General features: G+C 31.5%; 99 protein-coding genes, 1 CRISPR repeat array and 1 riboswitch (2 of these 101 only partly in view). Of the genes, 90 read left to right on the top strand and 9 right to left on the bottom strand.

Translation table 11 applies throughout. The features are described 5' to 3' along the window. The 27 genes from FVE72_RS09240 to FVE72_RS09105 form a co-directional block, all read left to right on the top strand. Positions 1-1,479: the 3' portion of a glycoside hydrolase family 65 protein gene (locus tag FVE72_RS09240; protein ID WP_026738121.1), read on the top strand. 780 nt of this gene lie to the left of the window's left edge; 1,479 of the gene's 2,259 nt are visible here — the last part of the coding sequence; the start codon falls outside the window, past its left edge; it ends in the stop codon at positions 1,477-1,479. Then, positions 1,466-2,104 carry a beta-phosphoglucomutase gene (gene pgmB / locus FVE72_RS09235; protein ID WP_006808483.1) on the top strand — a complete coding sequence of 213 codons (639 nt, stop codon included), beginning with the start codon at positions 1,466-1,468 and terminating at the stop codon, positions 2,102-2,104. Before FVE72_RS09240 ends, pgmB begins: the two co-directional genes overlap by 14 nt. Positions 2,105-2,353: 249 nt before the next feature. After that, a complete protein-coding gene (gene hrcA / locus FVE72_RS09230) occupies positions 2,354-3,361 on the top strand; it encodes a heat-inducible transcriptional repressor HrcA (protein WP_006808493.1) in 1,008 nt (335 codons plus the stop codon). 25 nt (positions 3,362-3,386) lie between these two features. After that, positions 3,387-3,998: a nucleotide exchange factor GrpE gene (grpE, locus tag FVE72_RS09225; RefSeq protein ID WP_026738120.1), complete on the top strand. Its 612-nt coding sequence runs from the start codon at positions 3,387-3,389 to the stop codon at positions 3,996-3,998. A gap of 238 nt (positions 3,999-4,236) precedes the next feature. Then, entirely contained in the window at positions 4,237-6,069 is a 1,833-nt protein-coding gene (gene dnaK / locus FVE72_RS09220) for a molecular chaperone DnaK (protein WP_026738119.1), read from the top strand. Positions 6,070-6,240: 171 nt separating this feature from the next. Further along, positions 6,241-7,113 carry an aldose 1-epimerase family protein gene (locus FVE72_RS09215; RefSeq protein ID WP_026738118.1) on the top strand — a complete coding sequence of 291 codons (873 nt, stop codon included), beginning with the start codon at positions 6,241-6,243 and terminating at the stop codon, positions 7,111-7,113. Between the two features lie 100 nt (positions 7,114-7,213). Next, a complete protein-coding gene (gene dnaJ / locus FVE72_RS09210; RefSeq protein WP_026738117.1) occupies positions 7,214-8,392 on the top strand; it encodes a molecular chaperone DnaJ in 1,179 nt (392 codons plus the stop codon). Positions 8,393-8,620: 228 nt separating this feature from the next. After that, positions 8,621-9,049, top strand: coding sequence for a type III toxin-antitoxin system TenpIN family toxin (tenpIN, locus tag FVE72_RS09205; RefSeq protein WP_006808472.1), 429 nt, complete (start codon positions 8,621-8,623; stop codon positions 9,047-9,049). 27 nt (positions 9,050-9,076) lie between these two features. After that, a complete protein-coding gene (locus FVE72_RS09200; RefSeq protein ID WP_026738116.1) occupies positions 9,077-10,213 on the top strand; it encodes a trans-sulfuration enzyme family protein in 1,137 nt (378 codons plus the stop codon). A gap of 107 nt (positions 10,214-10,320) precedes the next feature. Next, entirely contained in the window at positions 10,321-10,803 is a 483-nt protein-coding gene (locus FVE72_RS09195) for a thermonuclease family protein (RefSeq protein ID WP_026738115.1), read from the top strand. Between the two features lie 200 nt (positions 10,804-11,003). Continuing rightward, positions 11,004-12,685: direct repeats of the CRISPR family, unit length 30 nt; unit sequence GTTTTTAATAGAGCATTGTGTAATGTAAAT. Between the two features lie 119 nt (positions 12,686-12,804). Beyond that, positions 12,805-13,680 carry a DUF6602 domain-containing protein gene (locus tag FVE72_RS09190; protein WP_006807751.1) on the top strand — a complete coding sequence of 292 codons (876 nt, stop codon included), beginning with the start codon at positions 12,805-12,807 and terminating at the stop codon, positions 13,678-13,680. 9 nt (positions 13,681-13,689) lie between these two features. Next, positions 13,690-15,672, top strand: coding sequence for a Cas10/Cmr2 second palm domain-containing protein (locus FVE72_RS09185; protein WP_006807738.1), 1,983 nt, complete (start codon positions 13,690-13,692; stop codon positions 15,670-15,672). Positions 15,673-15,692: 20 nt separating this feature from the next. Then, positions 15,693-16,382 (top strand): RAMP superfamily CRISPR-associated protein, encoded by a 690-nt coding sequence (locus FVE72_RS09180; protein WP_006807754.1) that lies wholly within the window; start codon positions 15,693-15,695, stop codon positions 16,380-16,382. Between the two features lie 15 nt (positions 16,383-16,397). Further along, positions 16,398-17,348 (top strand): hypothetical protein, encoded by a 951-nt coding sequence (locus FVE72_RS09175; protein WP_006807744.1) that lies wholly within the window; start codon positions 16,398-16,400, stop codon positions 17,346-17,348. Beyond that, positions 17,341-18,147: a hypothetical protein gene (locus tag FVE72_RS09170; RefSeq protein ID WP_026738114.1), complete on the top strand. Its 807-nt coding sequence runs from the start codon at positions 17,341-17,343 to the stop codon at positions 18,145-18,147. The genes FVE72_RS09175 and FVE72_RS09170 overlap by 8 nt, the downstream gene beginning before the upstream one ends. Positions 18,148-18,255: 108 nt before the next feature. Then, positions 18,256-19,758, top strand: a complete 1,503-nt coding sequence (locus FVE72_RS09165) for a YjjI family glycine radical enzyme (RefSeq protein ID WP_026738113.1) — start codon at positions 18,256-18,258, stop codon at positions 19,756-19,758. Then, entirely contained in the window at positions 19,758-20,489 is a 732-nt protein-coding gene (locus FVE72_RS09160; RefSeq protein ID WP_036056192.1) for a radical SAM protein, read from the top strand. The genes FVE72_RS09165 and FVE72_RS09160 overlap by 1 nt, the downstream gene beginning before the upstream one ends. 122 nt (positions 20,490-20,611) lie before the next feature. Continuing rightward, on the top strand, positions 20,612-21,268 hold the full coding sequence (locus FVE72_RS09150) for a DNA alkylation repair protein (RefSeq protein ID WP_026738111.1): 657 nt from the start codon (positions 20,612-20,614) through the stop codon (positions 21,266-21,268). A 60-nt stretch (positions 21,269-21,328) separates the two neighbouring features. Next, positions 21,329-22,612, top strand: a complete 1,284-nt coding sequence (gene obgE / locus FVE72_RS09145) for a GTPase ObgE (RefSeq protein WP_026738110.1) — start codon at positions 21,329-21,331, stop codon at positions 22,610-22,612. A gap of 40 nt (positions 22,613-22,652) precedes the next feature. Next, the gene (miaA, locus tag FVE72_RS09140; protein ID WP_036056190.1) at positions 22,653-23,567 is read left to right on the top strand and encodes a tRNA (adenosine(37)-N6)-dimethylallyltransferase MiaA; all 915 of its coding nucleotides are present in this window, start codon (positions 22,653-22,655) and stop codon (positions 23,565-23,567) included. 20 nt (positions 23,568-23,587) lie between these two features. After that, positions 23,588-24,046, top strand: coding sequence for a PTS sugar transporter subunit IIA (locus tag FVE72_RS09135; protein WP_026738108.1), 459 nt, complete (start codon positions 23,588-23,590; stop codon positions 24,044-24,046). Positions 24,047-24,212: 166 nt separating this feature from the next. Beyond that, positions 24,213-24,908, top strand: coding sequence for a helix-turn-helix transcriptional regulator (locus tag FVE72_RS09130; RefSeq protein ID WP_006807746.1), 696 nt, complete (start codon positions 24,213-24,215; stop codon positions 24,906-24,908). 217 nt (positions 24,909-25,125) lie between these two features. Beyond that, a complete protein-coding gene (locus FVE72_RS09125) occupies positions 25,126-25,455 on the top strand; it encodes a PTS lactose/cellobiose transporter subunit IIA (protein ID WP_006807747.1) in 330 nt (109 codons plus the stop codon). 14 nt (positions 25,456-25,469) lie between these two features. Beyond that, entirely contained in the window at positions 25,470-25,850 is a 381-nt protein-coding gene (locus tag FVE72_RS09120) for a hypothetical protein (protein WP_006807734.1), read from the top strand. A gap of 33 nt (positions 25,851-25,883) precedes the next feature. Further along, positions 25,884-26,192, top strand: a complete 309-nt coding sequence (locus FVE72_RS09115) for a PTS sugar transporter subunit IIB (protein WP_026738107.1) — start codon at positions 25,884-25,886, stop codon at positions 26,190-26,192. A gap of 81 nt (positions 26,193-26,273) precedes the next feature. Next, positions 26,274-27,614, top strand: a complete 1,341-nt coding sequence (locus tag FVE72_RS09110; RefSeq protein ID WP_026738106.1) for a PTS sugar transporter subunit IIC — start codon at positions 26,274-26,276, stop codon at positions 27,612-27,614. Between the two features lie 24 nt (positions 27,615-27,638). Then, positions 27,639-28,727, top strand: coding sequence for a DUF871 domain-containing protein (locus FVE72_RS09105; protein ID WP_026738105.1), 1,089 nt, complete (start codon positions 27,639-27,641; stop codon positions 28,725-28,727). Between the two features lie 285 nt (positions 28,728-29,012). Here the strand turns inward: FVE72_RS09105 and FVE72_RS09100 are convergent, their stop codons facing one another. Beyond that, positions 29,013-30,350, bottom strand: a complete 1,338-nt coding sequence (locus FVE72_RS09100; RefSeq protein ID WP_026738104.1) for an FAD-dependent oxidoreductase — start codon at positions 30,348-30,350, stop codon at positions 29,013-29,015. A gap of 39 nt (positions 30,351-30,389) precedes the next feature. Continuing rightward, positions 30,390-31,028: a uridine kinase gene (udk, locus tag FVE72_RS09095; RefSeq protein ID WP_026738103.1), complete on the bottom strand. Its 639-nt coding sequence runs from the start codon at positions 31,026-31,028 to the stop codon at positions 30,390-30,392. 140 nt (positions 31,029-31,168) lie between these two features. On the opposite strand from udk, the gene FVE72_RS09090 reads away from it, so the two are divergent. The 61 genes from FVE72_RS09090 (at position 31,169) to FVE72_RS08790 (ending at position 105,622) form a co-directional block, all read left to right on the top strand. Beyond that, positions 31,169-32,737, top strand: coding sequence for a carboxypeptidase M32 (locus FVE72_RS09090; protein ID WP_232049442.1), 1,569 nt, complete (start codon positions 31,169-31,171; stop codon positions 32,735-32,737). Between the two features lie 90 nt (positions 32,738-32,827). Then, entirely contained in the window at positions 32,828-34,180 is a 1,353-nt protein-coding gene (locus tag FVE72_RS09085; protein ID WP_036056491.1) for a M18 family aminopeptidase, read from the top strand. Positions 34,181-34,207: 27 nt separating this feature from the next. Continuing rightward, positions 34,208-35,071 carry an aldo/keto reductase gene (locus tag FVE72_RS09080; RefSeq protein ID WP_006807740.1) on the top strand — a complete coding sequence of 288 codons (864 nt, stop codon included), beginning with the start codon at positions 34,208-34,210 and terminating at the stop codon, positions 35,069-35,071. Between the two features lie 14 nt (positions 35,072-35,085). Further along, positions 35,086-35,625 (top strand): chromate transporter, encoded by a 540-nt coding sequence (locus tag FVE72_RS09075; protein WP_006807748.1) that lies wholly within the window; start codon positions 35,086-35,088, stop codon positions 35,623-35,625. Then, entirely contained in the window at positions 35,622-36,155 is a 534-nt protein-coding gene (locus FVE72_RS09070) for a chromate transporter (RefSeq protein WP_026738100.1), read from the top strand. The genes FVE72_RS09075 and FVE72_RS09070 overlap by 4 nt, the downstream gene beginning before the upstream one ends. Before the next feature lie 252 nt (positions 36,156-36,407). Next, positions 36,408-37,511 (top strand): ABC transporter ATP-binding protein, encoded by a 1,104-nt coding sequence (locus tag FVE72_RS09065; protein ID WP_026738099.1) that lies wholly within the window; start codon positions 36,408-36,410, stop codon positions 37,509-37,511. 15 nt (positions 37,512-37,526) lie between these two features. Further along, a complete protein-coding gene (locus FVE72_RS09060) occupies positions 37,527-38,381 on the top strand; it encodes an ABC transporter permease (RefSeq protein WP_026738098.1) in 855 nt (284 codons plus the stop codon). Beyond that, on the top strand, positions 38,381-39,172 hold the full coding sequence (locus FVE72_RS09055; RefSeq protein WP_006807745.1) for an ABC transporter permease: 792 nt from the start codon (positions 38,381-38,383) through the stop codon (positions 39,170-39,172). The genes FVE72_RS09060 and FVE72_RS09055 overlap by 1 nt, the downstream gene beginning before the upstream one ends. Before the next feature lie 309 nt (positions 39,173-39,481). After that, positions 39,482-41,497, top strand: a complete 2,016-nt coding sequence (locus FVE72_RS09050) for a filamentous hemagglutinin N-terminal domain-containing protein (protein ID WP_146966554.1) — start codon at positions 39,482-39,484, stop codon at positions 41,495-41,497. A gap of 276 nt (positions 41,498-41,773) precedes the next feature. Continuing rightward, positions 41,774-48,169 (top strand): EndoU domain-containing protein, encoded by a 6,396-nt coding sequence (locus FVE72_RS09045; RefSeq protein ID WP_146966552.1) that lies wholly within the window; start codon positions 41,774-41,776, stop codon positions 48,167-48,169. Positions 48,170-48,178: 9 nt separating this feature from the next. Further along, entirely contained in the window at positions 48,179-48,655 is a 477-nt protein-coding gene (locus tag FVE72_RS09040; RefSeq protein WP_026738096.1) for a hypothetical protein, read from the top strand. 321 nt (positions 48,656-48,976) lie between these two features. Next, positions 48,977-49,459 (top strand): hypothetical protein, encoded by a 483-nt coding sequence (locus tag FVE72_RS09035; protein ID WP_036056188.1) that lies wholly within the window; start codon positions 48,977-48,979, stop codon positions 49,457-49,459. Between the two features lie 292 nt (positions 49,460-49,751). Beyond that, positions 49,752-49,955: a hypothetical protein gene (locus FVE72_RS09030; protein WP_026738094.1), complete on the top strand. Its 204-nt coding sequence runs from the start codon at positions 49,752-49,754 to the stop codon at positions 49,953-49,955. 7 nt (positions 49,956-49,962) lie between these two features. Beyond that, complete coding sequence (locus tag FVE72_RS09025; RefSeq protein WP_232049441.1) at positions 49,963-50,769, top strand: DUF4304 domain-containing protein; 807 nt, start codon at positions 49,963-49,965, stop codon at positions 50,767-50,769. Then, positions 50,741-51,139 (top strand): EndoU domain-containing protein, encoded by a 399-nt coding sequence (locus FVE72_RS09020; protein WP_081724207.1) that lies wholly within the window; start codon positions 50,741-50,743, stop codon positions 51,137-51,139. The genes FVE72_RS09025 and FVE72_RS09020 overlap by 29 nt, the downstream gene beginning before the upstream one ends. Before the next feature lie 16 nt (positions 51,140-51,155). Continuing rightward, entirely contained in the window at positions 51,156-51,629 is a 474-nt protein-coding gene (locus FVE72_RS09015) for a hypothetical protein (protein ID WP_155830845.1), read from the top strand. 310 nt (positions 51,630-51,939) lie between these two features. Beyond that, on the top strand, positions 51,940-52,833 hold the full coding sequence (locus FVE72_RS09010) for a hypothetical protein (protein ID WP_026738091.1): 894 nt from the start codon (positions 51,940-51,942) through the stop codon (positions 52,831-52,833). After that, on the top strand, positions 52,830-54,110 hold the full coding sequence (locus FVE72_RS09005; protein ID WP_026738090.1) for a hypothetical protein: 1,281 nt from the start codon (positions 52,830-52,832) through the stop codon (positions 54,108-54,110). The genes FVE72_RS09010 and FVE72_RS09005 overlap by 4 nt, the downstream gene beginning before the upstream one ends. A 5-nt stretch (positions 54,111-54,115) precedes the next feature. Further along, entirely contained in the window at positions 54,116-54,961 is an 846-nt protein-coding gene (locus FVE72_RS09000; protein WP_146966550.1) for a hypothetical protein, read from the top strand. 194 nt (positions 54,962-55,155) lie between these two features. After that, positions 55,156-57,360, top strand: coding sequence for a hypothetical protein (locus tag FVE72_RS08995; protein ID WP_146966547.1), 2,205 nt, complete (start codon positions 55,156-55,158; stop codon positions 57,358-57,360). Continuing rightward, the gene (locus FVE72_RS08990; protein ID WP_026738087.1) at positions 57,360-58,403 is read left to right on the top strand and encodes a hypothetical protein; all 1,044 of its coding nucleotides are present in this window, start codon (positions 57,360-57,362) and stop codon (positions 58,401-58,403) included. The genes FVE72_RS08995 and FVE72_RS08990 overlap by 1 nt, the downstream gene beginning before the upstream one ends. An 85-nt stretch (positions 58,404-58,488) precedes the next feature. Then, complete coding sequence (locus tag FVE72_RS08985; protein WP_026738086.1) at positions 58,489-61,506, top strand: hypothetical protein; 3,018 nt, start codon at positions 58,489-58,491, stop codon at positions 61,504-61,506. Positions 61,507-61,509: 3 nt separating this feature from the next. Continuing rightward, positions 61,510-62,340, top strand: a complete 831-nt coding sequence (locus FVE72_RS08980) for a hypothetical protein (protein WP_006806363.1) — start codon at positions 61,510-61,512, stop codon at positions 62,338-62,340. 8 nt (positions 62,341-62,348) lie between these two features. After that, complete coding sequence (locus FVE72_RS08975) at positions 62,349-63,173, top strand: hypothetical protein (RefSeq protein ID WP_026738085.1); 825 nt, start codon at positions 62,349-62,351, stop codon at positions 63,171-63,173. A gap of 130 nt (positions 63,174-63,303) precedes the next feature. Continuing rightward, positions 63,304-63,834 carry a hypothetical protein gene (locus FVE72_RS08970; RefSeq protein ID WP_026738084.1) on the top strand — a complete coding sequence of 177 codons (531 nt, stop codon included), beginning with the start codon at positions 63,304-63,306 and terminating at the stop codon, positions 63,832-63,834. 115 nt (positions 63,835-63,949) lie between these two features. Beyond that, a complete protein-coding gene (locus FVE72_RS08965) occupies positions 63,950-64,609 on the top strand; it encodes an outer membrane beta-barrel protein (protein ID WP_026738083.1) in 660 nt (219 codons plus the stop codon). Between the two features lie 21 nt (positions 64,610-64,630). Further along, the gene (locus tag FVE72_RS08960) at positions 64,631-66,373 is read left to right on the top strand and encodes a ShlB/FhaC/HecB family hemolysin secretion/activation protein (RefSeq protein ID WP_026738082.1); all 1,743 of its coding nucleotides are present in this window, start codon (positions 64,631-64,633) and stop codon (positions 66,371-66,373) included. A gap of 11 nt (positions 66,374-66,384) precedes the next feature. Next, positions 66,385-68,253 (top strand): toxin-antitoxin system YwqK family antitoxin, encoded by a 1,869-nt coding sequence (locus tag FVE72_RS08955; RefSeq protein WP_026738081.1) that lies wholly within the window; start codon positions 66,385-66,387, stop codon positions 68,251-68,253. A gap of 260 nt (positions 68,254-68,513) precedes the next feature. Then, entirely contained in the window at positions 68,514-70,271 is a 1,758-nt protein-coding gene (locus FVE72_RS08950) for a DEAD/DEAH box helicase (RefSeq protein WP_051411783.1), read from the top strand. A 110-nt stretch (positions 70,272-70,381) separates the two neighbouring features. Continuing rightward, complete coding sequence (tpx, locus tag FVE72_RS08945; RefSeq protein ID WP_026738080.1) at positions 70,382-71,026, top strand: thiol peroxidase; 645 nt, start codon at positions 70,382-70,384, stop codon at positions 71,024-71,026. Between the two features lie 143 nt (positions 71,027-71,169). Further along, complete coding sequence (locus FVE72_RS08940) at positions 71,170-73,386, top strand: patatin-like phospholipase family protein (protein ID WP_081724206.1); 2,217 nt, start codon at positions 71,170-71,172, stop codon at positions 73,384-73,386. 24 nt (positions 73,387-73,410) lie between these two features. After that, positions 73,411-74,322, top strand: coding sequence for a diacylglycerol/lipid kinase family protein (locus FVE72_RS08935; protein WP_051411782.1), 912 nt, complete (start codon positions 73,411-73,413; stop codon positions 74,320-74,322). A gap of 197 nt (positions 74,323-74,519) precedes the next feature. Beyond that, positions 74,520-76,109, top strand: coding sequence for a glycoside hydrolase family 57 protein (locus tag FVE72_RS08930; RefSeq protein WP_026738077.1), 1,590 nt, complete (start codon positions 74,520-74,522; stop codon positions 76,107-76,109). A 259-nt stretch (positions 76,110-76,368) separates the two neighbouring features. Continuing rightward, positions 76,369-77,835 carry a hypothetical protein gene (locus FVE72_RS08925; protein WP_026738076.1) on the top strand — a complete coding sequence of 489 codons (1,467 nt, stop codon included), beginning with the start codon at positions 76,369-76,371 and terminating at the stop codon, positions 77,833-77,835. A gap of 192 nt (positions 77,836-78,027) precedes the next feature. Further along, complete coding sequence (locus FVE72_RS08920) at positions 78,028-79,185, top strand: Fic family protein (RefSeq protein WP_036056185.1); 1,158 nt, start codon at positions 78,028-78,030, stop codon at positions 79,183-79,185. 192 nt (positions 79,186-79,377) lie between these two features. Further along, positions 79,378-80,526, top strand: coding sequence for a cysteine desulfurase family protein (locus tag FVE72_RS08915; protein ID WP_026738074.1), 1,149 nt, complete (start codon positions 79,378-79,380; stop codon positions 80,524-80,526). A gap of 115 nt (positions 80,527-80,641) precedes the next feature. Continuing rightward, positions 80,642-81,829 carry a tRNA uracil 4-sulfurtransferase ThiI gene (gene thiI, locus FVE72_RS08910; RefSeq protein ID WP_026738073.1) on the top strand — a complete coding sequence of 396 codons (1,188 nt, stop codon included), beginning with the start codon at positions 80,642-80,644 and terminating at the stop codon, positions 81,827-81,829. A gap of 28 nt (positions 81,830-81,857) precedes the next feature. Then, positions 81,858-83,159: a YihY/virulence factor BrkB family protein gene (locus tag FVE72_RS08905; RefSeq protein WP_026738072.1), complete on the top strand. Its 1,302-nt coding sequence runs from the start codon at positions 81,858-81,860 to the stop codon at positions 83,157-83,159. A 9-nt stretch (positions 83,160-83,168) separates the two neighbouring features. After that, entirely contained in the window at positions 83,169-84,536 is a 1,368-nt protein-coding gene (gene rmuC / locus FVE72_RS08900; protein ID WP_051411781.1) for a DNA recombination protein RmuC, read from the top strand. Further along, a complete protein-coding gene (gene aroF / locus FVE72_RS08895; protein WP_026738070.1) occupies positions 84,526-85,545 on the top strand; it encodes a 3-deoxy-7-phosphoheptulonate synthase in 1,020 nt (339 codons plus the stop codon). Before rmuC ends, aroF begins: the two co-directional genes overlap by 11 nt. Before the next feature lie 23 nt (positions 85,546-85,568). Next, positions 85,569-86,165 carry a GNAT family N-acetyltransferase gene (locus tag FVE72_RS08890; RefSeq protein ID WP_026738069.1) on the top strand — a complete coding sequence of 199 codons (597 nt, stop codon included), beginning with the start codon at positions 85,569-85,571 and terminating at the stop codon, positions 86,163-86,165. A 97-nt stretch (positions 86,166-86,262) separates the two neighbouring features. Further along, positions 86,263-86,517 (top strand): type II toxin-antitoxin system Phd/YefM family antitoxin, encoded by a 255-nt coding sequence (locus FVE72_RS08885; protein ID WP_006807389.1) that lies wholly within the window; start codon positions 86,263-86,265, stop codon positions 86,515-86,517. Beyond that, positions 86,510-86,767 carry a Txe/YoeB family addiction module toxin gene (locus FVE72_RS08880; RefSeq protein ID WP_026738068.1) on the top strand — a complete coding sequence of 86 codons (258 nt, stop codon included), beginning with the start codon at positions 86,510-86,512 and terminating at the stop codon, positions 86,765-86,767. The genes FVE72_RS08885 and FVE72_RS08880 overlap by 8 nt, the downstream gene beginning before the upstream one ends. Continuing rightward, complete coding sequence (gene aroB / locus FVE72_RS08875; protein WP_146966545.1) at positions 86,757-87,872, top strand: 3-dehydroquinate synthase; 1,116 nt, start codon at positions 86,757-86,759, stop codon at positions 87,870-87,872. Before FVE72_RS08880 ends, aroB begins: the two co-directional genes overlap by 11 nt. Positions 87,873-87,894: 22 nt before the next feature. Then, on the top strand, positions 87,895-89,181 hold the full coding sequence (aroA, locus tag FVE72_RS08870) for a 3-phosphoshikimate 1-carboxyvinyltransferase (protein ID WP_026738066.1): 1,287 nt from the start codon (positions 87,895-87,897) through the stop codon (positions 89,179-89,181). Positions 89,182-89,491: 310 nt separating this feature from the next. Further along, entirely contained in the window at positions 89,492-90,595 is a 1,104-nt protein-coding gene (aroC, locus tag FVE72_RS08865) for a chorismate synthase (RefSeq protein WP_026738065.1), read from the top strand. Positions 90,596-90,634: 39 nt separating this feature from the next. Beyond that, positions 90,635-91,465, top strand: a complete 831-nt coding sequence (locus FVE72_RS08860; RefSeq protein WP_026738064.1) for a class I SAM-dependent methyltransferase — start codon at positions 90,635-90,637, stop codon at positions 91,463-91,465. A gap of 386 nt (positions 91,466-91,851) precedes the next feature. Continuing rightward, complete coding sequence (locus FVE72_RS08855) at positions 91,852-93,411, top strand: PTS transporter subunit EIIC (protein WP_026738063.1); 1,560 nt, start codon at positions 91,852-91,854, stop codon at positions 93,409-93,411. Between the two features lie 121 nt (positions 93,412-93,532). Continuing rightward, positions 93,533-93,704: riboswitch (cobalamin riboswitch) on the top strand. A 191-nt stretch (positions 93,705-93,895) separates the two neighbouring features. Further along, entirely contained in the window at positions 93,896-95,461 is a 1,566-nt protein-coding gene (locus FVE72_RS08850; RefSeq protein ID WP_051411780.1) for an ABC transporter substrate-binding protein, read from the top strand. A gap of 21 nt (positions 95,462-95,482) precedes the next feature. Then, complete coding sequence (locus FVE72_RS08845) at positions 95,483-96,406, top strand: ABC transporter permease (RefSeq protein WP_036056182.1); 924 nt, start codon at positions 95,483-95,485, stop codon at positions 96,404-96,406. A 131-nt stretch (positions 96,407-96,537) separates the two neighbouring features. Further along, complete coding sequence (locus tag FVE72_RS08840) at positions 96,538-97,224, top strand: ABC transporter permease (protein ID WP_172966391.1); 687 nt, start codon at positions 96,538-96,540, stop codon at positions 97,222-97,224. Beyond that, on the top strand, positions 97,217-97,954 hold the full coding sequence (locus FVE72_RS08835) for an ABC transporter ATP-binding protein (RefSeq protein WP_051411778.1): 738 nt from the start codon (positions 97,217-97,219) through the stop codon (positions 97,952-97,954). The genes FVE72_RS08840 and FVE72_RS08835 overlap by 8 nt, the downstream gene beginning before the upstream one ends. Positions 97,955-98,095: 141 nt before the next feature. Then, positions 98,096-98,686: a DUF6162 family protein gene (locus FVE72_RS08830; RefSeq protein ID WP_026738059.1), complete on the top strand. Its 591-nt coding sequence runs from the start codon at positions 98,096-98,098 to the stop codon at positions 98,684-98,686. Then, the gene (locus tag FVE72_RS08825) at positions 98,686-99,585 is read left to right on the top strand and encodes a metal ABC transporter solute-binding protein, Zn/Mn family (protein ID WP_026738058.1); all 900 of its coding nucleotides are present in this window, start codon (positions 98,686-98,688) and stop codon (positions 99,583-99,585) included. The genes FVE72_RS08830 and FVE72_RS08825 overlap by 1 nt, the downstream gene beginning before the upstream one ends. A 1-nt stretch (position 99,586) precedes the next feature. Further along, positions 99,587-100,276, top strand: a complete 690-nt coding sequence (locus FVE72_RS08820) for a metal ABC transporter ATP-binding protein (RefSeq protein ID WP_026738057.1) — start codon at positions 99,587-99,589, stop codon at positions 100,274-100,276. A gap of 41 nt (positions 100,277-100,317) precedes the next feature. Next, positions 100,318-101,211, top strand: coding sequence for a metal ABC transporter permease (locus tag FVE72_RS08815; protein ID WP_006807406.1), 894 nt, complete (start codon positions 100,318-100,320; stop codon positions 101,209-101,211). 25 nt (positions 101,212-101,236) lie between these two features. Further along, complete coding sequence (locus tag FVE72_RS08810; protein ID WP_051411777.1) at positions 101,237-102,112, top strand: metal ABC transporter solute-binding protein, Zn/Mn family; 876 nt, start codon at positions 101,237-101,239, stop codon at positions 102,110-102,112. A gap of 27 nt (positions 102,113-102,139) precedes the next feature. Then, positions 102,140-102,559, top strand: a complete 420-nt coding sequence (locus tag FVE72_RS08805) for a hypothetical protein (RefSeq protein ID WP_026738055.1) — start codon at positions 102,140-102,142, stop codon at positions 102,557-102,559. Positions 102,560-102,623: 64 nt separating this feature from the next. Continuing rightward, entirely contained in the window at positions 102,624-103,424 is an 801-nt protein-coding gene (locus FVE72_RS08800) for a DUF4198 domain-containing protein (RefSeq protein ID WP_026738054.1), read from the top strand. Positions 103,425-103,638: 214 nt separating this feature from the next. Next, positions 103,639-104,025, top strand: coding sequence for a hypothetical protein (locus FVE72_RS08795; RefSeq protein ID WP_026738053.1), 387 nt, complete (start codon positions 103,639-103,641; stop codon positions 104,023-104,025). Positions 104,026-104,296: 271 nt separating this feature from the next. Next, positions 104,297-105,622 (top strand): hypothetical protein, encoded by a 1,326-nt coding sequence (locus FVE72_RS08790; protein ID WP_172966390.1) that lies wholly within the window; start codon positions 104,297-104,299, stop codon positions 105,620-105,622. Between the two features lie 100 nt (positions 105,623-105,722). On the opposite strand, the gene FVE72_RS08785 is transcribed toward FVE72_RS08790, so the two are convergent. Genes FVE72_RS08785 through FVE72_RS08775 form a run of 3 tightly spaced genes read right to left on the bottom strand, consistent with a single transcriptional unit; the run spans position 105,723 to position 108,960 of the window. Next, the gene (locus FVE72_RS08785; protein WP_026738051.1) at positions 105,723-106,481 is read right to left on the bottom strand and encodes an esterase/lipase family protein; all 759 of its coding nucleotides are present in this window, start codon (positions 106,479-106,481) and stop codon (positions 105,723-105,725) included. A gap of 54 nt (positions 106,482-106,535) precedes the next feature. After that, the gene (locus FVE72_RS08780; RefSeq protein ID WP_026738050.1) at positions 106,536-107,306 is read right to left on the bottom strand and encodes a type III pantothenate kinase; all 771 of its coding nucleotides are present in this window, start codon (positions 107,304-107,306) and stop codon (positions 106,536-106,538) included. A 16-nt stretch (positions 107,307-107,322) separates the two neighbouring features. Next, entirely contained in the window at positions 107,323-108,960 is a 1,638-nt protein-coding gene (locus FVE72_RS08775) for an OPT/YSL family transporter (RefSeq protein ID WP_026738049.1), read from the bottom strand. Between the two features lie 455 nt (positions 108,961-109,415). Between FVE72_RS08775 and pflB the strand changes: the two genes are divergently transcribed. Further along, positions 109,416-111,647 carry a formate C-acetyltransferase gene (pflB, locus tag FVE72_RS08770; protein ID WP_026738048.1) on the top strand — a complete coding sequence of 744 codons (2,232 nt, stop codon included), beginning with the start codon at positions 109,416-109,418 and terminating at the stop codon, positions 111,645-111,647. A 116-nt stretch (positions 111,648-111,763) separates the two neighbouring features. Further along, positions 111,764-112,489: a pyruvate formate-lyase-activating protein gene (gene pflA, locus FVE72_RS08765; RefSeq protein WP_026738047.1), complete on the top strand. Its 726-nt coding sequence runs from the start codon at positions 111,764-111,766 to the stop codon at positions 112,487-112,489. A 244-nt stretch (positions 112,490-112,733) separates the two neighbouring features. Here pflA and FVE72_RS08760 read toward each other — a convergent pair whose 3' ends face one another. The 4 genes from FVE72_RS08760 to uvrB all read right to left on the bottom strand — a co-directional run. Further along, entirely contained in the window at positions 112,734-113,219 is a 486-nt protein-coding gene (locus FVE72_RS08760) for a deoxycytidylate deaminase (protein ID WP_026738046.1), read from the bottom strand. 14 nt (positions 113,220-113,233) lie between these two features. Next, the gene (gene xseA, locus FVE72_RS08755; protein ID WP_026738045.1) at positions 113,234-114,574 is read right to left on the bottom strand and encodes an exodeoxyribonuclease VII large subunit; all 1,341 of its coding nucleotides are present in this window, start codon (positions 114,572-114,574) and stop codon (positions 113,234-113,236) included. A gap of 16 nt (positions 114,575-114,590) precedes the next feature. Continuing rightward, on the bottom strand, positions 114,591-114,941 hold the full coding sequence (locus FVE72_RS08750; protein ID WP_006807386.1) for an arsenate reductase family protein: 351 nt from the start codon (positions 114,939-114,941) through the stop codon (positions 114,591-114,593). 98 nt (positions 114,942-115,039) lie between these two features. After that, on the bottom strand, positions 115,040-115,343 hold the final stretch of the coding sequence (gene uvrB / locus FVE72_RS08745; protein WP_026738044.1) for an excinuclease ABC subunit UvrB. 1,670 nt of this gene lie beyond the right edge of the window; only the last 304 of its 1,974 coding nucleotides appear in the window; the start codon falls outside the window, past its right edge — the gene reads right to left on this strand; it ends in the stop codon at positions 115,040-115,042.

Genomic DNA, 115,343 nt, shown 5'->3' with positions numbered 1-115,343 from the left:
AGAAATGGGAATGAAACTGATAACACGAAACTAAGTTCAGAAAAAGAGTTAGAGGAAATATACGTTGCAGGTTTTGAAAATGAATTAAAAGAGCATATAATAATCTATAATGAAATGTGGGAAATGGCAGATATTAAAATAAAAGGAGATCCTGAGTTAGAAAAGGCTGTAAGATTTGAAATTTTTCATCTTATGAGTACTCCAAATCCTGAAAGTAGTATGACTAATATAGGTGCAAAAATGATTCATGGAGAGGAATATGGAGGACATGCTTTTTGGGATACAGAATTATTTATATTACCTTACTTTATATGGACTTTTCCGAAAATAGCAAAAAAATTGGTAGAATATAGATATAATTTATTGGATGGTGCAAGAAGAAATGCTCGAAAATATGGATATAAAGGAGCAAGATTTCCGTGGGAATCGGCTGATACGGGAGATGAGGAGTGTCCCGATTGGACAATAGAAGGAGATGGCACTTGTTATGAATGTGTAGTTGCCAAACAGGAGATACATGTAACATCTGCTGTAGTTTACGGAGGATATCAATATTATAAAGTAACTGAAGATAAAGATTATTTCTATAATAAATTCTTGGAAATTTTAGCCGAAACCTCCAGATATTTTATTGATCGATTGGAATACAGTAAAGAAAAAGATTGTTATGAACTTACAAATGTTATGGGACCTGATGAATGGCATGAAAATGTATCCAATAATATTTATACAAATTATATTGTAAAATGGCACTTAAATTTGGCTAATAAATTATTGATGAATCATATGACAAACGAAATAGTAAAAAATATGCTTAACAAAATTAATATGTCATATGAAGAAGTAATAAATTTTAAAAAAATATCCAAAAAAATTTATTTGCCTCTAGATAATGAAATAGTAGAACAGTTTGACGGATACTTTAACTTGAAAGATATAGAAATATATCAATGGGATAAAAATAATATGCCTTTATTACCGAAAGAGTTAAAAGAAATTCCCAGAGAACAAACTACAATAAATAAGCAGGCTGATGTCGTTATGGTGATGTTTTTATTTCCGGAAAATTTTTCAGAAGAAGTTCAAAGAAAGAATTTTGATTTTTATGAAAAAAGAACTTTACAAAGGTCTTCTTTAAGTCCGAGTATCTTCAGTATTGTAGGAAACCGAGTAGGCTCAGGTGATCGTGCTTATGATTATTTTTTAAGAAGTGCTTTTGTTGATTTAAAAAATAATCAAGGAAATACAAGAGAAGGGATGCATGCTGCTTCGGCAGGAGGGGTATGGCAATCATTGATTTTAGGATTTGCAGGAATGAGTATTGAAAAAGGAGAACTACAATTTTCTCCTAAACTTCCTAAAAAATGGAAAGAAATTGAATTTTCTATAATTCATAAAAGTAAAATCAATAAAGTTAATATAACTTCTAACAATAAAGTTAAAATAAAAGAAAAAGGAATGATAAATGGGAATGTTTAAGGGATATATTTTTGATTTGGACGGTGTGGTTTGTCATACAGATAAATTTCATTATTCAGCATGGAAAAAAATATCTGATGATTTAGGAATAAAATTTAGTGAAAATATAAATAATTTGTTAAGAGGAGTAAGCAGAAAAGAAAGTCTGGAGATAATACTTTCTTTTTCGGATAAAAAAATAAGTGATGCCGAAAAAGAAAAAATAATTAAAAGTAAAAATGATTTATATGTTAAGTCTTTAGAGAAAATAAATAAAGATTTTTTGGATGATGGTGTTGAGGAAGTATTGAGAAATCTGAAAGAAAAAAATAAAAAAGTTGCATTAGCTTCTTCCAGTAAAAATGCAAAACTAATTTTAAATAAATTAGAAATAATTAGTTATTTTACAATAATAATTGATGGGAATAATATAACTTATTCCAAGCCAAATCCAGAAATATTTGAAAAAGCAGTTTCCTCATTAGGTTTGGATAAATCAGATTGTCTTGTTATAGAAGATGCAGATAGTGGTATAAAAGCAGCTAAAATAGCAGGAATTAAAGTTTGTGGACTGGGAAATAATTTTACTGAAGAAGTTAATTATAAATTGAATCATATAAAGGAACTGTTTAAATTAATTGATTAATCAATATAGTAAAATAGAAAAATTACTTTCAAAAAAATTGGAGGTAATTTTTTATTGGTTTATAAAAAAATAAGTAAATTTATTTTTCTGAAATCAAAAACAAAAGTCCTCTCAAATCCAATATTTTCAATGTCTAAAAAAATAAAAAAAAATTATAAAAAAAGCTTGACATTATAGGAAAAATATAATATTATATATCTGTGATTAGCACTCTTTAAAGATGAGTGCTAATAAAAAGGAAGGTGTAACATGAATGACAGAGAGCGGTTAATATTGAAAGCAATTATAAAACATTATCTGGAATTTGGTGAGAGTGTCGGTTCGAGAACTCTTGAAAAAAAATATGAAATAGGAGTTTCGTCGGCTACTATAAGAAACACTATGGCAGATCTCGAAGATAAAGGATTAATTGTAAAAACTCATACATCTTCCGGGAGAATTCCGACAAGTGAAGGTTACAGAATATATGTAGAAGAACTTATTAAAATAAGGGATATATCTACCGAAGCAAAGGCTAAAGTTATTGAAGCGTATAATAAAAAGATGAGTCAAATAGATAAAATATTTGAGGAAACATCAAGACTGCTTTCAAAAATAAGCCAATACGCAGGGGTAGTTCTGGAGCCGGCGATAAGACAGGAAAATGTAAAAAAAGTCAAACTGATACATATAAATGATACGGGAATTTTGGCTGTTGCGGTTATGGATTCGTTTTTAACTAAAAGTTTTAATATATTTTTGGAAAATCCTATGAGCGAAGAAGAAGTGGAAAAAATAAATATACAGTTAAACGAAAAGATAAAAAACAGTCCTGAAGCATTTACATTGTCCGATCTTGGAGAATTCTTTATGAATATGGATTTATTAATGCCGGAAGAATTAAAAGAAGAACAGGATGAAAACGAAACAAAACTGTTCTTTGAAGGGGGTACGAACTTACTTGAAAGCAACGTTTCCGACGTTATGAAAGTGATCGACAGGGTTAAGCTCTTTAACAATCCTAACGACATGAAACAGATATTTTCTCAATTTATTCAAACTGATCAGTATAAAGACGGTGAGGTAAATGTAATTTTCGGAGAAGATTTGGATATTGCGGGATTGGAAGATTTCTCCTTTGTGTTCTCAGTTTATACTATGGGAAATGCAAGGGGAATAATGGGAGTAATAGGACCGAAAAGAATGGAATACTCAAAAACGGTCGGATTGGTCGAGTATGTTTCCGAAGAAGTGAAACAGCTCTTAAATAAAAAATGACAGGTAAAGGAGATGAGGATAAAAAATGTCTGAAAAAGATTACGAAAAAGAAATAGCTGATGAAAGCACGGAAAATTTTCAGGAAGAAAATGAAAAAGAAACAAATGAAAATGTAAATAATTCTGATGAAGAAAAGGCTCCTGAAAATGGAGATTCTGATAAAAAAGAAGAAGCAGACAGCCCTGAAATGAAAATAAAAAAATTGGAACTGGAACTTCAGGAATGGAAAAATTCCTATACGAGAAAGTTAGCTGAATTTCAGAATTTTACTAAAAGGAAAGAAGCCGAAGTTTCCGAAATGAAAAAATATGCTTCGGAAAATATAATAGTAAAATTGCTTGATAATATTGATAATCTTGAGAGAGCAATGGATGCCTCGAAAGAAAGTAAAAACTTTGGTTCTCTTGTAGAAGGTGTGAATATGATTTTGAATAATCTGAAATATCTTCTGAAAGAAGAAGGAGTGGAGGAAATAGAAACAGAAAATAAAAAGTTTGATCCTTATGAACATCAGGCGATGATGACAGAGCAGAAAGAAGAATTGGAAAATGACGATATTGTTCAGGTGTTCCAAAAAGGATATAAACTGAAAGGAAAGGTAATAAGACCGGCGATGGTGACGGTGAATAAGAAATAATTTTTTCTTCCTTTTGAAAAAGGAAGCGAAAACAGGCAACTCAAATTTTTCTACATCAAAAGTTCATAATTTCATTGTAAAAATCATAAACTCGTTTGCTTGGCAAACTCAAACAATGATTTTTACTTATAAAATTATTCCTTTTTCTTAGAAAAATTTCAATGTTGCAGGGGAATGATTATAAAGTATTTAAAATTAAAAATATAAATAAATTTAAAAACAAATAGGAGTGATAAATATGAGTAAAATAATAGGAATAGATTTAGGAACAACAAACAGCTGTGTGGCAGTAATGGAAGGGGGATCATTTGCGATAATCCCTAACTCTGACGGAGGAAGAACTACACCGTCTGTAGTAAATATAAAAGAAAACGGAGAAATAATAGTAGGGGAAATCGCTAAAAGACAGGTAATTACAAATCCTGATTCTACAGTAATTTCAATAAAAACAAATATGGGATCCGACTATAAAGTGGATATAAACGGAAAAAGCTATACTCCACAGGAAATTTCGGCAATGATATTGAAAAAATTGAAAAAAGATGCTGAAGCATACTTGGGAGAAGAAGTTAAAGAAGCTGTTATTACAGTGCCTGCTTACTTTACAGATGCACAAAGACAGGCTACAAAAGATGCCGGAGAAATTGCCGGACTTACGGTAAAAAGAATTATAAATGAGCCTACGGCTGCTGCGTTGTCTTACGGATTGGATAAAAAGAAAGAAGAAAAAGTGTTGGTATTCGACTTGGGAGGAGGTACATTTGATGTATCGATTCTTGAAATAGGTGACGGAGTTGTGGAAGTTATATCGACTTCGGGAAATAATCACTTAGGAGGAGACAACTTTGACCAGAAAATAATAGACTGGTTGGCAGATGAATTTAAAAAAGAAACAGGAATTGACTTAAGAAATGACAAAATGGCAATACAAAGATTGAAAGATGCAGCTGAAGATGCTAAGAAAAAATTGTCGACAACATTAGAAACTTCGATTTCATTGCCGTTCATTACAATGGATGCTACAGGACCTAAACATTTGGAGAAAAAACTTACGAGAGCAGCATTTGATGAATTGACAAAAGACTTGGTAGAAGCAACAAAAGGACCTGTAAAACAGGCATTGGACGATGCAAACTTGTCACCTAACGAAATAAATGAAATATTATTGGTAGGAGGATCTACAAGAATACCTGCAGTTCAGGAATGGGTAAAATCTTACTTCGGAAAAGAACCTAATAAAGGAATCAATCCTGATGAAGTAGTTGCAGCAGGTGCGGCAATACAAGGCGGAATCTTAATGGGAGATGTTAAAGATGTATTGTTATTGGACGTAACTCCTTTATCATTGGGAATAGAAACATTGGGAGGAGTATTTACTAAAATAATTGAAAGAAATACAACAGTACCTGTTAAAAAATCTCAAGTATTCTCAACAGCGGCAGATAATCAGCCTGCGGTGTCAATAGTAGTATTACAGGGAGAAAGAGCAAAAGCTGCGGATAACCACAGATTGGGAGAATTCAACCTTGAAGGAATACCTGCAGCACCGAGAGGAATCCCTCAAATAGAAGTTACATTTGATATTGATGCGAACGGAATAGTACACGTTTCGGCAAAAGATTTGGGAACAGGAAAAGAAAATCAGGTAACAATTTCAGGTTCGTCCAATTTATCTAAAGATGATATTGAAAAAATGAAAAAAGATGCTGAAGCTCATGAAGCTGAAGATGCTAAATTTAAAGAATTGGTGGAAGCAAGAAATCAGGCTGATCAGTTAGTTCTTGCGACTGAAAAAACAATCTCTGAAAATGCTGATAAATTACAGGAAACAGAAAAAGAAGATATTGAAAAAGCAATCGAAGAATTGAAAAAAGTAAAAGACGGAGATGATTTGGAAGCTATCAGAAAAGGTGTAGAAGAATTGTCTAAAGTATCTCAAGGATTTGCTACAAGAATGTATCAGGAAGCTGCACAAAAAGCTCAAGCTGAACAGGCTGCAAACGGAAATGCTTCGGGGAATACAAGTTCTGACAGTAATGATGATGTTCAAGATGCGGAAGTAGTAGACTAAAATGTTATTTTAAAGAATTTTATAAATGAGGGCTTGATTAGCCCTCATATTCCTGTATTAACAAATGATTTAAAGTAAAAGAGATATTTTTAAGACGGTTTTTTAAAAGTCTTATTCTGATAAAACGGAAATATAGATTATAATAACAAATCTGAAAAAGGATGTGTAAAAATGGAAAATACATTAAAATACGGAAATGTTGAAATAGAAGTATTGTCAACAGGAGCGGAGTTAAGTAGCTACAAAGTAAACGGAAATGAATTTATTTGGGAGAGAAATCCTGAATTTTGGCCGAACAGTTCGCCTGTTCTGTTTCCTTTTGTAGGAGTGCTTAAAGACGGAAAGTATATTTTTAAAAATAAAGAATACAGCATGACGACAAGACATGGTATAGCAAGATATGAAGATTTTGATTTGGTCGAAAAAGGAGAGAATTTTTTGAAATTCAAGTTTTCTTCTGATGAAGAAACATTGAAAAAATATCCTTTTGAATTTGACTTTTTCATGACATATACAATAATAGATAACAGTCTTGAAATAAAATATGAGGTTATAAATAAAAGCAATGAAGATATGTATTTTTCATTGGGAGCCCATCCGGCATTTGCATTGGAAATAAATGAAAATATAAAATTGGAAGATTATTTTTTGGAATTTGAAAAAGAAGAAACAGCACAGATATACCAACTAAGAACAGATGCTTTAATCTTGAACGAAAGAAAAGACTATTTGAAAAATGAAAAAATAATAAAATTAGATAAAAACATATTTGATAATGATGCTATAATATTTAAAGATTTGAATTCGACAAAAGTAGCATTGAAATGCAATAAAAACGAAAGAAAATTAACGATGGATTATGGTAAATTCCCGTTTATTGCTTTCTGGAGTAAACCTGCGTCACCTTTTGTCTGTATTGAACCGTGGTTCGGAATTTCGGATTTTGCAAATTGCAGCGGTAAACTTGAAGAAAAAACAGGCATTTTGAAATTGGATAAAAATAAAAGTTTTACTGCGAAATTACTATTAACAGGTTCATTATAACGCTATAAAGGAAAGGAGAGAAGAATGTCTTAAACCGTTTATTTAGAGAGTTGAAGATTTGAAAAACGAAAGCGGAATTTAGACATACTTGTAATAAAAAATGGCAAAAAAAGATTATTATGAAATATTGGGAGTGCCGAAGAATGCGACTGACCAGGAAATAAAAAAGGCGTACAGGACAATGGCGAAGAAATATCATCCTGATATGAATAAAGATAATAAAGAAGCTGAAGCTAAATTTAAGGAAGTACAGGAAGCTAACGAAGTGCTTAGTGATCCTCAAAAAAGAGCAGCCTATGATCAATACGGACATGCTGCATTTGAAAACGGAGGACAAGGGGGCTTCGGTCAAGGCGGCTTTGGAGGCTTTGGTGGATTCAGTTCTGAAGGATTCGGTAATTTCGGCGGTTTTGAAGATATAAATTTAGGAGACATTTTCGGAGATTTTTTCGGAGGCGGAAGCAGTAGAAGAAGTCAGGGTCCGAGAGTAAAAGAAGGAGCCGACTTAAGATATAATATGACACTTACATTGGAAGAAGTTGCATTTGGTGTTGAAAAAGAAATTAAATATAAGAGAAAAGGAAAATGTAAAACTTGTAACGGTTCCGGAGCAGAGCCGGGACACGATATGAAAACATGTGATAAATGTAACGGTTCGGGGCAGATAAGAATGCAGCAACGTTCTATATTCGGAGTACAGACAGTTATACATGAATGTGATAAATGTCATGGAACAGGAAAAATACCTGAAAAAGAATGTCACACTTGTCATGGAACAGGAGTAGAAAAAGAAACTGTTGAGAGAAAAGTAAGAATACCGTCAGGTGTGGAGAAAGGTCAAAGACTTGTTGTCAGAGATGGCGGAGATGCAGGGGAAAATAACGGGTTATTCGGAGATTTATATATTTTCATCGATGTAAAAGAACATCCTATATTTAAAAGAAAAGGATACGATATTTACTGTAAAGTACCGATATCAATGACGACGGCGATATTAGGAGGAGAAGTTGAAGTACCGACTCTCGAAGGAAAAAGAACGATAAAAATATCCGAAGGTACTCAAAGCGGAAAAGAATTAAAATTAAGAGATAAGGGTATCAGAACTTCAAATGGAACAGGTTCTGAGATAATAGAAATCAAAATAGAAACTCCTATAAATCTGACAGAAAAACAAAAAAGAATCCTTAAAGAATTTGAAGATTCCTTAAATAAGAAAAACTATAAAGAATCTAACTCTTTTTTAGATAAAATGAAGAAATTTTTTAAAGGTGAAGAGTAATAGAAATAATATGAAAGATATTGATTTTTAGAAATATATATTGTATAATATTCATACTTAGAAGATCTGTTCATAGGGTAGTGAACAGGGTAATAAAAAGAAATACCTGTTGAGAAGAACTGTTCGTTAAGGTGTGCGAACAGGGTAATAAAAAAAATTACCTATTGAGAAGATAGTATAAAGTCCTGCTTGGAAAGTAGGGCTTTTTTGAAAAAGAGGGGTAAGGTTATGGAATTTAAGTTTTTGACAGAAAATTTTTATGAAAAATATGAAAATTATAAAGAAGTGGAGAAAAAGAAAAACAGACCTTATACTGTTGTTTATATTATTGAGTATAATAATCTTCTTTTCGCAATACCTCTCAGGCATAATATAAATCATCGGTATAAAATCTCTACGGTTGATAATAAAGGACTCGATTTATCGAAAGTTTTAGTAATAACTGACAGAAAGTATATTGATAACAAAAAAGTATTTATTAATGATGAGGAATATAAATTACTTAAAAATAAAGAAAGAAAAATTGTGAGCGAATTACAAAAATACATCAAATTATACAAAAAAGCTTTGAAAAAACCTGAAATTAAAAGAAACAAAAGTTTGATTGAAAAATCTTGTTTACAATATTTTCACAAAGAATTAGGGATAGAAAAATAAAAATAAATAGATGAAACGGAGGCAAAGATGAAATTTGAAACAAAAGCAATACACGGTATAAGAAAAGATGACGGAAAACACAGTGGTTGGAAAAGTACGATAAATATGGCTTCTACTGCTCAGATAGAAAATTTTGGAGAAGAACAGGAATTTGAATATGCCAGAGTTTCCAATCCTACAAGAAGTGAATTGGAAAAAATTATGGCAAAATTGGAAAACGGAAAACATGCTTTTGCATTTTCATCGGGAATGGCAGCAATAACATCGTTATTTACAAAATTTAAAGCAGGAGATCACATTGTACTTGGAACGGATATTTATGGCGGAACATACAGAATTATGACCGATATTTTCGGAAAGTACAATTTGGAATATACTTTTGTAGACACTACCGATTTGCAGAATATAGAAAAAGCTGTAAAAGATAATACTGTTGCTATATTCATAGAGACTCCCTCCAATCCTTTATTAGATGTGACGGATATAAAAGGTGTCGTGGAAATTGCAAAAAAGTATGAATTGCTTACGATTGCCGATAATACATTTATGACTCCGTATTTGCAAAGACCGCTTGATTTGGGAATAGATATTGTTGTACACAGTGCAACGAAATTTTTAAGCGGGCACCATGATATTCTTGCAGGAATGGTCATAGTTAATAGCGATGAATTAGCCGAAGAAGTGTGGTTCGCTCAAAAAGCAATCGGTGCCATTTTGTCTCCTTTTGACAGCTGGCTTTTAATGAGAAGTCTTAAAACGTTGAAAGTGAGAATAGAAGCTGCTCAAAAGAATACTTTAAAATTGATTGAATTTTTCAAAAATCATAAAGCAGTGGAAAAAGTTTATTTTCCTACAGAAGAGAATAATAAAGGTAAAAAAATACATGAAAGTCAGGCAGCAGGAGGAGGAGCCGTATTTTCATTTGTATTGAAAGATGAAAATAAAGTAAAACCTTTCTTTGATAATTTGAAAGTAGCTTTATCGGCTGCGAGTTTGGGAGGAGTGGAAACTCTGGTAACGCATCCTCATACAATAACTCATGCTGAGATGCCCGAAGATGAGAAAAATGCAAGAGGAATTACGAAGTCTTTAATAAGAGTGGCAGTGGGGATAGAGCATATTGACGATTTGATAGAAGATTTTAAGAATGCTTTGGAAAAATAGTGAATGGTGAAGTAAGCTGAAATAATCGAAAACGATTACAAAGCAAACTTCACTTTTTATATAGTTGACATAAAAACGACATATTAAAATTATAGAGGGATAAAACAATGAAAAAAATATTGATATTAATAGTTATGCTATTTCTTAGTATACCGATATTTTCGGAAAACTACAGAGTATTGTGCATAAGCGACGGAGATACTATAGCTGTGAAGAAAGCAGAAAACGGAAAAATAACGGGAAAACTTATAAAAATAAGATTATTCGGAATAGATGCTCCTGAGTTAAAACAGGATTATGGATATGAAAGTAAACAGGCATTGATGAATTTTATAAAAAATAAAGATGTGAAAATAGAAGGAAAGAAAAAAGACAGATACGGAAGACTAATCGGAGTTGTTTATCTCAATAATGAAAATATAAATGAAAAAATGGTAAAAACCGGAAATGCCTGGTGGTATGAACAGTATGACAGGAAAAACCTAAAAATGAAACAGTATCAGGAAAGTGCTCAAAAAAGCAGAATAGGGCTGTTTGCTAAAAAAGACTATGTTACTCCTTGGGAGTTTAGGAAGAGGAAAAAGAGATAAAGTTAAAAAAATCTGTCGATTATGAATAATTGAAAAAAGACTGTACACCGACAGAAATTCTAAAAGCCTTGTTTTTAGAAGAAAAAGATAGATTACGTAATAAAAGTTTTTAAGAAAAAATAAAATAAAAGTATCAAAAAATTTTTATCGACAAATTTGAAGAAATCTGCTATTATAGTTAGTGTAAAAGTTTAAATAAGGTTTTTAATAGAGCATTGTGTAATGTAAATGTTCGTTAGTTAATTCATCAATATCAACTTTGGAGTGTTTTTAATAGAGCATTGTGTAATGTAAATAAGTAACTAAAAGAGAAATAAAAGTAACAACAACAGTTTTTAATAGAGCATTGTGTAATGTAAATATTTGAAAAAAGTGCAGGAGTTGAAGGAGATCCTTTGTTTTTAATAGAGCATTGTGTAATGTAAATTATCCAAACTAAGGTAATGATTTATAACTTCTCTTTCGTTTTTAATAGAGCATTGTGTAATGTAAATTATCCAAACTAAGGTAATGATTTATAACTTCTCTTTCGTTTTTAATAGAGCATTGTGTAATGTAAATACAGTAATTTCCCATTCTATTAATAGAAGTTTGGAAAGTTTTTAATAGAGCATTGTGTAATGTAAATATTACAATAAAATTTAAGTCTTTATGAGCGAAATTAGTTTTTAATAGAGCATTGTGTAATGTAAATTCAATTTAGTATGTTTCTTTTTACTTTTTATTTCAGTTTTTAATAGAGCATTGTGTAATGTAAATTCAAAAATAAATTACAGTATCGATTTTGACTATTTTGTTTTTAATAGAGCATTGTGTAATGTAAATGTTTTTAGAAAAATAGCTTTTAATGAAGTGGCTATAGTTTTTAATAGAGCATTGTGTAATGTAAATAAGAAAATAAAGGCGAAAAAGAGATTATCTCTTTGTGTTTTTAATAGAGCATTGTGTAATGTAAATTTCTTATATCTTGTTACCTTGGTTGCATATTTCAAGGTTTTTAATAGAGCATTGTGTAATGTAAATCTGCAGGATTTATGCACAGTAAAAAATATGTGATAGGTTTTTAATAGAGCATTGTGTAATGTAAATCAGGCTTTTCTATTCCTTTAGGTCTTCCTTTTCCTCGTTTTTAATAGAGCATTGTGTAATGTAAATGTGTCAAAAACAACTTTTCCAGTTGCTAAAAATTGTGTTTTTAATAGAGCATTGTGTAATGTAAATAGTGGCTTTGAGCCTAAAAGCGAATACACAAATACAGTTTTTAATAGAGCATTGTGTAATGTAAATCTTTATTAATATTAAATACTTCCACCACAGGATTACTGTTTTTAATAGAGCATTGTGTAATGTAAATATTTCAGGAATAAAAGCGGTACGTATTAATTGGGATGTTTTTAATAGAGCATTGTGTAATGTAAATATATTTGAACATATAGAGTATGCTAAAATATCTGTTGTTTTTAATAGAGCATTGTGTAATGTAAATATATTTGAACATATAGAGTATGCTAAAATATCTGTTGTTTTTAATAGAGCATTGTGTAATGTAAATAACTTCGCTAAAAAGGTACTTTTCCCAATCCCTTGAGTTTTTAATAGAGCATTGTGTAATGTAAATGCCCATCAACCATTTATTCAACCAAGATTGAGTATATGTTTTTAATAGAGCATTGTGTAATGTAAATCTATAGTAATATATAATGTTCTCCACTTGCCTGTAGGTTTTTAATAGAGCATTGTGTAATGTAAATCGCAAAATACTCTTATTTTATTTTCTTCAAAATGTTGTTTTTAATAGAGCATTGTGTAATGTAAATTTATAAAGTGAATGAATAAGTATCCCTACTAAATAGTTTTTAATAGAGCATTGTGTAATGTAAATAATTGGATAAATATAAAATAACAAGGAGGCAGAGAGTAGTAATTAATTTTAATGAAAAACTTGATTTTTAATAAAAATGAGATATAATTTAATTGAAAAATAAAAAGGAGTGAAAAAATATGATAGATGACAATAAGAAAAATATAGAAAATATTATTAAAAATTATGTAATGTATGAAAAAGAATTAATAAACCAATTGAACTTTCAAATAGAACATTCAACTACAATTGGAGGATTCAGAGAAGAAATTTGGAAGTCCTTTTTTGAAAGAATAGTTCCTAAAAAGTTTAAAGTGGAGCGTTCGGTTTTTATAATGGATTCTGAAGGAAGTTTTTCTAATGAAGTTGATTTGGCTATATTTGATGAACAGTATACACCATATGTATTTAAATATGGTCAAATAAAATTTATACCTATTGAAGCTGTTGCGGCTGTGATAGAATGTAAAAGCACTAATTTTAAAAATGATAAAATAAGAGAATGGATAGATAAAATAGATAATTTAAGTACTTCAAATGATTCAATAGCTAGAATTGTAAGTGGTGTATATAATCCCATGTTCGATGATAGAGAGCTTGCACAAACCGCGACTGCACCGATTAAAATTTTTTGTCATACACCTAAGAGTAAAATGAGAAAAGAAAGAATTGAAAAATTAAAAGATATGGACATTATAATTGAAGCCATTAAAAGTGAAAAAACCGAGAAACAAGAAATGAATATAATTTTTAATAATTATAGTTTAGAAAATTGGTATGAGAAAATAAACCATAAAAAAGATGAAGAAAATGAAAGAAAAATTCTAAAATTTCCTGAAAATTTAAAAGATAAAGATTTAAAAAAAGATTATGAAATACGTAATGAACAAGAAAAAAGTATTCCGCTGCTTTCTTTCATTTTCCAATTCAACCAATTGCTGATGTTATTAAATAATCCTATGTTTTTTCCACATAGGTCCTATGTTAAACTTTTTAATACATATAATGAAAAATAGGAGAATAATATGAATTCAAAATTAATAGCTATTTCTGTAGAAAAAATACAAAAATATATTTATCAAAGAATAGATGATATGACTTCTCAAGGACTTAATGATGAGAAAACTTTATCGTCAATTTGTTCCGCTTCAAAAACAATAGCAGATGATATATTAGAAGTAGTAAGTAAAAAATTTGAGATTAATAAGGAAGATTATATTTTAGAAGTTTCAGGAAAATATATATTTAAAAAAGATATAGAAGAAGATGTTTTGAAAAGAATAGAGAAAGAAATTTTTCAAGAGGTTTATCGAAAATATGATGGACAAATATTTTTGAAATATACTCATTTTAAAGCGGAGAAAGTTGATGATGATATAGAATATATAAAAAAAGCAATTGAGAGTTTGAAATGTCCAAAAGTAAAAAGTAAAATTATAGAAGAGAATCAGGATATAATTTTTAATTTTTTGGAGTTAGGAAAAATTAAGGAAGGAAATGAAGAAGATAAAATTGAAAGTGATTCAAATGAAAGGGAAGAAAAAATAGAGTATAAACATTTTGTAAAAAGCTTGGATGATTTAGTTTCTGATAAGATAAATACACGTGGTAAGATAGCTGTTGTGAAAGCTGATTTGAATAATATGGGGAAAATATTTGAAGAGATAAAATCCTATAATAAGTATGACAGATTAAGTAAAATATTAGAAGAAACCATAAAATTAAAAAAGTTTTCTGAATATTTAAATCAATTTAATCTTGAGAATAAGATTTTACCGTTTTATATAGAGGGTGATGACATATTTTTTGCAGTACAAATAGGAAGTCTTTTAAATTCGATAATCTTATTAAAAGTTTTAATTAAAGAATTAAGAGAGAGATTAGAAATCGAGGAAATAGGAAAAGAAATAAATCTGACACTTTCGATAGGAGTAACTTTTGTGGATAATCATCAGCCGGTAAGATATTATAGAAAAAGTGTAGAAGAAGAGTTATCTAAAATGAAAAAAATAATGAAAAGTGAGAAAAAAAAGGATAAAGCTATTCTGGGTGTATCTGTTGCAGGAGTTAATTTATTTTACTATGATGGGAATAAAGGCGAAGGAGAAACAGACGGCTTTAGTAAATTTAAGGAAGATGTTGAAAGATTAGAATACCTTAAAATTTCAAACAGCTATTTCCATAATCTTTTACAAAGTATAGAACGAGAAAAAGATGAAAAGGCTCAAATAAGAGTATTATTATATAGATTATTACCTGAAAATATTATAGGAAGAAAAGGTAAAAATGAACTTGCTTTAAAATATTATCTTTTAAGTCAAGTTTTAGAAAAAGAAGATAAGTCCAAAGAAAAATCTCCAAGAAAATTAAAGCTTGAAAAAATAAAAAGTAAACTTATTCCTAAACTTCGACTTTTTATGTTACTTACAGATGAGAGATATTCCGAAAAGAAAGAAATAGATAAAGAAAAGATTCAAAAATATATAAATGAGAAAATTATGCTAAAAATAAAATCTGATTTATTTAATAAACCAGTAAGTTATTTATATGACAATGAAATAGAAAAAAGAGAAAGTACGATATTGAAGTTATTTATAAAAAACTCTAAAATAACAAAAGAAATTAAGGATAAAAATGGTAAAACGAAAATAAAAAATATGTGGGTTTATAAAAAAGCTCCTTTTCAAACTTCCTTTTTCTATAGGATAAAAAATATTATTGAAACTGAGAAAGAGAAAAGTAAAAAACTCAATAAAGTAAAAACAGTATTTGAAAATATAAATAATACTATCAAAAATAATGAAAATAGAGAGAGAAAAGATAACAAAAAGCTTGGAAATAAAGAAAATACAAATAAAATAGATTATAAATTAAACTTTAATTTTGATAAATTTAAAGAATTGATAGAGGAAGAAATTGATAAAACGGATTGGTTGGACGTGTTAATATTATTTTATTCATATACTCAACAGAAAATAAAATATTTAACTGTAAATAAGAAAAAATAGTAGAAAGGGAAAGTGGAAAAATGAGAAAAATAAAAGTAAAAATAGAAACTAAATCAAACTGTTTAATAGGAAATCATACTCAAAGTTTCAGTATAGGAGGAGTAGATCAGTGTACAACTGTTGATAATGATGGAAAACCTTTAATTCAGGCATCGGCATTTAAGGGAAGTACGAGATTTATTGTGAAATCTGAAGGAAGTGATATGGAAGAAACAAAAAAATTTTATAAAAATTATTTGGAAGATTTGCTAAAAAAATATGAAAAACGAAAATTAGAAAATAACTTAAATTCTCAAAATTTGGAAGAAATTATAAATAAAATAAAAGAGTGTATAAATGATTTAAAACCCGAATATTTATTCGGAATAGAGGGAATAAATACTACTCCAAGACTTTATTTTTCGGATTTAAAGGTGGTTGATGGTAGAAAAAATACGGAAGAGTATTTTATAATTGACTCAAAAACTGCTATTTTAGAAGATGGTGACGAAGTAGTTTCTAATCCGAGAACATATAAAGCTATAAGACCGGGAGTGAAATTTGAAGGAGAAATTATTTTAAGAGATTTTAAAAACTTTGTAGATATAAAAAAAATAGCAGCAGAGTTAGTTGAAAAATTGGAATTATTTAATGATGGGTATTATAGAATGGGAAATTCAAAATCAAGAGGATATGGAAAAATTTCCATAGAAACTGAAATCGTTGAATAAGAAAGGAAACTTGGAATGAAAAAATATTTAATAAATCTAAAAGTTGCAAGTGATATAACATCATTTCCTGATTCTCAAAAAATATTCGGTTGGCTGATATATCAAATCAAAAAATATGAGAGTGAAGAAAATATTACAAAATTAGTGAATAATATTTATGAAAAAAAAATAAAATGTATGATTTCAAATGTATTGCCTAAAGGTTTTATACCTATGCCGAAAGAATATGTTATAGATAAATTTGGGGACAAGAGTAAAGAAATTTATGAAAAAATAAAGAAAATAGACTTTATAAAAAAAGAAGATATGAAGAAAATACTTAATAATGAAGTAGAATTAAAGAATTTTAAAGATTATTTGAGACAAAAACAAAGTTATATTCAAAAATTCAGATTGGAAAATCAGTTTCATAATCTTGCAGGGTTGGAAAATAAAGCTTATACAGTACCTATTGTGAAAATAATAAATGAAAGTACTGAAGAGATAGTGACAGATTTTATTATAATGATAAAAACTGATAGTGATATGATAATAAAGTGGCTCGAAAATATAAAAAATGCTCAAGAAAATGAAGGTAATGACGAAGAAGTTTACTTAGGTCCCAAAGGCTCACAAGGCTATAATAGATTTATTAGAGGAAAAGTAGAAATTAAAGAAGAAAAAAATTCTGAAAAAGCTAATTTTTATCTGAATGTGGGAATGTTATTGCCTAATTCTATAAATTATAAGAAATCGTATATTGATTTGCATATTTCGGATAGAAAGGCATTTGAAATTACCGAAGAAGCAAAAAAAGTGATAGGTTTTATAAATGTCGGGAGTGTAATTTACTCTGAAGGAGAGAATTTTAATATAGGAAAAAGTATACAAAATAAATACAATATTTTGTATAAAAACGCAATAGTGTTTGGAAATTCTTATTTGGAAGCTCTTGATTCGGAAAAGTTCGGAGGGGAAAATGAATAAATATAATTTGAAGTTTAAATCGATATCAAAAATAGTAGTATCGCCGAGAAGTTTAAAAATATTATATAAAGGTGTAGATTTTAGAGAAGATGATTTGGTTAAACCATATTCAAATTTAGAAAAAGAGGAGAGTAATAAAATAACCGTAATTTATCCTTTTTATAATTATAAAGATAAATTAGACGAGATGATAGAAAAACCTGAATATTATTTGCCCGGCTCTTCAATAAAAGGCTCTATTTTTCCAAAAGAAGAAGATATAAGATGTGATGATATAAAATTGGGAAAAGAGGACATTGTTTTAGATTTACTTTATAAAGTTATTGATTATGATGAAGAAAAATGTCAGAAAAGTGAGAAAGATTTAAAAATTCCTAAATATAAAAATTTTTTTGAAAATTTAGGTGTTGAAATGATAAATTTCGGTAAAGAATTTGAAACTGATATAATTAGTGTAAAAAAGAAAAATATTTTAGAAATGTTGAAAAAAGCGAATGAAAAAACTATTGATAAACTTAATAGATTTACCAATAAAATAGAAAAAGTTATATTCTGTTTGAAGAAAATCAAAGAAAAAGAAGCAATAAATGAATTAAATAAATTAGAAAAGATTTTAAACGAGATAAAGAAAATAATCAAAAAATACAGCAAAGAAAAAGATAAAATGATTACTTTTATAGGTGGATTTAAAGGTAAAGTAGGAACAATATATCAAATGAAAGAAGATACAAAAACAGGATTATATTTTGATAGTAAAACATATTTACCTTACGGACTGGTTGAAATAAAAATTTCCTAATAAAATCCCTATACCCAAATCACAAAAAATGTGGTAAAATATTTGTATAAAAAAGATAAATATAAATAAGTACGGGAATTTAAAGAAGATTTTTATAGGAGGAAATCAATGTCGGATCAGATTTTATCAATTATAAAAAATAGAGTACTGACTTATGAGCAGAAGTTAAGAACATTGGCAGGAGCTGCCGAAGATACTTTGAGTGTGCTGAATATTACACCCGATATTCAGGAATACAGAGATAAAGGGATAATATGCGATTTGTTTGAGGGGAATGCCCCTTACAGAGCGAGATACATTACTCCCGATTATGAAAAATTTATGAAACAGGGAAGTAAATTTCTTGAACTGGAGCCTGCGAAAGATATCTGGGAAGCTACGACAAATTTACTTATACTGTACAACCATGTACCGTCGATAACTTCATATCCTGTATATTTGGGAAATATAGATATGTTGCTCGAACCTTATATAAAAAACGAAGAAGAAGCGTATAAAGCTATAAAATTATTTTTATTGCAAATAGACAGAACCATTACCGATTCGTTCTGTCACGCAAATTTAGGACCTGAAAAAACAAAAGCGGGAGAAATGATATTAAGAGCAACTGTGGAACTTAATACGATGACACCGAATTTAACATTGAAGTATGACGAAGATATAACTCCTGACGACTTTGCGATTCAGTGTGTGGAAACAAGCCTGAAAGTAGCAAAACCGAGTTTTTCCAATTATAAAATGTTTCAAAAGGATTTTTACGGGAAAGATTATGCCATAGCAAGCTGTTACAACGGACTCAGTATCGGAGGGGGAGCTTACACTCTTGTAAGACTTAACCTTGCAAAACTTGCTGACGAGGCAAAAGATGAAGAAGATCTGCTTAATAACAAACTGCCTGATGCGGTAAACAAAATGGCGAGATTTATGGACGAAAGAATAAGATTTTTAGTAGAAGAAAGCGGTTTTTTTGAGTCGAGTTTTCTTGTAAAAGAAGAATTGATCTATAGAAACAGATTCAGTGGAATGTTCGGAATGGTAGGACTTGCAGAATGTGTAAACAAAATAATCGGAGCAGAGAAAAAAGAAGATAAATTCGGTTGGAGCAAATATGCCGACGATCTGGGAGTAAAAATCATTGATAAACTTCAGGAATTGGTACATAATTACAAAGTGAAATACTGTGAAATAACTGATGATCATTATGTGTTGCATGCACAGGTAGGAATAGACACTGATCATGGGATAAGTCCGGGATGCAGAATACCTATAGGAGATGAGCCTGTATTGCCAAAACACATAAAGCAGACAGCGAGATTTCATCCTTATTTCAAATCGGGAATAGGAGATATTTTTCCTTTTGATGAAATGGCTTCAAAAAATCCGGCATCAATATTGGATATTATAAAAGGTGCATTTAAAGAAGGAATGAGATATTTTTCAGTGTATTCTACTGATGCCGACGTAATAAGAATTACAGGCTATCTTGTGAAAAAATCCGAAATGGAAAAATTATACAAAAATGAACAGGTAATACAGCAGACGGTTGTATTCGGTTTAGGTGCAAGGGAAAATTCAAAAATATTGGAAAGAAAAGTAAGAGGAAATGAATAATGAAAGGGATTGTTAATAAGATAATACCCTTCAGTAATGTTGACGGCCCGGGTAACAGGCTGTCAATATTTTTTCAAGGGTGTAATTTTGACTGCCTGTACTGTCATAATCCTGAAACTATAGAAGTGTTCGGGGAAAATAAAGTTCCCGAAGAAATCAGTGTTATGGGAATTGATGATATTTTAAAAGAAATCGAGGAAGTTGCTCCTTTTATATCGGGAATTACTGTTTCGGGGGGAGAATGTTCGCTCCAGTGGAAGTTTTTAACGGAACTTTTTAAAGCAGTCAAAAAGCGATGGGAACGGATGACCTGTTTTGTGGACAGTAACGGCTCGATTCCCCTTTGGACTGAAGATAAAAAAGAATTTTTAAGTGTAACAGACAAGATAATGCTCGATATAAAAGCTTTTGATGAAAAAGATCATATATTAATGGTTGGAGTTTCCAATGAAAATGTTATAAAAAATTTTAAATTTCTTGTTGAAATCGGTAAAATATATGAAGTGAGAACAGTTATTGTGCCTGAAATTATTGATAATGAAAAAACAGTGGACAATATAAGTAAACTCATTGCCGAATATGATAAAAACCTGAAATATAAATTACTGCGATTTAGACAAAATGGGGTCAGAAGAGATGTATTAGTGGCTTATACCCCTAATGATGATTATATGAATAATTTGAAAAATATAGCAACTAAAAACGGACTCACTGATGTGATAATAATATAAAACTCCTATCCGAGCCTTTTTCGATAAGAACAGGAAATGCTGTGGAATTTGAAGATCCTTTCGGGAACAGATTCGGAATAACGGATTATAAAAAATAAAACAGTTTCAAGAGGAGAATAGAAATGAATTTTGATAACCTTTTTGAAGAAATGATGAAACACAAAAATGAAAAAGAAGCTGAAAAAATGTCCGCTTATATGTTGAATAAGTTTAAATATATAGGCATTAAGACACCTGAAAGAAGAAAAATATTTAAAAATTTTTTCAAAGAATATAAAAAGGAAGAGATAATTAATTGGGATTTTATAAATAAATGCTGGGAAAATGAATATAGAGAACTTCAGTATTCGGCAATAGACTATTTAAAAGAAATGGTGAAGTTTCTGACTGAAAAGGATATTCCGAAAATAAAAAAACTGATTATAACAAAGTCATGGTGGGATACTGTTGACGGGATAGATGTGATTGTCGGAGAAACTGCATTGAAATACCCGGAAATAAATAAGACATTGATTAAATGGAGTAAAGATAAAAACATCTGGCTCAGAAGAATAGCCATAGATCATCAGTTATTGAGAAAAGAAAAAACAAATACGGAATTATTGTCGGAAATTATAGAAAACAACTTAAACGGTACGGAATTTTTTATTAATAAAGCAATAGGATGGGCTTTGAGAGATTACAGTAAGACAAACCCTGATTGGGTAACAGATTTTATTGAGAAAAATAAGGATAAAATGTCAAAGCTCAGTATTAAAGAGGCAAGTAAGTATATTTGAAAAAATCTCTATCCGTGCTATAATAGTAACCTAAATTAGAAAAGTAAACGGGAGAAAAAAATGTTTATAGACGAGAGTGTAATTACCGTTATATCGGGTAGAGGCGGCGACGGTGCTGCTACATTCAGGAGAGAAAAATTTGTTCAATTCGGAGGACCTGACGGCGGCGACGGCGGTAAAGGCGGAGATATAGTTTTTCTGACTGATCCTAATATAAATACGTTAGTCGATTTTAAAAGCAGTAAAAAATTTCAGGCAGGAGACGGTGAAAGAGGTGCTGCTGCACGTTCTACGGGAAAATCGGGAAACGACCTTATAATTAAAGTACCTGTAGGGACTATGATAAGAGATTTTGAAACAAACAGACTTTTACTGGATTTGGATAGACCCAATGAAAAAGTTATATTTCTGAAAGGCGGCGACGGCGGAAGAGGAAATATCCATTTCAAGTCTTCTGTAAGAAAAGCTCCGAGAATAGCTGAAAGTGGAAGAGAAGGAGCAGAGCTGAAAATAAAGCTTGAGCTGAAACTGCTCGCCGACGCTGCATTGGTAGGCTATCCTAGTGTAGGAAAATCAAGTTTTATAAATAAAGTGTCGGCTGCAAATTCCAAAGTGGCGAGTTACCATTTTACTACATTGAAACCGAAGTTGGGAGTAGTAAGGATAGGAGATGAAGAAAGCTTTGTAATAGCCGATGTACCGGGGCTTATTGAAGGAGCTCATGAAGGGATAGGACTGGGAGACAGATTTTTAAAGCATATAGAAAGATGTAAACTGATTATCCATATTGTGGATATTTCGGGAATAGACGGCAGAAGTCCCGAAGAGGATTTTTTGAAAATTAACAGAGAACTTGAAAATTACAGTGAAAAATTGGCGAAAAAACCTCAAATTGTAGTTGCAAATAAAATAGATATGTTGTATGATGATAAGAAATACGACAGTTTTGAAAAATTTGTCAAAGACCGAGGAATAGAGTACGTATATCCTGTGTCGGTTATAGCCAATGAGGGAATAAAGCCTGTTCTTATGAAGGCTTGGGAACTTATAAAAGAAATTCCTCGTGAAGAATTGGAAGAAGAATATTCTGTAGATGAACTGCTGTGTGAAATGAACAAAAAAGACGACTGGATTATTAATAAACTCGAAGATCATGTATTTGAAGTAGACGGAAGAATTGTCGATGATGTATTGAAAAAGTATGTATTTACCGGAGATGAAGGAATTATAAACTTCCTTCAGGTGATGAGGACTTTAGGAATGGAAGTCGAGTTGGAAAATGCCGGAGTGGAAGAAGGAGATATGATAATCATTGCAGGATATGAATTTGAGTATGTTATTTAATTCGGCTCGGCGTAACAAGTTAAAGTAAAAAGGAATAAAAATGAATGATTTATTGAAAGGGATTGTAATAAGCGGACCTACAGGTGTGGGGAAAACCGATATTTCTATAATTCTTGCGAAAAAAATACATTCCGATATTATTTCTGCAGATTCAACGCAGATATACAGAGAAATGGACATAGGAACTGCGAAAGTTACAACTGAAGAAATGGACGGAATAAAGCATTATATGCTTGATATTATAAATCCTGATGAAGATTATTCTGTGGGTGATTTTGAAAAAGAAGCGAACAGAATATTGAAAGAAAAAGAAAAAAATAAAGAAAATATAATAATCACAGGTGGTACGGGACTTTATATAAAAGCTTTGACAGAAGGATTTTCGGATTTACCTTCAAAAGATGAGAAATTACGAAAAGAACTGGAAAAAAAAACTGTGGAAGAATTATGTGAAGAGCTTGAAAAAATTGATATAAAAGCATATAATGATATAGACAGGAATAACAAAGTCAGGATTGTGAGAGCTTTGGAAGTATGTATTCTCACAGGAAAAAAGTTCAGCGAAATAAGAACGGAAAATATAAAAAATAATAATTACGATTTTTTGAAAATATTTTTGACACGAAACAGAGAAGAAATGTACGAAGGAATCAATAAAAGAGTAGACATAATGATAAATAAAGGACTTCCTGACGAAGTGAAAAAAGTATATGATAAATATAGTAAAAATAGGCATAAAATAACGGCTATAGGATATAAAGAGCTGTTTGATTATTTTGACGGGGCAATTTCTTTGGAAAAAGCAGTAGAAGAAATAAAAAAAGAAAGTCGAAGATATGCCAAAAGGCAAATGACCTGGTTCAGAAAAGAAAAAGGCTACATAACTTATAATTTGTCCGAAAAATCGCAGAAAGAAACAATAGAAGAAATTTTAAAGAAATGGGAGAAAATCTGATTACAAAATAGGAGAAGGAAATGAAAATAATAGATTATTTGACTGAAGACAGAGTAAAAATCAACTTGGAATCGAGAACAAAAGACGGGATTCTTAGTGAAATGGCACAATTATTTTTAAAAGGAAATATAGTAGATCCTGAAAATATGGAGCAGTTCATAAATGATTTGAAAGACAGAGAAAAATTATCATCAACAGGATTACAGGACGGAATAGCTATACCTCATGCGAAATCCGAAGCGGTAAATAAAATAGCATTGGCTGTAGGAACAATAAGTGAAGGAGCGGAATTTGACTGTATGGACGGGGAAATGTCAAAAATATTTTTTATGATAGCTGCTCCTGAGAGCGTGAAAAATGAGCATCTGGATTTATTAGCGGAAATATCGAAATTATCTTATGATGAAGAATTGTTGGAAAAACTCGAAAATTCTACAACAACTGAAGAATTAATGTCTCTTCTTAAAAGTTTTGACTAAGAATATAAAATATTAATGTAACTATTAAAAAAATGATTGTTCAAATTTAATGACAAAGGTTGACAATAGATTATAACTGGGGTATAACTTTATTAAGGAGAGATAAACTTATTATAATTTATTTCTTGAAAGCTTGGAAATAAAAAAATACAAGGAGAAGTAAGAAATGAATAATAATGATACAAATTCTAAGTTGCAAAAATACATTCCGCTCGTGGACTTTTTTGCTGCGGTTTTAGGAAAAAACAGCGAAGTGGTATTACATGATTTGACCGATCCCGATCATTCGATAATAGCAATAAGAAATAATCATATATCCAATCGTGAAGTAGGAGGTCCTGCAACTGATTTGGTATTGAAGATTTTAAAAGAAAGCGACAGGGAGGAAAGAAGTTTTATTGCCAACTATGTAGGTATAGGAAAATTTAATAAGGCATTGAAGTCATCCACTTATTTTATACGTGAAGAAGGCGAATTAATAGGGATGATTTGTGTTAATACTGACGAAGCTGTATTTGACGGATTGTTTGCATCGATGAAAAAGCTGCAGGAAACATTTATAAAAGAAAAAATGGAAACTGATGAAGTTCAGGCTCCGGAAAATCTGTCAAGATCCATAGAAGAAGTAGCAAGAGAAGCTATAAGTGAAGTCCTTTCGACTCAAAATGTATCAATAGAGTATTTAAAACAGCAGGATAAACTGAATATAATAGAAGTACTTTATTTGAAAGGAATATTCCTGCTGAAAGGTGCGGTTGTGGAAATAGCGAAGGCTCTTGAAATGTCCGAAGCGAGTGTTTACCGTTATGTACAAATGGTAAAAAGACAGGAACAGGAAGAACAGAAAAGAAAAAGAAAATAAATCGAAAAGACTGTTTTGTAATGAAAATATTATTACAGAGCAGTTTTTTATTTATTTTTAAGTATATTAAAATTTGAGGTTATTAGCGGGAGTATGAGGGCAATAGCCCTCGTAAAATTATTAAAATAAAAAAAATTGTAAATAGGCTCTTGAAAAAATCCAAGTTAGTGTTATACTTATGGTATAGAAAAAAATACAGCATAGGAGGAAAGACAAATTGGATAAAGAAAAACTCGAATTAATCGTCTTTGACATTGTAAACAGTGCGGGGACAGCAAAAGGTCTGGCTTATGAGGCTTTAGGCGAGGCTGAAAAAGGGAATTATGAGGAAGCTGAAAAATTGTTGAAAGAAGCTGATAAATCATTACTTGCCGCTCATAATATTCAAACGGAAATTATTCAGGCTGAAACAAGTGGTGATAATATGGAAGTTTCAGTTCTGTTTGTACATGCTCAGGATCATCTCATGACAGCGGTAGAGGCAAAATCGCTTATCGAGTGTATGATAAAAATGTACAGAAGAATAGAGAATCTTGAAAAAAAATAAAAACAGGGGGATACATGAAAAGAAAAATAAAGAAATACAATGCAAAACAGGAAGAAAAATTAAAGGAAAAAGAGGAAAAAGAAAAAAATGATCAAAAAAAGAAAGACAGTGAAATAAAGCCTTTCAGCCTGCAATCTGCAATAGGGATTATATTAAGTTCTTTGGCAGGTTCTATAGTATTTCCGTTTTTGTTGAGTTTAGTAGGAGTAAAAGATGTAAGATTGGGAATATTATTAGGAAATGTGTTTATTTCAAGTTTCGGATTTACATGGGTCAGACATTTTATAGATTCCAAAAAAGGTTTTTGCAAAAGTTTCTGGATACAATATGCGACTTTTGCAGTGATTTTCGGAATAATATCTTACTTATGGTTTTATTGGGCAAAATTCGTTTAATACAAAAAATACGACTTAAATAGGAGGTAACTTATGAAAATTTTATTTGTATGTTCTATGGGAATGTCAAGTACAATAGCTGTAAATGCACTTGAAAAAGAAGCAAAAGCTAAAGGAGTGGAAGTCGAAGTTAAAGCGGTAAGTACTCAGCAGTTTGAAGATGAAGTGAAAAACGGCTATGATGCTGCAATGGTAGCACCTCAGGTAAGACATAGATTTGATACTTTGAGTGCACAGGCAAAAGATGCGGGAGTTCCGTGCGAAATGATACAGCCTCAGGCGTACAGTCCTCTGGGAGGACCAAAATTATTGAAACAGATACAGGCTTTGATTGCAAAATAGATATTGAGATAAAGCAAGAAAACAGAATAAATTTTTGTGTAAAATAAATTTAAAATAAAAAATACAGGAGGAAAAAGTTATATGTTGGAAAAATTATCAATGCAAATGGCAAAACTTTCAGAGCAAAGACATCTTAGAGCTATTCGGGACGGGATTATAGCAACATTGCCTTTAATAATAGTAGGTTCAATATTTTTGATTGTTGCGTTTCCGCCGTTTCCGGCAGATTGGGGAATATCATTATGGGCTAAGAAAAATATAGCTCAAATATTATTACCTTATCGTATGACTATGTTTATAATGGCCCTTTATGCGGTTATGGGTATAGGAAACAGTCTGGCAAAATCCTATAAACTTGACGGGATTACAGGAGCAATACTTGCTACTTCGGGATTTTTGCTCACAATAGTGCCGAGTGTCGTAAAAGAAATACTTGTAGTTACTCAGGTAATAGACGGTAAGGAAGTTCAGATAATAGCTGAAAAAGGTACTGAAGGAGCTACAGTTTTTCAGGAAGCTGCAGGTTTTGTAATGCCTATGACAAATCTGGGCTCTGCGGGACTTTTTGTCGGTATAATAATAGCAATATTCGCAGTGGAAGTCTACAGATTTACAACAACTACAGGCTTTAGAATAAAAATGCCTGACAGTGTTCCGGCTTCAGTAGCAAGATCATTTGAAGCACTTACTCCTACACTTATTGTAGTTTTAGTAGTAGCAACAATAACATACTGGCTTAATATAAATTTACACGGAATAATGAAAATAATTATAGAGCCTCTTGTAAAAGCTACGGATTCATGGTTTTCTGTAATAGTAATAGTGTTCCTTATAACATTCTTCTGGTCTTTCGGAATACACGGAGTGTCCATAGTAGGTTCTCTTGTAAGACCGTTATGGCTTACATTGCTTGATCAGAATACAGCAGCTTTGGCAGACGGAAAAGTTATTCCTCATATAGCTGCAGAGCCTTTTTATCAATGGTTTATATGGATAGGAGGTTCGGGAGCTACTATAGGACTTGCGATACTTCTTGCTACTGTATCCAAATCCAGTTACGGTAAAACTTTGGGAAGAACTTCCATAGTTTCTTCGATTTTTAATATTAATGAGCCGATAATTTTCGGGGCACCGATAGTTTTAAATCCTATATTGATACCGCCGTTTATTATTGTTCCTGTGGTAAATTCGTCCATTGCATATTTATGTACATCAATGGGATTGGTAAACAGAGTAACATCTACTCCGCCTTGGACATTACCGGGACCTATAGGAGCGTTTTTGGCAACAAACGGAGATTACAGAGCGGCTATATTGAATATTGTCTTAATAATATCCTCTACAGTAATATATTATCCATTCTTTAAAGCATATGATAAAAAATTACTTGAAGATGAGAAAAACGGTGAAGCCGAAGAATAATAAAATTAGAAGGAGCATAACGAAATGAAAAAATTGGGAATTTCTATTTATCCTGAAAAAACCGATGAAAAAACTTTGAAACAATATATAGATAAAACAGCTGAAGCAGGATTTTCAAGAATATTCAGTTGCCTTTTATCAGTAAATGACGAAAAAGAAAAAATAAAAGAAGATTTCAGAAAAATAAATTCCTATGCAAAGTCTAAAGGCTTTGAAATAATTCTTGATGTAAATCCCGGAGTATTTTCAAAATTCGGGATAACTCACGACGATTTGTCTTTTTTCAAAGAAATAGAAGCTGATGGATTAAGACTGGATATGGGATTCAGCGGATTGCAGGAAAGCATAATGACTTATAAAGGGAACGGATTGAAAATAGAGATTAATATGAGTATGGATACTCATTATATCGATACTATTATGGACTACAGACCCGATAAATCGAATCTTATAGGGTGTCATAATTTCTATCCGCATGAATATACAGGACTGGGAATGGATTTTTTCAATAAATGTACTGAAAACTTTACAAAATATGGACTAAGGACAGCAGCATTTATAACTTCCCAAGCAGAAAATACTTTCGGACCGTGGCCTGTAACTCAGGGACTTCCTACTCTTGAAATGCACAGACATTTGCCTATAGAGACTCAGTTCAGACATTTTGCAGCATTGGAAACTATTGATGATATTATAATATCCAACTGTTATCCAACTGACGAAGAACTTGAAAAGCTGAAAAATGTGAGAAAAGATATGGCAAGTTTTGCAGTAGAACTGGTGCCTGACATTCCTGAAATCGAGAAAAAAATCGTGCTTGAAGAATTTCACTTTAACAGAGGAGATGTTTCGGGAAATCTTATAAGATCTTCAAACAGCAGAGTAAAATACAAAGGACATAATTTTAAATTATTTAATGCTCCGGAAACAATAAAAAAAGGAGATATAATAATAGAAAGCAGCGAATACGGACATTATGCCGGAGAGCTTATGATTGCTTTAAAAGATATGAAAAATACAGGAAAATCAAATGTAGTCGGAAAAATAGTCGATCATGAACAGTTTATACTTGATTATATAAAACCTTGGCAAAAGTTTGCGTTTTCTATGTAGTTATTAATAATTGGAGGGAATTTACTCCCTCTGATTTATTTTAAAGAAAGTAATAATCTGCCAGTGTCGGATAAAATAAGTATAAATTCCAAAACAGTTGATATTTTAACTGATTAATCAATTCGGATATATCTTTAAGTTTTGAACATTCTTCTGTCGATGTACGGAAAAATGCGGCATTTATTATAAAATATTTTGGAAAAGGATTGGAAATGTTGAAAAATAAAATTTGAAAAAATTCCCCCTAAAGTGCCAAATCTGCTTTAGGGGGTTATAATAAAAAGTTTATTTTATAACTTTTCTGTAAGTTACAAGTAAAGGATTCCAAACACTTGCATTTGTAGGTGAGTATGCAAAGTCAATATCTATAAACTTTTCAATAGGCGTTTCAAGAGTAATAACTATAGCAATCTGATCGATAAATTGTGCTACAGCTTCTCTTCCCACCATTGTTCCGCCTAATAGTACTTTTTTATCCTTATCGTAAATTATTTCTACCTGAGCGGGAACCGAATCTGCAAATCCCGAATTTTTATACATAGCTTTCATATCTATTTTTTCAGCATTATAGCCTAAGACAGTTGCTTCATCAAGAGATAATCCCGTTTGTGCTAATTTAATGTCATAAAATGAAGTGGCATAAGATCTCAAAAGACCTTTCCAGTGGATATTTTCTCCTGATAAATATTTTGAAAGCAGTATTCCGTGCTTGTTTGCTACATCTCCGAAAGGAGCATATAGATTTCTGTCGGTATTGTAATATTTATTGAAAATACAGTCGCCGATAGCATAAACATCGGAAATATTCGTTTCAAATTTATCATTTACAACTATTTTTCCTTTTTCTGTTTCAAGTTCGTCGGAAATAAATCCGATATTAGGTGTGATTCCTATACTGAATAAAGCAATATCAAAATTTAATGTTTCACCGTTATCCAGCTTTACAGCTTTTGCAACATTATTTCCTGAAATGATTTCCGCCACTCCGGCATTCAGTTTCAAGCTAACTCCTCTTTTTTCAATTTCAGAATAAATTCCTTTTTTTAAATTTTCGGAAACAGAAGGGAAAATTTCTCCCGATTTTTCTACGACGGTTACATTTAAACCGAGTTTATTAAAAGATTCGGCAGTTTCCAATCCGATAAATCCTGCTCCTGCTATAAGAGCATTTTTTAAACTTGCTTTATTTTCAGTAATATATTTTTTAATTTCTATGGCATTTTCTGCATGAGATAAAGTAAACACATTGGAAAGTTCCGAAGAATAATCTTTTATATCGGGAATAAAAGATTTTGCACCTACAGCCAGTACAAGTTTGTCATAGCTGAAAATACCGTTTATTTCATTGCCTGTAACATTCAAAGTCTTATTTTTAAAGTCGATACCTGTTACTTCATGATGAATTTTTACATTTACCCCTCTTTTTATAAAATCTTCTGCAGTTCCTAAAACCACATCGTTTATAGACAATTCGTCTGCTATGTAGTAAGGGGTAGGGCAACCTGCCCATGCTACATAGGGAGATTTCTCAAAGAGAAATACTTCGTGTTCGGGATTTGCTTTCTTATACTGAGTGGAGAACATCATTCCTGCTGCTCCTCCGCCTATTACAACTATTTTCATTTTATTACCTGCTTTCAGTTTAGATTTTTCAGGGAAGCGTTAATCAGACAGATTATTTAACAGATATTCCAATCTGCTTGAAACCATTTTTATTCCTACTTTATTTTCTTTTCCTCGAGGGATTATAATATCCGCATATCTTTTAGACGGCTCGACAAATTCCAAATGCATAGGTTTTACTGTGGCAATATACTGATTTTTTATGCTCTCGAAACTTCTTCCGCGTTCTTTCAGATCACGTTCTATTCTTCGTAAAAGTCTTTCGTCATCATCAGTGTCCACGAAAATCTTTGCATCAAACAGATTTCTTATTTTTTCTACAGCCAAAATAAGTATACCTTCCACTATTATAAGGTTTGCCGGCTCTATATGTTCCGTTTCGTCAACTCTGTTATAAATCTGAAAATCATAAATAGGTTTTTCAATAGGTTTTCCCTCTCTAAGCGAGAGAATATGTTCTTCGAGTAAATCAAAGTCAATGGAATCAAGATGATCATAATTCAGTTTTACTCTTTCTTCATAAGTCAGTTCATCGTATCTTTTGTAATACGAATCCTGTTCAAGTAAAATCGAATTAATATGAGTTTTATTCAATTCTTCGAGAATTGCTTTTGTAACACTTGTTTTACCTGAACCTGTCCCTCCTGCAATACCTACAATTATGGTTTTATAATCCATTTAAAAATCAGCCTCCTGTATTTATTACAAAAAGTATATAACAGATAAGAAAAATTTTCAAGAAATTTTATTTAAACTAAGCGTAATCAAATGAACAAATGGTATATCTTTATAGAAAAAGAAGTTTTAAATAAAAATCAATGGAAATTTTACGAAAAGGAAAGGGAGTAGCTATGAAAAATATGACTGAAAAAGAAAAGATGGAGAAAATAAGGGAAGTTTTGGAAAAGAACAAAGCACTTACACATGCGATTACGATATTGCATTGGGATTTGGAAACTGAGGCTCCGAAAGATTCTGTGGAAAGGATTTCAAAAACATTGGGGTATTTGACCGGAGAAAATTATTCCATGATCATAAATGACGAATTTAAGAATCTTGTGTACAGTATAAATGTGGAGGAATTGGACGAAGTTGACAAAAAAATAATAAAAGAGCTGAAAAAAGAATATTTTGAAAAACTTGAAAAAATACCTAAAGAAGATTATATGAAATACTCGGAGTTAACAGTTGTTTCGACGAAAAAATGGGAAGAAGCAAAAAATAAAGATGATTTTGATATATTTAAGACTTATTTGAGTGAAGTAATAGAATACAACAAAAAATTTATAAAATACAGAGGATACGAAGAAAATCCTTATAATACATTACTTGACGATTATGAGCCTGAAGTTACTGTGAAAGAATTGGACGAATTTTTCAACAATATAAAAAACGAGTTGTCTCCTTTTATTAAAAAGATTGTTGAAAAGAAAAAGTCCGATAAAGAAACAGAGGATAAGAAAAAATTGAGTGAAATGACTTTCGATATTACAAAACAGAAAGAAATGTCTCTGTATGCACTTAATTTGATAAAATTTGATTTTAACAAAGGGATTTTAAAAGAAAGCGAACATCCTTTTACTACAAATGTAAATAATAAAGACGTGAGAATCACTACTCATTACTATGAACATGATTTGCTGTCATCGGTTTATTCAACTGTACATGAAGGCGGACATGCTTTGTACGAACAGCATATAGACGATAAAATAAGCGATACAATATTGGGAACAGGTGTTTCTATGGGAATACATGAATCTCAATCGAGAATTTACGAAAATATGTTCGGAAGAAATAAAGAATTTTTGAAATTTATATTTCCTAAAATAGACGAAATGTTCGGTTTGTCAAAATCAGGAATTGATTTTGAAAGTTTTTATAAGCTGACAAATGAAGTTCAGACTTCATTTATAAGAACCGATGCCGACGAATTGACTTATCCTATTCATATTTTAATAAGATATGAGCTTGAAAAAGAGATTTTCAGTAATTTGGACGAAAAAACAGATGTGGACAAACTTGCTGAAAAATGGGCGGATAAATATGAAGAATATTTGGGAATAAGACCGAAAAAATATAAAGAGGGAATTTTACAGGATGTTCACTGGTCTGACGGTTCATTCGGATATTTCCCATCTTATGCTTTAGGAAGTGCTTATGCCGCACAAATATACGATGCAATCAATCAAAAAATAAATATAGACAGAGAACTTAAAAAAGGTGATTTCTCTCAAATAAATGAAATATTGAAAGAAGGAATACATAAATACGGAAAAATGAAAACTCCGAAAGAATTAATAGAAAATATAACAGGAAAATCTTTTGATTCCAAACACTATATTAATTACTTAAAAGAAAAATTTTCCGAAGTATACGGTATAGAATAAGAATTTTTAATAAAAATAAGAAAGGAGAGAAATTGATTGGGAACGTCAGAAAATTTGTTGCTGTTCGTAAATCAATATTCAGTTAGAAAAATGATACAGACAAATAAAAAAATCGAAAAAATACAGAAACGTTTTGAAGATATGGAAGTAAAAAGTTTCGCAAGGGAAGTGGTGGAATTTATAGATGACAGTCCAAGTACATATCATGTAGTTAAAAACTGTTCGGATGTTTTGGAAGAAAACGGCTTTGAAAGACTGAATCCGAAAGAAAAATGGGAACTGAAAAAAGGGGGAAGATACTATTTAAAAAGATCAAATTCTACTGTGATTGCTTTTACATTGGGAGAAAATATAGATTTGAAAAAAGGATTTAAAATATTCGGTTCGCATACAGATTCTCCGGGATTCAGAATAAAGCCTCAACCTGAAATAGTAACGGAAAACTTAATTAGACTCAATACCGAAGTGTATGGAGGACCTATATTAAGTACATGGTTTGATAGACCTCTTTCAATAGCAGGAAGAGTTGTCGTGAGAAGTGATAATCTGTTCAGCCCTAAAACAATCGGAATGAAAATAGAAGAGCCTTTAATGACAATACCTAATCTTGCTATACATCAAAACAGAGAAGTAAATAACGGAGTAAAAATAGACAGACAGACAGATACATTGCCTGTAATCGGACTTATAAATAACGAGTTTGAAAAAGAAAACTATTTGCTGAAATTAATACTTGACAGAACAAATGTCAAGAAAGAAGATGTTCTTGATTTTGATTTGTTTGTATATTCCATTGAAAAAGGAACTCTTTTGGGAGCAAACGAGGAATTTATCTCCGCTCCTAAACTGGACAATCTTGTTTCAGTGTATGCAGGGCTTTTGGGACTAATCGAAGCTGAAGATATTCACGATCAGATAAATGTTTTTGTAGGTTTTGACAATGAAGAAATAGGAAGTGCCACAAAACAGGGAGCTGATTCCAATTATCTTTTAAACACTCTCGAAAGAATAGTATGTTCTCTCGGGTACGGAAGAAGCGAGTTTTTACAAATGCTTTCATGCTCGTTTATGTTATCAGCTGACGGAGCTCACGCAGCACATCCTGCTCATATGGAAAAAACCGACCCTACAAGCAGAGGAAAAATAAACGAAGGAATATCCGTAAAAATCAGTGCAAATCAGAAATATACTTCTGACGGATTTTCGATAGCAGTGTTAAAGCAGATAATAGAAAATACCGATATTAAAATACAGCCTTTTGTAAATCAGTCCAATGAAAGAGGCGGAAGCACAATAGGGCCTATTTCTTCCACGCATTTGGACATAGATGCCATAGATTTGGGAGTTCCTATGCTCGCAATGCACTCGGTAAGAGAGTTGTGTGGAGTATATGATGTGTTTTATTTAAAAGAACTGGCAAAAGAATTTTTTAATAAAAATTAGAAATTGTTTCAGGGGGTGATGATTTGAATGAAAAATTCCGATAAAACGGTTATATTGTTAAACGGTGTAAAAATGCCTATTTTAGGTTTCGGAACATGGAAAATCGAAGATGAAAAAGAAGCTTTTAATTCGGTAAAAGAAGCGATTGAAACAGGATATACTCATATAGATACTGCTTCATTTTACAAAAATGAGGAAAGTGTAGGTTCAGGGATAAAAGAAGGACTCAAATCAAAAGGGCTTAAAAGAGAAGATATTTTTGTAACAACCAAAGTATGGAATACAGAGCAAGGTTATGAAAATACTCTTGAAGCCTTTGAGAGATCCCTCAAAAAACTTGATACGGGATATGTTGACTTGTACCTTATTCACTGGCCTGTAACAAAGGCATACGAAAATGAGTGGAGAACAAAAATAAAAGAAACATGGAAAGCTATGGAAAAACTCCATAAAGAAGGAAAAATCAAAGCAATAGGAGTCAGTAACTTTTTAGTACATCATCTGGAAGAACTGCTTTCCGATTGTGAGGTAAAGCCCATGGTAGACCAGATAGAATTTCATCCGGGACATAATCAGAAAGAAACAGTGGAATTTTGCAGAAAACATAATATAGCAGTTGAAGCATGGAGTCCTTTAGGCAGAGGAGTTGTTCTGGATAATGAATTTTTGGCTGAAATAGCAGCTAAATATAATAAAACTGTGGCTCAAATATGTTTAAGATGGATTGTTCAGCAAGGAATAGCCGCATTGCCGAAATCGACGAAAAAAGAGAGAATACAGAGTAATTTTCATATTTTCGACTTTGAGCTGTCAGAAGAAGATATGAAAAAAATAACGAATATGAAGCCGACAGGATATTCAGGTTCAGATCCGAATTTAGGAAGATACTGATAAAAGGGAGTGTTATGAAAATATATTTTGAACTGTTTTGGATATTTTTTAAAATAGGAGCTTTTACCCTCGGAGGGGGATATGCAATGGTTCCTCTCATTCAAAATGAAATTGTAGATAAGAAAAAATGGATAGAAAAAAATGAATTTATTGATTTACTGGCTTTAGCACAGTCGGCTCCGGGGGTTTTGGCGATAAATATGGCAGTATTTGTGGGGTATAAAATAAAAAAATATGCAGGAGTATTTGCAACTGTATTAGGAGCGACATTGCCGGCATTTCTGGTTATCGTGCTTATTGCAGCTTTGTTTGAGAATTTTCAGGATAATCCTTATGTGATAAAAGCATTTAAAGCTGTAAGACCTATGGTTGTTGCACTTATAGGAGCGAGTGTTTATACAATAGGAAAGCAGGCAAAAATAAACAGATATACTTTAATAATTGTAATAATAATTGCTTTATCGGTTGCTTATTTTAAATTTCCGCCGATACTTGTTATTATTCTCGGAGCGGTTTCGGGAAATATATGGATGAACCGGAGGGCTAAAAAATGAATATGGGAACCTTAATAACGCTATATACAGTGTTTTTTAAAATAGGTCTGTTCAGTTTCGGAGGCGGATATGCTATTTTGCCGTTAATTCAGAAAGAAGTAGTGGAAATACATAACTGGATAACTGTTTCACAATTTACCGACATAGTTGCCGTATCACAGGTAACTCCGGGACCTATATCGATTAATGCCTCAACTTATGTAGGCTATCTCGTAACAGGAGATGTGATCGGAGCAACTGTAGCGACATTGGGATTGATAACACCTTCGATTATAATAATGATAATATTCAGCAGATTTTTCCTGAAATTCAAGGATAATAAATATATCAGCAATGCTTTTACAGGTTTGAGAGTAGTAGTTGTGGGATTGATTTTGTCGGCAACTTTACTTTTAATGGATAAAAATAATTTCATCGATTTTAAAAGCATCATAATATTTCTGGTGACAATAGTGTTATTTTTAAAATGGAAAATAAATCCGATTATTATAACAATTCTCGCTGCAATAACAGGGATATTAATATATTGATAAAATGTCTGCTGTAATTTATAAAAAAGTTCAAATGAAAAACAAAAAATTATATAAAATTTTAAAATAATATGATATAATCAAACAAGGTTATTTTCATGAGGGCTCATTGCCGCCCTCATACTCCCGCTACCCGCGTTCTACGCGACTTCGTCGACTCCGAAAATGCGGGAGGGGAGAACAATCATGAAAATTAATCTTGTTTTTTAAATTAAAAAAATTAATATAGTTGGGAGTTGAAAGGAGAAAGAATTGAAAAAAAATCTTGAAATTAAAAATGTAGGAAAAACTTTCGGGAAAGAAGAAATATTAAAAAATATAAATATTGAGATAAAAAAAGGAGAATTTTTTTCATTATTAGGACCTTCAGGCTGCGGTAAAACGACGTTACTGAGAATGATTGCGGGATTTATAAGACCGGATAAAGGGGCTATTTCTATAAACGGAGAAGTTATAGATCATCTGAATCCTAACGAAAGAAATGTAAACACTGTTTTTCAGAATTATGCACTGTTTCCTAATATGACTGTATTTGAAAATGTGGCATTTCCTTTGAAGATAAAAAAAGTTTCCAAAGAGGAAATAGAAAAGGAAGTATTGAAATATTTGGAATTGGTAGGATTGAAAGAACATAAGGATAAAATGCCTTCAAATCTTTCAGGAGGTCAAAAACAGAGAGTTTCTATCGCAAGGGCATTAATCAGTAAACCCGATGTATTACTGCTGGACGAGCCGCTTTCAGCACTTGATGCAAAATTAAGACAAAAATTATTAATAGAATTGGACACTATTCACGATGAAGTGGGGATTACTTTTGTATTTGTAACGCATGATCAGGAGGAGGCATTAAGTGTTTCCGACAGAATAGCCGTTATGAATAAAGGGGAAGTTTTGCAAATCGGTACTCCCAATGAAATATACGAAATGCCTGCAAATGGCTTTGTAGCTGATTTTATAGGAGAAACAAACTTTATAGAAGGAAAAGTTACCGAAGTATATGATAAATATGGATATGCAGAAAATGAAGAATTGGGAAGATTTAAAATAGAACTTGATAAACCTGTGAAAGTCGGAGATAATGTAAAGCTGACATTAAGACCGGAAAAGATAAAAGTGGATACAGAGCCGAGATATACAGATAATGATAATTATAAAGTAATAAAAGGTACTGTAGACGAAGTTATTTATACAGGATTCCAAAGTAAACTGTTTATAAAAATAGACGGAGTAAACAGAATAATCAATGCTTACGATCAGCATAGAAAATTTTTGACTGAAGAAGAACTTTTTGAATGGAAAGAAAAAGTTTACTTTTACTGGCATTATGAAGATGCCTATTTAGTGGAGGTGAACTGATTGGCAAAAAAAGTTATAAAAAAAATAAATGAAAAGGGACTTTTAAAATGGGCATATTATTTGCCTATAAGTTTGTGGATGACACTGTTTTTCGGTCTTCCGACACTCATAATCATAGCTTTCAGTTTTTTAAAAAAAGGTGCTTACGGCGGGATTGCAACACCTTTGAAATACACAATGGCAGCATACAATTTACTTTTTACTTCTAATGATATAATAAAAGTAGTAGTTAAAACGCTGAATATATCAGTATGGATTACTGCTGTCACTTTATTTCTTGCTATACCCGTGTCATATTATATATCGAGATCAAAGTACAAAAATTTATGGTTGTTACTCATAGTAATACCTTTTTGGACTAATTTTCTTGTAAGAATATTTTCTTTTATAGCGATACTCGGAAATAACGGAATTGTAAATCAGTTTTTGATGAAAGTATTCGGATTGAAAACACCTTTGGCATTATTATACAATAAAAATGCAGTAATTATAATAAGTGTATACGTATTTTTACCTTATGCTATTTTGCCGCTTTATTCAGCTATTGAAAAATTCGATTTTTCTTTGCTTGATGCGGCAAGTGATTTGGGAGCAAATAAATTTCAGGCATTAATGAGAGTGTTCATCCCTGGAATAAAATCGGGAATTGTAACTGCTGTAATATTTACCCTTGTTCCTGCCATAGGCTCATATGCCGTACCTGATCTGGTGGGAGGAACTGACGGGATAATGCTTGGAAATATTATCGCAAACAGAATGTTTCAATTAAGAGACTGGCCTACGGCTTCAGCAATTTCAACAGTTTTCATAGTGATAACGACTTTTGGGGTATGGTTATCAATGAAAATGGAAAAGGAGGAGGAAGAGTAATGAATGAAAAAAGAAGAATTTCACTGTTTTTTTTCGTACTTGTAATGATATTTTTCTATTTACCGATAGTTATGCTTGTCGTGCTGTCTTTTAACAGCTCGAAAAGTTTTTCATGGACAGGTTTTTCACTCAAATGGTACATAGAACTCTTTCAAAAATCTCCTGATTTGTGGCAAGCATTCGGTCGAAGTCTGATAATAGGAATAACATCTTCCTTATTTTCAGTCGCTGTGGCTACATTCGGAGCAATAGGTATAAAATGGTATAATTCCAGAATAAAAAATTATGTAAAATTTTTAAATTATATTCCGCTAATATTGCCTGATTTGATAATAGGTGTATCGCTGCTTATTTTCTTTAATATGCAGATAGGTATTTATAAAGGTGTGGAGTTGGGAATGACAACGATTTTTATTGCTCACACTACATTCAATATTCCTTTTTCATTGTTTATAATAATGGCAAGACTGGACGAATTTGATTATTCTATAGTAGAAGCGGCAAGAGATTTGGGAGCGAGTGAAGTTCAGACATTGTTTAAAGTGATATTGCCTACGATGATGCCCGGAATTATTTCGGCATTTCTTATGGCGATGACTTTATCTCTGGATGATTTCGTAATTACAAGTTTTGTTACGGGAACAAATTCCAATACACTTCCTGTACAGATATATTCGATGATTAAATTCGGAGTATCGCCTGTAATAAATGCTCTTTCGACGATATTGATTATAGGAACCATTGTACTTTCGCTTTCGAGCAGAAAGTTACAGAAGTATATGTTGAGTTAATACTTTAGGGGAATTCTTCCCCTAAAACCCCTTTAGCAACCTCAAATTTTACATACTCAAAAATGTACGTTCGCTATGAAAATAAAAAAGATGTTTTCATAGACGCTCACTAACACATTTTTTACGTTGTAAAATTTGAAGGTTGGGAATTAAAAAGTCCGGATTTAGGGGAAAGTGTAATTTTATGATAAAAAACGGCAGTAATTAATAATTTGCAAAAAATAAGAAAAAATGATAAAATAAATAATAATTAAATATTTAAAATAGATATAGATAAAAACTAAAAATAGAGAAAAGGAAGTGAAATACATGAAAAAGAATAGAGCTTTTGAAGGACTGAGTGAATATTTCAAAGACAGAATATTACAAAAGACTATAGCTTTTGTAATGTTGCTTTTCTTTAACTTTAATATATTCGCCGATATCGTACCTGATCCTGCAAGTATAGGGACAAAAGTAACGAAAACAGCTTCGGGAATCGATCAGATAGATATAGCGGCACCTAATAAGAACGGAACAAGTTACAACTCTCTGAAAGAATTACAAGTAAGTGAACAGGGGCTAATCTTAAATAATAATAAAAATGTAGTCATAAATACACAAATCGCAGGACTGGTAGTAAGAAACAGAAATCTTGATAACGGACCTGAAGCAAATCTCATAATAACAGAGGTTACAGGGAAGAATAAAACAAACATAAACGGAATAGTGGAAGTGGCAGGAAAAAGAGCAGACCTCGTTATGGCAAATAGGAACGGAATATTTGTTAATGGCGGGGGTTTTTTAAATTCCGACAGAGTGACATTGACAACAGGAAGTCTTCAAATGAAAGACGGAGATTTAGTAGCAATAGACGTGTCACAAGGACATATAGGAATAGGAGAAAAAGGAATAGATGCATTAAGCTTGACAGATCTTGAATTATTGGGGAAAACGATAGATATAGCGGGAGTAATAAAAGCATCAAGAGAAACAAGAGTAATGGTATCGGCAGGAGGACAGACATACCAGTATAAGACAAAAGAAGTAAAAAGTAAAGGTGAAACATACAGCGGAATAGCAGTAGACGGAAAAGCAGCAGGAAGTATGTATGCAGGAAAAATAGATATAATATCAAATGATAAGGGAGCAGGAGTAAATACAAAAGGGGACTTGGTAAGTGTAGATGATGTAGTATTGACAGCAAACGGAGATATAACAACAAACAAAGTAAATGCAGGAAAGAAAGTAGTATATAAAACACCGAAGAAAGTAAGAATAAAAGGAGAAACAACATCAGGAAAGAAAGTACAGATAAAAGCAAAAGAAACAGAAATAGATGCAAAAGTGATAACTGGATATTTGGAAGAAGCATTAGGAGAAAAAGCATTTGAGATAGAAAGTGACAAGACAAAAATAACATCAAAAATAGAAGTACAGGGAAAAGTGGATATAAAATCCAAAGAAACAGAAAATAAAGGGGAAGTATTTGCAACAGAAAAAATAAACATAACAGGACAAAAACTGGATAACAGTAATGGAGAAATAAGAAGTAACAGAAAAATAGAACTGGATGTAACAAACACAGTAAATAAAAAAGGATATATATTATCAGACGGACTGACAAAGGAAGAAGCAAAACAGGAAGAGGAAAGTAAAAAGGAAGACAATAAAAAAGTAGATACAGAAACAGAAAAAGGAATAAATATAACGGGAGCGGTAGATAATACAGAAGGATTAATAAAAGGAAGAGAAGTAAGAATAGGAGGAAATCTTACAGGAAACGCTAAAGGAAAAGTAGAGTCTATAGGAGCCTTAACTTTAGATGGAAAAGTAATAGACAATAAAAACGGAACACTAAAAGGAAACATCAAAAAAATAAATGCAAATAAATTCATAAATGATGAAGGAAGGATATTAACAAACGAAAAACTCGATATAGCAGCAAAAGAAGGAAGCAATGTAAGAGGAGAAATATTCGGTTCCGAAGGAGTAAAAATAGTAGGAGAAAAACTGAATAACTTATCAGGAGAAATAAGAAGTAACAGAAAAATAGAATTGGATGTAGTAAATACAGTAAATAAAAAAGGATATATATTATCAGACGGACTGACAAAGGAAGAAGCAAAACAGGAAGAGGAAAGTAATAAAAAGGAAGAAAACACAAAAGCAGAAACAGAAAAAGGAATAAATATAACAGGAGCAGTAGATAATACAGAAGGATTAATAAAAGGAAGAGAAGTAAGAATAGGAGGCAATCTTACAGGAAATGCCAAAGGTAAAGTAGAATCTATAGGAGCCTTAACTTTAGATGGAAAAGTAATAGACAATAAAACGGAACACTAAAAGGAAACATCAAAAAATAGATGCAAATAAATTCATAAATGATGAAGGAAAGATATTAACAAACGAAAAACTTGATATAGCAGCAAAGAAGGAAGTAACATAAGAGGAGAAATATTCGGCTCTGAAGGAGTAAAAGTAGTAGGAGAAAAACTGAATAACCTGACAGGAATAATAAGAAGCAACGGGAAAATAGACCTTAATGTAAAAGAAACAATAAACAGAGAAGGATATATATTATCAGACGGAATAACAAAAGAAGAAGCACAAAAATGGGAAGTGAAAGAAAAAGGACCTGAGAAAAAAGAAGACAAGAAAGAAGAAAGTAAGAAAGACGAAGTAAAAGAGCAGACAACAGGAGTAGAATTAAAAGCAGATAGACTTGATAATACAAAAGGAATAATAGCAAGTTTAGGACAAACAACGTTAAATGTAGGAAAAGTATCAAACGGAGAAGGAAAAATAGTATCAAGAGGTGTAGTGGAATTAACTACGCCTAATGAGTACGAATATGAAGGATTAGTAGAAGGAGATGCAGTAACAACATTAAACGGAAAAAAAGTAACAATAAAAGAAAAAATGCAAAGAAAAAATACATTGGAGTTAATAGGGCAGGAAGGAATAATACTAAAAGATGAAATAGTATCGGGGATATTAAGACTGGATACGAAATCGGACTTAAAGAATGCCAAAGATATAAGAGGGCTGGATACATTATCGGTAACAGCAAAGAACATAGAAAATGAAGGGAATCTGTTATCGGATAGAAACCTTTATGTAAAAGCTGAAGGAAAGCTGTTAAATAAGGGGACAGGCTTAATAAAAGGGAATGAAAATACATATTTGGAAGGAAGCATAATAGAAAACAACAGAGGGAAAATATTATCAGAAGGAAGTTTGACATTAATAGCGGAAACATTAATAAGAAATGACACCGGAAAAATAGATGCAAAAGGAGATATATACGGGGAAGTAAAGAACGGTCATTTTGAAAATGTAGGGACAACAGAAGTAGAAATAAAAGACGTATTAAAAGCAACAGGAACAGAAGGAGCAGCAGTAGGAGGAATATTTTCAAGATTAAGAAGAAAACCGAGACCTCAAACAGTAAAACAGGAAAAAGAAAGAACATATCGAATAGATATGGATGATTCAAATATAACGAGTGAAGGAAGTATATACATAAAAGCAGAAAACGGAGATGTGATAAATAAAGACGGAGGAAATATAGAAGGGAAAAAAGGAGTCCGAATAGATGCAAAGAATGTATATAATACAGAAAGATATATAGAAGATGAGAAAAATAAAGTAATACTTGCAGGCGGAGGAAGAATAAAAGGAGAAAATGTATATTTGAAAGTAACGGGAAAAGTAGTAAACGGTACAGAAGAATATACAAAAGGTATATACAGAAGAGAAGACGGAGTGTTGGTAGATAACAGAAAAGTAGGAATGGTAATAAATCCTTCAAGTATAATAGGAAGTCAAAGTACAGTAATAAAAGTGGGAGAACTTATAAATACATCGCAAATAGGAGAGGCAGGAAAAGGAACAACATTTATAGATGTAAAAGGAAAAATAGTAAATGCAAGTATAGGAAACAACATAGCAAAAATAGAAGGAAAAGATGTAATTGTAGAAGGAAACAAAGGAGTAACAAATACAGGTGCAGTAATTTCAGGAACAGAATTTACGAAAGTTATGTCTAAAGACGGAAAAGTCTTAAATGAAAGTACAATAACATCCCAGACAATAATGTCACAACCGCAAAGTGGAGGATTAAGAGGATTTATAGTAAGAAGAGCATCAGCTCCTGAAGTAATAGGAGTGACAGAAAGTATAAGAAACATAGGAAAAATAGAAGGAAATGATTTTGTCTATGTAGAAGGAAAAGAAGTAGAAAATGTAGCCGGGAACATAAAAGGAAAAGGCGGAACATATATAAAGAGTACGGAAAAAGACATAGTAGATAAAACAATATCCTTAAAAGATGAGAAAAAAGGAGCAGTAGAAACAAAAGAAGTAACAAAAGAGGTAAGAGAACGTATAGAAAGAAGTCACGGGAAAAATGATGATTTATACAGCGTAACTTATGGACCGGCAAAGAAAGTACAAGTACAGGAATCAACAAGATGGGATACATTGAATAAGATGAAGACAGTATCGGGAGAAATAGGAGAAGGAGGTAATACGGTACTTGATTCGGCAAGAGATATAATATTAGAGAGCAGTGATATAAGAGGAAAAGATAATATAGTATTAAATGCGAAAAGATATTTAAAGATGCTGTCAACAGTAGATACAGAATTTAAAGAAAGAACAACATCACATAAGAGCAGAAGAGGATTCGGAAGAAGTAAAACGACGACAGAACATTGGGCAGAGGACAATGTATATGCCAATAATGTGGATTTAACAACAGACGGCAATGTGTTAATGAACTTTAAAGGAGTAGACGAAAAGACAAGCAAATATATATCGACAAATAATCAGGGAGTAATAGCACAGGGAGTAAACTTCCATGCAAAAGGAGCGATAATAGGATTTTCAGAAGGAAATATATATGTAGAAGGGACTAAGGACAAATTAAACAGTGTCTATAATTCGCATACAACAAAGAAATGGTTTGGAGCAAGATACGGAAAAGCAAGTGATTATGTAAATGATACAACAGAGAAGTATAGACTAAGTCAGTTGTATAACGGGTCAGACATAAAGTTTGATTCGGAAGGCAAGTTAAAAGTAGAAGGAGTAGATGTACAGACAGCAGGACATGTATATTTAAGAGGGAAAAAGGGAGTAGAAGTATTACCCGGAGTAGAAAACAGCTTAAGAGAAGAAGAACATAAGATAAGCGGACTGAAAGGAAGTATAAGTGTAAGCTGGGGAGGAGTAAGTGCAGGAGTAGGATACGGAAAGAGCAGTGATAAGATAAAAGAAGTAACGAAAGAAATAATAGCAAACAAGCTACAGGCAGCAGGAAATGTAGACATAAAGAGTGAAGAAGGAGATATAGACTTTGGACCTACAAATGGAAGTATAGGAGGAAAATTAACATATACAGGAAAACATATAAATATACTCGATATGCATTCAGAGCGAACAATAGACAGAGTAACGAAGAATACATATGCGGGAGTAGGGATAACAGCAAGCATACCTGTAGTGGGAGCAGCAAAACAGATATGGGATGCAGGAAAGAATATAAAGAATGCAAAACATAAAGAAGACTATCTGAATGCAGGACTGGGAGCATACAGTGCAGGAATGTCCGCAGCATCTGCCATAGGAGGAGTATTTACAAATCCTTTCGGTGTGACAGGCTCTATAAATGTAAGTCATAACAAGAATGTATACCATAGGGAAGAAAGTATATCGGTAGGAAGCAATCTTCATGTAGGCGGAGGAGTGGAGTATAACGGAGAAAGTCTACATACAAGAGGACTTAACATACTGAATGAAGGAGATACAGTATACAATATAACAGGACAGATACTAAAAGAAGCGGGAGTAAGTACAATAAAAGAAAATTCAAGCAGTACAGGCTTCGGTTTAAGTGTAGCAAAAGGAATGGTAGATTCAAACGGACAGATAAATGCATTTAAAGATAAGAATGCAACTATAACCCCAAGTATAAGCAACCAAAAGTCGGAAAGTGAAGGAGTATATTATTCCAAGAATGAAGATATAACAAAAGGAAACAGTCATTACAATAATACGGGAAATGTAAAGACAGTAGGAGTAGCAGTAAGAACAGGAAGTATATCGGGAACAGTAAACGGACCGCATGAAACGATAAGTGTGCAGGACAGTGTGAACTCAAGCAGTAGAGGATATTCAATAAGTTTGGGGATAGGAATAGGTCCGCATACAGAAAAAAGAAAGGCAGTAAACGGACCGTATATATCAAGTGCAACAGTGGGATATAACAAGGGAGATGTAAATCAAAAGATAACAAGAAATGTAGCAGAGTTTACAGCAGGAAGCGGAATGCTTGATGTAAAAGGGAAAATAGTACAGGTAGGTTCACTAATAGACGGTGGATTTACTTTGAATGGACAGGGATATGAGAAACAGGACTTACATGATATAGATAAGAGCAGAAAAGTAGGAGTAAATGTAACAGTATATCCTAATGTAACGTATACAAAAAGAGATGAAAAAGGGAAAGCAATCTATACAGACGGAAGAAAAGAAAATGAACAGGGAGCAGTATACAAAGTAGGAGTAAACTATGCCGAAACAGATAAGGCAAGAGATGTATTGTCAACAGTAGGAAGTAATGTACAAATAAATCAGGACATAACAGGAGTGAACAGAGATACAAATAGACAAGCAGGAGAATTTGAAGGAAGAGAAATAAATCCTATAAATGTTGATTTGGGAACAGAATACTGGTTGACAAGAGCAGGAAGAGGAAAAGCAAAGGATATATATGAAGAAGCAGGAAGAAGTGTTGAGGGGATAAAAAGAATACTTACGACAAGAGATGCGGACGGTAATCTTCAAATATTAAAGAGTATAGAAGCAGAAACAGCAGTCCAGAAGATGATGAGAATAGGTTTCATAGAAACAAAAGGCAAGACACAACAGCAGGTAAAAAAAGAGTTGGAAGAAAGATTCGGTTCATTAACAAAAAAAGGAGTTAAAGTACATTTTTACGGAACAGAAGATATAGACACATCAAAAATGGATGATGATACGTTGGCAAAATTGACAGCTAACGGATTTGCGATAACAAAAGACGGTACAGTATGGATAAATAAAGAGTATGTAGATTCAGGAAAAGTAATAGACTTTAACAAAACAACACAACATGAAATAAGTCATTTGATATTTGGAGAAGATAGTGAATATCAGGCCCAATATTTGACAAGAGCATATGGAGAATTTTTAGAAGGAATAAGAGACAATGGATACTTAAAAGACGGACAGGGAATAATAGATTACAAGTTTTCAATGTTGACAGATGAAGACAGATTAAGACTTGACGGATATACATATAAAGATATGCAATTCATACAGGAAATGGCAGATGGGATAAGAGCGGCACAGGCAAGATTATCCAAATGCGGAATAAACCAAAAGTGTATAGCAGATAATAAGAGAACAATACATAATTTGGAGGTATCTTTAAAGAAATTCGGAGTACAGGAAAAAATACAAACACATAAAGAAAAAGGAAAAAGAATAAATGCAAATAAACCAAGAAATATAATAGGAAAGATACAAAAAGAAATAGAAAAACATAAAAATAAGAAAGAAATATCAAAATACGAAGAAGAATATAAGAACTTAGATGAAGAATTTGATGAGGAATTAAAATATGTAGTAAGAGATTTAGAAAGAAAAATAAATGCAGGGAAGAAAAAAGAAGCGAATGCTGTTATTGAGAAAATAGAAAATATATTATTTAACAATACGATAATATTAAGCTCGAATTTTGGAGGACATGAAATAGAATCTAAGAATGGGAAATTAGTAATATATGCAGGAGGAAAAGACTATTATGAAATAAAAGAAATAATAGATAAACAGGAAATAAAAAATTTAAAAATAGAATATCGAGAAAAAAGGACATCTGATGTAATAAGAAAAATAGAAATGACAGGTCTTAGAAAAGGAAAGATTCCACCTACATGGCCACCCGAATGGAAACAAGAATATGAGAAAACGCATAATAAAAGTGAGGAAATGGAATGGCTTAATCCAACAGAATTAACTAAAAGCGGTAAAATTACTGAAAGAGAAGAGAGAACATATAGAGGTTATTTGACCCTTGTGGAAATAAACAAAATAGGTGGACTTATATCAACTGTAGCTATTATGTCAAAATTAAATGCAGGACTGTATGATGAGAAGGCGATTACATATAATACACAACCGGAATTTGTAAATGTAAGAAAAGTGTTTATAAATGATGGAACAACAATGGGTACAGCAGAAGCAATACAAATAGATATAGGAAATTCAGATATAGTTCAAAGAACAACAACTTTAAAAACAGGAGAGACTTTAGTATCTACGGGAATAAATTCCACAGGACAAATACATCAAAAAATAATACCATATGAAGTAGGAGCAGCTTCAAAATCTGTAGCACAAATTTCCAATAGCGTAAATAAAACCTTTGGCAATATGAGTTTAGCAAATACAACTAAAAGTGCAGTATCATCCAATAATCTATTGGAAGAATATGGAAATATACCTGTAGTTTATCAACGACCTAATCCTACACTATTAGGAACAATGATACAGATAAATCCTGATAGATATATACAAAATGTAACTGCACCGATAAATTATAACCACGTATTTAATTTAGAAATAAATAGACGTGGAAGAGTAGTAGGAGGGCATACTGCATTTGGTAATGTAATAGAGGGAAAGGTTATTAAGACATACCCGACAGGAGTATATAAAGTAGAAACATTTATGAAAGATCCGAATAATCTTTCAAATTTACTTAGAAAATCTAACCATAATGGTATTTCAACTATGTTTCCAAGAGATTGGACAGCTAATAGAATAAAAGTAGAAGTAGGTTTTGCTTATAAAAATAAAACTTATTTTTATAATGATAGTGGAACCTTGATGTGGAAAGGGATAACACCGAGTGGAGTGTGGGTAGAAGGATATATAAGTCCTACAACAGTATACCCACAACCTAAGTAGGTGATAAAAATGATGAGAGTAGAACTAAAATGGGAAAAGTCTAATAGATGGGATGAATTCAAGCTTGAACCGAGATGCCATTCATATTTTATAGGTGATTATATATATTATTCAAATAAAAGGATTAAATATTTTTTTAATGAAATTCCTAATCAAGAAAATTCTAACTATAAAGGATATTTGAATGTTTTATTAATAGATACTGGTGGTGATGAATATTTAAATAAACTTTCTTGGATAGAAGAAGGGATAGAAAAAATTGAAAAAATTTTAAATAATTCATCCAACCAAGAAAATTGGGGGGGGGAAGGATTTGAAGCTGAAATAAGAAAAGAAGGAGTTTTAATATATTTTCTAATAGATGACAATTATTTTGATATAATACCTTTAAAATGTTTCTATAAATCTATGGTAGCTTGGAGAAAATTTTTAGATACCGAACCTAATGAAAATACTGTAATGGAAATAGAATGTGAAGAAGAATAAAAATTTTTCACATTACTGAAGTTAACGTAAAGACATAGATTAAGGAGAAAAAACCAACATACAAATTTTGCAACGAAAAAAATGTGTTAGTGAGCGTAACAAAAACATCTTATTTTGTTTTTGTAGCGAACGAGCATTTTTGAGTATGTAAAATTTGTAGTTGGTAGCAGGAGTATGAGGAGCGGCGATGAGCTCCTCATTAGGATTTTAGTAGACGATAAACCGTTGAATCAATCTCAGATAGAAAATTTAAAACAAACAATAGATTATTCGAAATTAAATGGTGTTGAATTAAAAGTAACAATAAATGGAGGCAAATAGATGTTGAAATTATTATCAGTTAATATATATAAAGAAAAAAAAGAAAGAGATTTTAGAATGATAATCTTGCCGACAGGTAGAAGTAAAATAGGATTAATACAAGTCAAAGATTATGGAATAATAACATATTTGAATAAAGAGAACAAAGAAAAGATAGGAGAACTGATACTGTGGGCATTAGAAGAAAGCGATGAGATAAAAATAGAAAATGCTTCGGAAGTAAAAATAGAAAAAAAATATTCAAATGTATCTTCTTATTTGAAATTTACAAGAATGTATAATTCAATCGGATTAGACCTTTTTCAGGGGAAATATATTTTAACCTTAAATATGAAAAATGGAACGGGGTATTCGGAATTTAGAGATACAAACGGAAATATGTATAAAATAGAATTTGATGAAAAACCGACAGCACTTGAATTAGGCACAAAAGTAATAGAAATGTTTGAATATAAAGAAAAATATGATGGAGATTTTGAATAAACTTTAATTGGAAATATAAATTTTATTGTTATAAAAACTTTCCCGCATTACCGAAGTCGACGTAAGGAGCGTAGGTAGCGGGTAGCGGGAGTATGAGGGGCGGCGATGAGCCCCTCATAAGGCTAATAAAGATATAAAAGTAGTACCACAGTCTTCATTTTCTGATGGAGGAATAGAAGCATATTATGGAGAAAAAGGTTCTATAAGGTTTGATGATGGAATATTTGAACAAAGAAAACAACCTTCAATAGGGCTGGAATCAAAGAATTATAAAATTGGGAATTACAGTAGCATGACTTCAGCTATAGCGAACCAGGCAATAAAGAGAAACAGTTATTTGCCTAGTACAGGACAAATAATAGTAATAGATGCAAGAGGTCAAAGCTTGGGAAAAACATTACAGCAACAGCAGGAATTGCAGCAAAAAGTAATAGATGATATTGTGAGAAAATCAAACGGTACAATAAAACCTGAGAATATAATATTTTGGAAATAGTTAAGAAATGAAAGGAATGGTAGAAATGACAACAAAGGAATATAATGAGATATACAAGAAAAACTTTAAAGAATATTTTGATAAATCTTTAAAAGAAGACGGATATATGAAAAAAGGAACGATAAATTTTTATAGACTTAATAAATTGGGATTGGTAGAAGTTTTAAATTTCCAAAGACATTATGAAGAATTAACAGTAAATTTTGGTATCTCAACTATATATTGTGGAGTTTTTAAAAATAATAAAGCAATAGGGGGGAGATTGGGAGACTTAAAGTATGGAAGTGATGAATGGTGGCAGGTAGAAACAGAAGAAGATATGAAAGTGAATATGCCTGAGATACTGAGTGTGATAAGAAAAGAATTATATCAATGGTTTAGAAAGTATGAAGATAAAGAAGAGTATATAAAAAAAGTTGAGGAAAGTTATAATGATAATTTGATAAATCTGAATTTAATAGAAGCAGCAACAGCAGCAAAATTTAGAAGATACGATGAAATATTGCCTCATATAGAAAAATTAAGAAAAGAATATAAGATTGCAGAAGAAAGGAATGATATAAGGTTACATTATCCAAAAGTTTTAGAAGAAGCATTACTACTTGAACAAAAAGCAAAAGAAGGAAAAGAGAGTGTAGATCAATATATTGTAGAGAGAGAAAGAGAGTTTAATAGAAATAGGATTAGAAAGACTATTAAAAAAGAAATAAAAACACCCTGCATTTTCGAGCAACTACTTAGCGAATACTTGAGGGGACTTGAGAGAAGAAAGGACTTTAATCAGTATGAGCTTAGTAAGCGAGAAGCGGGGTAAGAGGGTTTTAGGGAGATTTATCTCCCTAAGTAACCAAATAATAGGAGGGCATACTGCATTTGGCAATGTAATAGAAAGAGAGATCATTCGGACATACCCAACAGGAACATATGATGCAGAAATATTTATGCAAGACCCAAATAATCCTTCAAATTTACTTCAAAAAACTAATAATAACGGTATTTCAACTATGTTTCCAAGAGATTGGACACCTAATAGAGTAAAAGTTGAAGTAGATTTTTCATATAAGAATAAAGTTTATTTCTACGATAATAGAGGGATCTTAAAATGGAAAGGTATAACACCAAGTGGAGTAAATGTCGAAGGGTATACAACACCAAATGTAACAGTATATCCAAAATCAGAGTAGAAAGGATATTAAGATGATGAAAATAGAACTAAAATGGGAAAAGTCTAATAGATGGGAGAAATTCAAGCTTGAACCAAGATGTCATTCATATTTTATGGGTGATTATATAAATTATTCAAATGAAAGAATTAAATATTTTTTTGATGAAATTCCTATTCAAAAAAATTCTGACTACAAAGGATATTTAGATGCTTTATTAATAGATGATGGGGGAATGGGCTGGAAAAGAAGCATATCTTGGGTGGAAAAAGGTATAGAAATGATAGAAAAAGTTTTAAAAAATGTATCTAACGAAGAAGGCTGGGGGGGGAAAGGATTTTTAGCTGAAATAAAAAAAGAAGGAGTTTTAATATATTTTATAACAGATGATAGTTATTTTGATATAATTTCTTTGAAATGTTTTTATAAAGCTATGGTATCCTGGAGAAAATTTTTAGATACTGAACCTAATGAAAATACTATAATGGAAATAGAATGTGAAGAAGAATAAGAATTTTCCACATTACTGAAGTCGATGCAAGAAAGTAGATTAAAGAGAAAATAACCCAACATACAAATTTTATAACGAGAAAAATGTGATAGAGAGCGTAAACAAAAACATCTTATTTTGTTTTTGTAGCGAACGAGCATTTTTGAGTATGTAAAATTTGTAGTTGGTAGCAGGAGTATGAGGAGCGGCGATTTGAGCTCCTCATAAAGATTAAAGTATAACAAGAAGGTTAATAGACAGAGGCTTTATAGCAGGAAAAGGCAAGAAAATAGAACAGATAGCAAAAGAAATAGAATCAAGATACGGAGATATGACAAGAAAGGGAATCAAAGTAAGATTTTATGGAGCAGGAGATGTAGACACAACAAATCTTACAGAAGATCAGTTAAGAAAACTTGAAGCCAATGGAATAGCAACTACGGGAGACGGATATATATGGATAAATAAGGAAAAGATAAAAGACGGAAATACAATAGACTTTAATAAAGTAGTATCACATGAATTAACGCACCAGATATTAGGAAAGGATACAGAATATCAGGCAAGATATGTAGAAGGCACATACGGAGAACATCTACAGAGAATAAAAAATAATGGATACTTAAAAGACGGACAGATAATAGACTTAATGATGTCAAGCTTAACAGATGAAGACAGAGCGAGATTGAATAAGTATGTAGATGATGATATGGAATTTAAGGAATTAACGGGTGACGATAGAATTGATAGCAAAGTTTCTATAGATATGAATCGAGGGAAGGTAAGGACAGCAAAAGATCTTAATAAGTTGGGTAAATATGAAGAAGCATATAAGAAATTAGATAGAACTCAAGAAAAATTAGATAGATTGAAAAAGAAAATGACCTCAAATGGAAATGATTTGGATGGTAGAGTAAATCCTCATGATTTAGCTGAATACAATAAATTATCAAAAGAAAAAGGAGAAATTTTAAAAAAAATAGAGGATATAGGAAATGAAGAAAAAGAAGAACAAAAAGCTAGAAAGAGATCACCAAATAAATCAATCAGAAATCTATCAAAAGAAAGAGAGAATAAATTATTAAAAATAATAGCTAATAGTGATGATAAAAAATATGGTAATATTGATAAATATTATGATTTACCTATCAATGATAGACTAGTAGTATTGGAAAATCTTGGAAGACAATGGTATGCTTATGAAGGCGATTCAGAAAAAAAATGAGTAAACAAGAACTAAATGAAAGATTAAATAAATATATGAGTCATTCGGGACAGTTAGTATCAGATATAAACTTGAGAGGCATGAGACTTGATGTCGCAATAGAATTAGGACAATATCAAATTTATCCTGCTCCTAGTGGAGCAAAATATAGAACTATATTTGATTACAGAAATGAAATAGGAAAAGAAAAGGATATTCACTTTATTAGCACGGGCGAAACAAGAAAAATGGAGATAATGGACTATACAAGATTTAAGTCAGGACTTGAAGTAATGAAAGTAAGAGATAAGAGTACAGGATTAATATTTGTATTACCACAGGGAAGTACTCCTGATATTGGAACATGGGCAAAAGCAAAAGTAAAAAGTTTAGTAATAGATAAAAAATTTGAAATGGGAAATATTCCCGGAGATGATGATTGGTTTAATAACGGTTTTGGTCATTATCAATTTTCAATAGCTAATAATTTAAAGAGCTATGTTAAAACTTTAGAAGATTTTTATACTGTGAAAAATGAATTTACAAAAAAGGTGACATTAGGATTACCTGTAGATAAAATGATGAAAAATAGTGGATATAATCCGTCAATATACGGTATTAAAGCATCTACATTATTAAGTACTGATATGAAATATGTAAATGATTTAAAAAAAGGCATAAATAAATTGGAAAAATGGGAAAAGGAAACATATTTAAGTGGAGTACCGAATACACCTAAACAATATGTAGATCTTAGAGGATATTACGAAAAAGCAGTTGCCGATGAAAAAAATAGAATAAAAAAAATGGGTTATAGTGAAGAAGATGCTAAAAGAATGGCAGCAAGAAATATAGGTACATCTTCACACTCTTTGGGTGATGGAGCGGGGATATATGCAGGTTCATATACACCACATTCTCAAGTAATAGGAGTAGATCCGGCACCAAGACATGTGGGACCTTATACAAGTGGTATATTGATAGTAAATCCTAAAAATGGATTATTAAATAAAACAACAAAGAAAGATGGAGTAATAACAAGTGAGTTTAATCCTGCAGTTTTGCCTTTTGGAAAGAGAATGTTTTCAATACCGGGGTTGAAAAAGGCTAAAGATTCAGTAAATATGGATTCAGATAAGACAATAACAATTTCTACATATGAAGCTCCAGGGCAATTTTATATGAAAGAGAAAAAAGCTTATGATCCTCATAGGGCAAGTTCTATAGGAGAAGAAGCATGGTTTATGATAATAAATGCCCCGATAAAAGAAAAAAACTCTAAAAAGGATAAGAAGTGATAAAAATGAGAAAGATATTAATATTAATGTTGTCATTTTTGTTATTTCAGCAATGCGATGATATATTTACGATAATAGAGAGAAGAAAGAACGAAAAAGCAAGTAAAAGGATATTGGATAATACAATTGAGGAAATGAGGAAAGATTATAACTTGATATTAGATGAAAATAAATATGAAGTGAAAGCACTAGGAATAATGCCAGGAAGCGTATTTACAAGATTGTATTATTTCGGGATAAGAGAGAAAGAACCGGTAAAGTATAAGTCGAAATATTTTAAAGAATATGAAGGGTACTATGTTTTTAATGGAAGTATGTATGATGAGGAAAAATGGGGATTTAAGTTTTCACAAGATTTATTTGGTATTTTAAGTATTGGATTACGACCGTATGTACTGAATGAAGTTTTATATGATAAAACAAAAGGGAATAATTTTGAGGAAATAGAAAAAATATTTGATGAATCAGGGTACAAAATAAAAGCTAATTTTGGCGAATATTGGAGATGTGGGGTAATAGATGAAGATATAGGAGGGGCGGCAAATTTAAATTTTGTAAAAGATAAAAAATGTGAAGAAGAGTATTATGATGAAGAAAGACATGTAAATATAAGGATAGGGATAAAAAAATATATGGAAAAATTCAAAGAATATTTTAGTATAGAAAGAAACCTTGAGACAATAGACTGGGAAGAATATATGAAATTTAATAAAATATATCCATTACTTGAATTTGAAATAGAAGGTATAAGTGAAGAAGAACTGAAAAAATTGCGAAAGAAAATAAAACCCTATTTTAATGATAAGATATTGTATATAAAATTGATAGATACTGTCAAAATAGTAGATTAGAGAAAGTGATTTATATATAATAAATTTTGAAAAGTAAACAATGAAAGAATTATTTAAGGTATTATACTAAACTTATTATTTTTGAATATTAAAATAAAAGAAATAGAAAAAAGAATAAAACCATTCCCCGCATTTTCGAGCAACTACTTAGCGAATACTTGGGGATACTTGGAAAAGAAAGGACTTTAATTAGTATGAGCTTAGTAAGCGAGAAGCGGGGCATGAGGGTTTTAGGGAGATTTATCTCCCTAAGCATCATGCTTGTAATAACATTCAATTCAGCAGGAAAAATACAAAATCCTCTAAGTGCTTCAAGCAAAACAGTGACTCCAAGTATAAGCAGAGAAAAAGGAGAAACGACAGCAGAATACTATTCCAAGAATGAAGACATAACAAAAGGAACGACATACTATAATAACAATCCTGAAGTAAAAGTAGTGGGAGTAGATGTACAGACAAAAGGAATAGAAGGAACTGTGAAAAGTCTTGATGTAATAAGTGTACAGGACAAAGTAGACAGCAAAAACACAGGATACAATATAAGTTACGGAATAGGAATAGGAGACCACACTGTAGTAAGAGACGGAAAAGGAATGAACGCCAATGGAATATACACAGCAAACATAGGAGTAGGATATTCAAGAGGAGATGTAACACAAAGAACAACAAATGCAACAGGAAGTTTTACAGCAGAAAGTGGAGTTCTTAATGTAGACGGAAAGACAAGACAGGTAGGAAGTGTAATAGGAGGGAACTTTACACTGAATACAAAAGAATATGAACATGAAAACTTAGAAGACATAAACAAGAGCAGAACGATAGGATTTAATATAACGGTAACTCCCGGAGTAACGGAAGTATATAGAAACGGAAGACCTACAGGAGAATCAAAAGGAGGAGTAGCTTACGGGACAAGAATAAACTATGCAGAAAATGATTATGTAGCAAAAGTAAAAGCAACGATAGGAGAAAATGTAAGCCCTATAATAGACGGAAAGTTATCAGAATTAAAGGATGTAAACAGAGATGTAGATAATAGGATAGAAGTAATAAAAGACAAAGAGATAAGACCTATAAATGCAGATTTGGGAACAGAGTACTGGGCGACAGATTATGCGAGAGAAAAAGCAAGAGGTGATTTTGTAAAAGCGGGAAACAAGATAGACAGAGTAGCGGAGATATTAAATGCAGCGATAAAGAATGATAATAAGGATATATACTTATACTACAAAGACAGAATAGCAGCAGAAGAAGAAATAGCAAGAATGGAAAGAGAAGGAATAGACTTATCAATCATAGATAAAGAGCAGGCAAAGAAAATAATAGAAAGAGCAGCAGGAGGAGAAGTAGATGATGTACAGATAATAAGCTCAAAAGACCCTAACATAAAAGAAATAATAGGAGCGGAAGGGATAAGAGGAAGAGCTTATTACACAGGCAAAGGGAAAGTAGTAATAGTAGCGGATAATGTAGAAGACTATGCAAAAGCGATAGGAGTAATAGGAAAAGAAGGAAGACACTTTTATCATAGAGGAAACGGCATGGGAGATACAGAAGATTATTCTACATTTTATGGAAGACAACTGGAAAAATACTACAGAAAACACTTTGGAGATGCAGATGCAACCTTTGTAACAGAACAGTTAAAATATACAAAAGAGCAACTTGGTTATGATTGGGAGAATGATGCCTATTGGATAGAAAGTACGCATCCAGGGGGGCATGGTGCATTAATGATAGTAAATGAGAAATATCCAGATGGAAGAGTGTATAGTTGGTCAGCAATTGGACCTGATCATATGCATTATGGAATTGAATTTAAAGGAATTAAGAATAAATTGGGAATTCCTTATCCAAAATTCGAGAAAATAAATTATGGAGCATTATATATAACAAATGGTAAAAATTATTTATTAGGAAAATACGGAAGACATTCTGGTAAAATTCATAAGATAGAAGGAAGTAAAGAATATGATAATAAGATTGTAGATTTTTATGTTAAATTTATTGAAGGTAAAGAGAAAAAAGAAATAACAGAGTTTAATAGCAAAAGTAAAAATGAAGGTATAGGTAGTTATTATATATATAAGGGATCGGAAAGACCATACAGATTAGGTGCTTATAATTGTGTAACAGTGGGGTTAAGTTCGATTTATTATGCGAATGGTCTAAGTTTAGATGAATTTAGAAAAAATAGAAAAATTGGAGAAAAAGTAACGGAATTCCATACTTATTTTAATCCAAGGTCGGCAGTAAGAACACCAGTTTTAAAAGGAAAAACATATGTTATTGTTGAATATAAAGGTGATAATAAGAATGGTAAACATACTAAAGAAAGAGAAAATGAGATTGATAGGATAATGGATAAACTTAGAAAAGATTCGGGGGTTAAAAAATAATGAAAAGAGTAGTGATTTTTATGATGTTATCTCTGAGTCTAAGTTGCAGTAAACCTAAAATAGTATATAATGATTACAGCTTTATAGAAAAAATAGACAGAAAATTTTTTACTAAAGGAGAAACAGTGAGTCCTGAAAATAGATTGGAGTTATATATTATAGAAAGAGAAAACAGTAAATTAGTAAAAAAAACTTTAGTTAATAGAGAAAAAGAGGATAAAGATATAAAAGATAGGCATTCTTTTCTTTTAAACTATAATAATGATAAGTTGTATTTATTGTTTTATAAAAATGTAGATATAGGAGCAGAGTCCAGAAAAGCTAAAATATTCTATTATGATAAAGATTTTAATCTAAAACCTTTTAATGATTATGAATATGTATTTGATAATATAGATGAATATAAAAACATTAATAAAGGAGGCAAGAAAGTTAAAAATGTAGATACTATAAATTATGTAATAGAAAATAATGTTTATTACAATATCTCAAATGAGGGAGGTTTTAAAAACAATGAAAGAATAATAAAAGAAGAAAATTATATATTTGATTTTAATAAACAGAAGAAAGAATTATATTTATCACCAAATAGAGAAAAAGAAGAATCAATCTATATTTATAATTTTAAAAATGGAAAAATAAGAAAGAAAAAAATATCAGATGATGATTCAAAATGTTTTTTTAACTCCTGTTTGAAATTAGATGATGAAAATGTAATATATTCCAAAGGAAATTTATTAATAAAGAGAAACTTCAAAACTAAAAAAGAAAAAATTCTATATAAGGCACATAATGAGATAAAAGGAATAAAATCTTTAAATAAAGAAAATACTTTGATAACATTCGGAGTAAGTAATAATGCCTCAAATATATCTTTAATATTAGGATATATAAATAAATGGAAATGGGATCATGATGTAGTTTATGATTTGAAAGAAAATAAAATATATATGCTGGAAACAGGAAATGATAATTTAGTAGATAAAGAAGAACAGCTAAGATTAATAAGTGAAATAATAGATTATGGATTGGAAAAAGATTAGTCAGTTCAATAACTTCCCCGCATTTTCGAGCAACTACTTAGCGAATACTTGAGGGGACTTGAGAAAGGAAAGGACTTTAATTAGTATGAGCTTAGTAAGCGAGAAGCGGGGTAAGAGGGTTTTAGGGAGATTTATCTCCCTAAGCATCACGCTTTTAGTAACTGTAACCCCAAGTATAAGCAATCAAAAGTCGGAAAGTGAAGGAGTATACTATTCTAAAAATGAAGATATAACAAAAGGAAATAGTCATTACAATAATACGGGAAATGTAAAGACAGTAGGAGTAGCAGTAAGAACAGGAAGTATATCGGGAACAGTAAACGGACCGCATGAAACGATAAGTGTGCAGGACAGTGTGAACTCAAGCAGTAGAGGATATTCGGTAAGTTTGGGAATAGGAATAGGTCCGCATACAGAAAAAAGAAAGGCAGTAAACGGACCGTATATATCAAGTGCAACAGTGGGATATAACAAGGGAGATGTAAATCAAAAGATAACAAGAAATGTAGCGGAGTTTACAGCAGGAAGCGGTATGCTTGATGTAAAAGGGAAAATAGTACAGGTAGGTTCACTAATAGACGGTGGATTTACTTTGAATGGACAGGGATATGAGAAACAGGACTTACATGATATAGATAAGAGCAGAAAAGTAGGAGTAAATGTAACAGTATATCCTAATGTAACGTATACAAAAAGAGATGAAAAAGGGAATGCAATCTATATAGACGGAAGAAAAGAAAATGAACAGGGAGCAGTATACAAAGTAGGAGTAAACTATGCCGAAATGGATAAGGCAAGAGATGTATTGTCAACGGTAGGAAGCAATGTACAGATAAATCAGGACATAACAGGAGTGAACAGAGATACAAATAGACAAGCAGGAGAATTTGAAGGAAGAGAAATAAATCCTATAAATGTTGATTTGGGAACAGAATACTGGTTGACAAGAGCAGGCAGAGGAAAAGCAAAGGATATATTTGAAGATGCAGGAAGAAGTGTCGAGGGGATAAAAAGAATACTGACAACAAGAGATGCAGACGGTAACCTTCAAATATTAAAGAGTATAGAAGCAGAAACAGCAGTCCAGAAGATGATGAGAATAGGTTTCATAGAAACAAAAGGCAAGACACAACAGCAGGTAAAAAAAGAGTTGGAAGAAAGATTCGGTTCATTAACAAAAAAAGGAGTGAAAGTACATTTTTACGGAACAGAAGATATAGACACATCAAAAATGGATGATGATACATTAGCAAAGTTGGTATCTAACGGATTTGCGATAACAAAAGACGGTACAGTATGGATAAATAAAGAGTATGTAGATTCAGGAAAAGTAATAGACTTTAACAAAACAACACAACATGAAATAAGTCATTTGATATTTGGAGAAGATAGTGAATATCAGGCCCAATATTTGACAAGAGCATATGGAGAATTTTTAGAAGGAATAAGAGACAATGGATACTTAAAAGACGGACAGGGAATAATAGATTACAAGTTTTCAATGTTGACAGATGAAGACAGATTAAGACTGGATGGATATACCGACGAAGAGATGCAGTTTTTCTTACACGGATTTATGCAAGGAATAGGTTTAGGAAAGCAGTATGAAGATTTTAAAGGAAAAGTAAAAGGTGCTCTGATAAAGAAAGAAAATGAGTTAAGAAACATAGCAGCAAAGTCGTATTTGCCTAAATCAGTTAAAAATGGAGCAGCAGGAGCAGCCTCAATGGTTAGAAAAGTATCAAAAGGATTAACGGCAGTAAGTAAAGCAGATAAAAAATTTTATGACAGAGAAGGAAAAAATTTAGGGATAGGAGTAAAAAAAGGAAAAATATCTACTACCAATTTTGAGAAAAGCTTGAAATATGTAGGACAATCATTTTCAGTAGTGAAAAAAGAAAATAAAAATAAAGGAGCAGTAAATGCAATAAAAAAAGTAAATAAATTTGAAAAATATGATGATTTAGATGCATATGAAAAAGAGAGTATAATAGACAATATTTTACTCCAAGCTGAAGAAAATGAAAGAAAAGGAGGTATAAAATATTCGGAAAAATTATTTACTGAAAAAAGAATAGGTGACTTTATAAATAAACCTGAACAAAGAGCAACAAAAATAGAGTACCAGTATGAGGGAATGCTTTGGGATGATGCTGTAATGGCAGGAATAGATGCATATAGTGGAGGACCGCATATATATAATAAATATGTTGGAGAAAGTATACCGAATACTAATAATAAAGAACACTATAAAAGATTATGGGATACTGAAGTAGGAAAGATATATAAAGCACCTTCAGGCAGAGAGTTTTTAGTAATTGATACAAAATCAACTATTTCAGGAATGAATGCTATAACGGTAAAAGATGTAGTATCAGGAAGAAGTCAAATAGTATTTCAGGGAAGTGTACCGGGAATAGGAGAGCCATTAAAAAATCCGATAAGTTATGTGCAAGACTGGGGTAATAATTCAGTAAATGCAGAAGCAATACGGAGAAATAATATTAATATGAATTTTAAATTTATGGGTACTAGTGTAAATATAACACCTAGATCATTAATAATAAGACAGAATGATAACATAACTAATGCCTTTTATTTAAAACGTAGAAACAATTCAATATTTAAAGGAGATGAAATAGGAAGAAATCAGCAATATGAAGATGCATATAACTATACTAAAAAAATAATGAAAGATCCGAGAGTAATGGGGACATTGACAAAAACAAAAGGACATTCATTAGGAGGAGGACCATCTGAAGAAACAGGTTCACGTTTGGACTTGGAATCAATAGTAATAGATCCTGCACCTGTAAATAATCCGGGCAAATATATAGATGACGGAAGAACATTGGTGTTAATTCCAAATCATGGAAAAGCAATGTTAAATAAAAAAATAATAGATAATAAAGGAAGAGCTACTTATAAATTTGCACCTTTGGGACTACCTAATCTAGGAGTAGGGAGAGATGTAAGAGGGGTAGCAATATATGATAATATGGGAGCAGACGGAGATAACATTCATGAACCTAATTATGACGATATAAGAAAAAATGAAGCTGAAATGAAATCATTCTTTATGCCTGTAGGTCCGGTGAGATAATTTATGAAAAGAAAAACTTTAAATAAATTGTTAGTCATATTATTAATAGGATTAATAATTTGCGGATGCAACAAAGCAAAACGAAAAATAGAAGGAGAGAAAGAATTTTCTCAATTAGTGGAAACGATAAAAGAAAATTTTAAAGTTATACTGGATAAAGAAAAGTATATAGTAAGAGATTCTGAAACACCCCAAGGAAGAATAATTTCAAGACCGTTTTATGAAATAGCGGAGAAAAAACCTGTAAAATATAAATCAAAATATTTTATAAAGGAAGAAGGAGCTAAAGTAGTAATTACTCAACAGGGAGAAGAAAATTTTGTTTTGGAATACGTACCTTTTTTCAGTGATAAAGAGTCAAGAGTTTTTATAGATATAATGATTAAGTATGGCTTTAAACCTTATGTATTAAATGAATTGATATATGATAAAGCAAAAGGAAATGATTTTTCCGAGATAGAAAGGATATTAGGAAGATATGATGATAAAAAAATAGATGTTCTTATTATAGATGGTTGGTGGTGCTATCCTAATTATGAATCAGCTGGTATAATGTTTGTATTGGATGAGTGTATGATACATGATTATAAAAACGGAACAGCAAAGTTTTCTTATGAAAAGATATTAAAATATGGAAGCAGGTTAAAAGAATATTTCAGTAAAATGAGAAAGTTTGAAGAAATAAACTGGCATGAATTTATGAAATATAACAGTATTCATCCTGTTATATATATAAATATAAAAGATATATCAAAAGAAGAATTGGAAAAAGTACAAAATGAAATAAAAAAATATTATAACAGTGAAAATTTAACTTTTCTTTTAAGTAGGTGAGATAATTTATGAAAAGAAAAACTTTAAATAAATTGTTAGTTATATTATTAATAGGATTAATAATTTGCGGATGCAACAAAGCAAAACGAAAAATAGAAGGAGAGAAAGAATTTTCTCAATTAGTGGAAACGATAAAAGAAAATTTTAAAGTTATACTGGATAAAGAAAAGTATATAGTAAGAGATTCTGAAACACCCCAAGGAAGAATAATTTCAAGCCCATTTTATGAAATAGTGGAGAAAGAACCTGTAAAATATAAATCGAAATATTTTGTAAAAGAAGAAGGAGCTAAAGTAGTAATTACTCAACAGGGAGAAGAAAATTTTGTTTTGGAATACGTACCTTTTTTCAGTGATAAAGAATCAAGAGTTTTTATAGATATAATGATTAAGTATGGCTTTAAACCTTATGTATTAAATGAATTGATATATGATAAATCAAAAGGAAATGATTTTTCCGAGATAGAAAGGATATTAGGAAAATACGAGGATAAAAAAATAGAGGCATCTGTTGTAGACAGATGGCAATGCTATCCTAATTATGAATCAGCCAGCATAATGTTTGTATTGGATGAGTGTATGATACATGATTATAAAAACGGAACAGCAAAGTTTTCTTATGAAAAGATATTAAAATATGGAAGCGGGTTAAAAGAATATTTCAGTAAAATGAGAAAGTTTGAAGAAATAAACTGGTATGAATTTATGAAATATAACAGTATTCATCCTGTTATATATATAAATATAAAAGATATATCAAAAGAAGAATTGGAAAAAGTACGAAATGAAGTAAAAAAATATTATAACAGTGATGAAGTTACTATATCTTTATAACTCTGGTGATATAATTTATAAAAAAAGATTTAATTGCAAAAAATATAGAGAAGAAAATATAAAACCTTTTATCTTCTCTATAGCTTTGATTTTATAAAAAAATAAAATTAAAATAAAAAAAGGTGGAAATGTGAAAATATTTAGATTAATAATTTTATTGTTGATTTTAAGTATAATAGTATTATCTTGTAATAATAAAAAAGAAGAAACAATAAAAAAAGAAGAAATAACGGAAAATACCTATCAAACAAAAAGATACGGTAGTTTTCTTGTGGGATTTGTAGATATGCCTAACGATTGGTTTGAGTTTGAGGATCCTGATGCAATGGAAAATGCTGTACAATTAGCAGTAACACCTTATGATATTATAACATTAAACATTTATTCTGTTAATAATCAAAGAACTGCTGAAGAATGGAGAAAAATATTATATAAAAAATATATTAATCAGGGAATTTCAAATGACAATATCACACAAAAAGATGTAAAAATTAACGGTTATAATGCAAAACAGATAGCTATAAAAATACCTGACGGAAGAGAATTAACTATGAATTTGATTGATTATGAAGGAAAAGTATATTATATTGCCTTAGAAGGAATGCCTGACAAAAAAAGTGAACTGGAAAAAGTTGTAAATACTTGGAAACCTAATGAATAATAGTTTTTCACAACATTTAAAAAAAAAAGAAAAATACCCTCTTTACAAAAGAAAATAATTAAGGTAAAATAAAGAAAAATTTTCAAAATAAAATCTTTAAAAGGAGAGAAAAGTTATGAAAAAACATATATTGACAGTATTAGGACTTTTGGCTTTAAGTACTGCTTCCTTTGCTGAAAATAATATAATTGAATTTAAAGCAGGACTTTCTCCTGTCTCAAAATTTGATGTAACTCCTTCAAAGAAAACAAAGTTTTCTTATGAATTAGGAGCTGAATACAGATACCTTGTAACTAATAACACTGAAATAGGAGTAGGACTTTCTTACCAGAATCATGGTAAATTGAAAAAATTTACAGATGTGGAAGATAATAACCTTAAAGTAGAAGTGTCGGACACTAAACTTTACGATTCGGTACCTTTGTATTTAACTGCAAAATATAATTTCAGAAACGATTCGGATATAGTTCCTTATGTAAAAGCCGACTTAGGTTATTCATTTAATATAAACGGTAAAAACAGCAGTCAATACAAAACATACAGTAAAGCTACAGGAGCTGTATTGGATGAAGGTAAATTAAAAGACTTTAAAGCTGAAAACGGAGTGTATTATTCTGTAGGAGCAGGAGTAGTATATAAAGGATTTACAACAGGACTTTCTTATCAGGTAAATACTGCTAAAATAGAAGGAACAAGATATGACGGATTAAAAGATAAAGGAAGTGCAAATTTCAGAAGATTTACATTAAGTTTCGGATATCAGTTCGGACTTTAATATAATATAGGAGAATAAAGAATGAAGAGAATATTGCTTGTACTTAGCTTAATACTGACAGTAAACAGTATTTCATATTCCGAAGGAAAAATACTTAAAAACGAACTCCCTAAGAACCAAAGGGAGTTTTTTGAAGGCGGAAGACTGATAGATTTACAGGAAGAAATAAAAGAACCTGATGCAAATGTGGATACAGAAGGGTTACCGAAGTTTCATGTAAAGAAAATAACATTAAAAAGACCTACATCTTCAATAAAACCGTTGGCAAATCCTAAAAAGATAGATAAAATAATAAACGAATATAAAGATACTGATATAAATATATTCGATTTAAGAGCACTTGTAAAAAAATTAAATGATGAGTATATGAAAAAAGGATATATAACAACAAGAGTTTATCTTGAACCTGATCAGAATATACAGTCATCAGGAGAAGTAAAACTTGTAGTATTGGAAGGGAAGATAGAAGAAGTAGTTCTTGACAAGGATACCGCCAAAGATAAAAGAAAGATATTTTTTGCCTTTACCAATGAAAACGGAAAAGTACTAAATATATCCCATATAGATAACGGAATAGACAACCTGAACAGAGTGGAATCAAACAATTCAAAAATAAATATAGTACCAGGAACAAAACAGGGATACTCAAAAATAATAATAGAATCCCAAAAAGAAAAACCATTCAGATTCATATTAAACTATGAAGATACACAAACAGAAAAACAAAGATATAAAGCAACAATAGAATATGATAATCTGTTCGGAATAAATGACAATATATATTTGTCCTATAGAGGGGATATGGGAAAACTTGCAAAAAGAAGAGACCATACGGACGATTATTCCCAAAGTTATTCATTCGGATATTCGTTTCCGTTTAAGAGCTGGAGTTTCGGTCTGTCATACAACAGTACCAAAGATAAAAGTTTAATATTGGGAAATACGACAGAATATACATCCATATCCAAAAGCAGACAGTACAGTTTAAATACATCAAAACTGCTGTATAGAGATGCAAATATGAAACTTAACCTGACAATGGGTCTTGATGTAAAAAGAGAAAGAACATATTTAGCAGAACGAAGACTTGAAACGCAGGACAGAAATATAACAGCGGGAAGTATAGGAATAAACGGAATGTTTAAACCGTTTAAAGGGATAGCATCATATTCATTATCGTATTCCAAAGGATTGAAAGGATTCAGAGCAAATGAAGATAATTCATTTAATGCAGGAACATTGCCGACAGAAAATATAGAACCTTCAGATAACAGATATCAGTTTGGGAAAGTAAATCTTAATTTGAGTTACTATAAACCTTTTTACTTTAAGAATCAGGGGATAACTTTAAGAGCATCATTTAATGGACAATATTCCAAAGATGCATTATTTTCAACAGAAAAATACAGTATAGGAGGATTTGATACTGTAAAAGGCTTTCCTGTGAGTGTGTCTGGAGATATGGGATACAGTACAAAACTTGAGTTAAGCTACATACTTCCAAGCAGTGAAAGTAAATTAGGTCAGTTTATGTATAAAATAAGGCCGTATATGGAAGCAGATTTGGGAAAAGTAAGAAACAACTATAACGAATACGGAGATAAAAAAGGAAGAATAGGAACATTGTCAAGCTATTCATTGGGATTAAGATATTACGGAGAAAAAGTAACGCTTGATGCAGGGATAGCCAAAACAGATAAAGGAAGAAGTCTTACAAAAGCAGAATCCCATAGGGGTTATGTAACAGTATCGACAACATTCTAAAAGGAGAAGAGATGAAAAAGATATTAATGTTTTTAACATTGTTAATACTGGCAATAAGTTGCGGAACAAAACAGGATGAAGATGTAAACAAGACAAAACCGCAGGGAGTGGAAGTAGAAGATTTGCAGGTAATAGATGAAAAATTGTATGAGTACGGGGAAGAAAAGCCTTACAGCGGAAAAGTAATAACAAGAGATGAAGATGATAAGATAGTAATGATAGAAACATCAAAAGACGGAAGTATAGAAGGAGAAGTGAAAACTTACTATGAAACAGGAAAGCTAAAAGAAGTATACAATGTAAAAGATGACAAAATAGAAGGAAAATATAACTGGTACGGAAAAGACGGAAGTATAGAAATAAATGCAACATACAAAAATAACGAAAGAGAAACAGAAACAGCAATATCAACTAAAGATAAAAAACCTTATACAGGAACATATACAGAAACATATGCAAACGGGAATGTAAGTCAGGTAATAAAATTCAACGAAGGAAAAAGAGACGGAGAAACAATATATTACTATGATAACGGAAAGATAAAAGAAAGAATACCTTACACACAGGGATTAAGAGAAGGGAACTATTTCTATTACAACAAAGTAGGAGAAGTCATAGGAAAAGGAGCCTTTGTAAATGATAAAAGAGAAGGACAATGGCTTGTATATGATGAAGAAGATAAAACATTAATAGAAAAGATATATTCAAATAACCTTGAAGAAGGACCTTACAAAGTATATTTTGAAGACGGCAAAGTAAGAGCTGAAGGAACGTATAAAGGCGGAAAACTTGACGGCATGTATAAAGCATATTATCTTAACGGAAATGTAGAAACAGAAGTAAATTATGTGGACGGAAAAAGAGAAGGAGCATATAAGATAAATTATGAAAACGGTAAGGTAAGAGAGAGCGGAAACTATAAGAATGATAAACTTGTAGGAGATATAGCAGTAGTATACGATACAGGAGTAAAACTTGCAGACCTTCATTATACACAGGATGGAAAAAAGACAGGAAAATGGGTATATTTGTATCCTTCAGGAAAAGTACAGCAGGAATTTACTTATGAGAATGACAAGCCTGTAGGCAACTACAAGAAATATTATGAAAGCGGCAAAGTAAGTGAAGAAGGCAATTACAAAAACGGATTACTTGAAGGAGAAGTAAAACTGTATTATGAGAATGGACAGTTGGCATCCAAAGTAAACTTTAAAAGAAACTCTAAAGAGGGAGAAGCCCGTTCATATTATGAAAATGGAAAAGAAAAAGAAAAGGGGACATTTAAGCATAATAAATACGAAGGTAAAGTAAATGTATATTATGATGACGGACAGGTAGCAGTAGATCAGACATTTAAAAATGGAAAACTTGATGGAAGTTACAAGGAATATTATAAGGGGAATAAACCGAAAGTAACAGCAACGTATGTAAATGGAAAGGAAGAAGGGGAGTATACTGTATATTATGAGAGTGGACAAAAGCAGGTAGTATCGAAGTTTAAGGAGGGCTTACCTGAAGGAGAATGGGTATATTATTATCAAAACGGAAAAGAAAGTAAGAAGATGAACTTTGTTAAGGGATTAAAAGACGGAAAACAGAGTGAATATTATGAAAGCGGAAATAAAAAACTTGAGTCTGAATTTAAGAACGGAAAAGAGTCAGGAACATGGACGGTGTATTTTGATAATGGAAAAATATCGACGACATTCTCGTATCTGGACGGACAGTTAAACGGGCCTGTAGTGATAAATGACGATAAGGGAGTGAAGATAGTAGAGGGGAATTATAAAGGGGGAAAAGAAGACGGCAAGTGGATATTCTATGATGAAAGCGGAAAAGTGAAAAAAGAAGAGGTATATGTTTTAGGGAAAAAACAGTAAGGGGGAAAATAATTTTTTTATGAAATACTTAAAAATCGACAGATTTCAAATATTATAAAAATATTTCGTCTGTCGATTTTTATTATCCGAAATATAAAAAATTTCCAAGCATAAAAGAGAAAAATATGATATAATAATTTGTATCAATTTTATTAAAAATAAAATAATGTGACTGAAAAACATATTAACAGAGATATTTGGTAAAATATAGGATATTAAATAATCAGAATAGAGAAATAGAAAGAAGGTAAAAAAGTAAAATGCAAAGATTTGAAGATTACGGATTAAGTCAGGAAGTACTTAATGCGTTGGAAAAAAAAGGTTTTGAAGAACCGAGTGATATACAGAAACTGGTGATACCGGAATTATTAAAAGAAAGAACACACTTAATAGGTCAGGCACAAACAGGAACAGGAAAAACAGCGGCTTTCGGTATACCGATACTGGAAACGCTCGAAGCAGATAAAACTGTAAAAGCTTTGATATTGGCACCTACGAGAGAGCTTGCAAATCAGGTAGCTGATGAAATATACTCGCTGAAAGGGAAAAAAGATATAAAAGTTTTGGCAGTATACGGAGGAGCATCAATAGAAAATCAGATTAAAAAACTTAAATCCGGAGTGGATATCGTTGTAGGAACTCCGGGAAGAGTTATGGATTTGATGAGAAAAAAAGTATTGAAAGTCAACAATCTTGATTATTTCGTATTAGATGAAGCTGATGAGATGCTTAATATGGGATTTATTGAAGATATAGAGTTAATCCTTGAAGAAACTAACGATGAGAAAAAAATGCTATTCTTTTCCGCAACTATTCCGAAAACGATAATGAGTATAGCTAAAAAATTTATGAACGATTACAAACTTCTGAAAGTTAAAAAAGAAGAATTGACAACGGATCTGACTGAACAGATTTACTATGAAGTAAAACAGGAAGATAAATTTGAAGCTTTGTGCAGAGTTTTGGATTACACTCAGAATTTTTACGGAATAGTTTTCTGTCGTACAAAGTCCGAAGTGGATGAAGTTACGAATAAATTAAAAGCAAGAAATTATGATGCTGAGTGTATTCACGGAGATATTACACAAGGGTTAAGACAGAAAGCACTTGATTTATTCAAGAAAAAAATATTGACTATACTTGTTGCCACAGACGTTGCGGCGAGAGGAATAGATGTAAGCAATCTGACTCATGTTATAAACTATTCCATACCTCAGGAAGCTGAATCTTACGTTCACAGAATAGGAAGAACAGGAAGAGCGGGACATAAAGGGATAGCAATAACTTTTGTTACACCGAGGGAAGCGAGAACTCTTTCTCAAATAAAAAGAGTTACGAAAACCGACATAAAAAGAGAAACTATACCTAATGTAGAAGAAATATTAAATGCTAAAAAAGAAGCCTTGATTGCGTATATAGACGAAATCATAAAAGAAGAAGATTACACAAGTTATGAAGAACTTGCAGATAAATTAATCGAAGGAAGAGATCCTAAACAGGTATTGTCTTCTCTTTTAAGACATTTTTATGAAGATGAGTTTTTACCTGAAAATTACAGTGAAATAGAAGATGTCAAAGTAAAAATAGACGATAAAACAAGATTGTTTATAGCACTTGGAAGTAAAGACGGTTACAATCCGGGAAGACTTCTTGACTTATTGAATAAAAAAGCGAAAACACCGGGAAGAAAAGTAAAAGATATAAAAATTATGGACAAATACTCGTTTATAACAGTTCCTTTACAGGAAGCCGAGTATATAATGAGAGCTTTAAATTCCAAAAAAGATTCTAAACCTCTAGTAGAAAAAGCGACAGGAGGACAATCAGGCGGAGGTTCTTCTGAAGGAAAAAGAACAAGAGGAAGAAAATCCGAAGGAGAATCCAAAAGAAGGAGAAAATCTGACGATAAAACATCGAAGAAAGCAAAAAAATCAGGAGATAAAAAAGTAAGCTCGAAAACAAAAGAAAAAAGTAAAAAAACGGAAAAAGCTTCTGCAAAGAAGAAAAAAAGTAAATAGTTTTAAAATACAATTATGAAGAAAAACCTCAATACAATTTTTAAATAAAATTTATTGAGCTTTTCTTTTATAAAAGGAAAAATAATAAATAAGAAAAGAGGAAAATAAGTATGAAAAGAATTTTAACAGTAATATTGGCGGGAATAGTAATCATCTCATGCGGAAAGACGAAGCAGAATGAGCAGAAAATGTCGGGAACAAATGAGCAGTATACTCAGTATCTTGATACGCTGAAATCGGAGAATGAACTGAAAATAACAATGGGCGGAAAACCGATTACTATTGTGGGAAAAGAAACAAAAACAGGAGATAAATTAAAAGAGATTCCTTTGGTTATAAGTCCTAAACTTGAAGAAAAAAATATACTTGAAGACAAAGCTGTTAAAGTTATATATACAGCACCTTCTCTTGATACAAAAGTTTGTTCTATACAGACAAAAATGCTTAATACTGCTGCAGAAAAATTTCTTGAGGTGAAATTTTATTCAGTAACAGTAGATACACCTTTTGCACAGGAAAGATTCTGTTCAAGTAACGGAATAAACAGTTTAAAACCGGTTTCCGATTATAAATATCATCAGTTCGGTATTCAAAACGGTTTTTTAATTAAAGAAGCAGGCTTATTAACAAGGGCTTTAATGATAGTAGATGAAGACAACACAGTTAAATATATAGAATATGTAAAAGAAGAAGGCGATGAAGCTGACGTTCAGAAAGCTATGAAATTTTTAGAAGAAAAAGTTATTAAGAAATAATATTTTGTTGATAAATTGTGGAAATTATAAAATTCAAAATAAAATGTATTTTATTATCTTCAAATGGAAAAGTCATACTTTGAAAATTTTAATTCTTTTGAAAAATACAAAAATATATAATATTTTACAGAGGTACGGTAAATATGAAAAAAATAATATATGTAATTTTTATATTCACTTTATTAGGAAATTTAGTATTTTCAGAAAATGAAAATGAAGTCCCGAAAGAAAATCAAAAAGTAAAAATTGAAAATACCGAAGAAAACAAGGAAGATAAGCATATAGGTCTGGTTCTCAGTGGAGGAACTGCCAAAGGATTGGCTCATATAGGAGTATTAAAGGTTTTGGAAGAAGAAAAAGTACCTGTGGAATACGTTACAGGGACAAGTATGGGAAGTATTATAGGAGGATTATACAGTGTAGGCTATACTCCTGACGAAATTGAAAAAATTGCAACAGAAATGGACTGGCTTTCTCTTTTTGATGATAAAATAGAAAGAAAAGAAAAAGGTCTATCCAGAAATTTAATAGAAGACAGAAATACCGTAGCACTTCCCACAGAAAACTTTATCCCTAAAATTCCTTCAGGAGCAGTGGGAGGAAAAAGTGCGAGTGAAAAACTTAATGAACTTTTTTACGGTACTGAAGGAATAGAAAATTTTAAAAAATTTCCGAAAAAATTTGCTCTTGTTGCGACGGATCTGAATACAGGCGAAGGGGTAATGATAGATAAAGGTTCTATCGCAACAGCGATAAGATCAAGTTTGTCTTTGCCGTCAGTCTTTAATCCTGTAGAATCGGGAGAAAGACTGTATATAGACGGAGGAGTAGTGAGAAATCTTCCTGTTCAGGATGTAAAAGTTTTGGGAGCCGATTATACAATAGGGGTAAATGTAGGAGAGGGATTTTCCAAAAGAAATCCCGAAAAACTGAATATAGTAGATGTAATATCTGATTCTATGACTATTGCAGGACGTCAGGAAGTCGAAAGACAAATAAGAATGCTTGATTTGTATATGGCACCGAACCTCGAAAAAATAGGTTCTTATGATTTTCAAAAAGTGAAAGATATAATTGCCGCAGGGGAAAAAGTAGCCAGGGAAAATATAGAAAGTATAAGAAAACTGAGTGATCCTGTTAAATTTGCCGAACTGGAAGAAAAAAGAAAAGAATTCAGAAAAAGCTGGAAAGAAGAGTATTATATAAAAAATATCGAAATCAAAGGAAATAAAAAATATAAAAGTGATTATTTTGACAGATATATACCTAAAAATTTAGGTAAAATGAACCGAAAAGATATGGAAAAAATAGTTAACGATTTATATAAAAACGGAAATTTTTCCACAGTTTATTTTGAGATAAAAAATAGCGATACATTAGTAATAAATGTTCAGGAAAAAGCCGGAAATTATTTGACTTTATCGGGAAATGTGAATAACGAAGACTTGGCAACTTCAAATATAGGAGTTCAGGGAAATCGGACAATAAACAATATAGATACAAGATACATGTTGAGAGCTACTATTGCCAATGAACATGGTGTTAACGGAGTAGGAATAATGTCTATGGGAAAAGATAACAGAATTTTGCTCATAGGAACATTTGATTTTAAGAAGGATATTATAAAAAATCAATATTATAATGGAAATAAATACAGCTTTAATAACAGAAGAATTAAAACGAATCTTGGAATAGGTGTGGAATTAAGCAGAAGTACTCTTTTGATTTTGAGTGGAGGATATCAGACTTCTCATGTCAATGGAAATTCTGATGAAAAATCAGACCAAAAAATAAGATTTCCGTATTTTGAAGTATCCGTTACTCAGGATAACAGAGATTCTATAATGTTTCCTACTAAAGGAACTTATTTTAAAGCCGAATATACGACTTCAAATTCAAAAAATGCGGATTTTAATGCTCTGTATGTTAAAGGAGAAGTAAATATTCCTTTTGGGAAAAATTTTACATTGACACCGAGTGCAGTATATGTAACAAGTCGGGGAGATAAAGTTCCTGAAACATACAAGCCTAAAGCGGGCGGATTTCAGGAAGACGTGTATTCTCTTGAATTTGCAGGACTTCCTACTGATAAGATGAGAGCAAACAGTATATTTATAGGGAAATTAAATTTTCAGTATCAAATTTCAAGATTCTTTTTTGCAGGAGTCAATGCTTCTGTTGCTTCTTTCTCAGATAAAAGTTTCAGTTTCGGAAAAGAAAGAAAAGAAAGTTACGGTTTAGGTTTCGGAGTGAGAACTCCTTTAGGACCGGGATATATAGGGGTAGCTAAGACACCCGGAGAAGGAGTAAAATACTTTTTAAATTTCGGATATGAGCCGAAAGCATTTAATGAAAATTGATTTTAAATAAACGGGGAGATATAAATGAGCGATAAAAATGTATTGAAAAAAGCACTTTTAGTGTATAATCCGAAGTCGGGTAATGCAGATATGATATTGAATAATTTTGATTTAATCGCATCAATGTTATTGGAAAAAGGAATTACACTCACACTTTACAGTATAAGGGAAAAATACGATATATTAACGGAGATTCTGAAAAAAGAAAAATATGACATTCTTATTTTGTCAGGAGGCGACGGAATATTGAGCAGAAGTTTAAGTTTGCTTTATAAGGAAAATATTGATTTCCCGGACGTGGCAATATTTCCTACAGGAACATCCAATGATTTGGCAAAATCTCTCGATTTGGGAGAAAATATAGAAAAATGGCTGGATAATATTATTCACGGTACGGCAAAACCTGTAGACTTCGGACTGATAAATGAAAAAACGATATTTCTGTCTTCTTATGCAGGAGGTCTTTTTACAAAAATTTCTTACAATACAGATAAAAATCTGAAAAAAGTCATAGGAAAAGCGGCTTATCACATAACAGGACTTGGAGAACTTACAAATATTAAGAAATTTGATTTGAATATAACCCTTGATAACGGAGAAAGTATATCCGAAAAGGCTATACTGTATATGATTTTAAACGGAAAAAGCGTAGGAGGATTTGACGGAGTAATCGATAATGCCGATGTGAGTGACGGATTAATGAATATTATAATTGTAAAAAATATCGAGAATCCTTTCGATATACCTCAAATTCTTTTTGATTTAATAAACAGCAATCTTATTAATAACGATTATGTGAGAACTCTTACAGCGAAAAGATGTATTATTGAAAAAGTAAACGAGGAGATAGGTGTGAGTATAGACGGAGAAGAAGGAGTAAATGAACAGGTTGAAGTAAAGTTTATAGGAAATAAGCTTAAAATTTTTAGAAAATAAAAAAAATTTTTGATATTGAAATAATTGACAATATTGATTTTAAATCAAAAACAAAAACTGAAAAAGGAAAATGTAAAAAAATTTTAAATTTATTAAAATTAAGGTATTGAAAAAAACTGAAAATATGGTATAAATAATATATACACTTTTTAGAGTATGAAAGAAATTTTAAAAATAAAGATGGAGGATAATAAGTTATGAACGGATATTTAAGTTTAGTATTACACGCCCATTTGCCTTATGTAAGACACCCTGAACATAAAGAGTTTCTGGAAGAGGACTGGCTGTATGAAGCAATTACCGAAACATACATTCCCCTTTTGGAAATGTTTGAAAATCTTACAAGAGATCGTATTCCGTGGAATTTAACATTAACAATGTCGGGGACTTTGGTAAATATGCTTAATGACAGTCTTTTGAGAGAAAGATATATAAGACATATGGATAAATTAATAGAATTTTGTGAATTGGAAATAGAAAGACTGAAAGAATATCCTGATATGCTGAAAGTGGCAAATCATAACTTGTGGTTCAATAAAAGAGCAAAATCCGTATATGAAGATAAATGCGGAAGAGATTTGGTGGGAGCATTCAGAAAATTTCAGGATCAGGGGAATCTGGAAATAATTCCCGTTACTGCTACACATGGTTTTTTACCGCTAATGAAGGATTATCCTGAAGCTGTAAATGCACAAATTTACATGGCGAAAAAAGATTATCAGAAAAACTTTAATAGAGATCCTAAAGGAATATGGCTTGCAGAATGTGCATATTATCCGGGACAGGACAAATTTCTCGAAAAACACGGTATAAGATATTTCCTTGTGGATGCACACGGAATAATGCACAGTGACCCGAGACCTGTTTACGGTATTTATTCGCCTGTTTATACAAAAAACGGAGTTGCTGCATTTGCAAGAGATTTGGAATCGTCAGAACAGGTATGGAGTTCGGAAATAGGTTATCCCGGAGACGGAGCTTACAGAGAGTTTCATAAAGATGCGGGGTATGAACTCGATTATGAATATGTAAAGCCTTATTTGCATAGTGACGGAATAAGAAGAAACATGGGGATAAAGTACCATGCAATTACAGATAAAAAAGGAAGTTTCAAAGCATGTTACGATCCCGACCTTGCTTACGGAAGAGCAAAAGAACATGCGTATAACTTTGTTCACAACAGATCAAAACAAATAGAATTTTTAGCTTCAAAAATGAAACATAGAAAGCCGATTGTAATTTCCCCTTATGATGCGGAATTATACGGACACTGGTGGTATGAAGGTCCCATCTTTTTGGAATGGGTGTTCAGAGCCACTGCCGAATCAAATTTTTCAACAATAACACCTTATCAATATTTGGAAAGATACCCGACTAATCAGATTGTTGATGTAAGTATGTCCAGTTGGGGAGCCAACGGTTACTATGATGTATGGATAGACGGTTCTAACGATTATGTGTACAGACATTTGCACAAAGCGGCAAAGAAAATGATAGAACTTGCCAATGGGCGTGAGCCTGTAAATGAACTGGAGTACAGGGCTTTAAATCAGGCAGCGAGAGAACTGCTTATGGCACAAACTTCCTGCTGGGAATTTATAATGTTTACAGGAACTATGGTAGGATATGCACACAAAAAAATAAGCGACCATATTCACAGATTGTTTAAAATATATGAAGACTTTAAAAATGGAATGCTCGATGAAAGCTGGATAAATGAAATTGAATACAGAGATAACATTTTCCCTGAAATCGAGTATAGAATGTATAGAAGTGACAGGTTGTAGATTTCACTTTTTTGTAAAGAAGCGGATAAAAAATCACTGAACCCTACTTTTTTGTAAATAAAGTAGGCAAAAAATTTCCAACTCAAATTTTTCTAAGTCAAAAGTTCATAATTTGCTTGTAAAAGTCGAAAACTCGCCTGAAGGCTCAAACATCGACTTTTACTTAGCAAATTATTTCTTTTTCCGAGAAAAATTTGAATGTTGGGAGGAGAAGAGTAAAATAGCATTAATCTTAATTATTAATAAAGAGGTATGAAAGATGTTTATAGATAAATGGAGACATAAATTATATGAAAAATTTACCATTATAGATAAAATTATAATAGATTATAACGAAGAAGAACAAAAGTTATATCGAATTACAAGAAAGAATAATAAAAAGAAAGTTAAAATATTGTCAGTAATAATAGAAACACTTATAATTAGCTTATTAGTTTGCTGTTTTTTAGTTAGTTTTATAAACATAATTTACATTTTAAAAGAAAAGGTAAAAGATTATCAGATGACAATAGGTTTATTAATGATATTTACACTAACAGGAGTTTTACTATTTTTACTTTGGTTGCCCTATAAACTTTTCAAGTATAGTAAAGTGTCAATTTTTGGAATTAACTGGGAACTTTTTATTGAAGAATTGAAAAAAATAAACTACAAGAATGACATAAAAGCCATATTTTGCTCATTTATTGCATTAATCTTAATTATACTTGCTTCTCATACTCTATTCATTTTAGAAAAAATAAATAGTAAAATTAACTTTTGTATAATAATGGTGACATTAGATATTATTCTAATAAATTTAATCAATAAAATAGAAAATAAAAATTTTAATTTAAAAAAACGTTATTTAAAGTTTTTAATTTTTTTTCTTAGACTATTATATATACTTTTATCAGTATTACCTATTATTATATTTTTAATAGCAGAAATGGCAATGAGTTATAAATTTTTAATTATCTTTCCGTTATTAATATTAAATGGAATAATACTAGAAATTTCTAAATTAGAATACAAAAAGAAAAAGAAATTTCTAAAATGCTATTTTGGAATAATATTAAGTCATTTATTTATTATTATTTATTCAACAGGAAAAATATCAAAATCTATTATTATTTATTTGAAAAAAAATATATTAGTTCCAAATAATTCTGATATATCATACTCATTAATTATTATAATATGTGCTATTTCAGTAATTTTTATGATAAATAATTTTGTTATAAATTTGAAAGAATATCAAGATAAAAAAAATAATTACAGAAAAAGTAAAATAGATATATTAAAACTAATATTAAAAAAGAATAAAGTAAGTGTAGAAGTTAAAAATTTAGAAGAAATTTTATCTCGTATAAAAGAAATAAGAGGAGAATATGATATAAAAATAAATTGGAAGATAATAATTCCTATAACATTAATTAATGCGGTAATATTATTTAAAATACAACATTGGAATTTAAAATCAATGAGTGATATATTATGGTCAAAAAAAGACAATATCCTTCAACTTATTGAAGAAACATTAGTTGTATACAAAGGTATAATTTATTTTAGTGTATTTATATTTATATTGATTCTATTTATTTATCCAATTTGGTTAGGGATAAGTTTTTTTAAAGAAAATATACATCAAAACAAATATATATCAAGAGAAAAGATGATGGAATTAGAGGATATATTAAAAGATATGATGTTATTAAAGTTAAATGATAAATCGGATGAAACCTAGTATGAATCAAAATAAAAATTTGAAATAGATATTTTAAGTAAAAAAGAGCAAATAATAGAAAAATACTTATAAAAATGCTCTTTTTTTGATTCGAGAAATTTAAAAGTAAAAATTCTCAAAAAATCGTGCTATAATATAAAAAATATAATTTAGAAAATAAAGCTTAAAATACAACTTTCTGAAAGGATAGAAATGTATAAACGTATCAATGAAAATGAGGCAGAAAATTATAAAGCGGGAATATATGAAAATCATAAGGATTACAAATCTTTTTTGCCTTCAAAAATAAATTTTCAATGGGAATGGAGTAATCCAAAATTAAATATTTTATTGGAAGAGGCAAATTTGGAAATAGGAAACTTAAAAAGTTATTCTGAATTAGTCCCTAATATAGATATTTACATAAAAATGCATATTAGAATGGAAGCAAGTAAATCGAACAGAATAGAAGGAACTCAGACTTCTATTGAAGAAGAATTGATGCCTATACAGGATGTGTCGCCCGAAAAAAGAAACGATATAAAGGAAGTGCAAAATTATGTGGATGCTTTACAGTATAGTGTAGATAAAATAATAAAAGAAGATTTTCCGTTGAGTTCAAGATTAATAAAAGAAATTCATAGAGAGCTAATAAAAGGTGTAAGAGGAGAAAGAAAAACTCCGGGAGAATACAGAATAAGTCAAAATTGGATTGGAGGAAGTATGCCTTCCAATGCCGTTTATGTTCCGCCTGCTCAGCATCATATTCAGGATTTAATATCGGATATGGAAAAATTTATTCATAATGATGAGATATATGTTCCGAAGTTAATCAGAATTGCAATGATACATTATCAGTTTGAAAGCATTCATCCGTTTTTAGATGGTAACGGAAGAACAGGAAGAATAATAATACCGTTGTATTTGTTGAGTTCAGGATTATTGAGCAAACCTTGTTTTTATATTTCCGATTATTTTGAGCAGCACAGAACAGAATATTATGATTCTTTAAATCGTGTCCGGTTATATAACAATATGGAAGAATGGATAATATTTTTTTTGAAAGCAACTATTGAAACTGCTAAATCTGCAAGAATAAAATTTGAAAAAGCTGTTAATTTTGTAGAAAAAATGAATAATAATATTGATAAAATATCAGGAAAAAGCCAAAATATAAGACAAATACTTTCAAGTTTTTATGAAAATCCTATTCAGGAAACTTCTGAATTAGTAACAAAATTGGAAATAAGCAAAGCAACAATTAATAGAGCAGTTATATCAATGCTAAAACAGGGCTTTATAATAGAAATGACAGGAAATACCCGTAATCGAATTTATATTATGAATGAATATCTTAATATTTTTAAATAATAAAAACTTATAGACTTAAAAAATGAGAAAATTGAGTCTAAAAAAATTTATAGGCTTAAAAAATGAGAAAATTGAGTCTAAAAAAATTTATAGGCTCAAAAAATGGAAAAATTGAGTCTAAAAAAATTTATAGGCTCAAAAAATGGAAAAATTGAGTCTAAAAATTGAAAATTTAAAGAAAGAGGCAGAATAATGATATATTTAGACAATGCGGCAAGTACAAAGCCCAAAGAAGAAGTAGTAAATACAATGATAGAAATAATGAAAAACAGTTATGCCAATCCTGATGCGATACATGAATTTTCTCACGGAATATTTTTGAAAATAAAAAATGCGAGAAAAACAGTAGGAAGTTTTTTGGGAGTATCGCCTGAAAGAATTTACTTTACTGCGGGAGGTTCTGACGGGAATAACCTTGTTTTACAGGGAATTGTTGAAGTAAATTCCAAGACGAAAAAACATCTTATTACAACAAAAATCGAGCATCCGTCAGTATATGAAACATTCAAAAATTACGAATCGAAGGGCTTTGAAGTGGACTTTCTTGATGTGGATAAAGACGGATACGTAGATTTGGAACAGTTGAAAAAGATATTGAGAGAAGATACTTTACTGGTTTCCATAGGAACTGTGAACAGTGAAGTCGGCTCTGTACAGGATTTGGAGAAAATAGCGAAGATTATAAAAAGTAAAAGTAAAGATATTTATTTTCATACGGATTTTGTACAGGGATTCGGGTGTACGGATATAAAATTTGATAAAATTCCTGTAGATGCGATAACTGTAAGCGGACATAAAATTTATGCTTCAAAAGGTATAGGAGCAGTATACGTAGCCGACGGAGTAAAACTGACAAATGTTATTTACGGCTCAAATTCCGAAAACGGTATAGCAAAAAGAACGATGCCTACGGAACTGATACTCGGATTTGCAAAAGCTGTGGAATTACTGGATAAAAATTATAAGAAAGATATGGAATATTTGCAAAATCTTAAAGTTGAATTTGCAAAGAAAATAGAGGAAAATATAAGCGATATTCGTATAAATTCTTTGTTTGATATGGGAAAATCAAGTCCGAAAGTGTTAAATGTGTCATTTAGAGGAACGAAAGGAGAAGTGCTTACTCATTTCCTCGGGATGAATGAAATTTACGTGTCAACAGGGTCGGCATGTTCTTCCAAAAAAGGAAACAGCAGAGTTCTTTCATGTATGGGACTGAGTCAGAATGAATTGGACGGAGCGATAAGATTCAGCTTTTCTTATGAAAATACTTTGAAAGAAATCGATAAAGTAGTGGAAGTTCTTAAAAAAAGCGTAGATCAGATAAGAAAGATGAAATAAGGATTTATTTTGGGACAGTTCGGTGTTATGTTTTTAATATCTATGTTCTCAACAGTTATATGGACTGTGAAAATAGAACAAAGAAAAAGTTATTTTATCAGAAAGGAAACAAAAAATGGATTATATGAATAAATCTCTTTTAAATTCTGTGGGATTATCTTACGGAGAGTTGTCTTTAAAAGGGAAAAACAGAGGTCAATTTGAAAAAATGCTGAAAAATAGGATAAATAAAGCATTGAACGGGTATGAGTTTAATCTGAATGACGATTTATCCAAGTTATATGTGGATATTAAGAGTGAGGATATTGAAAAAGTCACAGAAAAACTGAAAAAAGTGTTCGGAATAGTGGGGCTGAATCCGTCGGTCAAAGTTGACAGAGATGATGAAATTATAAAAAAGAAAGTTCTGGAAATAGCAAATTTTGCTTATGAAAACGGAGCGAGAACTTTTAAAGTAGCTGTAAACAGAAGTAACAAAGGCTTTGAGAAAAAGTCGATGGATTATGCAAAAGAATTGGGAGCTCATATACTTATAAACAGTCCTTTTGAACAGGTGAAAATGAAAGATCCTGACATTCTGATAAACGTCGACATTAGAAAAAATGTATATATTTATACTGAAAGGGTAAAAACTTATGGAGGGTTGCCTATCGGATCGACAGGAAAAGGACTTGTACTTCTTTCGGGAGGAATCGACAGCCCGGTTGCTTCATTTTTAATGGCAAAAAGAGGAATGAGAATAAATTTTGTTACATTTCACAGTTTTCCTTTTACGAGTAAACAGGCTCTCGAAAAAATTAAGGAACTTACTGAAATATTGTCGATTTATACGGGAAAAAGCAGACTTTATGCTGTGAATATATTGAAAATTCAGGAAGCGATAAATACAAAGACTAAAAAGGAATTGGCGACAATTCTTACGAGAAGGGCAATGATGAGACTTGCAGAAAAATTGGCGAACAGTATGCAGTATCAGGCATTGATAACAGGGGAGAGTTTAGGACAGGTTGCTTCGCAGACATTGGGCGGACTGACTTGTACAAATGCCTCAGTAGAAAAATTGCCTGTTTTCAGACCGCTTATAGGAGCCGACAAAACTGAAATTATAGAAATAGCCAAAGAAATAGGGACTTATGAGAAATCTATCGAGCCTCATGAAGATTCGTGTGTAATATTCGCACCGAAACATCCTGTTACAAATCCGAAATTGGAGGATGTGCTGAATGAAGAAAAAAGAATAGAGAATTATGACGAACTGCTTGAAGAAGTATTTTCCGAAAAAGAATATTTTAATATAGGTTAAACATTGATTTTAAGCGATGGGAGAGTATATGAAACTGAAATTTGATATATCCGGAATATCCGAAAAATTGAGTAAAGAAAATATAAAAAAACATATAAGAGAAGCATTTCAGATGATAAATCTTATTTACAGAAATTACAGTGACGGAGAAACTCAAATTTTGGCATGTACATTGACATATTTTTCGATGATTGCGGTATTTCCGATTTTGGCACTGGTCTTGGGAATTACTAAAGGATTCGGTTTGGATAAACTCGTTATACACAAAATATTTGAGCTTGTACCTCAAAACGAGGGAATGGTAAGAACTGTTCTTGATATTGCCAATAAACTTCTGGCTTCCACACAGGGAGGCATTCTTACGGGAGTGGGAGTGGTGATACTTATTAATTCGGCAATAAAAGTGTTGATGATGCTGGAAGACGCATTTAACAAGATATGGCATATAAGTAAAAACCGTTCTATGACAAGGAGAATAGTGGATTACGTGGCAATTATATTTTTAGGACCTATCCTGATAATAGTGATAGTGGCTACAAACTCTTTCGTTGTGGAAAAAATGAGCACAATGCTTTTCGGAGGAACGGTAATTGTAAATATATTTCTTCATGTGTTCGGTCCCTTGTTTTATGTGTTTCTGTTTACGCTGTTATTTTATGTCATACCGAATACAAATGTGAAGCTGAAACCTGCATTTATTTCAGGGATAATAACAGTTCTGCTCTGTTATGTATTAAAAGTGGCATTTACATGGTTACAGTCGTCCATTACAAAATACAATGCGATATACGGGAGTTTGGCATTAGTACCTATATTTCTGACATGGGTACAGTATATGTGGGTAACTATACTTTTGGGAGCTCAAATTGCCTTTTCCATACAGACTTCTGACGAATTTTTGTATAATGAAAAAGTGGAAATGCCTATAAAATTGAGAAAAGAAGCGGGAATTTTGATTTTGACATTGATAATCGCAAGATTTAAAGAAAAAAAAGAGCCTTATACATATTTGGAACTGACCAAAAAACTGGGAGTTGAGGCTCAATTTGTAAAGGATATATTGTCGGAATTAGAAAAAATGGGGCTTGTAAATGAAGTAATAATCGACAGAAATGAAGATATCAAATATCAGATAGCTTATGATCCTGAATCTTTATCTTTTGAGGAATTTCTGGATAAGTTTGAAGGGAAAAACTTTGATTATTACAGTGATATTTTTGACGACTTGGAAGAAACCGAAAAAGAATTGTTGGTTAAAATAAGGGAAAATATTATATTGAAAAATGGAAGACTTTTAAAAAATATGGAAGCTGAAATAAAAAATAATTAGGGGGAAAGAATGGGAAACGAAGATTTACAAATATTGAAAAATCAAATATCGGGAAATTATCTGATTATGCTGATGTTGAGTTTGGTTATAGGAATATTGTGTATTGCGATATTTATATATTTACTTAAGTCAAGAAAACGGCAACAGGAAGAAATAATGTACTTAAAAGACGAAATGGAGAAAATTCTGACTGAGGGATTTGTTGCAAGTACCGAAAAAAATATAAGTGAAAATGCTAAGAAATTTAACGAAATGGAAAAAACAATAACATTAAATACAAAAAATAATCTTTTACAGGGAATTTCCGATTTGAATAAGGAATTATCCGGGAATAATGAGAAACTGCTTGTCAGATTCACGGACTTCGGCACAAAATTAGGAACGGCAATGAATGAAAACAATCAGAAATTGTCGGAGAATATAAACAGGTTTAAGGATGAGTTCAAAAAAGGAATAAACGATGACTTTGAAATGCTGAACGGAAAAATAGAAAAAAGGCTTGATATGATGAATGCCAAAGTCGAGGAAAGATTGTCCAAAGGATTTGAAGAAACGACAAAAACATTCGGGAATGTTCTCGAAAGATTAAGTAAAATTGATGAAGCCCAAAAGAAAATAGAAGCACTTTCAAGTAATGTAGTTTCTCTGCAGGACGTTCTGACTGATAAAAAGAGCAGAGGAATATTCGGAGAAGTCCAGCTTTATCAGATATTGGCGTCGGTTTTCGGAGAAAAAAACGATAAAATTTATCAAAGACAGTATAAACTTTCTAACGGAACAATAGCAGATTCTGTTATATTTGCTCCTGAGCCTATGGGAAATATTGCGGTAGACTCAAAGTTTCCTCTTGAAAATTACAGAAAGATGTATGATGTTGAATTGACAGTGATTGAAAGAGAAAATGCCCGAAAAGAATTTTCATTGAATTTGAAAAAGCATATTGACGATATTTCATCGAAATATATAATACCGGGAGAAACAAGCGAGCAGGCAGTATTATTTTTACCGGCTGAAGCGGTGTTTGCAGAAATAAATGCCTATCATACAGATATAATAGAATATGCATACAGAAAAAATGTGAGAATTACATCGCCGACTACGTTAATGTCGGTACTGACAACTCTTCAGGTTATAATGACCAATATTGAAAGAGATAAGTACGCTCATGTTATACAGGAAGAGCTGATGAAACTGAATAAAGAATTTGACAGATATCAGGAAAGATGGAATGCTCTCGAAAAAGATATAGAAAAAGTAAGTAAAGATGTAAAAAGTATAACAACTACTTCAAACAAAATAAGTAAAAGATTCAGCGAGATATCTAATGTAAAATTAATTGAAAATAACGATGAAGAAAGGAAGAAAGATGATAATTAAAGTTGACGGAAATGTGAGTTTGGAAACATTAAAAAAAATGATTGCAAGGCTTGAAAGCGAAAATAAAGTGAAAGTGGAATTGATTAAAGGAGAAGAATATCTTGTTTTAGGACTGGTAGGGGATATAAGTACGATTGATATAAAACATATTCAATCTCTTGATTATGTAATGGACGTGCAGAGAATACAGGAGCCTTATAAAAGAGCAAGCAGAAAGTTTAAAATTGACGATACGATTGTAAAAGTGGGAAATGTGGAAATAGGGGGAAACAACCTTGTGATGATGGCAGGACCTTGCTCTGTGGAAAGTGAAGAACAGATACTTACAACTGCAAAAGCTGTAAAAAAAGCGGGAGCAAATATACTGAGAGGGGGAGTAGTAAAACCGAGAACATCTCCGTATGCTTTTCAGGGATTGGGTATGGAAGGTATAGAGCTTATGAAAAAAGCGAAAGAAGAAACAGGAATGCCTATAATATGTGAAGTAATGTCTATAGAACAGCTTCATGAATTCGGGCCTCATCTGGATATGATTCAGATAGGTGCAAGAAATATGCAGAACTTTGATTTGCTGAAAGAAGTAGGAAAAACAAAAATACCTGTTCTTTTAAAAAGAGGACTCAGTGCGACAATAGAAGAATGGCTCATGTCTGCTGAATATATATTGGCAGGAGGAAATGAAAATATTGTATTATGTGAGAGAGGGATAAGAACTTATGAAACTGCATATAGAAATGTAATGGATCTGAATGCGGTGCCTATGATAAAAAAACTTACCCATTTACCTATAATTGTGGACTCTGCACACGGGACCGGGAAACACTGGATGGTAAAACCGCTGGCTATGGCAGGAATAGCTGCGGGAGCTGACGGACTGATGGTAGAAGTTCATCCCGAGCCTGATAAAGCCTTTTCTGACGGACCGCAATCATTGAAGCCTGAAGTATTTGAAGATTTGATGAAAGATGTGGAAAAAATAGCTAATGTATTGGGGAAAAGTTTTAAATAAAAATAATATTTCGGAGGGAAAGTATGGGAAACGAAAGTCAAAAAAAGTATATTAAAAAAATTACAGGAGATAATGTTTATTTGTCACCTATTTCCCTTGATGATACCGAACAGTATACTCATATGATAAATGATCTTAAAGTTTCGGTAGGCATAGGTCATCCAGCTTATATAAATATTATGGATTATGAAAGAGAAAGGGAATTTTTAAATTCCATAAAAGATGGAAAAATATTTGCCGTGAGATTAATTGAAAATGATGAACTTTTAGGAAATATAGAACTTTTTAATGTTAATATACTTCAAAAAAATGCTGTTTTGGGGATAATGCTTGGAAATCCTGAATATCAGAGAAAAGGCTACGGAAAAGAAGCGATAAATCTTATACTTGATTACGGATTTTCTTTTCTGAATTTATACAGTGTTTCCTTGACCGTATTTGAGTACAATGAAGTTGCATATAATTTATATAAAAAAGTCGGATTTAAGGAAGTCGGCAGACTGCGAAAAAGAGTGGAAATAATGGGAAAAAGATACGATGAAATAATTATGGATATATTGAAAGAGGAATTTGAGTCTGTTTATATAAAAAGGGAAATTGAGGGAAGATATAGATTATAAAAATAAGATTGATATTAAAATAGATGATTATTTTATGTTTGAAATAATGTACGTTTTTGGTACAATGTTATTGAAAAAATAATTTGGAGGTTTTAAAATGTTGGCAGCTAACTTTACAACTTTAAGAAATAATTTAAAAAATTATTGTGATGAAGTATCAGATAACAATGAAACTGTAATAGTTACAAGAAAAAAAGAAAAAAATATTGTTATTTTAAGTTTAGAAAAATATAACGAATTGGAAAAGGCAGCAAAAAATGCCGAATATTTAGCAATGATAGACAGAAGAATGGAAAAATATTTATTAGGGAAGTATCAACAACATGAATTAATTGAGGATAAAAATGAATAAATTATGGGTAGATGAAGCTTGGGAAGAATATTTATATTGGCAGGTAATTGATAAAAAAATAGTGAAGAAAATAAATGAATTATTAAAAGATATAAGTAGAAATGGAGTGTCTGAGGGAATAGGGAAACCTGAATCCTTAAAATACAGGAAAGCGTGGAGTAGAAGAATTAATAAGGAGCATAGATTAGTATATTTTATTGAAAATAGTAACATAGTTATTCTTTCCTGTAAGGGACATTATGAAGAATAAAAAAATAAAAAAAGGGAAAAATATGCAAATACTGAATGTCAATTTAGGTGAAAACTCTTATGATATTGTTATAGGAACAAACTTTTATAATGAATTTTCCGAATATATAAAAAATATTTACAAAGGGAAAAAACTTTTTGTAATAACCGATTCCAATGTGAACAGAATATACGAAGAAAAATACAGTGAGATGTTCAAAAACTTTGATTATACTGTTTATGTGCTTGAAGCAGGAGAGGAAAATAAACATATCGGAGTTATGCAGGGAATTTATTCAGCTATGGTAAAAGCTGAAATAAAAAGAAGTGATATGGTAGTCGCATTCGGAGGCGGAGTTGTCGGAGATATTGCAGGTTTTGCAGCGGCTTCTTATTTGCGTGGAGTGAATTTTATACAGATTCCTACGACTATAATTTCCCAAGTGGATAGCAGTGTAGGTGGGAAAGTCGGAGTAGATCTGCCTGAAGGGAAAAATCTTGTAGGAGCTTTTTATCAACCTAAACTTGTTTTAATTGACAGCTGTTTTTTGGATACGCTGTCGGATCGGTATTTTTATGACGGTTTTGCTGAAATAGTGAAATACGGCTGTATTTACGACAGAGATTTATTTGAAAAACTTGAAAATATTGTAAATTTATCGGAAATAGCTAAAAGTAATAAAAAAGAACTAAGAGAACATTTGATGAAACATATAAACGGGCTTATTTACCGTTCGTGTGAAATAAAAAAAGAAGTAGTCGAAAAAGACGAAAAAGAAAGTAATCTAAGAATGATACTTAACTTCGGACACACAATCGGGCATGCAATAGAACAGTATACAAATTATAAAAAATATTCGCATGGTGAGGCTATTTCTGCGGGAATGGTTGATATTATAAAAATTGGGGAAAGAAAGGGGATAACTGAAAAAGGCTGTTCGGAAAAAGCGGAATTTTTACTGAAAGTATTAAATTTACCGACAAATATTGAATATGATAAAGAGAAAATAACCGAAATAATGAAAAGGGATAAAAAAAGTGTTGACGGAGGAATAAATTTTATTTTTCTTAAAGATATAGGAAATGTCCAAATAATAAAGATGAATGAGGAAGAAATTTTTGAATGATTTCTTCGGAAAGGGATTTTTTATGAAAGTAAAAGTTAAACCGGGAATATTGAACGGGACAATAGAAATACCGCCGTCAAAAAGCTATTCTCACAGAGCAGTAATAGCTGCAGCATTGGCATCGGGAGGAAAATCCAAAATTGACAACTTGAAATTTTCCGTAGATATCACGACAACAACAGATATTATGGAAAACTGGGGTGCGAAAATTACTCGGGGAGAAAACTGTTTGGAAATAATCGGAAACAGCGGAAATATCATTACTGAAAATAAGTATATTCAATGTAATGAGTCAGGCTCAACAATAAGATTTTTAATACCTGTAGGACTTACAAAAGAAAATGAACTTATTTTTGACGGGAAAGGGAAACTTGTAGACAGACCGCTTGATACTTATTATAAAATATTCGATAAACAAAAGATTTTTTATAAAACCGAAAAAGGAAAACTGCCGTTGGAAATAAAAGGAAAACTTCAATCAGGAATTTATGAAATTGACGGGAATATAAGTTCACAGTTTATAACAGGCTTACTTTATGCTTTGCCATTATTGGAAGGAAACTCGGAAATTGTAATAAACAAAAATCTTGAATCCAAAGGATATATTGACTTGACGTTGGAAATATTAAAACTTGCAGGAATCGAAATAATAAATAACGGGTATAAAACTTTCGATATTAAAGGGAAGCAGAAATATAATCCCTTTGATTATACAGTTGAGGGCGATTATTCCCAAGTGGCGTTTTGGATTGTGGCGGGAATAATTTCAAGTAATAGAGATAACAAAATTAAATGTTTACATGTAAATAAAGACTCACTGCAGAGCGACAGAGAAATAATCGAAATTGTTCAAAGAATGGTTGCAAACATTGAAATATATGATGATTATATCATTGTGAAACCTTCAAAGACCCATGGTACAGTAATCGATGTTTCACAATGCCCTGATATTGCTCCAATTTTGACCGTGTTAGGTGCATTGAGCAAAGGAGAAACGAGAATTATTAATGCTGAAAGGCTTAGAATAAAAGAGTCGGACAGAATAACTTCGATTAAAACGGAACTGAATAAATTGGGAGCAAAAATAGAAGAAATAGGCGACAGTCTTGTCATTCAGGGAGTTGACGGCTTCAAAGGCGGAGTTACGGTAAACTCATGGAATGACCATAGAATCGCAATGAGTCTCGCTATTGCTTCGACTAGATGTGAAAAGGAAATAGTTATCGAAGGAGCAGAAAGTGTTAAAAAATCTTATCCTCATTTTTGGGAAGATTTCGAGAAAATGGGAGGGGAAATATCTACTTTTTAAAAAATGCAGCAAAAAATATTCTATAAAAATTTTCATCTACTTTTTTACAAAAAAGTAGCAAAAATTATCCGACTAAAATTTTACTAACTCAAAATTACTCACTCCACTATAAAAACAACAAACTCGCTACGCTCGAACAGTTGTTTTTATAACGTTTCGTTTCGTATTTCTCAAAGTAAAATTTTAATGTCGGGAAAAATAAGCTCCCGCATTTTCGGAGTCGACGAAGAAGCGGAGAACGCGGGTAGCAGGAGTATGAGGGCGGCAATGAGCTCTCATAAAGATTAAATATATTGAAAGGAAACCAAAAATGGGAGCAAATTTCGGAAAAAACTATTGTATTTCAATATTCGGAGAATCTCACGGAACAGCACTGGGAATAAATATTGACGGAATACCTGCAGGAACGGAAATTGATTTGGATTTTATTCGTGAGGAAATGAAAAGACGGGCTCCGGGAAGATCAGAATTCGCCACTCCGAGAGCAGAAAAAGACGAATTTGAAATATTGAGCGGATTTTTAAACGGGAAAACGACAGGCACACCTCTTGCGATGATTATAAGAAATGCAGATCAGAGGTCAAAAGATTACAGTGAGATAGCTAAAAAGCCCAGACCGGGACATGCCGACTGGTCGGGTATGAACAGATATAACGGATTCAACGATATAAGAGGAAGTGGACATTTCTCGGGAAGAATAACAGCTCCGTTAGTATTTGCAGGTGCCATAGCAAAACAGTTGCTTAGAGAAAAAGGGATATTGGTAGCAGCACATATAAAATCTATAAAAGATATACAAGACAGAGATTTTAAAGAAATTGATATTACACAGGAAAATATTGATAAATGGAGAAAGATGATATTGCCTGTATTAAATGAAGAAATTATTCCGAAAATGGAAGAAACTATATTAAAAGCTAAGGAAAATAGAGATTCCGTAGGAGGAACAGTCGAAATAACAGTAACAGGAATGAAGCCGGGAATTGGAAATCCTTTTTTTGAAAGTATGGAAAGCGAACTGGCAAGAATGATGTTTTCAGTGCCTGCTGTAAAAGGGATAGAATTCGGTGCAGGATTCGCCATAGCAAAAATGACAGGCTGTGAAGCAAATGATGAAATGTATTATAATGAAAAAGGTGAAGTGAAATCTTATACGAACAATAACGGCGGTTTAATCGGCGGAATAACGAACGGTATGCCGATAGACTTTAAAGTCGCAATAAAGCCTCCCGCTTCAATAGGAAGAAAACAGAAGACCGTAAATCTTGAAACTGAAAAAGACGACTTTCTTGAAGTAACGGGAAGACATGATCCGGCTATTGTACCGAGAGCTGTTGTTGTACTTGAAGCGGTTACTGCGATAGTGATGCTGGACCAGTTGCTGGAGTCGAAAAAAAACAGAATATTTAGATAAAAAATAAAAATTCGTAAAAAGGAGTAGTGAAGGTAAAGAATGAATCCTAAAGTAGATTTAGGTTATGCAATAAACGACTGGAGAAAAGCTCTGGATAAAATAAAAAGACAGGATATAAGGATAGACAACGATGATGAAGAAAAGAAATTCTGGAAACGGCATGTAGGTCGTCATATTGAAAATGAGGGCTTTAATGTTGAAAAATTTGAAGAGAATATTGATGATTATTCAGGAAAAATAAGAGAAAAAGTCCTTGAAATTTTAAAAGATTTTAAAATAGAAACAACTTTGGAAATAGGTCCCGGTTGGGGAAACTATACTTTTGATCTTGCCGGATTATCACGTGAGATGACCTGTCTTGATCTTTCTTCAGATAATCTTGATTATATAAAAACTGTTGCAGATTTGAAAAATATTAATAATATAAAATATATTAATAAGAAAGTTGAAGAAGCGAATATTGACAGTTACGATCTGATATTCGGATATAACTGTTTTTATAGAATGTATGATTTGGATAAAGTTCTTGAAGAAATTAACAAAAAATCTAAAAAAATTACTATGATAGGAATGGCAACAGGTGTAGAGCCTAAATATAATAATTTGTTTGAAGAAAAATTGAATTTGCCTATGGATTGGCGTGAAAATGACTATATTTACCTGACTATGATTTTGTATTCCAAAGGAGTAGATGTAAACCAAATTGTTATCAAAAATAAAAGAAAATATACATTTGACAGTATTGAAAGTATTTTAAAACATGAAAGTGTAAGGATAGATTATAAAACTCTGCCACTTGATTTGTTCAGTAAAAATAAAACTGAGGAAGAAGAAAAACTGTATTCGGAAGTAAAGGATATTCTGCTTTAATATTATAAATATGAAGACGGGAAATATGTATATGAGTATGAGTTTAATTCAATGCTCTTATATTGGACTAAGTAAATAAAAGTTGAAAAATAAAGTATCATTGTAAATGCAAGAAAAAAAGCTTGACATTTCCTTTATAATACCTTATAGTATCATTGTTGAAAGTTATATAAATTTATAAAATTAAAATAATGATTAAATTGTTTAAATATAATTTTTATGAAGAATAATCATGTAGTTTTACTTGAAAAATAGTATATACAATGTAATTTGGAAATGTTATAAAAACAGATTTTAAAAAATAAACAAAAATTATTATTTGAAAGATGTATGAATTAGGTACTAAAAAAATTTACTTATAAATAATTTTATTGAAGGAGGACTTTATGAAAAGTTATAAAGATGAGGCGAAAGAGCTGCTAAAGCTCGTCGGAGGGAAGGAGAATGTAGTAAGTGTAACTCACTGTGCGACAAGATTGAGATTTGCGTTGGCAGATGATGCAAAAGCAAGTCCTAAGGATATTCAGAAATTGGATTCTGTAAAAGGAACATTTACAAATGCCGGTCAGTTTCAAGTTATTATCGGAAACGATGTAGGAAACTTCTATAAAGATTTTATCGGGGTGTCGGGAATTGAATCGGGATCTAAAGAAGATGTTAAGAAAGCTGCAATGACTAAACAGCCTTTCTTACAAAGAATGGTTGCACATTTGGCTGAAATATTCGTTCCGTTAATACCTGCGTTAGTTGCAGGAGGGTTAATGCTTGGATTTGGAAACTTTTTATCTCAAGGTATGAAATCTTTAGGTGGAAAATCTTTAGTGGATATTTATCCTTTAGCAGCTAATTTAAAGCTTTATACTGATTGGATAGGAGGATCAGTATTTGGTATGTTGCCTGTATTGGTAACATGGTCTACAGTTAAAAAATTCAAAGGAAATGAAGCTTTGGGAATTGTATTAGGACTTATGTTGGTAGCAGGAGTTATGTTAAATGCTTATGTTTACGGAAATATTTCTTCAAGTAGAGAATTGTCGGATGCAGGAGTACATTTAAAAGATATTATAATTAACGGTTCTGCAAAATATGCTCATTTATTTAAAGATGCTCAAAATCCTATGGGAAAAGATCCTTTCGGAATTGAGGCAGGAAAATATATATTGAATTTAGGGTTTGCCAAAATAATGATGATAGGATATCAGGCACAAGTTTTACCTGCAATGTTTGCAGGAATAGCAATGTGTTATATTCAAAAATTTATTGATAAAAGAACTCCTGAAGTATTAAAATTAGTTTGGGTTCCTTTTGCTACTTTAGTAATAACAGGATTTTTAACAATATTATTTATAGGACCTGCAGCAAGAACATTAGGAGAATGGTTAACAAATTTATTCCAATTCTTGTTTAAAACACCGGGATTAAGATATATAGGAGCATTGATATTTGGAACAACTTACGCACCTTTAGTAATAACAGGATTGCATCATACATTTATAGCTGTGGATTTGCAATTGTCAGGTACACAGGGTGGAACATTTATATGGCCGTTAATAGCTATATCAAATATAGCTCAATCAGGAGCTGTACTTGCAACTTATTTTCTATATAAAAAAGATAAAAAACAGGAATCTGTTTCATTATCTGCGACTGTTTCGGCATGGTTTGGAATTACAGAACCTGCAATGTTTGGTGCTAACTTAAAATATATGTATCCTTTTTATGCATCATTAATAGGTTCTGCAGTAGGAGCTGTAATATGTACTGCTTTTAATGTTTTAGCGGCAGGAATAGGTGTAGGAGGACTAGCTTTAGCATTTTTGTCAATATCCAAAAATAGAGGGTCGTTTTGGATCGCTTCACTGGCTGCATTTGGATTAGCATTTGGTTTAACATTCTTCTTCTCAAGATTTAAAAAACTAAACAAAGGAAGTTTGACAGGAGAGTAGGAAATTTTAAGATAGAGTTTTATATTTGTAAAATTAATAAAAAGAATATAAATATTGAGAATACGGGAGTCATAGAAAAACTCCCGTTTTTTCTATTGACAAAAGAAAATATTAATGTATAATATAATTCAAAGGTTCAGGTGTTTTTTACTTAATAAGGAAATCGGTTAAAATCCGATACAGCCGCCACTGCTGTGAAACGGACGAAAGCAAATATCCACTGAAATAAATTTCGGGAAGGGTGTGAGTAGGATGAAGTTAGTCAGAAGACTTGCCTGAATTATATATTCGAATTTTTTGGAAGGAGAAATTCAATATACTGAAATTATTATAATTCAGAATAAAAGAACTTTTGAAAGAAGTCATAGGTATTTTTAGGGGATGTCTTTTAAAGATTTTTATTTTGATATGAAATATTTGTATATTGAATCGGCTCTTATAGCCGATTTTTTCGGATTAATATAAAATAATTTTAGGAGGAATAATGAAAAAGGAAAATTATTCGGGAGCAAATGCTCCGAGTTTAAAATTGAAAATGAACAAAATACTTTTAATGATGATGGCAGTTTTGCTTGTTTTTATATCATGTTCTAAAGGAAAAGACGAGGGCGATAAAAAAGGAGCTTCAGAGCCTAAAACAGTTAAGACTGTAAATGTCGGACAGGGATATGTTGTGTCAGGACTGGATCCGGGAGACGGAGGTACCGGATGGGCGTTGACATCTCACGGAATATCGGAAAACCTTTATTTTGTAAATAAAAAAGGTGAACTTGATACTCGTCTTGTAGAGTCTATCAGTCAAAAAAGTGACAATGAATGGGAAGTAAAATTAAAAAATGATATTTTATTTTCAGACGGAACAAAAGTTGATGCAAAAGCTGTTTCTGAGGGGTTAAACAGAACAAACGAAAAAAATGCAATAGCAAGAGGAACTGCAGGAGCATTGAAATTTAGTCCTGTTGACGAATTTACGGTTAATATAAAATCCGAAAAACCTACAAAAATTATGAAAGCTGTTTTGGCTGAATGGACTAATGTTATTTACAAAGTAAATGATAAAGGTGAATTTATATTTACAGGACCTTTTGCTGTAGAAAGTCTTACTCCGAATACGGAAGTAAAATTAGTACCTAACAAATATTTCCCTGATGCGGAAAAAAGACCGAATGTAACAGTAAAAGAATTTAAAGACCCTAATGCTTTAAAATTGGCATTTGAAAGTAACGAACTTGATATTGCAGTGTCGATTCCTTCGGAATTTGCAGAATCTCTTCAAAAATCAGGGCATATATTGAAACCGATGGAAGTAGGATATCAGTACTTCGCTTTTGTAAACATGACAAATAAAGCGTTAAGTGATGTAAAAGTGAGAGAAGCATTGGATTTGGCTATAAACAGAGATGAACTTATAGCTTCTTTGCACGGAGGTAAAAAACCTACAGGATTCTTTGCGGGATATTTCCCTTTCGCAGGAAAAGCGGATGTGTCAAGTGATGTAAATAAAGCTGCAAGTTTGTTGGACGAAGCAGGATGGAAACTTAATGCTCAGGGAATAAGAGAAAAAGACGGAAAACCTCTTTCCCTTACATTGGTAACTTATCCTCAAAGACCTGATTTGGTAACTCTTATGCAAGTTATGAGTTCACAGTTGAAAAAAATGGGAATTGATGCAAAAACTGAAATTTCCGAAAATATAGGAGAAGTGGGAGCAAGTAAAAAATTTGATATAATGCTATATGCACAACATACTGCATCTACAGGAGTGCCTACATTCTCTTTAAATCAATTTTTCAGACCTAAAGCAAGTAACAATTACACAGGATATGCTTCAAAAGAATTTGAAGATGTTATGAAAAAATTAGATGCTACAGGAGATCAGCAGGAAATGATAAAATTGGCTGTGGAAGCACAGAATATATTGAAAAAAGACAGACCTGTTCTTTTCCTTGTAGATCCGATATGGTATGTGGGATTGTCTGATAAAGTTAAGGATTATGAAGTCTGGGGAGCGGATTATTATATAGTAAGAGCTGATTTAACGGTTAAATAGATATAACAGGGAGGAAGCAGTATGAAGTATACTCAATTATTGAAAGAAACAGTCAAAATATTATGTTTATTATTCGTAATATCGATTATTGTGTTTTTCTTTATAAGACTGCTTCCTTCATCCCCTGAAGAAACTTATTTGAGATCTACAGGAGTTCCCGTAACTGCTGAAAATCTTAAAAATCTCAGGGCTGAATGGGGACTCGACAGACCCCTTGTTGAGCAGTATTTGAAATGGATAGGAAATTTCATAAAATTTAATTGGGGAACTTCCCTTATAACAAAAAATGATATAAAAATCGAAATGCTTGCAAGACTGCCTTATTCATTGGGAATAGGATTAGGCGGAGTTTTGATTTCGGCTTTTTTATCATTTTTTTTAGGTTATTTTTCAAGTTTGAAAAGAAACGGATTTTTTGACAGATTTACAAAAGGATTGTCTTTGATGTCGCAAACAGTACCGTCATTTATATTGGCGATAATCATAATATATTTCTTCTCGATAAAATGGAAGCTGACAACATTTTTCTTTAATAAAGATTTGTCGAATTTCTTTCTTTCGATATTTATAATATCTCTTTATCTTATGGGAAAATTTTCGAGAATAGTGAGAATACATTTTAGGGAACAGATGACGAAAACATATATACTTGCTGCAATAAGCAGAGGATTTTCAGAGAAATATGTTTTATTCAGACATGCTGCAAGACCGGTAATTTACGGACTTATATCGGCTGTAATATCGGAGTTTTCGTGGGTGATAGGCGGAACGGCTGTTCTTGAAGTTATATTTATAATTCCCGGAATAAGTACATTTCTCGTAGAAAGTATAAAATATCGTGATTATAATGTGATTCAATCGTATATATTAATAGTAGTTATCTGGATGATTGCGGTAAAAATATTTTTTAATATTATATTGAAATATTTGGATATAAAAGAATGAGGTATATTTTGAAAAAAATTTCTAAAAAATATATTGTATATTTATCTGCTTTAATTTTAATTATTATAATTTTCCGTTTATTTCCTGTATATGATACAGGTATTATCAATTTAAACGAAAAATTTCTGAAAATGTCGGGAAAACATATTTTAGGAACTGATTTTCTCGGAAGGGATATTTACTCTCTTTTATTAAAAGGAGGAATGAGAACTCTTGAAGTTATCGTCATTGCTTCGTCATTTTCATTTGTAACGGGGATTTTTGCGGGAATGATAACAGGATACACCGATTCCCCGTTAAATGTAATTCCCGATTTTCTAATAGATTTATTTATGATAATACCGACTTTTATTCTGGCTCTTGTAATAACTTCTCAGTTCGGTCTGACCCCTTTAAATGCGGGGCTTTCCATAGGTATAGGAAGTATAGGAGGATATTACAATCAGACGAAAAAGCTTGTTCAGGAAATAAAGAAAAAAGAATTTGTTGTCGCTTCAAGAATGCTCGGTGCAGGAAACGGCAGAATAATTTTCAGGCATATTTTACCGAATATAGTAAAACCCGTATTTACTTCCCTGGGAAACAATATGAGCGGGATTTCACTGCAATATGCCTCGCTTACTTTTATAGGCCTCGGATCGGATATAAATAATCCCGATTGGGGAACGATGCTGTATCAATACAGAATATATCTTTTTGATTATCCGATGATGCTGTTATGGCCGTCTTTAGGGATATTTCTTATAGCATTTGTATCCAACAGGCTGTTTGACGATAGAGAAATAAATAATATAAAACAGGGGACTATATATGACTGATAATATAATTTTGGAAGTGAAAAATCTCGTTGTAAGCACTGTAAACGAAAATAAAAATAATAAAATTCTGGACAATATTTCTTTTACTTTGAAAAAAGGGGAAAGGCTTGGAGTTATCGGAGATTCGGGAACGGGAAAAAGTGTGTTGATGTTGTCTTTAACAGGACTTCTTCCTAAAAATAATTTTGAAATAACAGGAGAGATTTTATACAAAGGAAAAACAGATTTGCTTAAATTTGACAGAAAAAATATGAGAAAATTTACTTCGGAAAAAATAAATATGATTTTACAGGATTCTATGAATATTCTCAATCCTTACAGGAAAATATGTGATCAGATAACGGAAACTTTAATATTTAAAGAAAAAATATCAAAAAAGGAAGCATATAAAAAATCTGTGAAAATTTTGGAAGACTTGAATATAAGTGCTGCCGAAAAAAGAATTAAAGATTATCCGTATCAGTTTTCGGGAGGAATGAAACAGAGAATAGGGATCGCTTTATCGCTGCTTGGAAAAGCCGATATACTCATAGCTGATGAGCCGACGACTTCTCTTGATGCGATAAATCAGGAAAAAATACTGGATAAAATAAACCGGCATATAAAAGAAAATAATATTTCTTTACTTTATATAAGTCATGATATGAGAGTTATTTCAAAAATGTCCGACAGAATAATCGTTATGGAAAAAGGAAAAATTATAAAAGAAAAACTTGCTGTAGACCTTTAAATAAGGGTATATAGCAATTTTTCTTGACACATAAAATATTTATGGTATAATTATTTAGTGACTCAAAACAATTTATTTTGATAATCAAATAAATATGAATATATGAATAAATAAAAAAATATTATAGACAAGTATAAAGAGGTGATTAAAATAGTCACAGAAAAACTGAAGCCTGCAAGCTCAAAGAAAGAAAATGTTATTTTGATAATAACAGTTGTATTACTGATTTTAACAGCGGCTTTACTCATTAAACTCCGAAAAACAGAAGCACCGAAACAGAAAATAAAAGAAAATGAAGTGAGTTCCTATTCGGACTTTTCAAATATTGAAGAAAGTATTTATGCCGATTTGATAAACTTTGTAAGTGAAATAAAAATGAAAGGTAAAGATGAAGAATTACCGACCATAAAACAACTGGAAGATGAACTGATGCCTCCTTTTACAAAAGATATAACGTGGGAGGAAAGAGGGAAACTCACTTGGGAAAGAATAGATAAAAATAAAAAGACATATTATGTCGGTCTTTGTGAAAATGTTATGACAAGTGGAAATTTTCTGGTAGCTGTAGATAATGAAAACAAGGAAAATACGAAGATTTTATTTATAAAAACTCATATACATAAAGATGAAGTGGAATTTGCCATTGATGAAAATTTTCCTGGATGGAAAGAGATAGTTCCTTATACAGGAGAAAACGAAAGACAGAAATTTGAAGGGAAAGGTGATAATTAATGAAAAAAGTTTTATTAGTAATTTCGATGATTTTTATGAGTGTGATTTCTTACGGAAAAATGAAAGTGGGTGTAACGCTACAGCCTTATTACAGCTATGTCTCCAATATAGTCGGAGATAAAATGGAAGTTATTCCTGTAATTAGAGGAGATTTATACGATTCTCACAGTTACAGACCGAGACCTGAAGATATTAAAAAGATGTCGACATTAAATATACTTGTTGTAAACGGTGTAGGACATGACGAATTTGTATACGATATAGTTAAAGCTGCAAAAATGAACGGAAAAGTAAAAATAATAAATGCAAACAAAGGAGTTTCTTTAATGTCCGTTTCGGGGATGAGAGGAAAGACAAAAATTGTAAATCCGCATACTTTTATTTCGATAACGACTTCTATCCAGCAGGTTTATACTATTGCGAAGGAATTGGGACAAATAGATCCTGCAAATAAAGATTATTATAATAAAAATGCACAGGCTTATGCTCAAAGATTGAGAAATCTTAAAGCGGCAGCTATCAAAAAAGTAAGCCACTTAAAAAATCTTGATATGAGGATAGCGACTTCTCACGCAGGTTATGACTACTTATTATCAGAGTTCGGATTGAAAGTAAGAGCCGTAATAGAGCCTGCTCACGGTGTAGAACCGAGTGCTTCGGACATAAAAGCAATGATAGACATTATGAAAAGGGATAAAATAGATGTTCTTTTTGTAGATGCACAGGTACAGAATAAATATTCCACAACAATTCAGAAGGCTACAGGAGTAAGAATAAAAAGTCTTTCTCATATGAGCAGCGGTCCGTATACAAAAGACAGCTTTGAAAAATTTATGCAGTATAATTTGGATTCTTTAACTAATGCAATGCTTGAAGTTGCCAAAGCGAAAGGGAAATAATATGTCAGGCATATTAATAGAAATTAAAAACTTGACACTGACTTTGTCAAATACAAAAATTTTAAAAAATATAAATCTGACTGTGGAGCCGGGAAAAATACACTGTCTTGTAGGACCTAACGGAGGCGGAAAGACTTCGCTTTTGAGAAGTATTTTAGGACAGGTACCGTATGAAGGAGAAATATTTATATCTTACGAAAAAACAAAAAAAATAGGTTATGTTCCTCAATTTCTGGATTTTGAAAGAACACTTCCTATAACAGTGGAAAATTTTCTGTCTATAATTTATCAGAAAAAGCCCTGTTTTTTAGGTATTTCCCGAAAATATAAAAAAACGATAGATGATTTGCTGAAAAAAATAGGAATGTACGAAAAAAGGACAAGGCTTGTAGGAAACCTGTCGGGAGGGGAAAAACAAAGACTTTTACTGGCTCAGGCGATACATCCCGAACCTGATCTGCTCATATTGGACGAGCCTTTTACGGGAATAGACAAATTGGGAGAAGAATATTTTAAAAGTGTAATAAAAGACTTGAAAAATAAAGGTGTAACTATTTTGTGGATACATCATAATTTGAAGCAGGTAATAGAAATGGCGGATACGGTAACGTGTATCAAAAAAGAAATACAGTTTTCGGGTGATCCGAAAAAAGTTCTGGATGAAGAAAAAATACTTACTGTGTTTTCATAAATATCTAAACAGTTTTACAGAAACGGAGGAAAGCAGGAAAAATGCTTGAACTGATAAGAAATTTTTTTATAGATATGGTAAATCGTCAAATTTTACCCGATTATTTTAAATATGCTTTTGTAATAAATTCGCTTATATGTACTTTGTTTATCGGGACGATTTTAGGCGGAATAGGCACAATGGTAGTAACTAAAAAAATGGCATTTTTTTCAGAAGCGATAGGACATGCGGCACTTACGGGGATTGCTCTAGGAGTGCTCGTAGGAGAGCCTTATAACGCCCCTTATGTAATGCTGTTTACTTATTGTATACTATTCGGACTTTTAATAAATTATACAAAAAACAGAACAAAAATGTCGACAGACACTCTTATCGGAATATTTTTGTCAATATCCATAGCGTTGGGAGGCTCTCTTCTTATATTCGTTTCTTCAAAAGCGAACTCTCATATGCTTGAAAATGTTATGTTCGGATCGATACTGACTGTCAGTGATTTCGATATAAAAGTTCTGATTGTTACGATGCTGATTTTAGGAATAGTATTGATACCTCTGTTTAATCAGATGCTGCTTTCGAGCTTTAATGTCAATATTGCTACGGTAAAAGGAGTAAATGTAAAACTTACTGAATATATATTTATTATTGTTATAACAGTGGTAACGATAGTATCCGTAAAAATAATAGGAGCGGCTCTTGTAGAAGCATTGCTGCTGATTCCGGCAGCTTCGGCAAAAAATTTATCAAAGTCGATGAAAAGTTTCTTTTTTTACAGTATCTTTTTTTCGCTGATAAGCTGCGTGTTGGGAGTTTTGGTACCGTTACATTTTAATATTTCCATACCTTCAGGCGGAGCGATAATTTTGACTGCATCGTGTATATTTTTCATAACGATGATTATAAAAAATATAAGCAGAAAATTCAGCGAAGGAGATTAAGTCTTTGAATTGAAAGGAGAAAACATTGAAAAAAACAATAATTTTAATGATTTTATTGACAGTCAATATTTTATACGGAAAAGAAAAAGTTTTGACTTCTATTCAGTCGGTTTATTCCATAGCTCAAAATATAACGAAAAATACCGATATAGAAGTGTATTCGATATTTGATTCGGATGTTTCCATGGATTACGGAAAATCCGCTTTTGATAATAAAGATCTTGATTTAACGGTTGCTAAAAATGCAGTGGCTGTAATAGATGTGGCAAAAGTATGGGAAAATGACTATCTGTACGAATATACGAGAAGACAGAATATAAAAATAATCGAGATTGATGCAAGTTATTCCTTTTCGGGAGATGATTATTCGGCATTGTCATTGTTGAATTATAAAAACGGAGAAAGAAATCCTTATGTTTGGATGAGTCTTCAGAACACCATAAAAATGGCTGATATAATAGCTGCCGACTTGACAAGACTGTTCCCGAAAAATGAAAAAGTTATTACAACTAATTTGAAAAAGTTTACCGAAGAATTGAAAGACTTGGAAAATAATTATCTGAGAGAAACATTGAACGCAAAATCTTTATCTGTAACAGCTTTAACTGAAAATTTGGATTATCTTTTTAATGAACTGAATATTTTTGCCAATCATGTGGAGTTCAGTCAGATGACCTCTGAAAATATTGATGAAATAATGAAAGAAAGCGGTTCCAAAATAATAGTTTCGGATAAATGGCTGAAAAAAGAAGTTATTTCCGAAATAGAAAAAAAAGGCGGAAAGTTCATAGTTTTGGATACTTTCAATATTCCGAGAGAATTGAACGAAAAAATGGATCCTGACGGATATTTAAAAGGAATGAAAGAAAATCTGGATAAATTGGCTAAAGCATTAAAATAAAAAATCGGAAAAGGAACGGTGAGAATAATGAAAAAAATTATGTTAATATGTTTATTTTTAATATCAAGTGTGATTTTTGCACATGCTCCGCTTTTGTCAGTAGATGACAATAAAGACGGGACGATATATATAGAGGCGGGATTTTCCAACGGTGAAAAAGCTGACGGAATGGAGCTGATAATCGTTAAAGACAAAGCTTATAACGGACCTGAAGATACTTATGAAGGAAAACTTATTATATTTAAAGGGAAGTTTGATGATAAAAGCTCGATGACTATTATAAAACCTCTTGCTGCAAAATATGAAGTTATATTTAACGGAGGACCGGGACATGTTACATCAAAAAAAGGTCCTAAACTCGAAGAAAGTGAAATGAGCAAATGGGAAGAGAATGTTCAGAAAGCCGATTATCTTGGAGAATGGAAAGAAAAAATGACACAGAAATAACCGGGGTTTGATACGTTATATTAATTATTAATATATAAAAAACAAAAAACAGGAGGTAATTTCAATGAAGAAATTTTTAGGAGTTTTAGCTGTATTAACTGCAGCAACAGTGAATTTGTACGCACATAATCAGTTTATTTACACTGATACTTTAAATGTAACAGGTAAATCATCAGTACCGTTTAAAGTAATTTTCGGACATCCTTATCACGGCGGAGAAGATAAACCTATTCCTGTGGGAAAAGTAAAAGAAAAAACTCATTTAGCCGAAAAAGTATTTGCAGTGCATGACGGACAAAAAATAGACCTGACTGCAAAAGTAAAAGAAGGACAGCTTAAAACTGACAAAGCTTTGGGAAGAACATTGGACTTTGTTATTGACAGTGAGTTAAAAGGAGCAGGAGACTGGGTTATAATCGCAGTTCCGGGTCTGACTGTAGATGACAGCATTTCTTATTCATTTAACGGAATAGTAAAAACAGTTATAACAAAAGAAGGAAGCAAAGGTGATGACTGGAAAAAAAGAGTAGCAGACGGATATTATGAAATAATACCGTTCACAAATCCTTCCATGGTAAATGTAAATTCCGTATTTAAAGGACGTCTTGTAGATAAAAAAGGAAATCCTATGAAAAATACTGATATTTCCGTAAATTATGTAAACGGAAAACTTGATGCAGGTAAGGGAACATTTACAGGAAAATTACAGAATGAAAAAGTAAGTATGTCTACTTATACTGACGATAACGGATATTTTGTGTTATCTTTTCCACATAAAGGACTTTGGTCTATAAGAGGAAAAGCTTTTGTGGACAGAGAGAAAAAATATGTGGAAGATACAAGTTTATTGATTGAAGTGAAGTAAGACTTTTTAGGGGAATTATTCCCCTAAGCCCTCTTTTTCAACCTTAAATTTTACATATTCAAAAATGTACGTGAGCTGTGAAAATAAAAAGGATGTTTTCATAATGCTCACTGACACATTTTTTCGATGTAAAATCTAAAGGTTGATTTTTTTGTAAAAATAATATAACTATGCTAAAATTAAAAAAACAAATTTCTAAAAAGAAAGGTCGGAAATGATGGAAGATATAAAAATAATGACTTTAATTATAACGACAGCAATTTTAATATGGGAAATTTTTAAATGGAGAAGTCTGATAAAAATAAAATTTGAATTAAGTTCGTTTATATTTTGGGAAAATTTGATTTCTGCAGGTATAGTTGCATTATTTTCATGGTTTTTATGGTATTGGACACTGTTTAACGAATATCATTTATTTTCATCGGGATATATAACAATAGCTTTAATCTTGACTATTTTTATAATAATTTTTATATCAAAGATGGTAATTTTCAGTCTTAGAAAATCAGGTGTTAAAATTAAGACAATATTTTGTATTTTGACTATAATTATGGAAATACTTGTATTTGTGATTTATCCGATAGAAGATATAGTGTTTTAAAAGAAAAAATCCTGTATCTACAAATAACTTATCTCTAATAAAATTCTATTTCAAAAATAAAATCAGTTGTGATAAAATTCGTCGTCAATAAAAACAAAAATTGAAAGGACGTGAATTAAATAGAGTTATTTACTGAAATTAAGATATCGAAGTATGATTTGTAGAGATATAAATAACATAAATACATATAAAATAATCAATAACTTATTCAGAATAATTCTGTGAAATTAAAATGAAAAAAGCAATATTATTTATATTACTGATATTAGCAGTGATATCATGTGATTTGGAAAAGGCACAGAAAGAATATGAAAAAGGGCAGTATATCCAAAGTATTGAAACTACTTTAAAATATTTTGATAAAAATGAAAACAGGATAAAAAAAGTAAATTCCAAAGTAAAAGACGAGATTGTATCAAAATTTTCTAAAATTACGGAATATTACAGCGATATGGCTTCAAATTTCGGGAATGAGGAACAGAAAATAAATGCGAATATAAATTTATTTAAAATTTATATAATGCTCGAAGAAAGGAATTATACAAAAGGATTTACCGATTTTACTTCAAAATATAAAGGGGAGGATTTCTACAGTAAAGCAAATAAATTAATCTTGAAAAAATACAGAGATTATTTCGATTCGGGGTTATATGATAAAGCAGCCGAAGAGTTGGGAAATTATGACGGTTTTTCACAGATTTTAAGTCGAATGAATAAAATGAAATTTTCCAAATATGAAAGAATTTATGAAAGTTCTCTCAAAACAAAAGCTGACAATCTTATAAAAATAGCTGAAAAATACGAAGAAATGAAAGAATACAGAAAAGCCGAAAAATCGTATTTTCAAGTTTCGGAAACATACAAAAATTATGAAAAAAATTACCGAAATTCTTATGATAAATATACTGAAAATAAAAATAAAGCTGACTTAATAGATGCGGAAAAATATTATGAAATGGGAAAAGAAACTTTAAAAGAAAACAGTCAAAAAGAAAAATACAGAAAAGCATACGAATATTTTAAAAAATCCGATTCTTTTGTAAGAGGCTATAAAGATGCTGCAAATTTAGCGAATCTTTATTGCAAACAGGGCTTTTTCAGATATAAAATTGTAGGAGATACAAAGTACAGAAATGTTATAGAGGAAACATTAAAAGACATAGGATACAGAGATGACAGCAATCCTGAATTGATTATAGAATATACTGAAAGAAATTACTATGTTTCCGATCCTGTGACTTATACAGAAAAACTTTCTGAAAAGACTCCCTCGGGTATAGGAAATGACATGCAAATACTTTACAAAGTAAATTCTTTCGATAAAATAATAACTTCTGTAAAAGAAAAAATGAGAACCGATTACAGAATAAGAATTGACGGAGTTCAGTATAAAGACAGTTATTCAAATTATTTAATCGAAGAAAATAATTCGGAAAAAATAAGATACAAGGGTCAAAATGTTCCGTTAGCATACAGAGATCAGAATAACGGAAAAGAATTGGGAAAAGAGGAAATGCAAAAATTAATCGACAAAAAAGTAAAAGAAGATATTATTCAGAGAATTAAAATAATGGAAAAAAGACTGGAAAGAATTTAATTATGAGAAAATCGGGATTTTAAATACTGCAGTATTATCAACTTTCAAATTTTACAATATGAAAATAAACAGGAATGTGAGGACAATAAGTCCTCACAATTTAATTTCTCAAATACTCAATAATCTCGTCAAGTGTTCTTTTGTCCTCCAAGATACTTGTATGTGTGTCATTTTCCATTACTTTGTATTTACAGTTTTCCAATCTTGAAGTTTTAAAAGGGACCATTCCGTCGTCCACTCCCGGAATCAAAATAGAATAAAGAAAATTATTGGATTTATTTCCTATTATTACATAGCACGGATAATCAGGCTCTCCCAAAGAATTTATAAAACTGTTCGGAGCAGTTTTAAATTGGGCAACTGCCTCTCCTAAAGTATCTCTGAGTATGTCGGATATAGGATTGTCAGACAGTTGACTTCCGTGTGAAGGAGGGGAAATAAAAACGACTTTTCCTAAGTTATTTATTTTGTGAGTTTTTAAATAATATCTCAAAATCCCTGTTCCCATAGAATGGACTACAAAATGTACTTTCTTTTCGGGAAGTCCCTGTTCCCGTCTTTTTTTATTATCCTCTTCGACTGTTTTCAAGATATTTTCTACATTCGGAGCGATATATTTTTCGGAAATTTCTTCGACAGTACCTTCTGTAGTCGGATATTGTATATTTATGCCCGAATATCTTTCTTTTTCAAGGGTTTTGTCAATGACTTCCATATCTTTATACTCGCCGTAAATCCCGTGAAACGTAATAACAACATCATTATTGAAAGTACCGAATTTCTTGACATCGTATTCGTGATATAAAAGAATTTTCGTGATTTTAAGGCTTAAAAAAGTAATTATTGGTAAAATTATCATAATGACAAATATCTTTTTTGATTTCAGTTTCACTTTTTCTCCTTTATGGATTAGTTATTTTTTACGAAGTTTATAAAATTCAAATATCCCTTTTTCACCGAGTTTCGGAATATATTCATCAATTTCCGAAATATATTCGGATATTTTTTTACCTTGACCGCCTGTGGAAATTATGTATGCTTCGGGCATTTCTTTTTTGTATTGGGAGATAAGTTCTTTTATTGTTCCTACATTTCCGTAAAAAATACCGGCATTAATTTGTGTAACCGTGTCAATTCCGAAAACAGTATCAGGCTTTTCAAACTTAATTTTCGGAAGTTTTGCCGTGTTGTTAAATAGCGTATTTACGGATAATTCGATTCCCGGCAATATACAACCGCCCATATAAGTGGAATTTTTAACTGCATCAAAAGTAGTTGCCGTACCGAAATCGATAATTACAAATTCTTTTTCGGGGAAAAGTTTTTTAGCCGCCAAAATATCGGCTATTCTATCAGCACCCAATCCTCTTTCCATTCCGTCGAGTAATTTAATTTCATCGTTTATAGTATCGAGAGAAATAAATTCAGGCTGAATATCAAAATAATTCTGTCCCAGATACTCGAAAATCTCATTAATATGAGGAACGACCGAAGAAACGGCAATATCCGTAACATCGTAAATATTTATATTATTGTTATCTGCCAATGTTTTCAGCATGGAAAACAAAGTGTCTTCAGTGAAAGATAAACGTGTCGGAATTCTGAAAGACGCTTTAATTTTGCCGTTGTTATCATAAAATATCGGAACAATATGAGTATTTCCTATATCAAATCCTAAAATCATAATATTAATCCTCCAATCATATAAAGAGCTTAATATAAGCAAGTATGGATAAAATAACTCCTACAATAGCTTCTCCGGACATGAGACCGTTAGAAAAAAGAAGCATATTTGAAGAAAACTTCTGAGATATACGGGAAGCTATTAAACTTAACAATCCTCCTGCAAATACAGGTAATGTCAAATAAAAAGGAAGATAAATACCTATTCCGAAAGTAAGCACAGGTAAATTCAGCATATTCAGAGTAAATCCCGCTCCGAAACCTATCCAGAATATATTAATAAAAGGTATTCCTTTTATTATTGAGGCAACGATGGAAGCCTGTAATACTATAAGTTCGGAATTTTCTTTAGGACCGATATTTTTATAAACGTCAAAAAATATGAAAAACAGAAAAGCGACTACAAATGAACTTACAACAGCTCCTATGAGTTCTCCTGCAAACTGTTCTCCTGGACTGACTTTCATTTTAAATCCCGATTTAAAGTCATTCAGTATATCTCCCGCAAGTCCGCAGGCTACAGCAACAATACATGCGAGTAAAAATAATATCAGGAGATTTATATTTGTAGAGAATCTGATTCCCCCTATATTAAGTCCGTTCAGCAACACGTTCAAAAAAGAAATTACCAGAATTGTAATAATCGCATATATTTCCATAGGATTAATCCCTGTTTTTCCTGTAGTGTATCCTGCAATGACAGTACAAAGTATACATATCAGAATCAACACAAAAGACAGAAACAGAGGAAGTTTATAAACAAAAGAAATAAGAGCAACAGCAGCTACGGAAAAAACTCCCAATATAATTTTTATATTAATGTTATCATTTTTTATTCTTTTATATTTGTTTTCCCTTTTTGTAGAAATTATTATTTTTACGATGACCGAAGCACCTATTCCGATGACAAAACCCATACCGAAACTGTTTTTCATAATATCAAAGTCTTTAATATTATAATATGCTGAAAGAGGCTGAGCAATTAAATAAGTAACCGCTCCTCCTAAAAACCATATAAAAGTATTCATAAATCCTAAAATATATCCTACTCCTAAGAGAAGAGGCGAAACATAAAAACTCAATAAACCGTTTTTTACAGAATATATTGTAGGAATAAAAGGAGCTTTGCCTTTTTGAAAACTGTAATCTCTTAAAATAGCCACAACTGTGCTGAAAAGCATCCCGAAAGTTACTGTTTTCATATTTTTTTTATTTTTTCCCGATTTTACAAGATTATAAGCAGCATCGCCTATAGGAAATTCCAGTTTATCTTCTTCGATGAGTTTCTTTCTGAAAATAAAAGAAAGAACTGCACCCAGAACGCTACCTGTTAATATAGTAGTCAGAAACAGACCTTTATCTATGCTTTCAAGTTTTCCTCCTAAAATAAGATAGCCGGGAACAGTAAAAGCTACACCCCCTGCAACCATAGAGCCTGCACTCATAATAGTATGAGTAACTGTTATTTCTCCCGAGTCTTTTCTTCCGAAAAGTCCCAGTGCAGACATGGATATTAAAGTAACCATTATTGTGGGCCATGGTAAAGCACCGAATTTTAATACTACATAAAAAGAACTGGCTGCAACGAGCACTGCACCTATTGTTCCTATAAGAATTGAAGCTGGAGTTAAACTCCTTCCTGAATATTTTGCCATATTTGTCCTTTCAAATTTTATTATTTTTTAAATCAGTATGAAATGTAAAGAATAAAAATTAAACATTTTAAGTATATAAAATATTTATATAGGGAATTTTACATTTTTTTATGTTATTTGTCAATCAGATTTATCGCTTGTTGTATGTTAAAATATAAAGGAAAAAAATCACGTTTTAACGTATAGACATTAATATATATTTTTCTAATGAGAAAATAATGATAAAAAATTATTACTGATATAAAAAATAAAAATTTTTAAAACCTTCAAAACCTGTAAACACTGAAATAAAAGAACTTTTTATAAAATGATTCGTCCAAAAAAAACCGAAAAATTGAAAAAATAGAAGAAATTAAAAAAAACCTTTGATTTTCTTGATAAAATGAGTTATAATAAACTTGTAAATAAAAACTAATAATAAATAAAATGAAACCAAGAAAGGAAGTGTTCTGAACATGGACGCATGGAGAGGATTTAAAGAAGGTAACTGGACTGACAAAATAGACGTTACCGACTTTATAAAACAAAATTATACTGAATATTTAGGAGATGAAAGTTTTCTTGTAGGACCTACAGATGCTACAGTACAATTGTGGGATTCTTTGAAAGAAAAATTCAAAGTTGAGAGAGAAAAAGGAATTTACGATGCGGAAACTAAAGTTCCTTCTCAAATTGATGCTTATGGAGCAGGGTACATTAACAAAGATCTTGAGAAAATAGTAGGACTGCAAACTGATGCACCTTTAAAAAGAGCTATTTTTCCAAACGGCGGATTGAGAATGGTAAAAAACAGTTTGGAAGCATTCGGTTATAAATTGGATCCCGAAACTGAAGAAATTTTTACAAAATATAGAAAAACACATAATGACGGAGTATTCTCAGCTTATACAGACAGCATTAAAAAAGCAAGACACACAGGAATTATAACAGGTCTTCCTGATGCTTACGGAAGAGGAAGAATTATCGGAGATTACAGAAGAGCGGCTCTTTATGGATTGGACAGACTGATCGCTGAAAGAGAACAAATATTCAAAACTCAGGATCCTGAAGAAATGACAGAAGATGTCATAAGACAAAGAGAAGAAATAACTGAACAGATTAAAGCATTAAAAGCATTGAAAAGAATGGCTGAAGCATACGGATACGACATTTCGAGACCGGCAGAAACTGCTCAGGAAGCAATACAATGGACTTACTTTGCATACCTTGCAGCAACTAAAGACCAAAATGGAGCTGCAATGAGTATCGGAAGAGTTTCCACATTCCTTGATATATATATTGAAAGAGATTTGAAAGAAGGAAAAATAACTGAAAAAGAAGCTCAGGAATTTATGGATCATTTCGTAATGAAATTAAGATTAATAAGATTCTTAAGAACTCCTGAATATGACGCATTATTCTCCGGAGATCCTGTATGGGTCACAGAATCAATCGGAGGTATGGGACTTGACGGAAGATCTCTTGTAACTAAAAACAGTTTCAGAATTTTACATACATTATATAACATGGGAACATCTCCTGAACCTAACTTGACAGTGTTGTGGAGTGAAAGTTTACCTGAAAACTGGAAGAAATTCTGTGCAAAAGTTTCTATAGATACTTCTTCGGTTCAATATGAAAACGATGATATTATGAGACCTCAATTCGGAGATAACTACGGAATAGCATGTTGTGTATCGCCTATGACGATAGGTCAGCAAATGCAGTTCTTCGGAGCAAGAGTAAATTTACCTAAAGCATTGCTTTATGCTATAAACGGAGGAAAAGACGAAAAATCCAAAATGCAGGTTACTCCTGAGGGAAAATTCCCTAAAATTGAAGGAGATTACCTTGAATATGATGAAGTTTGGGAAAAATTCGATAAGTTATTGGATTGGTTAGCTGAAACTTATGTTAAAGCATTAAATATTATCCACTATATGCACGATAAATATTCTTACGAAGCATTGGAAATGGCATTACATGACATTGATATAAAAAGAACTGAGGCTTTCGGAATAGCAGGATTATCAATAATAGCAGATTCATTGGCAGCTATAAAGTACGGAAAAGTAAAAATAGTAAGAGATGAAGACGGAGATGCCGTTGATTATATAAACGAAGGAGAATATGTTCCTTTCGGAAATAACGATGATAAAACTGACGAATTGGCAGTAAAAGTAGTTAAAGTATTCATGGATAAAATCAGAAGTCATAAAATGTACAGAAATGCAACACCTACTCAATCTGTATTGACTATAACTTCAAATGTTGTGTACGGTAAAAAAACAGGAAACACACCTGACGGAAGAAGAGCAGGAGCACCTTTCGGTCCTGGAGCAAACCCTATGCACGGAAGAGATACAAGAGGAGCTGTGGCATCACTTGCCTCTGTCGCAAAATTGCCGTTTGAAGATGCAAATGACGGAATTTCTTATACGTTCGCAATAACACCTGAAACATTAGGTAAAAATGAAGTAGAGAAAAAAGGTAATTTGGTAGGATTGTTAGACGGATACTTCAACCAAACAGGACATCACTTGAATGTAAACGTATTCGGAAGAGAATTGTTGGAAGATGCAATGGAACATCCTGAAAATTATCCTCAACTTACAATAAGAGTTTCGGGATATGCCGTAAACTTTGTAAAATTGACTAAAGAACAACAATTGGATGTTATAAACAGAACAATATCCGATAAATTCTAAGATTATTAAGATATAAAAAATGTTGTTATAAAGTTATGCCGCTTGACTGCTCGGAAAAGATTATGTTAAGCGGCATAATCTATAAATAAATTAAAGAAAAGGGTGTAATAATTATTATGATAGGATATATACATTCTTTTGAATCTTTCGGGACAAAAGACGGTCCGGGAATCAGATTTGTCTTATTTATGCAGGGGTGCCCCCTTCGATGCCTGTATTGTCATAATGTCGATACATGGAATGTAAAAGATAAAAAATTTATGATGACACCCGAAGAAGTGATGAAAGAGATCTTAAAAGTAAAAGGATTTATAAGAACAGGCGGAGTTACGGTTTCAGGAGGAGAGCCGCTGTTACAGCCTGAATTTATAACCGAATTATTCAAATTATGTAAAGAAAATGATATTCATACTGCGGTCGATACATCAGGATATATGTTTAATAACAAAGTCAAAGAAGTTTTGAAGTGGACCGATCTCGTTTTGCTTGACATAAAACATATAAATCCGAATAAATATAAAAAGCTGACTTCAGTGAGTCTTGATCATACATTGGAATTTGCTGAATATTTGTCTGAAATAAATAAAAACGCATGGATTAGATATGTTCTCGTGCCGGGATATTCAGATGATGAAGAAGATTTACATGAATGGGCAAAGTTTGTTTCTCAGTTTAAAAATATAACAAGAGTCGATATTCTTCCTTTTCATCAAATGGGCGGATACAAATGGAAAGAAGTAGGAAAAGAATATAAACTTGCTGATGTAAAACCCCCTTCAAGAGAAGAAGTTAAAAAAGTGGAAGGAATTTTTAAATCTTATGGGTTGAATGTGGGGATTTGATATTTATACTACTTTTTTAGGAAAAAAGTAACAAAAAATAACCAACTAAAATTTTATTATTATTGCAACATTCATATTTTACAACGTGAAAAATGTATTAGTGAGTGTTATGAAAACAACTTTTTTGTTTTCATAACGAACGTGCATTTTTGAGTATGTAAAATATGAGTTGCTTTTTTTTTCGCTTCCTTTTTATAAAAAAGGAAGAATAAAGAAAGTACTTTACTATCAGTTTGGAGTTTTTCTAATCCCTAAATCTTATCAAAATTTCTTTTTTATCTATTTCCAAATGGATAGTTTCTACACCGGCATTTTCAAAAATTTTTCTTGAAGCCTTTGTGGCATCAAGCGATTTATGTTTGTCGGAAAAGTAGATTACTTTTTTTATCCCCGATTGAACGATAGCTTTTGCACATTCATTACACGGAAAATGAGTAACATAAATAATCGCATTTTTAAGAGATTTTATGCTGTTAAGGATAGCATTTAATTCGGCATGAACTACATAAGGATATTTTGTATTCAGGAAGTCGCCTTCTTTATTCCAGGGCATATTGTCATCGGAACTGCCCATAGGAAAGCCGTTATACCCGATTCCGATTATTTTTTTGTCCTCATCGATAATACAGGCTCCGACTTGAGTAGACGGATCCTTGCTTCTCATTCCCGATAAAAATGCTATACCCATAAAATATTCGTCCCAAGATAAATAGTCATCTCTTTTATTCATTTTATCACCTCGATTTACTTGACTGTACTTTTTACTTTCATATCGGAAAATTGTATTTCAATATTGTCGGATTTGCTTAATTCTATTCCTCTTTTAACAACTTTACCGTTTTTTCTTGTAATAGTGTAACCCTGTTTTAATATATCATTTATGGAATACTTTGAAAGTTTTGCTGTTTTATACTCCAAATCTTTTTTCAGTTCTCTTAATATTTCGGAAATTTTATTATTAAGTTTTTTTTCAAAAGTATTCAGTTTATCTTTTTTATCATTTAAAATCATTTTTAAATCTGTCTTTTCAAATTTTTTCTTTCTGTAATCAAACTGTTCTCTTGCTCTTTCTACGATTCTTTTAAGCTCTCTTGTTATTCTCTGTTCTTTTTCTATTAATTGAAATTTTTTATCGTTTAAAATTCCAATATAATTTTTAATATAATAGTTGTTTTTTCTTTGTTCAAGTTCTTTTTTCATAAGAGTTACTTTATTGAGTAGAAGTTTATTTACATTATTTTTCCTTATTTCAAGATTTCTAATCAGTTCTTCTTTTACAGGAATCAATATTTCTGCAGCCTGAGTAGGAGTAGCTGCTCTTTTGTCGGCAACTAAATCTGACAAAAGATTATCGATTTCATGACCGACTGCTGAAATTATAGGAATTTCAGACCTGAAAACAGCTTCAATTACAGCTTCTTCATTAAATGACCATAAATCTTCTATACTTCCTCCTCCACGACCTACTATAAGAACATCTGTATCAAGTTGTTCTTCTTTTTTCATTTTATTAAAAAATTCTATTCCTGCAGAAACTTCGGCAGCAGAGCCTTCTCCCTGGACTTTCGCAGGGTAAAGATAAATGTTGACATTTTTGAATCTTTTATGAGCGGTATTTATAATATCTCTGATTGCAGCTCCAGTTTCGGCAGTTACTACTCCGATATTTACAGGCAATAGTGGGAGAGGTTTTTTGTTGGACTCATCAAAATATCCCTTTTCCAGATAAAGTTTTTTCAGCCTTTCCAACTTTTCATACAGTGAGCCCAATTTGTCGGTTTTTTCAAGGGCTTCTGCTATTATCTGAAAGGAGCCGCTTGCTTCATATATTGTAGCACTTCCTGTTATTTTTACCTGATCGCCTTCTTTCAAATCTGTAGGAATATTTTTATAAATGTATTTGAATATAGCACATTTTACACTTGCTTTGTCATCTTTTAGAGTGAAATACAAGTGTCCTGAACGGTAATAAGTAATATTTGACAACTCTCCCTGAATAAGGATATTCTTAAAAGTCGAAGTTCCTTCAAGAAACTGCTTTACTGCCCTGTTTACTTCACTTACTGAAAATACAGTCTGTTCCATCTTTCCCCCTTTTGTTCTATACTAATTTTTCTTTGTATTCGTCTTCTTTAAATCCTATCAACGCAAATGTTCTGTTTACAAGAATAGGTCTTTTCAAAAGCATTCCGTCTGATGCGAGTAATTCGAGTTTTTCTTTTTCTGTCATATCTTTCAGTTTATCTTTTAAATTCAACTCTTTATAAACTCTGCCGCTTGTATTAAAAAGCTTTTGAATAGGCAGACCGCTTTTTTTGAAAATATCTTCTATTTCTTTTGTTGTGAGTTTTGCATCTACAATATGTTTTTTCTCATAAGCAATTTCATTGTTATCCAACCATTTCAAAGCTTTTTTGCACGTACTGCATGACGGGTAATAATATATTCTCATTTCTTTTTCTCTCCTTTAAATTTTAAAAATTTGTTGTTTTTTATTAAGTTCTTTATTTTATCTCCGAAAAATAGTCCTATGGCAAAATATTTTCTCCTCTACAATTCCAGTATCAGCTTTTTCAGCTCATTCATTTTATCTCGAAGTTTTATAGCTTCTTCAAAATTGAGCTCTTCGGCAGCTTTTTTAATTTCTTTATTAAGCCGTTTGATTTCTTTTTCAATTTCAGCCTGATTTTTATAGTCTTTTTTGACTCTATCCACGCTGTCTTCTTTTATAATTTCGTAATCTACAATAGATTCGGCTATCTCTCTTTCAATAGTTTTCGGATTTATATTGTTGTCAATGTTATATTTTTCCTGAACTTCACGACGACGATTAACTTCGTCGATAGCTTCTTTC

Origin of the sequence: Pseudoleptotrichia goodfellowii (assembly GCF_007990505.1) — a bacterium.
GTDB classification, from domain to species: domain Bacteria; phylum Fusobacteriota; class Fusobacteriia; order Fusobacteriales; family Leptotrichiaceae; genus Pseudoleptotrichia; species Pseudoleptotrichia goodfellowii.
Note: the sequence above shows the minus strand (reverse complement) of the source record. Positions and strands in the feature narration are given on the sequence as shown.

Bases quoted from the DNA above. Each gene is read 5' to 3' on its own strand.
- pgmB (WP_006808483.1), top strand. From the start codon at position 1,466: ATGGGAATGTTTAAGGGATATATTTTTGATTTGGACGGTGTGGTTTGT.
- hrcA (WP_006808493.1), top strand. From the start codon at position 2,354: ATGAATGACAGAGAGCGGTTAATATTGAAAGCAATTATAAAACATTAT.
- grpE (WP_026738120.1), top strand. From the start codon at position 3,387: ATGTCTGAAAAAGATTACGAAAAAGAAATAGCTGATGAAAGCACGGAA.
- dnaK (WP_026738119.1), top strand. From the start codon at position 4,237: ATGAGTAAAATAATAGGAATAGATTTAGGAACAACAAACAGCTGTGTG.
- FVE72_RS09215 (WP_026738118.1), top strand. From the start codon at position 6,241: ATGGAAAATACATTAAAATACGGAAATGTTGAAATAGAAGTATTGTCA.
- dnaJ (WP_026738117.1), top strand. From the start codon at position 7,214: ATGGCAAAAAAAGATTATTATGAAATATTGGGAGTGCCGAAGAATGCG.
- tenpIN (WP_006808472.1), top strand. From the start codon at position 8,621: ATGGAATTTAAGTTTTTGACAGAAAATTTTTATGAAAAATATGAAAAT.
- FVE72_RS09200 (WP_026738116.1), top strand. From the start codon at position 9,077: ATGAAATTTGAAACAAAAGCAATACACGGTATAAGAAAAGATGACGGA.
- FVE72_RS09195 (WP_026738115.1), top strand. From the start codon at position 10,321: ATGAAAAAAATATTGATATTAATAGTTATGCTATTTCTTAGTATACCG.
- FVE72_RS09190 (WP_006807751.1), top strand. From the start codon at position 12,805: ATGATAGATGACAATAAGAAAAATATAGAAAATATTATTAAAAATTAT.
- FVE72_RS09185 (WP_006807738.1), top strand. From the start codon at position 13,690: ATGAATTCAAAATTAATAGCTATTTCTGTAGAAAAAATACAAAAATAT.
- FVE72_RS09180 (WP_006807754.1), top strand. From the start codon at position 15,693: ATGAGAAAAATAAAAGTAAAAATAGAAACTAAATCAAACTGTTTAATA.
- FVE72_RS09175 (WP_006807744.1), top strand. From the start codon at position 16,398: ATGAAAAAATATTTAATAAATCTAAAAGTTGCAAGTGATATAACATCA.
- FVE72_RS09170 (WP_026738114.1), top strand. From the start codon at position 17,341: ATGAATAAATATAATTTGAAGTTTAAATCGATATCAAAAATAGTAGTA.
- FVE72_RS09165 (WP_026738113.1), top strand. From the start codon at position 18,256: ATGTCGGATCAGATTTTATCAATTATAAAAAATAGAGTACTGACTTAT.
- FVE72_RS09160 (WP_036056192.1), top strand. From the start codon at position 19,758: ATGAAAGGGATTGTTAATAAGATAATACCCTTCAGTAATGTTGACGGC.
- FVE72_RS09150 (WP_026738111.1), top strand. From the start codon at position 20,612: ATGAATTTTGATAACCTTTTTGAAGAAATGATGAAACACAAAAATGAA.
- obgE (WP_026738110.1), top strand. From the start codon at position 21,329: ATGTTTATAGACGAGAGTGTAATTACCGTTATATCGGGTAGAGGCGGC.
- miaA (WP_036056190.1), top strand. From the start codon at position 22,653: ATGAATGATTTATTGAAAGGGATTGTAATAAGCGGACCTACAGGTGTG.
- FVE72_RS09135 (WP_026738108.1), top strand. From the start codon at position 23,588: ATGAAAATAATAGATTATTTGACTGAAGACAGAGTAAAAATCAACTTG.
- FVE72_RS09130 (WP_006807746.1), top strand. From the start codon at position 24,213: ATGAATAATAATGATACAAATTCTAAGTTGCAAAAATACATTCCGCTC.
- FVE72_RS09120 (WP_006807734.1), top strand. From the start codon at position 25,470: ATGAAAAGAAAAATAAAGAAATACAATGCAAAACAGGAAGAAAAATTA.
- FVE72_RS09115 (WP_026738107.1), top strand. From the start codon at position 25,884: ATGAAAATTTTATTTGTATGTTCTATGGGAATGTCAAGTACAATAGCT.
- FVE72_RS09110 (WP_026738106.1), top strand. From the start codon at position 26,274: ATGTTGGAAAAATTATCAATGCAAATGGCAAAACTTTCAGAGCAAAGA.
- FVE72_RS09105 (WP_026738105.1), top strand. From the start codon at position 27,639: ATGAAAAAATTGGGAATTTCTATTTATCCTGAAAAAACCGATGAAAAA.
- FVE72_RS09100 (WP_026738104.1), bottom strand. From the start codon at position 30,350: ATGAAAATAGTTGTAATAGGCGGAGGAGCAGCAGGAATGATGTTCTCC.
- udk (WP_026738103.1), bottom strand. From the start codon at position 31,028: ATGGATTATAAAACCATAATTGTAGGTATTGCAGGAGGGACAGGTTCA.
- FVE72_RS09090 (WP_232049442.1), top strand. From the start codon at position 31,169: ATGGAAATTTTACGAAAAGGAAAGGGAGTAGCTATGAAAAATATGACT.
- FVE72_RS09085 (WP_036056491.1), top strand. From the start codon at position 32,828: ATGATACAGACAAATAAAAAAATCGAAAAAATACAGAAACGTTTTGAA.
- FVE72_RS09080 (WP_006807740.1), top strand. From the start codon at position 34,208: ATGAAAAATTCCGATAAAACGGTTATATTGTTAAACGGTGTAAAAATG.
- FVE72_RS09075 (WP_006807748.1), top strand. From the start codon at position 35,086: ATGAAAATATATTTTGAACTGTTTTGGATATTTTTTAAAATAGGAGCT.
- FVE72_RS09070 (WP_026738100.1), top strand. From the start codon at position 35,622: ATGAATATGGGAACCTTAATAACGCTATATACAGTGTTTTTTAAAATA.
- FVE72_RS09055 (WP_006807745.1), top strand. From the start codon at position 38,381: ATGAATGAAAAAAGAAGAATTTCACTGTTTTTTTTCGTACTTGTAATG.
- FVE72_RS09050 (WP_146966554.1), top strand. From the start codon at position 39,482: ATGAAAAAGAATAGAGCTTTTGAAGGACTGAGTGAATATTTCAAAGAC.
- FVE72_RS09040 (WP_026738096.1), top strand. From the start codon at position 48,179: ATGATGAGAGTAGAACTAAAATGGGAAAAGTCTAATAGATGGGATGAA.
- FVE72_RS09035 (WP_036056188.1), top strand. From the start codon at position 48,977: ATGTTGAAATTATTATCAGTTAATATATATAAAGAAAAAAAAGAAAGA.
- FVE72_RS09030 (WP_026738094.1), top strand. From the start codon at position 49,752: ATGACTTCAGCTATAGCGAACCAGGCAATAAAGAGAAACAGTTATTTG.
- FVE72_RS09025 (WP_232049441.1), top strand. From the start codon at position 49,963: ATGAAAGGAATGGTAGAAATGACAACAAAGGAATATAATGAGATATAC.
- FVE72_RS09020 (WP_081724207.1), top strand. From the start codon at position 50,741: ATGAGCTTAGTAAGCGAGAAGCGGGGTAAGAGGGTTTTAGGGAGATTT.
- FVE72_RS09015 (WP_155830845.1), top strand. From the start codon at position 51,156: ATGAAAATAGAACTAAAATGGGAAAAGTCTAATAGATGGGAGAAATTC.
- FVE72_RS09010 (WP_026738091.1), top strand. From the start codon at position 51,940: ATGACAAGAAAGGGAATCAAAGTAAGATTTTATGGAGCAGGAGATGTA.
- FVE72_RS09005 (WP_026738090.1), top strand. From the start codon at position 52,830: ATGAGTAAACAAGAACTAAATGAAAGATTAAATAAATATATGAGTCAT.
- FVE72_RS09000 (WP_146966550.1), top strand. From the start codon at position 54,116: ATGAGAAAGATATTAATATTAATGTTGTCATTTTTGTTATTTCAGCAA.
- FVE72_RS08995 (WP_146966547.1), top strand. From the start codon at position 55,156: ATGAGCTTAGTAAGCGAGAAGCGGGGCATGAGGGTTTTAGGGAGATTT.
- FVE72_RS08990 (WP_026738087.1), top strand. From the start codon at position 57,360: ATGAAAAGAGTAGTGATTTTTATGATGTTATCTCTGAGTCTAAGTTGC.
- FVE72_RS08985 (WP_026738086.1), top strand. From the start codon at position 58,489: ATGAGCTTAGTAAGCGAGAAGCGGGGTAAGAGGGTTTTAGGGAGATTT.
- FVE72_RS08980 (WP_006806363.1), top strand. From the start codon at position 61,510: ATGAAAAGAAAAACTTTAAATAAATTGTTAGTCATATTATTAATAGGA.
- FVE72_RS08975 (WP_026738085.1), top strand. From the start codon at position 62,349: ATGAAAAGAAAAACTTTAAATAAATTGTTAGTTATATTATTAATAGGA.
- FVE72_RS08965 (WP_026738083.1), top strand. From the start codon at position 63,950: ATGAAAAAACATATATTGACAGTATTAGGACTTTTGGCTTTAAGTACT.
- FVE72_RS08960 (WP_026738082.1), top strand. From the start codon at position 64,631: ATGAAGAGAATATTGCTTGTACTTAGCTTAATACTGACAGTAAACAGT.
- FVE72_RS08955 (WP_026738081.1), top strand. From the start codon at position 66,385: ATGAAAAAGATATTAATGTTTTTAACATTGTTAATACTGGCAATAAGT.
- FVE72_RS08950 (WP_051411783.1), top strand. From the start codon at position 68,514: ATGCAAAGATTTGAAGATTACGGATTAAGTCAGGAAGTACTTAATGCG.
- tpx (WP_026738080.1), top strand. From the start codon at position 70,382: ATGAAAAGAATTTTAACAGTAATATTGGCGGGAATAGTAATCATCTCA.
- FVE72_RS08940 (WP_081724206.1), top strand. From the start codon at position 71,170: ATGAAAAAAATAATATATGTAATTTTTATATTCACTTTATTAGGAAAT.
- FVE72_RS08935 (WP_051411782.1), top strand. From the start codon at position 73,411: ATGAGCGATAAAAATGTATTGAAAAAAGCACTTTTAGTGTATAATCCG.
- FVE72_RS08930 (WP_026738077.1), top strand. From the start codon at position 74,520: ATGAACGGATATTTAAGTTTAGTATTACACGCCCATTTGCCTTATGTA.
- FVE72_RS08925 (WP_026738076.1), top strand. From the start codon at position 76,369: ATGTTTATAGATAAATGGAGACATAAATTATATGAAAAATTTACCATT.
- FVE72_RS08920 (WP_036056185.1), top strand. From the start codon at position 78,028: ATGTATAAACGTATCAATGAAAATGAGGCAGAAAATTATAAAGCGGGA.
- FVE72_RS08915 (WP_026738074.1), top strand. From the start codon at position 79,378: ATGATATATTTAGACAATGCGGCAAGTACAAAGCCCAAAGAAGAAGTA.
- thiI (WP_026738073.1), top strand. From the start codon at position 80,642: ATGGATTATATGAATAAATCTCTTTTAAATTCTGTGGGATTATCTTAC.
- FVE72_RS08905 (WP_026738072.1), top strand. From the start codon at position 81,858: ATGAAACTGAAATTTGATATATCCGGAATATCCGAAAAATTGAGTAAA.
- rmuC (WP_051411781.1), top strand. From the start codon at position 83,169: ATGGGAAACGAAGATTTACAAATATTGAAAAATCAAATATCGGGAAAT.
- aroF (WP_026738070.1), top strand. From the start codon at position 84,526: ATGATAATTAAAGTTGACGGAAATGTGAGTTTGGAAACATTAAAAAAA.
- FVE72_RS08890 (WP_026738069.1), top strand. From the start codon at position 85,569: ATGGGAAACGAAAGTCAAAAAAAGTATATTAAAAAAATTACAGGAGAT.
- FVE72_RS08885 (WP_006807389.1), top strand. From the start codon at position 86,263: ATGTTGGCAGCTAACTTTACAACTTTAAGAAATAATTTAAAAAATTAT.
- FVE72_RS08880 (WP_026738068.1), top strand. From the start codon at position 86,510: ATGAATAAATTATGGGTAGATGAAGCTTGGGAAGAATATTTATATTGG.
- aroB (WP_146966545.1), top strand. From the start codon at position 86,757: ATGAAGAATAAAAAAATAAAAAAAGGGAAAAATATGCAAATACTGAAT.
- aroA (WP_026738066.1), top strand. From the start codon at position 87,895: ATGAAAGTAAAAGTTAAACCGGGAATATTGAACGGGACAATAGAAATA.
- aroC (WP_026738065.1), top strand. From the start codon at position 89,492: ATGGGAGCAAATTTCGGAAAAAACTATTGTATTTCAATATTCGGAGAA.
- FVE72_RS08860 (WP_026738064.1), top strand. From the start codon at position 90,635: ATGAATCCTAAAGTAGATTTAGGTTATGCAATAAACGACTGGAGAAAA.
- FVE72_RS08855 (WP_026738063.1), top strand. From the start codon at position 91,852: ATGAAAAGTTATAAAGATGAGGCGAAAGAGCTGCTAAAGCTCGTCGGA.
- FVE72_RS08850 (WP_051411780.1), top strand. From the start codon at position 93,896: ATGAAAAAGGAAAATTATTCGGGAGCAAATGCTCCGAGTTTAAAATTG.
- FVE72_RS08845 (WP_036056182.1), top strand. From the start codon at position 95,483: ATGAAGTATACTCAATTATTGAAAGAAACAGTCAAAATATTATGTTTA.
- FVE72_RS08840 (WP_172966391.1), top strand. From the start codon at position 96,538: ATGTCGGGAAAACATATTTTAGGAACTGATTTTCTCGGAAGGGATATT.
- FVE72_RS08835 (WP_051411778.1), top strand. From the start codon at position 97,217: ATGACTGATAATATAATTTTGGAAGTGAAAAATCTCGTTGTAAGCACT.
- FVE72_RS08825 (WP_026738058.1), top strand. From the start codon at position 98,686: ATGAAAAAAGTTTTATTAGTAATTTCGATGATTTTTATGAGTGTGATT.
- FVE72_RS08820 (WP_026738057.1), top strand. From the start codon at position 99,587: ATGTCAGGCATATTAATAGAAATTAAAAACTTGACACTGACTTTGTCA.
- FVE72_RS08815 (WP_006807406.1), top strand. From the start codon at position 100,318: ATGCTTGAACTGATAAGAAATTTTTTTATAGATATGGTAAATCGTCAA.
- FVE72_RS08805 (WP_026738055.1), top strand. From the start codon at position 102,140: ATGAAAAAAATTATGTTAATATGTTTATTTTTAATATCAAGTGTGATT.
- FVE72_RS08800 (WP_026738054.1), top strand. From the start codon at position 102,624: ATGAAGAAATTTTTAGGAGTTTTAGCTGTATTAACTGCAGCAACAGTG.
- FVE72_RS08795 (WP_026738053.1), top strand. From the start codon at position 103,639: ATGATGGAAGATATAAAAATAATGACTTTAATTATAACGACAGCAATT.
- FVE72_RS08785 (WP_026738051.1), bottom strand. From the start codon at position 106,481: ATGATAATTTTACCAATAATTACTTTTTTAAGCCTTAAAATCACGAAA.
- FVE72_RS08780 (WP_026738050.1), bottom strand. From the start codon at position 107,306: ATGATTTTAGGATTTGATATAGGAAATACTCATATTGTTCCGATATTT.
- FVE72_RS08775 (WP_026738049.1), bottom strand. From the start codon at position 108,960: ATGGCAAAATATTCAGGAAGGAGTTTAACTCCAGCTTCAATTCTTATA.
- pflB (WP_026738048.1), top strand. From the start codon at position 109,416: ATGGACGCATGGAGAGGATTTAAAGAAGGTAACTGGACTGACAAAATA.
- pflA (WP_026738047.1), top strand. From the start codon at position 111,764: ATGATAGGATATATACATTCTTTTGAATCTTTCGGGACAAAAGACGGT.
- FVE72_RS08760 (WP_026738046.1), bottom strand. From the start codon at position 113,219: ATGAATAAAAGAGATGACTATTTATCTTGGGACGAATATTTTATGGGT.
- xseA (WP_026738045.1), bottom strand. From the start codon at position 114,574: ATGGAACAGACTGTATTTTCAGTAAGTGAAGTAAACAGGGCAGTAAAG.
- FVE72_RS08750 (WP_006807386.1), bottom strand. From the start codon at position 114,941: ATGAGAATATATTATTACCCGTCATGCAGTACGTGCAAAAAAGCTTTG.